The organism is Streptomyces sp. NPDC007875, from assembly GCF_042868035.1.
Taxonomy (GTDB): Bacteria; Actinomycetota; Actinomycetes; order Streptomycetales; family Streptomycetaceae; genus Streptomyces; species Streptomyces antimycoticus.
The window spans coordinates 1-112,516 of sequence record NZ_JBIADZ010000024.1 but is presented as its reverse complement, the minus strand read 5'-3'; the positions used below and the strand labels follow the sequence as shown (position 1 = coordinate 112,516).

The 112,516-nt window shown below is 71.4% G+C and carries 96 protein-coding genes and 3 pseudogenes (1 of these 99 cut by a window edge); 58 read left to right on the top strand and 41 right to left on the bottom strand.

Translation table 11 applies throughout. The features are described from left to right. Both ACFYOY_RS36805 and ACFYOY_RS36800 read left to right on the top strand, forming a co-directional pair. On the top strand, positions 1–827 hold the 3' portion of the coding sequence (locus ACFYOY_RS36805; RefSeq protein ID WP_388591972.1) for an alpha/beta fold hydrolase. 226 nt of this gene lie to the left of the window's left edge; only the last 827 of its 1,053 coding nucleotides appear in the window; its start codon lies off the left edge, out of view; it ends in the stop codon at positions 825–827. A 46-nt stretch (positions 828–873) separates the two neighbouring features. Beyond that, positions 874–1,344, top strand: a complete 471-nt coding sequence (locus tag ACFYOY_RS36800; protein ID WP_351900049.1) for a hypothetical protein — start codon at positions 874–876, stop codon at positions 1,342–1,344. Positions 1,345–1,414: 70 nt separating this feature from the next. Here ACFYOY_RS36800 and ACFYOY_RS36795 read toward each other — a convergent pair whose 3' ends face one another. Continuing rightward, positions 1,415–2,182, bottom strand: coding sequence for an NPP1 family protein (locus ACFYOY_RS36795; protein WP_351900056.1), 768 nt, complete (start codon positions 2,180–2,182; stop codon positions 1,415–1,417). 291 nt (positions 2,183–2,473) lie between these two features. Here ACFYOY_RS36795 and ACFYOY_RS36790 point away from each other — a divergent pair, with 291 nt between their 5' ends. From ACFYOY_RS36790 to ACFYOY_RS36735, 12 genes are all read left to right on the top strand, one after another. Continuing rightward, positions 2,474–3,424: a formylglycine-generating enzyme family protein gene (locus tag ACFYOY_RS36790; RefSeq protein WP_388591970.1), complete on the top strand. Its 951-nt coding sequence runs from the start codon at positions 2,474–2,476 to the stop codon at positions 3,422–3,424. A 45-nt stretch (positions 3,425–3,469) separates the two neighbouring features. After that, positions 3,470–4,660, top strand: a complete 1,191-nt coding sequence (locus ACFYOY_RS36785; protein ID WP_351900063.1) for an ROK family transcriptional regulator — start codon at positions 3,470–3,472, stop codon at positions 4,658–4,660. Positions 4,661–4,712: 52 nt separating this feature from the next. Beyond that, positions 4,713–5,522: an ABC transporter permease gene (locus tag ACFYOY_RS36780; RefSeq protein WP_119984818.1), complete on the top strand. Its 810-nt coding sequence runs from the start codon at positions 4,713–4,715 to the stop codon at positions 5,520–5,522. Then, positions 5,519–6,298, top strand: coding sequence for an ABC transporter ATP-binding protein (locus ACFYOY_RS36775; RefSeq protein ID WP_351900072.1), 780 nt, complete (start codon positions 5,519–5,521; stop codon positions 6,296–6,298). Before ACFYOY_RS36780 ends, ACFYOY_RS36775 begins: the two co-directional genes overlap by 4 nt. Before the next feature lie 56 nt (positions 6,299–6,354). Further along, a complete protein-coding gene (locus tag ACFYOY_RS36770) occupies positions 6,355–7,335 on the top strand; it encodes an aliphatic sulfonate ABC transporter substrate-binding protein (RefSeq protein WP_351900075.1) in 981 nt (326 codons plus the stop codon). Then, positions 7,332–8,798, top strand: coding sequence for a sulfatase-like hydrolase/transferase (locus tag ACFYOY_RS36765; RefSeq protein ID WP_351900079.1), 1,467 nt, complete (start codon positions 7,332–7,334; stop codon positions 8,796–8,798). The genes ACFYOY_RS36770 and ACFYOY_RS36765 overlap by 4 nt, the downstream gene beginning before the upstream one ends. Further along, the gene (locus tag ACFYOY_RS36760) at positions 8,799–11,168 is read left to right on the top strand and encodes a family 43 glycosylhydrolase (protein WP_351900083.1); all 2,370 of its coding nucleotides are present in this window, start codon (positions 8,799–8,801) and stop codon (positions 11,166–11,168) included. 87 nt (positions 11,169–11,255) lie between these two features. Further along, positions 11,256–11,489, top strand: a complete 234-nt coding sequence (locus ACFYOY_RS36755) for a hypothetical protein (protein ID WP_351900087.1) — start codon at positions 11,256–11,258, stop codon at positions 11,487–11,489. A 123-nt stretch (positions 11,490–11,612) separates the two neighbouring features. Further along, positions 11,613–13,508, top strand: coding sequence for a sugar-binding domain-containing protein (locus tag ACFYOY_RS36750; protein WP_351900091.1), 1,896 nt, complete (start codon positions 11,613–11,615; stop codon positions 13,506–13,508). Continuing rightward, complete coding sequence (locus ACFYOY_RS36745; RefSeq protein ID WP_388591966.1) at positions 13,505–14,812, top strand: extracellular solute-binding protein; 1,308 nt, start codon at positions 13,505–13,507, stop codon at positions 14,810–14,812. The genes ACFYOY_RS36750 and ACFYOY_RS36745 overlap by 4 nt, the downstream gene beginning before the upstream one ends. A 31-nt stretch (positions 14,813–14,843) precedes the next feature. Beyond that, a complete protein-coding gene (locus ACFYOY_RS36740) occupies positions 14,844–15,779 on the top strand; it encodes a sugar ABC transporter permease (RefSeq protein WP_351900099.1) in 936 nt (311 codons plus the stop codon). Between the two features lie 58 nt (positions 15,780–15,837). Next, positions 15,838–16,725, top strand: coding sequence for a carbohydrate ABC transporter permease (locus tag ACFYOY_RS36735; protein ID WP_388592007.1), 888 nt, complete (start codon positions 15,838–15,840; stop codon positions 16,723–16,725). Here the strand turns inward: ACFYOY_RS36735 and ACFYOY_RS36730 are convergent. Then, the gene (locus tag ACFYOY_RS36730) at positions 16,719–17,816 is read right to left on the bottom strand and encodes a LacI family DNA-binding transcriptional regulator (protein WP_351900107.1); all 1,098 of its coding nucleotides are present in this window, start codon (positions 17,814–17,816) and stop codon (positions 16,719–16,721) included. The genes ACFYOY_RS36735 and ACFYOY_RS36730 overlap by 7 nt on opposite strands. 815 nt (positions 17,817–18,631) lie before the next feature. Here ACFYOY_RS36730 and ACFYOY_RS36725 point away from each other — a divergent pair. The 9 genes from ACFYOY_RS36725 to ACFYOY_RS36685 are packed head-to-tail and all read left to right on the top strand — an operon-like array spanning position 18,632 to position 28,617. Next, positions 18,632–19,978 (top strand): SUMF1/EgtB/PvdO family nonheme iron enzyme, encoded by a 1,347-nt coding sequence (locus ACFYOY_RS36725; RefSeq protein WP_351900111.1) that lies wholly within the window; start codon positions 18,632–18,634, stop codon positions 19,976–19,978. A 9-nt stretch (positions 19,979–19,987) separates the two neighbouring features. Then, complete coding sequence (locus ACFYOY_RS36720; protein WP_351900116.1) at positions 19,988–20,701, top strand: class II aldolase/adducin family protein; 714 nt, start codon at positions 19,988–19,990, stop codon at positions 20,699–20,701. A gap of 4 nt (positions 20,702–20,705) precedes the next feature. Continuing rightward, the gene (locus ACFYOY_RS36715) at positions 20,706–21,770 is read left to right on the top strand and encodes an LLM class flavin-dependent oxidoreductase (protein WP_388591962.1); all 1,065 of its coding nucleotides are present in this window, start codon (positions 20,706–20,708) and stop codon (positions 21,768–21,770) included. After that, a complete protein-coding gene (locus ACFYOY_RS36710) occupies positions 21,767–23,161 on the top strand; it encodes a condensation domain-containing protein (protein ID WP_351900121.1) in 1,395 nt (464 codons plus the stop codon). The genes ACFYOY_RS36715 and ACFYOY_RS36710 overlap by 4 nt, the downstream gene beginning before the upstream one ends. Next, the gene (locus tag ACFYOY_RS36705; protein WP_388591960.1) at positions 23,145–24,902 is read left to right on the top strand and encodes an AMP-binding protein; all 1,758 of its coding nucleotides are present in this window, start codon (positions 23,145–23,147) and stop codon (positions 24,900–24,902) included. Before ACFYOY_RS36710 ends, ACFYOY_RS36705 begins: the two co-directional genes overlap by 17 nt. After that, positions 24,899–26,119 (top strand): PLP-dependent aminotransferase family protein, encoded by a 1,221-nt coding sequence (locus ACFYOY_RS36700; protein WP_388591958.1) that lies wholly within the window; start codon positions 24,899–24,901, stop codon positions 26,117–26,119. Before ACFYOY_RS36705 ends, ACFYOY_RS36700 begins: the two co-directional genes overlap by 4 nt. Then, positions 26,116–26,607, top strand: a complete 492-nt coding sequence (locus ACFYOY_RS36695; RefSeq protein WP_351900132.1) for a pyridoxamine 5'-phosphate oxidase family protein — start codon at positions 26,116–26,118, stop codon at positions 26,605–26,607. The genes ACFYOY_RS36700 and ACFYOY_RS36695 overlap by 4 nt, the downstream gene beginning before the upstream one ends. Next, on the top strand, positions 26,604–27,857 hold the full coding sequence (locus tag ACFYOY_RS36690; RefSeq protein WP_351900136.1) for an MFS transporter: 1,254 nt from the start codon (positions 26,604–26,606) through the stop codon (positions 27,855–27,857). Before ACFYOY_RS36695 ends, ACFYOY_RS36690 begins: the two co-directional genes overlap by 4 nt. Before the next feature lie 16 nt (positions 27,858–27,873). Beyond that, a complete protein-coding gene (locus ACFYOY_RS36685) occupies positions 27,874–28,617 on the top strand; it encodes a methyltransferase domain-containing protein (RefSeq protein ID WP_351900139.1) in 744 nt (247 codons plus the stop codon). Between the two features lie 4 nt (positions 28,618–28,621). Here the strand turns inward: ACFYOY_RS36685 and ACFYOY_RS36680 are convergent, their stop codons facing one another. After that, positions 28,622–29,644 (bottom strand): Gfo/Idh/MocA family oxidoreductase, encoded by a 1,023-nt coding sequence (locus ACFYOY_RS36680; RefSeq protein WP_388591955.1) that lies wholly within the window; start codon positions 29,642–29,644, stop codon positions 28,622–28,624. Between the two features lie 133 nt (positions 29,645–29,777). Then, positions 29,778–30,560, bottom strand: coding sequence for a TIM barrel protein (locus ACFYOY_RS36675; protein ID WP_388591953.1), 783 nt, complete (start codon positions 30,558–30,560; stop codon positions 29,778–29,780). A 240-nt stretch (positions 30,561–30,800) separates the two neighbouring features. Between ACFYOY_RS36675 and ACFYOY_RS36670 the strand changes: the two genes are divergently transcribed. Then, positions 30,801–31,826: a LacI family DNA-binding transcriptional regulator gene (locus ACFYOY_RS36670; RefSeq protein WP_351900147.1), complete on the top strand. Its 1,026-nt coding sequence runs from the start codon at positions 30,801–30,803 to the stop codon at positions 31,824–31,826. 32 nt (positions 31,827–31,858) lie between these two features. Here ACFYOY_RS36670 and ACFYOY_RS36665 read toward each other — a convergent pair whose 3' ends face one another. Then, a complete protein-coding gene (locus ACFYOY_RS36665) occupies positions 31,859–32,983 on the bottom strand; it encodes an FAD-dependent oxidoreductase (protein WP_388591950.1) in 1,125 nt (374 codons plus the stop codon). 257 nt (positions 32,984–33,240) lie between these two features. Between ACFYOY_RS36665 and ACFYOY_RS36660 the strand changes: the two genes are divergently transcribed. Then, on the top strand, positions 33,241–33,843 hold the full coding sequence (locus tag ACFYOY_RS36660) for a TetR/AcrR family transcriptional regulator (protein ID WP_351900154.1): 603 nt from the start codon (positions 33,241–33,243) through the stop codon (positions 33,841–33,843). A gap of 105 nt (positions 33,844–33,948) precedes the next feature. Here the strand turns inward: ACFYOY_RS36660 and ACFYOY_RS36655 are convergent, their stop codons facing one another. Further along, positions 33,949–34,644 (bottom strand): type 1 glutamine amidotransferase domain-containing protein, encoded by a 696-nt coding sequence (locus ACFYOY_RS36655; RefSeq protein ID WP_388591948.1) that lies wholly within the window; start codon positions 34,642–34,644, stop codon positions 33,949–33,951. Positions 34,645–34,845: 201 nt separating this feature from the next. Here ACFYOY_RS36655 and ACFYOY_RS36650 point away from each other — a divergent pair, with 201 nt between their 5' ends. Then, positions 34,846–35,802 carry a LysR family transcriptional regulator gene (locus tag ACFYOY_RS36650; protein ID WP_351900158.1) on the top strand — a complete coding sequence of 319 codons (957 nt, stop codon included), beginning with the start codon at positions 34,846–34,848 and terminating at the stop codon, positions 35,800–35,802. A 30-nt stretch (positions 35,803–35,832) separates the two neighbouring features. On the opposite strand, the gene ACFYOY_RS36645 is transcribed toward ACFYOY_RS36650, so the two are convergent. Continuing rightward, positions 35,833–36,558 (bottom strand): response regulator, encoded by a 726-nt coding sequence (locus ACFYOY_RS36645; protein ID WP_388591945.1) that lies wholly within the window; start codon positions 36,556–36,558, stop codon positions 35,833–35,835. A gap of 20 nt (positions 36,559–36,578) precedes the next feature. Beyond that, positions 36,579–37,856 carry a sensor histidine kinase gene (locus tag ACFYOY_RS36640; protein WP_388591943.1) on the bottom strand — a complete coding sequence of 426 codons (1,278 nt, stop codon included), beginning with the start codon at positions 37,854–37,856 and terminating at the stop codon, positions 36,579–36,581. Positions 37,857–38,058: 202 nt separating this feature from the next. Here ACFYOY_RS36640 and ACFYOY_RS36635 point away from each other — a divergent pair, with 202 nt between their 5' ends. Beyond that, positions 38,059–40,584, top strand: coding sequence for an ABC transporter permease (locus ACFYOY_RS36635; RefSeq protein WP_388591941.1), 2,526 nt, complete (start codon positions 38,059–38,061; stop codon positions 40,582–40,584). A gap of 39 nt (positions 40,585–40,623) precedes the next feature. On the opposite strand, the gene ACFYOY_RS36630 is transcribed toward ACFYOY_RS36635, so the two are convergent. The 7 genes from ACFYOY_RS36630 to ACFYOY_RS36600 all read right to left on the bottom strand — a co-directional run bounded on the left by ACFYOY_RS36630 (position 40,624) and on the right by ACFYOY_RS36600 (position 47,342). Then, positions 40,624–41,475: an FHA domain-containing protein gene (locus ACFYOY_RS36630; protein WP_388591939.1), complete on the bottom strand. Its 852-nt coding sequence runs from the start codon at positions 41,473–41,475 to the stop codon at positions 40,624–40,626. Further along, on the bottom strand, positions 41,472–43,412 hold the full coding sequence (locus ACFYOY_RS36625) for a serine/threonine-protein kinase (protein WP_351900168.1): 1,941 nt from the start codon (positions 43,410–43,412) through the stop codon (positions 41,472–41,474). The genes ACFYOY_RS36630 and ACFYOY_RS36625 overlap by 4 nt, the downstream gene beginning before the upstream one ends. 287 nt (positions 43,413–43,699) lie before the next feature. Continuing rightward, positions 43,700–44,134 carry a septal ring lytic transglycosylase RlpA family protein gene (locus tag ACFYOY_RS36620; RefSeq protein ID WP_388591937.1) on the bottom strand — a complete coding sequence of 145 codons (435 nt, stop codon included), beginning with the start codon at positions 44,132–44,134 and terminating at the stop codon, positions 43,700–43,702. Positions 44,135–44,192: 58 nt separating this feature from the next. Continuing rightward, on the bottom strand, positions 44,193–45,017 hold the full coding sequence (locus ACFYOY_RS36615; protein ID WP_351900172.1) for a glycoside hydrolase family protein: 825 nt from the start codon (positions 45,015–45,017) through the stop codon (positions 44,193–44,195). A gap of 61 nt (positions 45,018–45,078) precedes the next feature. Beyond that, complete coding sequence (locus tag ACFYOY_RS36610; protein ID WP_388591935.1) at positions 45,079–45,873, bottom strand: thaumatin family protein; 795 nt, start codon at positions 45,871–45,873, stop codon at positions 45,079–45,081. A gap of 183 nt (positions 45,874–46,056) precedes the next feature. Next, positions 46,057–46,653 (bottom strand): HD domain-containing protein, encoded by a 597-nt coding sequence (locus ACFYOY_RS36605; RefSeq protein ID WP_388591933.1) that lies wholly within the window; start codon positions 46,651–46,653, stop codon positions 46,057–46,059. A gap of 62 nt (positions 46,654–46,715) precedes the next feature. Continuing rightward, positions 46,716–47,342: an alpha-ketoglutarate-dependent dioxygenase AlkB gene (locus ACFYOY_RS36600; protein WP_351900178.1), complete on the bottom strand. Its 627-nt coding sequence runs from the start codon at positions 47,340–47,342 to the stop codon at positions 46,716–46,718. Between the two features lie 196 nt (positions 47,343–47,538). On the opposite strand from ACFYOY_RS36600, the gene ACFYOY_RS36595 reads away from it, so the two are divergent. Next, positions 47,539–48,189, top strand: coding sequence for a L,D-transpeptidase family protein (locus ACFYOY_RS36595; protein WP_388592005.1), 651 nt, complete (start codon positions 47,539–47,541; stop codon positions 48,187–48,189). A gap of 56 nt (positions 48,190–48,245) precedes the next feature. Here ACFYOY_RS36595 and ACFYOY_RS36590 read toward each other — a convergent pair whose 3' ends face one another. Further along, positions 48,246–49,181 (bottom strand): fumarylacetoacetate hydrolase family protein, encoded by a 936-nt coding sequence (locus ACFYOY_RS36590; protein WP_388591931.1) that lies wholly within the window; start codon positions 49,179–49,181, stop codon positions 48,246–48,248. Further along, positions 49,153–50,484, bottom strand: a complete 1,332-nt coding sequence (locus ACFYOY_RS36585; protein ID WP_388591929.1) for an MFS transporter — start codon at positions 50,482–50,484, stop codon at positions 49,153–49,155. Before ACFYOY_RS36585 ends, ACFYOY_RS36590 begins: the two co-directional genes overlap by 29 nt. 196 nt (positions 50,485–50,680) lie before the next feature. On the opposite strand from ACFYOY_RS36585, the gene ACFYOY_RS36580 reads away from it, so the two are divergent. After that, the gene (locus ACFYOY_RS36580; RefSeq protein WP_351900186.1) at positions 50,681–52,030 is read left to right on the top strand and encodes an enolase C-terminal domain-like protein; all 1,350 of its coding nucleotides are present in this window, start codon (positions 50,681–50,683) and stop codon (positions 52,028–52,030) included. A 17-nt stretch (positions 52,031–52,047) separates the two neighbouring features. After that, on the top strand, positions 52,048–52,797 hold the full coding sequence (locus tag ACFYOY_RS36575; protein WP_351900188.1) for a FadR/GntR family transcriptional regulator: 750 nt from the start codon (positions 52,048–52,050) through the stop codon (positions 52,795–52,797). Between the two features lie 58 nt (positions 52,798–52,855). Here ACFYOY_RS36575 and ACFYOY_RS36570 read toward each other — a convergent pair whose 3' ends face one another. Next, a complete protein-coding gene (locus tag ACFYOY_RS36570) occupies positions 52,856–53,917 on the bottom strand; it encodes a polyprenyl synthetase family protein (RefSeq protein ID WP_388592003.1) in 1,062 nt (353 codons plus the stop codon). Between the two features lie 53 nt (positions 53,918–53,970). Further along, positions 53,971–55,017 (bottom strand): tetratricopeptide repeat protein, encoded by a 1,047-nt coding sequence (locus tag ACFYOY_RS36565; RefSeq protein WP_351900190.1) that lies wholly within the window; start codon positions 55,015–55,017, stop codon positions 53,971–53,973. A gap of 294 nt (positions 55,018–55,311) precedes the next feature. Between ACFYOY_RS36565 and ACFYOY_RS36560 the strand changes: the two genes are divergently transcribed. Beyond that, positions 55,312–56,703, top strand: coding sequence for a 2-oxoadipate dioxygenase/decarboxylase family protein (locus ACFYOY_RS36560; RefSeq protein ID WP_351900192.1), 1,392 nt, complete (start codon positions 55,312–55,314; stop codon positions 56,701–56,703). Positions 56,704–56,707: 4 nt separating this feature from the next. Here the strand turns inward: ACFYOY_RS36560 and ACFYOY_RS36555 are convergent, their stop codons facing one another. Next, the gene (locus tag ACFYOY_RS36555) at positions 56,708–57,121 is read right to left on the bottom strand and encodes a DUF4186 domain-containing protein (RefSeq protein WP_388591926.1); all 414 of its coding nucleotides are present in this window, start codon (positions 57,119–57,121) and stop codon (positions 56,708–56,710) included. A 115-nt stretch (positions 57,122–57,236) separates the two neighbouring features. On the opposite strand from ACFYOY_RS36555, the gene ACFYOY_RS36550 reads away from it, so the two are divergent. Next, positions 57,237–57,995, top strand: a complete 759-nt coding sequence (locus tag ACFYOY_RS36550; RefSeq protein ID WP_388591924.1) for a class I SAM-dependent methyltransferase — start codon at positions 57,237–57,239, stop codon at positions 57,993–57,995. 9 nt (positions 57,996–58,004) lie between these two features. On the opposite strand, the gene ACFYOY_RS36545 is transcribed toward ACFYOY_RS36550, so the two are convergent. Further along, complete coding sequence (locus ACFYOY_RS36545; RefSeq protein WP_351900198.1) at positions 58,005–58,565, bottom strand: GNAT family protein; 561 nt, start codon at positions 58,563–58,565, stop codon at positions 58,005–58,007. Positions 58,566–58,682: 117 nt separating this feature from the next. Here ACFYOY_RS36545 and ACFYOY_RS36540 point away from each other — a divergent pair, with 117 nt between their 5' ends. From ACFYOY_RS36540 to ACFYOY_RS36525, 4 genes are all read left to right on the top strand, one after another. Then, complete coding sequence (locus tag ACFYOY_RS36540; RefSeq protein WP_351900200.1) at positions 58,683–59,246, top strand: TetR/AcrR family transcriptional regulator; 564 nt, start codon at positions 58,683–58,685, stop codon at positions 59,244–59,246. Between the two features lie 75 nt (positions 59,247–59,321). Further along, the gene (locus tag ACFYOY_RS36535) at positions 59,322–59,708 is read left to right on the top strand and encodes a tautomerase family protein (protein ID WP_351900202.1); all 387 of its coding nucleotides are present in this window, start codon (positions 59,322–59,324) and stop codon (positions 59,706–59,708) included. A gap of 189 nt (positions 59,709–59,897) precedes the next feature. Then, positions 59,898–60,368 (top strand): hypothetical protein, encoded by a 471-nt coding sequence (locus tag ACFYOY_RS36530; protein WP_388591921.1) that lies wholly within the window; start codon positions 59,898–59,900, stop codon positions 60,366–60,368. A gap of 90 nt (positions 60,369–60,458) precedes the next feature. Beyond that, on the top strand, positions 60,459–61,514 hold the full coding sequence (locus tag ACFYOY_RS36525; RefSeq protein WP_351900206.1) for a biotin/lipoate A/B protein ligase family protein: 1,056 nt from the start codon (positions 60,459–60,461) through the stop codon (positions 61,512–61,514). A 127-nt stretch (positions 61,515–61,641) separates the two neighbouring features. Here the strand turns inward: ACFYOY_RS36525 and ligD are convergent, their stop codons facing one another. Together ligD and ACFYOY_RS36515 are read right to left on the bottom strand one after the other, a co-directional pair. Continuing rightward, complete coding sequence (gene ligD, locus ACFYOY_RS36520; protein WP_351900208.1) at positions 61,642–62,655, bottom strand: non-homologous end-joining DNA ligase; 1,014 nt, start codon at positions 62,653–62,655, stop codon at positions 61,642–61,644. Between the two features lie 90 nt (positions 62,656–62,745). After that, on the bottom strand, positions 62,746–63,183 hold the full coding sequence (locus ACFYOY_RS36515) for a TIGR03618 family F420-dependent PPOX class oxidoreductase (protein WP_351900210.1): 438 nt from the start codon (positions 63,181–63,183) through the stop codon (positions 62,746–62,748). Positions 63,184–63,486: 303 nt separating this feature from the next. Here ACFYOY_RS36515 and ACFYOY_RS36510 point away from each other — a divergent pair. Next, positions 63,487–64,200: pseudogene (locus tag ACFYOY_RS36510) on the top strand (sensor histidine kinase); the annotation flags it as partial. 31 nt (positions 64,201–64,231) lie between these two features. Here ACFYOY_RS36510 and ACFYOY_RS36505 read toward each other — a convergent pair. Further along, on the bottom strand, positions 64,232–66,934 hold the full coding sequence (locus ACFYOY_RS36505) for an AAA family ATPase (RefSeq protein ID WP_351900212.1): 2,703 nt from the start codon (positions 66,932–66,934) through the stop codon (positions 64,232–64,234). Positions 66,935–67,021: 87 nt separating this feature from the next. Here ACFYOY_RS36505 and ACFYOY_RS36500 point away from each other — a divergent pair, with 87 nt between their 5' ends. Together ACFYOY_RS36500 and ACFYOY_RS36495 are read left to right on the top strand one after the other, a co-directional pair. Further along, complete coding sequence (locus ACFYOY_RS36500) at positions 67,022–67,918, top strand: MBL fold metallo-hydrolase (RefSeq protein WP_351900214.1); 897 nt, start codon at positions 67,022–67,024, stop codon at positions 67,916–67,918. Further along, the gene (locus ACFYOY_RS36495; RefSeq protein ID WP_388591918.1) at positions 67,909–69,045 is read left to right on the top strand and encodes a carboxylesterase family protein; all 1,137 of its coding nucleotides are present in this window, start codon (positions 67,909–67,911) and stop codon (positions 69,043–69,045) included. The genes ACFYOY_RS36500 and ACFYOY_RS36495 overlap by 10 nt, the downstream gene beginning before the upstream one ends. A 105-nt stretch (positions 69,046–69,150) precedes the next feature. Here the strand turns inward: ACFYOY_RS36495 and ACFYOY_RS36490 are convergent, their stop codons facing one another. After that, positions 69,151–70,041, bottom strand: a complete 891-nt coding sequence (locus tag ACFYOY_RS36490; RefSeq protein ID WP_388591916.1) for an MHYT domain-containing protein — start codon at positions 70,039–70,041, stop codon at positions 69,151–69,153. Between the two features lie 330 nt (positions 70,042–70,371). Between ACFYOY_RS36490 and ACFYOY_RS36485 the strand changes: the two genes are divergently transcribed. From ACFYOY_RS36485 to ACFYOY_RS36475, 3 genes are read left to right on the top strand one after another with little or no spacing between them, the layout of a single operon-like run. Beyond that, entirely contained in the window at positions 70,372–74,052 is a 3,681-nt protein-coding gene (locus tag ACFYOY_RS36485; RefSeq protein ID WP_388591914.1) for a CHAT domain-containing protein, read from the top strand. Beyond that, on the top strand, positions 74,049–74,735 hold the full coding sequence (locus ACFYOY_RS36480; RefSeq protein WP_351900222.1) for a hypothetical protein: 687 nt from the start codon (positions 74,049–74,051) through the stop codon (positions 74,733–74,735). The genes ACFYOY_RS36485 and ACFYOY_RS36480 overlap by 4 nt, the downstream gene beginning before the upstream one ends. A 26-nt stretch (positions 74,736–74,761) precedes the next feature. Next, on the top strand, positions 74,762–75,388 hold the full coding sequence (locus ACFYOY_RS36475) for an RES family NAD+ phosphorylase (RefSeq protein ID WP_351900224.1): 627 nt from the start codon (positions 74,762–74,764) through the stop codon (positions 75,386–75,388). A gap of 52 nt (positions 75,389–75,440) precedes the next feature. On the opposite strand, the gene ACFYOY_RS36470 is transcribed toward ACFYOY_RS36475, so the two are convergent. The 4 genes from ACFYOY_RS36470 to ACFYOY_RS36455 are packed head-to-tail and all read right to left on the bottom strand — an operon-like array spanning position 75,441 to position 82,322. Continuing rightward, positions 75,441–75,989, bottom strand: coding sequence for an FHA domain-containing protein (locus tag ACFYOY_RS36470; RefSeq protein WP_388591912.1), 549 nt, complete (start codon positions 75,987–75,989; stop codon positions 75,441–75,443). Between the two features lie 32 nt (positions 75,990–76,021). Continuing rightward, positions 76,022–78,091 (bottom strand): AAA family ATPase, encoded by a 2,070-nt coding sequence (locus ACFYOY_RS36465; RefSeq protein WP_351900230.1) that lies wholly within the window; start codon positions 78,089–78,091, stop codon positions 76,022–76,024. Beyond that, entirely contained in the window at positions 78,088–79,746 is a 1,659-nt protein-coding gene (locus ACFYOY_RS36460; protein WP_388591909.1) for a hypothetical protein, read from the bottom strand. The genes ACFYOY_RS36465 and ACFYOY_RS36460 overlap by 4 nt, the downstream gene beginning before the upstream one ends. Further along, positions 79,743–82,322, bottom strand: a complete 2,580-nt coding sequence (locus ACFYOY_RS36455) for a protein kinase (protein ID WP_388591907.1) — start codon at positions 82,320–82,322, stop codon at positions 79,743–79,745. Before ACFYOY_RS36455 ends, ACFYOY_RS36460 begins: the two co-directional genes overlap by 4 nt. Positions 82,323–82,536: 214 nt before the next feature. Here ACFYOY_RS36455 and ACFYOY_RS36450 point away from each other — a divergent pair, with 214 nt between their 5' ends. Beyond that, complete coding sequence (locus ACFYOY_RS36450; RefSeq protein WP_351900236.1) at positions 82,537–83,703, top strand: Appr-1-p processing protein; 1,167 nt, start codon at positions 82,537–82,539, stop codon at positions 83,701–83,703. Between the two features lie 184 nt (positions 83,704–83,887). Here the strand turns inward: ACFYOY_RS36450 and ACFYOY_RS36445 are convergent, their stop codons facing one another. Next, on the bottom strand, positions 83,888–84,595 hold the full coding sequence (locus ACFYOY_RS36445) for a 4Fe-4S single cluster domain-containing protein (protein ID WP_388591905.1): 708 nt from the start codon (positions 84,593–84,595) through the stop codon (positions 83,888–83,890). Positions 84,596–84,917: 322 nt separating this feature from the next. Between ACFYOY_RS36445 and ACFYOY_RS36440 the strand changes: the two genes are divergently transcribed. From ACFYOY_RS36440 to ACFYOY_RS36425, 4 genes are read left to right on the top strand one after another with little or no spacing between them, the layout of a single operon-like run. After that, positions 84,918–85,601, top strand: coding sequence for a hypothetical protein (locus ACFYOY_RS36440; protein WP_388591903.1), 684 nt, complete (start codon positions 84,918–84,920; stop codon positions 85,599–85,601). After that, the gene (locus ACFYOY_RS36435; RefSeq protein ID WP_388591901.1) at positions 85,598–86,380 is read left to right on the top strand and encodes a hypothetical protein; all 783 of its coding nucleotides are present in this window, start codon (positions 85,598–85,600) and stop codon (positions 86,378–86,380) included. Before ACFYOY_RS36440 ends, ACFYOY_RS36435 begins: the two co-directional genes overlap by 4 nt. Further along, complete coding sequence (locus ACFYOY_RS36430) at positions 86,355–87,881, top strand: hypothetical protein (RefSeq protein ID WP_351900244.1); 1,527 nt, start codon at positions 86,355–86,357, stop codon at positions 87,879–87,881. The genes ACFYOY_RS36435 and ACFYOY_RS36430 overlap by 26 nt, the downstream gene beginning before the upstream one ends. 47 nt (positions 87,882–87,928) lie before the next feature. After that, complete coding sequence (locus ACFYOY_RS36425) at positions 87,929–89,344, top strand: hypothetical protein (RefSeq protein WP_388591900.1); 1,416 nt, start codon at positions 87,929–87,931, stop codon at positions 89,342–89,344. Between the two features lie 54 nt (positions 89,345–89,398). Here ACFYOY_RS36425 and ACFYOY_RS36420 read toward each other — a convergent pair whose 3' ends face one another. Beyond that, the gene (locus ACFYOY_RS36420; RefSeq protein ID WP_388591898.1) at positions 89,399–90,223 is read right to left on the bottom strand and encodes a MerR family transcriptional regulator; all 825 of its coding nucleotides are present in this window, start codon (positions 90,221–90,223) and stop codon (positions 89,399–89,401) included. 111 nt (positions 90,224–90,334) lie between these two features. On the opposite strand from ACFYOY_RS36420, the gene ACFYOY_RS36415 reads away from it, so the two are divergent. After that, positions 90,335–91,384, top strand: coding sequence for a 3-dehydroquinate synthase family protein (locus ACFYOY_RS36415; protein ID WP_351900248.1), 1,050 nt, complete (start codon positions 90,335–90,337; stop codon positions 91,382–91,384). Between the two features lie 40 nt (positions 91,385–91,424). On the opposite strand, the gene ACFYOY_RS36410 is transcribed toward ACFYOY_RS36415, so the two are convergent. Both ACFYOY_RS36410 and ACFYOY_RS36405 read right to left on the bottom strand, forming a co-directional pair. After that, positions 91,425–92,357 (bottom strand): ROK family protein, encoded by a 933-nt coding sequence (locus ACFYOY_RS36410; protein WP_351900250.1) that lies wholly within the window; start codon positions 92,355–92,357, stop codon positions 91,425–91,427. Positions 92,358–92,394: 37 nt separating this feature from the next. Next, on the bottom strand, positions 92,395–92,829 hold the full coding sequence (locus ACFYOY_RS36405; protein ID WP_043236498.1) for a type II 3-dehydroquinate dehydratase: 435 nt from the start codon (positions 92,827–92,829) through the stop codon (positions 92,395–92,397). Positions 92,830–93,055: 226 nt separating this feature from the next. Between ACFYOY_RS36405 and ACFYOY_RS36400 the strand changes: the two genes are divergently transcribed. From ACFYOY_RS36400 to ACFYOY_RS36390, 3 genes are all read left to right on the top strand, one after another. Beyond that, the gene (locus ACFYOY_RS36400) at positions 93,056–94,222 is read left to right on the top strand and encodes a DegT/DnrJ/EryC1/StrS family aminotransferase (RefSeq protein WP_351900252.1); all 1,167 of its coding nucleotides are present in this window, start codon (positions 93,056–93,058) and stop codon (positions 94,220–94,222) included. Further along, positions 94,219–95,343, top strand: a complete 1,125-nt coding sequence (locus ACFYOY_RS36395; protein WP_351900255.1) for a Gfo/Idh/MocA family oxidoreductase — start codon at positions 94,219–94,221, stop codon at positions 95,341–95,343. The genes ACFYOY_RS36400 and ACFYOY_RS36395 overlap by 4 nt, the downstream gene beginning before the upstream one ends. Before the next feature lie 199 nt (positions 95,344–95,542). Then, positions 95,543–96,238 carry an HAD-IA family hydrolase gene (locus tag ACFYOY_RS36390; RefSeq protein ID WP_208521339.1) on the top strand — a complete coding sequence of 232 codons (696 nt, stop codon included), beginning with the start codon at positions 95,543–95,545 and terminating at the stop codon, positions 96,236–96,238. Between the two features lie 136 nt (positions 96,239–96,374). Here the strand turns inward: ACFYOY_RS36390 and ACFYOY_RS36385 are convergent. Next, positions 96,375–96,853: pseudogene (locus tag ACFYOY_RS36385) on the bottom strand (hypothetical protein). Between the two features lie 28 nt (positions 96,854–96,881). Between ACFYOY_RS36385 and ACFYOY_RS36380 the strand changes: the two are divergent. Continuing rightward, positions 96,882–97,595 carry a permease prefix domain 1-containing protein gene (locus tag ACFYOY_RS36380; protein WP_388591894.1) on the top strand — a complete coding sequence of 238 codons (714 nt, stop codon included), beginning with the start codon at positions 96,882–96,884 and terminating at the stop codon, positions 97,593–97,595. A 119-nt stretch (positions 97,596–97,714) separates the two neighbouring features. Here ACFYOY_RS36380 and ACFYOY_RS36375 read toward each other — a convergent pair whose 3' ends face one another. After that, complete coding sequence (locus ACFYOY_RS36375) at positions 97,715–98,347, bottom strand: sigma-70 family RNA polymerase sigma factor (protein ID WP_388591892.1); 633 nt, start codon at positions 98,345–98,347, stop codon at positions 97,715–97,717. A 183-nt stretch (positions 98,348–98,530) separates the two neighbouring features. Continuing rightward, positions 98,531–99,226 (bottom strand): hypothetical protein, encoded by a 696-nt coding sequence (locus ACFYOY_RS36370; RefSeq protein WP_351900262.1) that lies wholly within the window; start codon positions 99,224–99,226, stop codon positions 98,531–98,533. Between the two features lie 217 nt (positions 99,227–99,443). On the opposite strand from ACFYOY_RS36370, the gene ACFYOY_RS36365 reads away from it, so the two are divergent. Both ACFYOY_RS36365 and ACFYOY_RS36360 read left to right on the top strand, forming a co-directional pair. Further along, a complete protein-coding gene (locus ACFYOY_RS36365) occupies positions 99,444–101,015 on the top strand; it encodes a PepSY-associated TM helix domain-containing protein (RefSeq protein ID WP_388591890.1) in 1,572 nt (523 codons plus the stop codon). Between the two features lie 54 nt (positions 101,016–101,069). Beyond that, the gene (locus ACFYOY_RS36360; RefSeq protein WP_388591885.1) at positions 101,070–102,122 is read left to right on the top strand and encodes an NAD(P)/FAD-dependent oxidoreductase; all 1,053 of its coding nucleotides are present in this window, start codon (positions 101,070–101,072) and stop codon (positions 102,120–102,122) included. A 123-nt stretch (positions 102,123–102,245) separates the two neighbouring features. On the opposite strand, the gene ACFYOY_RS36355 is transcribed toward ACFYOY_RS36360, so the two are convergent. Next, a complete protein-coding gene (locus ACFYOY_RS36355; protein WP_388591883.1) occupies positions 102,246–103,169 on the bottom strand; it encodes a S1 family peptidase in 924 nt (307 codons plus the stop codon). A gap of 181 nt (positions 103,170–103,350) precedes the next feature. On the opposite strand from ACFYOY_RS36355, the gene ACFYOY_RS36350 reads away from it, so the two are divergent. The 4 genes and pseudogenes from ACFYOY_RS36350 (at position 103,351) to ACFYOY_RS36335 (ending at position 108,316) form a co-directional block, all read left to right on the top strand. After that, positions 103,351–106,032, top strand: coding sequence for a SpoIIE family protein phosphatase (locus ACFYOY_RS36350; protein ID WP_388591881.1), 2,682 nt, complete (start codon positions 103,351–103,353; stop codon positions 106,030–106,032). A gap of 141 nt (positions 106,033–106,173) precedes the next feature. After that, entirely contained in the window at positions 106,174–106,680 is a 507-nt protein-coding gene (locus tag ACFYOY_RS36345) for a methylated-DNA--[protein]-cysteine S-methyltransferase (protein WP_388591879.1), read from the top strand. A gap of 91 nt (positions 106,681–106,771) precedes the next feature. Beyond that, positions 106,772–107,500: a 2OG-Fe(II) oxygenase gene (locus ACFYOY_RS36340; RefSeq protein WP_351900274.1), complete on the top strand. Its 729-nt coding sequence runs from the start codon at positions 106,772–106,774 to the stop codon at positions 107,498–107,500. 123 nt (positions 107,501–107,623) lie between these two features. Continuing rightward, positions 107,624–108,316, top strand: a pseudogene (locus ACFYOY_RS36335) (alpha-ketoglutarate-dependent dioxygenase AlkB family protein). On the opposite strand, the gene ACFYOY_RS36330 reads toward ACFYOY_RS36335, so the two are convergent. The 4 genes from ACFYOY_RS36330 to ACFYOY_RS36315 all read right to left on the bottom strand — a co-directional run. Next, the gene (locus tag ACFYOY_RS36330) at positions 108,298–109,494 is read right to left on the bottom strand and encodes a cytochrome P450 (RefSeq protein ID WP_351900278.1); all 1,197 of its coding nucleotides are present in this window, start codon (positions 109,492–109,494) and stop codon (positions 108,298–108,300) included. The pseudogene ACFYOY_RS36335 and the gene ACFYOY_RS36330 overlap by 19 nt on opposite strands. Before the next feature lie 29 nt (positions 109,495–109,523). Further along, complete coding sequence (locus tag ACFYOY_RS36325; RefSeq protein WP_351900281.1) at positions 109,524–110,750, bottom strand: LLM class flavin-dependent oxidoreductase; 1,227 nt, start codon at positions 110,748–110,750, stop codon at positions 109,524–109,526. 66 nt (positions 110,751–110,816) lie between these two features. Continuing rightward, entirely contained in the window at positions 110,817–111,572 is a 756-nt protein-coding gene (locus tag ACFYOY_RS36320) for an arylamine N-acetyltransferase (RefSeq protein WP_351900283.1), read from the bottom strand. A gap of 86 nt (positions 111,573–111,658) precedes the next feature. Continuing rightward, positions 111,659–112,516 (bottom strand): beta-ketoacyl reductase (locus ACFYOY_RS36315; protein WP_388591875.1); only part of this gene is annotated, 858 nt, incomplete at its 5' end.

The following is a 112,516-nucleotide window of genomic DNA, read 5'->3' as shown; positions in this document are numbered from 1 at the left end:
TCCTGCTGCACGGCTGGCCCTATGACATCCACAGCTACGTCGATGTGGCGCCCTTGCTGGCCGCCGAGGGCTATCGGGTGGTGGTCCCGTATCTGCGCGGCTATGGGACGACGCGGTTTCGATCGCCCCGGACGTTCCGCGACGGTCAGCAGTCGGTGTTCGCCCTCGACCTTCTCGCCCTGATGGACGCCCTCGGGATCGAGCGGGCCATCCTCGCCGGATACGACTGGGGCTCGCGGACGGCCGACATCGTCGCGGCCCTGTGGCCCAAGCGCTGCAAGGCCCTGGTCTCGGTGACCGGCTATCTGATCACCAACCGGGAGAAGAACAAGCAGCCGCAGCCGCCGAAAGTCGAATGGGCCTGGTGGTATCAGTACTACTTCGCCACGCAGCGGGGTGTGCTCGGGCTGGAGAACCCGGAGTACCGGCGTCAACTGGCGCGGCTCGTCTGGCGGTTCAACTCGCCGACATGGCATTTCGACGAGGCCACCTTCGCTCGCACCGCCGCCGCCTTCCGGAATCCGGACTATGTCCGCATCGTGATCCACAACTATCGGTGGCGGCTGGGGCTCGCGGCGGGTGATCCCCGGTACGACGGTTTGGAGCGGCGCCTCGCCAAGGGCCCCGTCATCGGCGTGCCCACCGTCACGCTGGACGGCGGGCGCGATCCCTTCACCCCCGCCGGGGGCGGTGCCTCCTACCGGGACAAGTTCTCGGGTCCGTACGCCCACCGGACGCTGCAGGGCATCGGCCACAATGTGCCCCAGGAGGCTCCCGAAGCCTTCGCCGATGCCGTGGTCGAGGCCGACGGTCTGCGACGGCGCTGAACACCGCCGCCGGACCTCGGGCCGCCACGTCCGAAGGGGGCAGGGGATGGCGGAGTTCGAGGTGGCCACCGGCGCCGCGGGGGTCCCCGACGGCGACGACCGGGGTCGCCGGGCCGCGGTACAAACCGCGTTCGAGGGGCTGCTGCAGATCCGCCGGCTGATGAACGCCGACGCCGCCGACCCCGAAGGTGTGCCCGCCGAGTGGGAGCGGCGGCAGCCGGTGCGGGCCGTGGCCCTCGCTCTGGAGGCCGCCGGTGTTCCGCCGTCGGCCACCGACGCGGAGGGCCGGCGCACGGCGACCGGATACTGTCTCGGCGCGGCGGAGGGGACCGGGGTGGTGCGGGTCGAGTGGCTGGGGCCGCCGGGCAGTGGTGCCGGGTACGCGGCGGAGGACGCGCTGCGCAACTGTGCGGCCGTGCTGCGGCGGCTGGGCTGGGAGGCGCTGGAGTACCGGGGGCCGCGCCGCCACCGTTATCTCGAGGTCGAGCCGCCGCCGGTCGGGCCTTCCCGGCGCTGACCCGACCTGGGCCGAACCGGCCCGGGAGGCGCGGGCTGTGATGCCACGTCGCCTCCCGGGCCGGTGCAGGTCACGCGTTGGGGTCGAAGGGGATCTCGGACGGCTTGGCCTTCGCGAGGTGCGAGGCGAAGGTGCTGTCCTTGAGGCCCAGGGTGGCACTGCCGAAGTCGGCCTGACTCAGCTTGTCGCGCAGCCCGGCGGGGTAGCCGTTCCAGCCGACCAGCGCGGGGTACTGCCAGGTCTGGTGGTGGTTCTCCGGCGGCTCGTCGCCTGAGTTCGCCGGGCGGAAGCAGTGGGTGCTCACACCGTCCTTGTGGTACACGACCTTGGGGTGGGTCCCGTCCCAGCGGATCTGGTCCCGGTTGTAGATGTTGAAGTTGCCGTGGGCCGAGGTGGCGACGTACTTGGCCTCGTTGTCCTGCACCCACACCACGACGTGCTCCCAGTCGTGGCGGTGTCCGCCGAGACCGCTCCCGGCCACGGCCTGGTCCTTCTCGAAGTACAGGCCGTAGATGACCGCGCACCAGCCGTTGTTGCACTTGGAGCGGGAGTATCCGTTGGTGTTGTCGAGGTCCCAGGAGTCGCGGCACTGGCCGTTGAGGGCCCCGCTCGGGTTGAGCCCGCCCGCGATCGTCCCGTCGGGCCCGATGGCGGGGGTGGGGTAGCAGCCGTCGGTGTCGTAGTCGAACGCCGGCTGGAACGTCTGCTCCGTGCCGTCCGCGTTGGCGGGCAGAGCCGTGGGCGGGTCCGCGAGCGCACTGCCCGGAAAGGCCACGACGAGCGCGATGGCGCTGCCGAGGATGGCGGATCCCCTACGGATCCGCGAACTCTTCTTCACTGCGTCCTCCTGAACGACCGCGGCGTGGCGCCACGAGGGGGGGGTGGTTGGCATGCTCAGGTCAGCATGATCGCATTCCTCGAGCGGCGGCGGGAGGTGTCGCCGTGATGAAAAGTCAGCCAACAGCTATAGCAGGTGAAGTGGGCTGGCGCCCAGGAGGGGACGGGCGGCGGGCGCGGGACGTGGCGGCTGCGCGGACGGATCCCGGTGAAATACTCGGCGCGGACCGCGGGCAGCGTTTCCGCAGGGCGGCGCGCCCGCCACCGTCTCGCAGGCCCGGGAGAGTTTCGCATGGACCGCATCCAGGCACGCCCCACCAGCTGTTGTACGCCGTCGCGTGGCGGCGGTGCGGCCGCCCCCGCCCCTACGCCAACGGCGCGCACCGGCGGCCACGAGGCGGACATGGCGCTGCTGCCGGGCGGGACGTTCCTGATGGGCACCGAGGACGCGGACGGTTTCCCCGCCGATGGCGAGGGGCCGGTCCGGGAGGTGACCGTGGCCGCGTTCCGGATCGATGTGCACGCGGTGACCAACGAGCGGTTCGCCCGCTTCGTGCGCGAGACCGGCCATGTCACCGAGGCCGAACGGTTCGGCTGGTCGTATGTGTTCGCCGGGTTCCTGCCCGCGGCGCTGCGCCGGGGCGCGCCGCGCCCCGAGGGGACGCCGTGGTGGTGCGGGGTCGAGGGGGCCTCGTGGCGGGCGCCGGAAGGGCCGGGCAGCGAGGTCGATGAGCGCGGCCGCCACCCGGTGGTCCATGTCTCCTGGAACGACGCGGTGGCCTACTGCCGCTGGGCCGGGGCCCGGCTTCCCACCGAGGCCGAGTGGGAGTACGCCGCCCGCGGCGGGCTGGTGGGGCGCCGGTATCCCTGGGGGGACGAGCTGACGCCGGGCGGCGTGCACCGCTGCAACATCTGGCAGGGGCGTTTCCCCGTCAAGAACACGGCCGGGGACGGCTATCGGGGGACGGCCCCGGTGGACGCCTTCGAGCCCAATGGGTTCGGTCTGTACAACGTGGCGGGGAATGTGTGGGAGTGGTGCGCCGACTGGTGGTCCACCGACCACGCCGACCGGCCGCGCACCGATCCCGGCGGTCCGGCCACCGGTATCGCCAAGGTGATGCGCGGCGGTTCCTATCTGTGCCACCAGTCGTACTGCAACCGCTACCGCGTGGCCGCCCGCACCTCCAACACCCCCGACAGCTCCACCGGCAACCTCGGCTTCCGCACTGTCCGCGACACCTGAGTCTTCTTTTATTCCGGGGTGTTGACGAAATAGCCTGGCGTGCCCATGCTGTTCGGCATGCACCCCCATCAGGACGGCCCGCTGGCCCGGCTGCGGCGGGGCCACGAGGACTTGGTACTGGAGCTGTTGCGCAAACACGGCCCACTCAGCCGGGCCGAACTGGGACAGCACAGCGGCCTTTCCCGGACCACCCTCAGCGATATCGTCACCGAGCTGATCGAGAGCGGCGCCGTGGTCGCCACGGCGCCCGGAACGGCCCCGCGCCGACGGGGACGGCCGGTGGAGGCGCTGACGCTCAACCCCAGCGCGGGCCAGGCCATCGGTATCGACTTCGCCCGCCGGGCGGTGCATGTCTCCGCGGTCAACGTCGCACACGAGGTGATCGGGTCGGCCAGTGAACCGCACGACCCGGGACTGCCCTGGGAGCAGCGGATCACCCTGGCCGAGCGGCTGGTCGGCACGCTCGCCGACGGCGCCCTGCGGCTGGGCGCGCTGAACGCCATCGGGGTGGGTGTGGTCGGCCCGGTCGGAGATCCCGACTCCGTGCCGCCGGCCCCGTGCCCCTCCGCCGATCTGCCCGCCCTGCTGCGCAAGCGTTTCGAGGCCCCGGTGCTGGTGGACAACAACACCCGGCTCGCCGCGCTCGCCGAGGCCACCTGGGGCGCGGCGGCGGGCGGTCAGGACGTGCTGTATCTGCGGCTGTCGCACGGTGTGGGCGGTGGGCTGGTCGTGGGCGGCTCCCTGCACCGGGGGGCGTACGGCCTGTCCGGCGAGTTCGGCCATATCGCGGTCGAGTCGGGCGACGGGCGATGTTCGTGCGGCGCCACCGGCTGCCTGGAGACGGTGGCCTCGGTGGGCGCCGTGCTCGCCGCCTACCGCCGCGCGGGCGGACACGCGGACGGCCTGGCCGCGCTCCTCGGGGCGCTGGAGGCCGGCGATCCGGTGGCGCTGCGCACGCTGGAGGCGGCCGCCGTCCACATCGGCACCGTGCTGGCGGCGGTGTGCAACGCGGTCGGCCCCGGGGTGATCGTGCTCGGTGGCGAACTCGCCGCGGCCGGCACACCGCTCTTCGAGCCGGTCGAACGGGCGCTGCGCGCACACATCATGCCGATCTCACGGGACCGTGTGGACCTGAGGCCGGCGACGCTCGGCGAGGCCGGTGGCGCCCTGGGCGCCATCGCCCTTGTCCTGCATGAATCCCCCCTGCTCAGCCATTACCCGGCCCGTCCGGGCTGAACCGGCCCGCCCCGGGCTGAAGAGGAGGACCCATGAACCCCGCGAGGCGTCCATGACGGTGGTCACCGCGCCCGAGAAGACCCCCACGACACCGGAAGCGCCACGCGGCGCACGACGCACCGTCCACCCCCTCGTGTTCAATCTGATCGCCCTCGTCCTGGGCGTCGCCATCTGGGCCCTGACCGCCGCCGCGGGGCTCGCGGACATCCCCGGACCGCTCTCCGTGAGCTCCCGGGCGCGTGAACTGCTCGCCGACGGAACCCTCACCCAGGACGCGCTGGCCAGTCTGCAGCGGGTGCTCCTCGGATTCGCGCTCGGCACCCTGGTGGCCGTGCCCGTCGGCTTTCTGATGGGCTGGTACCCGGTCGCCCGGGGTCTGCTGGAGCCGTACGTCCAGTTCTTCCGGACGATCCCGCCGCTGGCGCTGATCCCCCTGGTGATCGTCCTGATGGGCATCGGCGAGACACCGAAGATCTTCGTCATCTTCCTGGCCGCGTTCATGTCCTGTGTGGTGGCCGCCTTCCAGGGGGTGACCGGCGTGGACCGGACGCTGATCGACGCGGCGCGGGTCCTCGGCGCCTCGGACCGGACCGTCTTCCTCAAGGTGGTCATCCCGGCGTCCACGCCGTTCATCCTCGTCGGCATGCGCATCGGGCTCGGCGCGGCCTGGGCGACCGTGGTGGCGGCCGAGATGATCGGCGCCCAGAAGGGGCTGGGCTTCGAGATGGTCCATGCCCAGACCTACTACGACGTTCCCACGATCTTCGTGGGCCTGATCAGCATCGGCGTCATCGGCCTGGTCATGGACCGGCTGTTGCTGGTGGCCGAACGCCGTCTCACCGCGTGGCAGGAGCGCCGATGAGCCCCAAGATCTCTTTCCGGGACGTGGTCAAGACCTACCCGATGAAGAACACCACCTTCACCGCGCTCGGCCAGGTCTCACTGGACATCGGGGACCGGGAGTTCGTCGCGGTGGTCGGGCCGTCCGGGTGCGGCAAGTCCACCTTGCTGAGCATGGTGGCCGGACTGGTGGAGCCCACCTCCGGCACGGTCACGGTGGACGGCGCTCCCGTCGCCGGGCCGGGGCCGGACCGTGGGGTGATCTTCCAGCAGTACGCGCTGTTCCCGTGGCTGACGGTGCGCGGCAATGTCGAGTTCGGGCTGAAGCTGGCCCACGTCCCCGCCGCGGAGCGCAGGCGGCGCGCCGAACACGCCATCGAGCTGGTCGGGCTCGCCGACTTCGCCGACGCCCTGCCCAAGACCCTCTCCGGAGGGATGAAACAGCGTTGCGCCATCGCCCGGGCCTACGCCGTGGACCCCGAAGTCCTGCTGATGGACGAGCCGTTCGGGGCGTTGGACGCGCTGACCCGGGTGCAGTTGCAGGACCAGCTGCTGGACACCTGGACCAAGGAGCGTCGCACCGTCCTGTTCATCACGCATGACGTGGACGAGGCGGTGTATCTGGCCGGGCGGGTGGTCGTGATGGCCGCCCGGCCGGGCCGTGTCCACCGGGTCATCGACGTGGATCTGCCCTATCCGCGGACCGAGGAGATACGGCTCTCCGCGGAGTTCGCCAGGATCCGCAACGACGTCTGGACCCAGGTCTACCACCAGTCACCGGCCGACTCCGCCGCCTGACCTCCCTCCTCCCTCCCCACCCATCCCCACCCCACTTCCGAAGGGACTCACCCGAGATGAGGATGAGCCGACGCGACTTCATGCGCACACTCTCCGCGACCGGTGCGGCACTGTCGGTAGCTGCGTGTTCGTCCTCCGGCAACGGCGGCGGCTCCGCGGTCAGGTTCGGCTACATCGCCGACTACAACGGTGCGAGTCTGCTGGCCATCGCCGAGGACCGGGGCTTGTGGAAGAAACACGGCCTGACCGCCGAGCCCAAGGTGTTCGTCAACGGCCCGGTCCAGATCCAGGCCCTGCGCACCGGCAATCTGGACTACGGCTATATCGGGCCGGGCGCCCTGTGGCTGCCCGCCTCCGGCAAGGCCACCATCGTGGCCGTCAATACGCTCACCTACGCCGACCGGGTCATCGCCAGGCCCGGTATCACCTCGATCCGGGATCTGAGGGGAAAGAAGGTCGGCGTCCCCGAGGGCACATCCGGTGAGATGGCGCTCAATCTCGCGCTCCAGCAGGCCGGGATGACCATGAAGGACATCTCGAAGGTGGTGATGGACGCGCCCACCGTCGTCTCCGCGTTCGCCTCCGGGCAGATCGACGGCGCCGGGATCTGGTACCCCCTCATCGACACCATCAAGGAGAAGGTGCCGGGGATGAAGGAGGTGGCGAGCACCGAGGACATCCCAGGCTCCACCTTCCCCACCGCCTTCGTCTCCGGCGCCAAGGCGAAGCCGGAACGCGACCGGAAGGTCGTCCAGGTGCTGCAGGAGGCCAACGACTGGCGGGCCGGGCACCCCAAGGAGTCCATCGTACTGGCCGCGAAGCTGCTCAAGGCCGACGAGGCGAAGGTCGCGGCGGACGCGGAGCATGTGAAGACGATGACGACCGCCGAGCTCGTCGCCAGAACCAAGGACGGCACCGTCGACAAGTGGCTGGACGGCATGAGCCGCTTCTTCGTCCGGACCGGGCAGTTGCAGAAGTCGCCCGACCCGTCCTCGTTCTACGCCGGTGACCTCTACACGAAGGCGGCCGCCCGATGAACCTGCTGTTCCTGATGACCGATCAGCATCGTGTCGACACCCTCGGCTGTTACGGCAATCCGCACGTGGCCACGCCGAACCTGGACCGGCTGGCGGCGACCGGCACCCGCTTCGACCGCTTCTACACCCCCACCGCCATCTGCACCCCGGCCCGCGCCAGTCTGCTCACCGGCCAGGCGCCGTTCCGCCACCGGCTGCTGGCCAACTACGAGCGCAACGTCGGCTATCTGGAGGATCTGCGCGAGGACGCGTTCACCTTCCCCACCGCCCTGGCCGAGCGTGACTACCAGCTCGGCCTGGTCGGCAAATGGCATGTGGGCACTCACCGCAACGCCGCCTCGTACGGCTTCGACGGACCCGATCTGCCCGGCTGGCACAACCCCGTGGACCATCCGGACTACGCGGCGTACCTGAAGGAGCGGGGCCTGCCGCCGTACCGGATATCCGATCCGATCCGCGGCACCACGCCCAACGGCAATCCGGGCAATCTGCTGGCGGCGCGGCTGCACCAGCCGGTGGAGGCCACCTTCGAGCACTATCTGGCCACCCGCGCCATCGAGCAGTTGGAGCGATACGCCGCGGACGGGCGGCCGTTCTTCCTGGCCACCCACTTCTTCGGGCCGCATCTGCCGTATCTGCTGCCCGACGCGTACTTCGACGCCTATGACCCCGGCCTGGTGGAGCTGCCCGCCTCGATCGCCGAGACCTTCGAGGGCAAGCCACCGGTGCAGCGCAACTACAGCGCCCACTGGACCTTCGACACCATCCCGATCGAGGTGACCCGCAAGCTGATCGCGGTCTACTGGGGCTATGTCACGCTGATCGACGAGCAGATCGGGCGCATCCTCACCCGCCTCGACCAGCTCGGGCTGGCCGATGACACCTCGGTGTTCTTCACCGCCGACCACGGCGAGTTCACCGGCGCCCATCGACTGCACGACAAGGGCCCGGCGATGTACGAGGACATCTATCGCATCCCCGGCATCATCCGCGTCCCCGGGGCGGCCCCACAGGTCCGCGAGGAGTTCGTCAGCCTCACCGACTGCACGGCCACCATCCTGGACCTCGCGGGCTGCGACACCTCACCGGCCGTGGACAGCCGAAGCCTGGTGCCACTGGTGCGGGGCGAACATCCGCGGTGGCCGGCCGAGTTGCTCGCCGAGTTCCACGGCCACCACTTCCCGTATCCGCAGCGGATGATCCGCGACGAGCGCCACAAGCTCATCGTCAATCCCGAGTCGGTCAACGAGCTCTACGACCTGGACACCGACCCCCATGAGCTGACCAACCGCTACGAGCACTCCGAGCTGCTGCCCGTGCGCCGCCGCCTCATGCGCCGCCTGTACGACCTGCTGCGCGAGCGCGGCGACAACTTCTACCACTGGATGACCCCGATGTTCGACATCGGGGACCTCGACTACGACCCGAGCCTGAGCTCCTTCGAGCCGGAAGGGACCGCGTAGATGAGACGAAGTCCTGGCACCCTCGTCGCCACGCTGCTGTGCGCGCTGCTGGCCGGGCTGCTGCCCACGTCCCAGGCGACGGCCGCCGCGCGCGCGGTCCGCGAGGCATCGGCGCCTCACACCACGGCCCGCGAGGCACCGACGTACCACAACCCCCTGACGGCCGGGGTGGTCGACACCTTCCCCGACCCGGTGATGATCCGGGGCAAGGACGGCCTGTGGTACGCGTACGGCACCCAGAACCCGGTGTTCCAGAGCAAGGGCGAGGACGGTGAGCGGATGCTGCCCATCCTCCGCTCGGCCGACATGGCGCACTGGAAGTACGCCGGAGAGGTCTTCACTCCTCAGACCAAACCCGCCTGGCACAAGGGCGCACGGCTGTGGGCCCCCGACATCCGCTATGTGAACGGCCACTACAACCTGTACTACTCGGTGTCCTCGGAGAACACCGTCGGAGTGGCGACCGCGCCCACCCCCACCGGCCCCTGGACCGACCAGGGAGCCGTGCTGCCCTCGCCGAGCGGCTGCGCCACCGGCAACATCGACCAGGCCCAGTTCACGGACGAGGGCGGTCGGCCCTATCTGTACTGGGGGAGCTACGACACGATCTGCGTGGCGAAGATGAACGCCGCCCGCACCCGCATCGAGGGCGCGGTGACCGAGGTGGCGCAGGGCCGCCGGATGGAGGGCGGGTTCGTCGTCCGGCGCGGTGGCCACTACTACCTCTTCTACTCCGACGCCGGATGCTGCGACGGTGCCTACAGCGGCTATCAGGTCAAGGTCGGCCGGGCGACCAGCCCGACCGGGCCCTTCGTGGACGACGAGGGCGTCCCGCTGACGGCCGCCACCAGCAAGGGCGGCGTGGCGCTGACCGCGAACGGCAACGGCTGGATCGGCCCCGGACACAACGCCCTGCAGACCGATCTGTCCGGCCAGGACTGGCTCGTCTACCACGCCATCTCCTCCGACGACCCGGATCTGAAACCGGCAGCGGGCGGCACGCTGAAGCTGTCCAAGCGGCCGATGCTGATGGACCGGCTGGACTGGATCGACGGTTGGCCGGTCGTACGGGCCGGGGCCGGCGCCTCCCAGGGCGCGCAGCGGGCCCCGGTGGCCTCCTGGGCCGCGGGCGGCACCTTCAACGACAACTCGCTGAAGGGGTGGCACGGCGGTGGCGGCTCCGGCACCGACGACTGGAGTGTCGGACACGAGCAGGACGCGCGGGGCTTCGTCACACCGCGCGGGAATCCCACCGGCCCCGCCTCTCTGGTCTCGGACCGGTCCGCCCCGGCCGCCCGGCGCGCCGAGGCCGACCTGCGGGTCACCTCGGCCACCGGCGCGGCCGGGCTGCTGGTCCGCTGCACCGGCCCGGACGACGTCGTGGTGGCGTGGCTGGACAGGGCGCGCAACGCACTGGTGACGGACGTACGGGTCGACGGCCGAAGCCGCGGCGCCCGTACGACCCCGCTCCCGGCGGACTTCGCCTGGGACACCTGGCACAACGTGGCGGCCGAGGTCCGCGGCACCCGGATGACCGTGGAGGTGAGCGCCGACCGGCTGCGGGACGCGGTGGCCACCCAGGAGCGGACGCTGCCCGCGACGGCGGTCCGCTCCGGCAAGGTCGGCGTCGCCGCCCGCGGCGCCGGGGCGGCCGCCGACAACGTGGGGGTCGCGGCGCTCCAGACACCCGTCACCACCCGCATCCCCGACCGGGTACCGGGCCCCTTGCTGCCCGCCTACAGCGACGACTTCGACACCGCCACCGTCCCCGGTACCACCGCGGATTCGCCGTGGTCCTGGGTGCGCGGACCGGCGTCCGGGGTCGCCATGGCCGATGGCGCCCTGTCCTGGCCGACTCAGAGTGCCGAGCTCTATCTCGGCACCAATACGGCGTCGGTGCTGACCCGCGACGCTCCCCCGGGCGACTACACCGTGGAGACAAGGCTCCGCTTCGCTCCGGGACGGACCAATCAGCAGGCCGGGCTGGTGCTCTACGGCGATGACGACCGCTATCTGAAGCTGGTGCACACGGTGCTCCCGGTGAGCCACACCGACGGGAAGGCCACGCAGGTCACGGAGTTCGCGAAGGAGGGCGAGCGTCCCACCACCACACCGCCGACCCCGGTGGCCTACGGGCCGATGTTCGGCGGCCCGAGCGCGGACACGATGTGGATGCGGCTGTCGTACCACGCCGACACCGCGCGGGACGAGACCGAGGTGCGCGCCGCCACCAGCACGGACGGTGTGCACTGGGTCCACACCGGCGTCTGGACCCTGCCGACGTCGAGCAAGCTCAGGATCGGGCTGGTCGCGCAGAACACCGCGGGCGCGGTCGCGCGCTTCGACTACGTGCACACCTACCGCCGCTGACGTTCCGAGCGAGCCCCCGTCCTATGCTGATCGCCTTTGTTGATGCGAGACGGGGGCCGCGTCGGCGGCCGGAGAAGGTGAGCGAGCGTGGCCAAGCCTGTACGTGCGGCGATCGGGGACGTGTGGATCACATGTGTGTTCTGCAAGGGCGACCTTTTCCGGGACCGCGAGGTGAAGCTCAACAGCACCGGCATGGAGCTGTTCAAGTTCGGCTGGGCCAACGAATCGGCCACCGGGTTGATCTGCTGGAACTGCGGCTATGTGCACCTTTTCGCCAACACTGACATCGAGCTGTACAAGGCGAAGAAGAGCGAGATCTAGCCACGCCCACCGGCGGCCGCCCGAGGTCGCGGTAAAAGATGGTGCGCGGGATCTTTACAACGATGTAAACGGGTGATGGCATACCCCTGCCCGGCCGAATCCCCGCCCCGTCCCGGAGACCCCATGGCTCACACCGACGCCCCCTCGCCCGACGTGTCGAACGCCGTTCCACGACCCGAATATCCCCGTCCCAGCTTTGTCCGTGAGAACTGGCTCAATCTCAACGGCACCTGGCAGTTCGCCTTCGACCCCGGCGACAGCGGACTCGAACGCGGTCTGGTGCACCAGGAGCTGGACGGGCGGATCCTGGTCCCGTTCTGCCCCGAGTCCGAGCTGTCGGGGATCGGTGACACCGACTTCCACCCCGCGGTCTGGTACCGGCGCACGGTCCGGATCCCGGCGGACTGGGCCGGCCGGCGGGTGCTGCTGCACTTCGGGGCCGTCGACCACGACGCCACCGTCTGGGCCGACGGCCGCGAAGTGGCCCGGCACAGCGGCGGTTTCACCTCCTTCACCGCCGACCTCGGCGAGGTGGCGGACCCGGCCGGCGAAGGGGCTGAGGTGGTGATCGTGGTACGGGCCCGGGACGCCCGGCACGGCCCTCAGGCGCGCGGCAAGCAGGCCACCGAGTACGCCAACAGCGACTGCCACTACACCCGCACCACCGGCATCTGGCAGACGGTCTGGATGGAGCCGGTGGCCGAGGTCCATCTGCGCAGGCCCCGGATCACCCCCGACCTCGCGTCCGGGGCCTTCCACCTCGAACTGCCGCTCAGCGCCAACCGCCCGGGCCACCGGATCACGGCCCGGGTGAGCGACGCGGACGGCGAGACGGTGGCCGAGGCGACGGTACGCGCCGACCTCGATATGGCACCCCGTATGGTGCTCGCGCTGCCGGAGGACCGGCGCCGGCCGTGGTCGCCGGAGGACCCCCATCTGCACCGGATACGGATCGAGCTGCTGGACGCCGACGGCGAGGCGGTGGATTGCGCCGAGTGCACCGCCGGGCTGCGGTCGGTGGCCATCGACGGCAAGCGGCTGCTGCTCAACGGCCGCCCCGTCTTCCAGCGGCTCGTCCTGGACCAGGGCTGGTACCCCGACGGGCTGATGACCGCGCCCGACGACGCCGCCCTCGTCCGGGACATCGAGCTGTCGCTGGCCGCGGGGTTCAACGGGGCGCGGCTGCACCAGAAGGTGTTCGAGGAGCGGTTCCTGCACCACGCGGACCGGCTCGGCTATCTCGTCTGGGGCGAGTTCGGCGACTGGGGAGCCGGCACCGGGCGCACCACCCGGGACAACCAGCAGCCCACCGCCGGATTCGTCGCGCAGTGGCTGGAGGCCGTGGAGCGGGACTACTCCCATCCGTCGATCGTGGGCTGGTGCCCGCTGAACGAGACGCACCAGGAACTCCACGACCGGCAGAGCGTCCTGGACGATGTCACCCGGGGCATGTTCCTGGCCACGAAGGCCGCCGACACCTCCCGTCCGGTCCTGGACGCCTCCGGCTACTCCCACCGCGTGGCCGAGACCGACGTGTACGACTCGCACAGCTATGAGCAGGACCCGGAGGCGTTCCGCCGCCAGATGGCGGGGCTGGACAAGGACGAGCCGTTCCTCAACCCCGACAACCGGGGAAACCCCGGCAAGAGGGACACCGACGCGGTGTGGTCGCTGCCGTACCGCGGCCAGCCCTACTTCTGCAGCGAGTTCGGCGGAATCTGGTGGAATCCGGAGGAGGCGGAGGCCGCGGCCGGTGACGACCGCGAGGTGTCCTGGGGCTACGGGGAGCGGCCGCGGACCGAGGAGGAGTTCCAGACACGCTTCGCGGGGCTGACCGCGGCGCTGCTCGACGACCCCCTGATGTTCGGCTACTGCTACACCCAGCTCACCGATGTCTTCCAGGAGCAGAACGGCGTCTACCGCTTCGACCGGAGCAGCAAGCTCGACGTGGAGCGGGTGCGGGCGGCCCAGCAGCGCCCCGCCGCCTTCGAGCGCCCAGCTGGTGAGGAGGGGCGATGAGCGGTCTGTCACGGCGCTGTCTGCTGAGAGGCGCGGTGTACGGGGCGGGCGCCGCCGTGTCCGCGTCCGCGCTCAGCGGCTGCGGTTCGATCGCCGGGAGCGTGGCGAGCGCCGATGAGATCCAGTACTGGACCCTGTTCACCGGCCCCGACGGCGAACTGATGAAGACGATGACCCGGAACGTGGAGAAGCGCGTCCCGGATCTCAAGGTCAGGACGACGGTGCTGGACTGGGGTCCGCCGTACTACACCAAGCTGGCGATGGCCTCGGCCGGTGGCCGCTCGCCGGATGTGGCGATCATGCACTTGACCCGGCTGGCGGGCTACGCCCCCGGCGGTCTGCTCGACCCCTGGGACACGGATCTGCTGGCGGAGTTCGGCCTGAAGCAGGACGACCTCAACAAGACGCTGGTCAAGCGGAGTCTGTTCGAGGGCACCCCGTACGCCATTCCGCTGGACACCCACCCCTTCGTCGTCTTCTTCGACCGGGACGTCATGGACAAGGCTGGTCTCCTCACGGGCGACGGCCGGCTTGCGCCCTTCGAATCTCCGAAGCACGCCCTGGAGCTGATGGACAAGCTCCGCAAGGACACCGGCAAGCTCGGGCCCGTCTTCGGTCATGCGAACGACGCGGCGATGGGCTGGCGGATGTTCTGGACGCTGTTCAGCCAGACGGGCGCCACCTTCGATCTCACGGGCGAGCGGGCCGAGATCGATGAGGACACCGCCGTCGAGGTGGTGCGCTTCATGGCCGACCTGGCACGCGACAGCCGCACCATGGACGTCCAGACGGCGATCGCCGCCTTCGCCAACGGCCGCTCACCGATGATCTTCTCGGGCGAGTGGGACATGGCCACCTACAAGACGGCCCTCAAGAACAGGCTGGGCGGCTCCCCCATCCCCACCTTCTACGACCGTCCCGCCGGGGCGTCCGACAGCCATGCGCTGGTGCTTCCGCACCAGGACAACCCGGATCCGGAGCACCGGCGGCGCACCCACCAGTTCGTGGCCGAGCTGGTCAAATCCGGGCTGACGTGGGCGTCGGCGGGGCACATTCCCGCCTACACACCGGCCGTCTCGTCCGCCGGCTACGCCAAGTTGCGTCCGCAGTCCGAGTACGCGGGCGCGGCGAAGCAGCTCGTGCTCGACCCTCCGGTGTGGTTCGCGGGCTCCGGCTCCGACTTCCAGACGCGGATGTGCCAGGCGCTCGATCCCGCGCTCGGCGGCTCCTCGTCCGCGGCGAATGCGGTGCGCACGATGGTCTCCCAGATCAACACCCTGATGGCTCAGCCGAATCCGGCCTGATCGCGACGGAATCGCAGAAAGGAGCGATGTGATGGTTTCCGTCTCCACGCCCTCGCGGCAGGCCGCGGCCGGATCCCGACGGGCCGCTGCCACGGACCGGCGACGGTCCCCGGGCGGCGCCGGGTGGCTCTTCGCCACCCCCTTCCTGGTGTTCTTCACGCTCTTCCTCCTCGTGCCGATCGGCATCGGCCTGTGGATGAGCTTCACCGACGCCAGCCTGACCGGACACGGCGACGGTGTCTTCGTCGGCCTGGACAACTACACCGAGGCGTTCGGCGACAGCCAGGTGTGGCAGACCCTCGGCAACACGGTCTGGTTCACCGTCCTGACCACCGTCCCGCTCGTGATCGTCGCCCTGGTGATGGCCCTGCTGGTGTACACGGGGATGCCGGGGCAGTGGCTGTGGCGGCTGGCCTTCTTCGCCTCGCATCTGCTGCCGGTGGCGGTGGTCTTCCAGATTTGGAGCATGCTCTTCCAGCCGGACCGGGGAATGCTCAACAGCGTGCTCCAGACGTTCGGGATGGACGGGATCGCCTGGCTGACGGACGAGAAGTACGCGATGTGGTCCATCGGGCTGGTGACCCTGTGGTGGACGGTGGGATTCAACTTCCTGCTCTACCTGGCCGCGTTGCAGGCGATCCCCGACCACCTCTACGAGGCTGCCGCGCTCGACGGCGCCGGTGCGTGGCGCCGGCTGTGGTCGGTCACACTCCCCCAGCTGCGCCGGACCACCGCACTGATCGCGGTGTTGCAGGTGATGGCGTCGCTGAAGGTGTTCGACCAGATCTACCTGCTGACCAAGGGCGGCCCGAACGGGGCCACCCGGCCGATCCTGGAGTACATCTACGACACCGGCTTCACCAACTACCGGCTCGGCTACGCCTCGGCGGTGTCGTACGTGTTCTTCGGGATCATCATCATCCTCTCGCTCGCCCAGCTGAAGATCTTCTCGCGCAGGGAGGACTGATCGCGCCATGACCACCGAGACACTCTCCCCCCGTACCCCCGGAAAACCCCGCTCGACCATGCCCCGGGAGGTGGTCCGGCGGCGTCGCTACGGCGGCCATGCCTGGCACCCCACGCTCGGAACGGGCCCCCTCCCCCGTGTGCTGACGCTGTTGGCGCTGGCGGTGATGACGGTGATCTGGCTGGTGCCGTTCGGCTGGGGCGTGGACACCTCGTTCAAGACGGAGGTCGACGCGAGCGCGTCGGGGGCCGACTGGATCCCCAAGGCGGGCTTCACCCTCGACGCCTACCGGACCATCCTCGGGCAGGGCAATCTCCCGGTGTGGGCGGTGAACAGCGTCGTGATCGCCATATGCGTCACGGCGATCACCGTGACCATCTCGGCGATGGCGGCGTATGCCTTCTCGCGTACGCTCTTCCGCGGCCGCCGTGTGCTCTTCGCCGTCACCATCGCCTCGATCATGGTGCCGCCGCAGATCCTGATCGTGCCGCTCTTCCGGCAGATGCTCGCGATGAACCTCGTCGACACCTACGCGGCGGTGATCCTGCCGCAGGTGGTGGCGCCCGCGATGGTGTTCATCCTGAAGAAGTTCTTCGACGGCATTCCGCGTGAGCTGGAGGAGGCGGCCCGGATCGATGGGGCGAGCAGCTTCCGGGTGTTCTGGAGTGTGGTGCTGCCGCTGTCCCGGCCGATCCTGGCGGCCGTGGCGATATTCGTCTTCATCAACACCTGGAACAACTTCCTCTGGCCGTTCATCAGCACCAGCGATCCGCAGCTCATGACACTCCCGGTGGGGCTGTCGACCGTGAAGGACTCCACCGGGCTGCGGAACGCCCAGGAGTCGGCCGCCTCGATCCTCGGCTCCATCCCGCTGCTGATCGTCTTCATGCTGTTCCAGCGTCAGATCGTGAGGTCGGTGGCCACCACGGGTCTGGGAGGTCAGTGAGCGGTCCGCGCGACACCGCCCTCGGTGGACTCGCGGGCGTGGAGCGTATGTCCGACGACGACCTCCTGGGCCGGGCGGTCCGGTGCCTCGATCCGCTCCAGCAGCAGACCGATGGCGTGCCGGGCGATGGCGGTCTTGTCCGGTGCCACGCTGCTCAGGCTCGGGGTGCTGTACCGCGCGGCCTCGATGTCGTCGAAGCCCATCACGGCCATGTCGTCCGGCACCCGTAGTCCGCGCTCGTACAGGGTGCGCAGTGCGCCGAGGGCGAGCGCGTCGTTGAAGCAGAACACGGCGTCCGGCGGTTCGGCCTGGTCGAGCAGCGCCGCCATCGCCCGGGCGCCCTCGGCCAGGTGATAGCGGGGGGTCTCCCGCTCCAGCCGGGGGTCCAGCGGCAGCCCGGCCTCCTCCAGCCCCTGCCGGTAGCCGGTCCTGCGCAGCAGCGGTGTGCCGATGTACGGCTCGGGCTGCACCCCGATGGCCGCGATCCGGCGGCGCCCGCCAGCCACCAGATGGCTCACCGCCTCCTGCGCGGCGGCGACGTTGTCGATCACCACATGGTCGGCGAGGCCGCCGCTGGGGCGTTCGCCGATGAGCACGAGCGGCACGGTACCGAGGTGGTTCGCGAGCGCGCTGCCGTGCAGCGCGAGCGGGCTCACCACCATGCCGTCCACGACCTGGTCGCCGAGGCCGTGGATCACCGCCTCCTCCCGCTCGCGGTCACCGAGGGTCTGCTCGATCAGCAGGGTGCGACCGTGCTCCTCTGCCGTGGTGAGGAAGTGGCGTCCCAGCTCGGCGAAGTACGGGACGTCCAGCTCGGGCAGGACCAGCCCGATCATGCCGGTGCTGCCGCGGCGGAGGTTGCGGGCCACCCGGTTGGGCCGGTAGCCGAGCTCCCGGATGGCCCGCTGCACCCGCTCCCGGGTCGCCGGGGACACATGCACAAAGCCGTTGATCACATTCGACACGGTCTTCGGGGAGACCCCGGCGAGCGTCGCCACGTCCTTGACGGTGGCGCTCCGGCCGGCACCGTCCGAGCGCTTCCGCCCCGGTGCCGCTTGATCCCTGGTGGTCTGCTGTTTCACGGCGGTCACCGACCGATCCTAGAGCGTGACGGTGGTGGGCCGCACCGGCGGGCACGCCCCGGGCCCCGTCCCCTCATGCGGCGGCCGCCCCCTCGGGAGACGGGTGCCGCAGGGGAGACGCGTGCCGCACGGACCACAGGCCGCCGACGTCGTTCCATATAGCCAGAATATGGCGATTCTCTCGAAGGGTGCCCCGCCTCGAGGGCCAGCTCATCCAGACCTCTGCGGGCCGACGCGAAGATCGAAACACAACCGGAATGGAATACTCAATTCAGCTTGACCACCAAGATTACATAAAGCCGAAAAGCTTTTTGGCTCGCACCCGTTGTGGCAGAGGTGACGGATGCCTATAGTGCCGTGAGGTGTACATGCGACTCCCCGAGCGGATGCTGGACGTCACGCAACGGAGGAAGTGTAGTGCCACTGATTTCCTGGGTGTCCGACCCCCTCGGACTCTTCCGAAGATGCAGATGAGCATGGTGCGCTGCTGACCCACAGCGCCCGTCAGTGACAAGATCCCGGCCCGGCGCGACCGCGGCCGGTACGCATCTCTCTCAGGAATCCTTGAAACGGGAGACCTTCTCGTCACCGCGCCCTCGGGCGCCCATGAGTGGCCACGCTGTGCGCGTGGCTTGGAAAACTCCGACCGGCGAGCGAATGGAGGTGACTGAGGATGACAGCCGAGGACTTCCTGGCTTCCCGCGAGGCGGGCGAGGCCGCGACGAAGTGGTAATCGTCGCAACCGATAGGTAAGGGGTGCCGGGCGAATCTCCGTATTCGCCCGGCACCCCGTCGGGGCAGTGTGTACGAGGGTGGGTGGGACAATGCTGCACGGACTCTTGAACGAGGAATCGATAAACTCCCTTCAGGGCCAGGAGTATCGCGATCGGATCCAGCGGATAGAAAAGGCGCTGACCGATGCCGCCGACGGCGACCTCTCACTGAAGGAACTGGCCGAGTGGGCGGTCGGGCACCGGGACTGGAACGTCAGGCGCCTCGCCGTGGAGACCCTCGCCGCCCGGTTCGTCGACGCACCCGAGGCACGGGCGGCGATCACCGAGGCGATCCACGACGACGTCGACTGGGTGGCCTTCACCGCCATCAAGGTCGCCGGAGAGCACCGGGTCCCAGAGGCGGTGGCCCACATGATCCGCATCTCCGGCTGGCCCAGCAACTTCACCAAGCCCGCCTACGCCCGCAAACCCGTGGGCTGCGGTGCCGCCTTCACCAAGCGCGCCCTGCTCGACTTCTTCGACTCCACCGATCCGGACGAGCTCCGCGAGCTGGAGGACCGCCACTTCGCCCGGCTGCGGGCCACGGTGGACTCCGCCAGACGCGAACCGGACCTGCGCGATGCCGTGCTGATTCCGGCCGGGCCCTTCATCGCCGGGGCCCGGGTGAACGACATCGGCCCCTTCCAGATGGACAACACCGACAATCCGCTGCGCGTCGAGGAACTTCCCGCGTATTACATCGACCGGACCACGGTGACCAACGCCCGGTACGCGGAATTCCTCGACGCGGTGGGTGGCTCCAGGGAGTTCGCCCACCCCGATGAGCCCGACGGCAAGGACTACACCCCGGCGCATTGGCACGATCCTCGGTTCAACGGGCCGGACTTCCCGGTGGTCGGGGTCGACTGGTACGACGCCTACGCGTTCGCCCGCTGGGCCGGAGGCAGGCTGCCCTCGGAGAACGAATGGGAGAAGGCCGCCCGCGGAACCGACGGCCGGATCTACCCATGGGGCGATGAATGGAGCAATGACAAGGCACAAAGCGTCTTCACGGCATACGGCCGCGACGACATCCGGAATCTCGCGGAACTCGAGGAGCTGCTCGTCACCACCACCGTCTCCTGGCCCGAGCGCCCGGTGGCAGCGGCCGACTCCCATCCGGTCGGCGCAAGCCCCTACGGCGCCCTCAACATGGCGGGGAACGTCTGGGAGCTCACCCGCACCAATTTCTTCACCCGGGCCGATATGGCCCCCTTCTTCAAGGGGCGTTCGGGGCAGGAATTCATGAACCGTCCCGAGGCTTTCCATGTGCTGCGCGGGGGGACGTGGACCTCGCCTCCGGTCTGCCTGTCGACCTTCTACCGAGGCAAGGACCTGCTCACCGACCGGCACAACGAAGTCGGCTTTCGCTGCGTATACGACGCTTCTGGAAAGTGAGGTTGCACCATGCCGGACCGAGGCGAGCGCGATGTGCTGCGGCAGTCTCTGGTGGAGGGGATCCATCTGCTCGCGGAGCTGGGCTACAGCGAGGGCATCGCGGGCCATGTGAGCGTGCGCGACCCGGAGGACCCGGATGCCTACTGGGTCAATCCCTTCGGTCTGGACTTCCACCATGTGAGGGCCGACGATCTGCTCCTCGTCGGGGCGCAGGGCACCGTCCTGGAGGGCTCGGGCGAGCTCAATCCCTCGGTGGACCCGCTCCATGGTGAACTGCATCGCAACCGGCCGGACCTGGTGGCCTTCGCCCATACCCACTCGATGTACGGCAAGACCTGGTCGTCCCTGGGCCGACTGCTCGATCCGATCACTCAGGACGCCTGCGTCCTCTACCGGCGGCACGGCCTGTACGACCGGTTCACCGGTCTGGTCAACGCGCGCCAGGAGGGCAAGGAGGTCATCGAGGCCATGGGCGACGGCACTGCCGTGATCATGCAGAATCATGGCTTCCTGACCGGGGGCCGCTCCTTGGGCGAGGCGATCTGGCTGTTCATCGTGATGGAACGGGCCGCCGCGTCCCAGCTGATGGCCGAGGCCGTCGGCACACCGCGGCTGATCCCGCACGAGACGGCCCTGGAGACCGGACGCGCGCTGGCCAAGCTCGAATTCGCCGACCGGCAGTACCGGAACCTGTACGAGACGACCTGCCGCCGCGGGAAGTGACACCATGAAGGTCGGACTCAACTTCCTGCCCACCGTGGGCCCCGGCGAGATGCCGGCCGAGCGGTTCTACGACGAGATCATCGAGCTCAGCGAGCTGGCCGACCGGCTCTCCTTCAGCCATGTGAAGCTGGTCGAGCACCACTTCCACGAGTGGGGCGGATACAGCCCGGACCCGGTGGCGCTGCTGTCGGCCATCGCCCGGCGGACCAGCCGCGTACGGCTGGTGACCGGGGCGGTCACCCCCGCGTTCACCCACCCCATCAAGCTGGCCGCCTCACTGTCGGTCCTCGACAACCTCTCCCACGGCCGCCTCGACGCCGGGTTCGGCCGGGCGTTCCTGCCCTCGGAGTTCGAGGCGTTCGGGGTGGACATGGCCGACAGCCGGGCTCTGCTGGAGGAGAACGTCGAGGCCGTCGAGCGGCTGTGGACGGACGAGGGCTTCCGCTGGGAGGGCCGCTTCCACCGCTTCGGCCCGTTGCCCGCGATGCTGCCCCGCCCCGCGCAGCTGCCCCGGCCACCGGTGTTCATCGCCGCCACCACCTCTCCGGAGACCTTCACCTGGGCGGCGTCCAAGGGGTACCACCTCATGATCATCCCGGTGGTGGCCAGCCATGAGAAGCTCACCGGGCTTCTCGATCTGTACCGCGCCACCCGGATCGAGCACGGCCACTCCCCCGACTTCCGACTGCATGTCAGCTACCACTGCTATGTGGCGGAGAGCCAGGACGAGGCGGTGGCGCGAGCCGAGGAGCACTACGCCGCGTATCGGGCCAAACAGCTCGAGGCCTATGGGAGTTGGCGCGGCATCACCTCGGACCAGTACCGGGGCTATGAGCGCATGGAACAGGCGGCTCGCACGACCACGGTGGCCGGTCTGATGGCCGCCGACAACATCATCGTGGGCGGGGTGGCCGAGACCGCCGCCACCATCCGCCGCATCGGCAAGCTCTACCCCGGTGCCGAACTGAGCCTGCAGCTGCGGTTCGGGTCCGTCTCGCACACCGAGGCCATGCGGGCGGTGCGGCTGCTCGGGGAGCGAGTGCTGCCCGAGCTCATGGAGGGCGAATGACCGCGTCCGGCGGTCCGGTTCCGCTCAGTCCGCAGCAGGAGTGGATCTGGGAGAGCATGCGCTTCATGAACCCGGACGACGCGGCCATGACCAGGACCAATGTCTGTCTGGCGTTCACGTTGCGCGGCCCACTGGACACCGGGCGGCTCGAACGGGCGCTGGCCGATGTCCGCCGACGGCACGAGGCGCTGCGCACCAGCCTCAGCGACCTGGGTACCGCACCCCGCACCCACGTCCAGGACGCGGAGGACCCGCACCCGCCCCTCCTCGCCCTGGTGGATCTTTCCGCCGTGCCACCGGAGGATCAGGACGCCTACTGCGAGCTGGTGGCCGGCGCCGAGGAGCACCGCGTCTTCGACTATGTCCGGGGCCCGCTGTGGCGGGCGACGCTGGTGCGCCGCTCCCCGACGGAGCATGTGCTGGTCCTGTCCGCCGCCCATCTGGTGCTGGACGCCCCCTCGGTACAGCTCGTCGTCCGGCACCTGGCCGAGGCGTACGAGGGGATCGCCCCTCCGGTACGGCAGGAGCAGTACCGCGACTTCGTGCGGCGGGCCGCCCGGCCGCCCGCGGACGCCGACCGGCGTCTGGAGCACTGGCGCCGGGTGCTCAGCCCCCTGCCCGCCCCGCTCGACGTCCGCACCGACTACCCCGCGGCCCCACCGCCGGTCTTCCTGCGGGAGACGACGCCGTTCCGGGCCGAGGCCGATCCGGAGGCCCTCGCCAGGCTCCGCGGCCGGGCGGGCGTCACCCCCTATCTGATCCATGTCGCGGCCTATGTGGCCGCCCTCGCGGACCTCTGCGGGGCACGGCGCGTCGTGGTGGGATCCACGCTGACCCGTCTGGAGCTCAAACCGGATCCGCATGCGGTCGGGCACTTCGCCGATCTGGTGCTGCTGCCGATCGAGGTGCGCCCCGAGCACACCTTCGGCGAGCTTCTGGAACACGTCAGGGACACCACGCTCGACGCCTACGACAACCAGTTGCCGTATCTGCGCATCGCCGACGCGATCGACCCGGACTTCACGGCCAGACGGCCCTGGCCGGCGAGGGCGCTGTACCACGTGTGGGTGCGCGGCAGCGTCCTCAACGCCGACCTGGGCCCGCCGGAGCGCATCGGCGACGCCGAGGTCCGTCCCTTCGAGTTCACCAGGGAGACGTGCTATCCCATCGAGCTGGACGGCGATCGGTACGCGCATGTCTACGGCCAGAACGTGGTGCCCACCCTCTACGCCGGCCCGACCGGGCTGGAGGGCGAGATGACGTACAACCGCGCGGCCTTCACCCCGAGCAGCGCACAGCGCTACGTCGACCGCCACTGCCAGAACCTGGAACATATGCTCAAGGACCCCCAGACGCGGATCGGGGAGGTGTGGCATGACAGCGGCCGCTGACGCGCCCGGACACGGCCGTCCGGCACGCACCCACGACCTGGTGCGCGACGCCGCACTGCGGTGGCCGGACCGGCCGGCGCTGATCGAGGGCGACACTGTCCTCAGCTACCGCCAGCTCGACCGGCGCGCCGAGGACTTGGCCCAGGCCCTGGTGGCACGGGGCGCGGCCCGCGACATGACCATCGGGGTCGGCGCGCCACGCTCCGCCGAGCACGTGATCGCCGCGCTCGCCGTGTGGAAGGCCGGTGGCGTCTGTGTGCCACTGGCGACGGATCTGCCCCCGGCCCGGATCGCGGACATGCTGCGGATCGCCGGGGTGCGACTGACAGTGGGTCCGGGACTGACCATCAGCGAGGTCGCGGATCCCCCCGTGGACCAGCCAATCGCCGGCCTGCCCCCGGCGCCGGAGAGCGAGGACGGCGCTGTCGCCTGCGTCTACTTCACCTCGGGCTCGACCGGCAGTCCCAAGGCGGTGGCCCTCACGCACGCGGGCATCGTGAACGAGGCGCTGTGGTCCCATGACGCCTTCTCGATCCGCCCCGAGGACCGCAGCAGTTGGCTGGCCTCCCCCGGATTCGCCATCTCACGATGGGAGTTGTGGACTCCGCTGACCGCGGGCGCCGCCATCGCCGTCTCCGAGGAAGGCCCCGTCCGCGAGCCGGGGGCGCTCCGTGACTGGCTGCTGGACCAGGGGGTGACCTGGAGCATCGTGGTGACCGGGCTCGCGGAACGGCTCTTCGGCGTCCCCTGGCCTGCGGTCTGCCCGCTGCGCCTGCTGGTGACGGGCGGTGAGCAACTGCGGGTCTGGCCCCGCGGGCTGCCCTTCGAGGTCGTCAACTCCTACGGTGTCACCGAGGCGTCCAGCGTCCGCCTCGCGGCCCGGCTCGGCCCCTTTGAGGGTTCCACCGGACGTCTCCCCTCCGTGGGCCGCCCGATCCGCGGTACCCGGGTCCATGTGCTCGACGACGCACTGACCCCGGTGCCCGACGGGGAGGTCGGGGAGCTGTTCATCGGCGGTGTCGGACTGGCCCGCGGCTACCTCGGCGATCCGGAACAGACCGCACGGCGCTTCGTACCCGATCCATTCCACGGCGGCGGGCGGCGCCTGTACCGCACCGGTGATCTGGTGCGCGTCGATGAGAAGGGGCGGGTGGAATTCGTCCGCCGGCTGAACGACGACCCGAAGGTCGGCGGTGTCCGCGTCGACCTCGCGGCCGTCGAGGCCGCGCTGCTCGCCGCGCCCGGGGTCACCGGGGCCGCGGCCTCGATCCGTGTCCACGAGGGGGAGCGGCCACGGCTGGTGGGGTACCTGGTCACGGACGACGACCGGCCGGCCCCCGATGAGGTGATCGACGCGGTCGCCCGGCGGCTGCCCCCTCAGATGGTGCCCGGCGTCCTGGTGCGCCTCACCTCCCTGCCGCTGCTGTCCAGCGGGAAGGTGGACCGCGGCCGGCTCCCGGAACCCACGGCGGACATCGTGTTCCGCGGTCGTCGGGGCGTGGCGCGGGACGAGACCGAGCAGCAGGTCATCGATATCTTCCGGGAAGTCCTCGGCCGCGCGGACATCGGCGCCCACGACGACTTCTTCGGCTTGGGCGGGGACTCCATGGGCGTCGCCCGGGTGCGGCAGTCCCTCCTGGAACGGCTCGGCATCGACGTCCCCTACACCCTCATCTTCCGTCAGCGGACCCCGCGCCGGATCTGTACGGCCGCGAGCGACGGCGGGGAGGAGCCCCGGTGACCTTCACGGACGCGCCCAGCAGGCTTCCGGCTCTGGCGAGCCGTACGGACCAGCTCGCGGACTCCGCCGTCGGCGCCGTCCTCCGGCTGACCGACGGCCACGATGTGATCACTTTGGCCGCCGGCAGCCCGGCGCCGGAGACCTACTGCCACCAGGAGTTCACCGAAGCCACCACCCGCCTGCTGAGCCAGGGCGGCCTGCCGCTGCGGTACGGCGACGCGAGCGGGCTGCCCGAGCTCCGGTCGTGGATCGCGGCCCGGGAGTCCGCCGAGCTCGGCCGTCCGGTCGACGCGGGGCAGGTGCTTCTCACCCATGGCTCACAACAGGGCCTCGACCTGCTCTGCAAGGCGCTGCTCGATCCCGGGGACGTGGTCTTCGTGGACCGGCCCAGCTATGTGGGAGCGCTGCAGGTCTTCCGTCTCTTCCAGGCCCGGGTGGTGGACGTTCCCCTGGGGTCGGACGAGGGTCTCGACCGGCTCGAGGCGGCGCTGTCGGTGGAGGAACGGGCCAAAATCATCTATGTGGTACCCACCTTCGCCAATCCGACGGGCGCCACCCTGGACACCGCGCACCGGCGCGGTCTGGCCGACCTCGCCCAGCGGTACGGCTGCGTCCTCGTCGAGGACGACCCATACCGGGATCTCGGCTACGACACCGTCGCGCCCCGGCCGGCCGCCGCGACCTCCGCCGTGGCCGGCTCCGTACGGATGGGTACCTTCTCCAAGGTGCTCTTCCCCGCGGCGCGCCTGGGCCATCTGATCGTCCCACCGTTTCTCACCGATGTGCTGATGAAGTTCAAACAGGCGGCCGACCTGGGGAATTCGCTTCTGATGCAGCAGGTGGTGCATGAGCTCGTCCAGGAGCCCGGCTTTCTGACCACGCGGCTGGAGCGCGCCCGTCATCTCTATCGCAAGCGCCGCGACGCGCTGGTGAGCGCCTTGGCCGGCTCCTTCGAGGGGGCTTTGGAGTTCGAGGTGCCCCACGGTGGCTTCTTCGTCTGGGCGAGGCTTCCCGGGGGCGCCGACGCCACCGAACTGCTGGCCGCCGCGGTCGAGGAAGGCGTCTCCTTCGTGCCGGGGACCGATTTCTACGCGACCGGGCCTGACCCGTCCACCCTCCGGCTGTCCTTCTCCTGCACCCGTGCCGAGGACATCGTCGAAGGCGTCGCCCGGCTGGAACGGGCGTGGCGGACCCTGCGCAAGGGACCCCGCTCATGAAGCTCACCAGGGACGACGACGGAACCTTCCCGGGCCTCGACAAGGCCCCGTTCGACGTGGACGCGTTCCTGGCCCGGCCCCTGGTGGCCCGGCTGGCCACCGAGGGCCCACGGGTGCGGCCCGTGTGGTTCCTGTGGGAGGACCACGCCTTCTGGGTGCTCACGGGCCCCTGGGCCCGGCTGGAGGAGCGACTGGACCGCGCCCCGGTCTTCGAACTCGTGGTGGACTCGTGCGACCTCGCGACCGGCACCGTTCACCAGGTCATCGCCCGTGGCCACGGCCGGGTGGTGGACTTCGACACGGACCGGGGCCGCCGCAAGCTCACCCGGTACCTGGGCGAGCGGGAAGAGCTGTGGGACGCCCGGTTCAGCCTGCGCGACGACCCGTCCGCCCGGGGTACCCGATGGGCCCTGCTGGTGCCCGACACCCTGTGGATCGCGGACATGTCCTTCCGCCCGCCCCGTGAAGCGCCAATGGACCGCTCATGAGCACGGACACCACGGACGAGACGGCGGGCGGGGCCGCCGGCCACCGGTCCTACCGCCGGGTGCTGACGGGTAACCCGCGCCTGGCCGTACTGCTCGCCGGTTATGTGATCTCCAGCGTGGGCGATGGCATCCTGCTGATCGCCCTGCCGCTGCTGGCCATACGCCACCACGGGCAGCTCTCCGCCCCCGTGGCGGTCGGCCTGGTGATGACCGCACCGTATGTGCTGTCGACCGTGCTCGCCCTCACTATCGGCCTGGGACGGCTGCGGCTGCCCACCCGGGCCGTGGTGATCACCGACAGCGCGCTGCGCACCGTCCTCTTCACGGTGGTGGGCCTCGCCGCCATGGCCGACCGGATCGACATCCGGTTCCTGGTGGTGGCGCTGCTCCTCGGGTCCGTCCTGCATCAGACGGCGTCCAGCAGCCGGCGCCTCGTCGCCACCGGTATGGCCGGGAAGGACGAGCTCTTCACCGTCAACGGACTGCTGGGCTTCGCCAACAGCCTGGCGCTCTATGTCGTAGGGCCGGCGGTCGGTGGCGCGGTCACGGTCGCGTTCGGAGCGGACGTGGCCGTCCTCCTCGAAGCGCTCAGCTTCCTCTTGCTGTTCGGGGCCGTCACGCTCGTGGTGCCGCCACAGCCGAGAACGCCCCGGGCGGAGCGGTCGACGGAGTCCGGGTGGCGGATCCTCCGGCTGCGTCCCGTGGCCGCCCGCCTGTTCTTCGTGGTCTTCTTCTTCAATCTGTCCTATATGCCGGTGGAAGTGGCGCTTCCCGTGCTGGTCAACGGAGATCTCCACGGGAACGGAAACACACTGGGCATCATCTGGACCGCCTTCGGCGCCGGGGCGCTGCTCGGCGGGGCGCTCACCGGTTTCCTGCGGAAACTGCACCAGCAGGCCGTCCTGGTGGCGGTCATCGCGCTGTGGGGCGGTTCGGTGGTGCTTCTCGCCCTGGCCCCCTCCGGGCCGGTCGCGATGTGCGCCTTCGCCCTGGGCGGACTCATCTACGCCCCCTTCACACCCATCGCCTACACCTTTGTGCAGTCTGAGCTCCCGCCCCATGAGCAGCAGCCGGTGATCACGCTCTGGACCACCGGATCGACGCTGGCGGCCCCGATCGGCCTGCCGCTCAGCGGCCCGCTGGTGAGCGCGCTCGGTGCGCGCGGCGGACTACTGCTCTCCGCGGCACTCACCCTCGTTCTCGTTCCGTTCGCCGCCAAGGGCCTGCTGAGCCCGCGCCGAGTCGCATAGCCAGAGGAGTGCGCACGTGCAGGGATACGAATCGTCGACCTACGGCGACCACATGACCGACCACGACGCCATCGGCTGGCCGGCCGCGAAGGACGAGGACGCGGCCGTGGGGTTCCTCGTGGACGTGGCCAAGCCCACCCATGCGCTGGAGCTCGGGGTGGGCACCGGGCGCGTCGCCCTGCCGCTGGCGGAGCGGGGGGTGCGGGTCACCGGCATCGACGCCTCTCCCGTCATGCTCCAGCAGATGGCCGACAAGCCGGGCAGCGCACAGGTGCGGGCCGTCCAGGGCGACTTCGCGGAGGCCGCCGTCGAGGGGACCTTCGACCTCGTCTACGCCGTCCAGCACACGTTCTTCCTGCTGCGCGACCAGGAGACCCAGATCCGCTGCTTCCAGAACGTGGCCGCGCGGCTGGCCCCCGGTGGCGCCTTCGTCCTCCAGCTCTTCGTCCCCGATCCGCACCGGCTGATCCAGCCGCAGGCCAGCGACGCCCTTCATGTGGCACTCGACCAGGTGGTCCTGCGGGTCTCGAAGTTCGACCGGGTGGCGCAGACGGTCAACCGGCAGTACGTCGCCATCACCGAGGGCGGGACGAAGCTGTATCCCATGGTGTTCCGCTACGCATGGCCCACCGAGCTGGACCTGATGGCACGGCTGGCGGGCCTTCGGCTGGAAGGGCGCTGGGACGGCTGGTCGCGGGCGCCCTTCACCGCGGAGGGCGGGTATGTCGTGGTCTACCGGAAGCCCGCCGAGGCAGTGTGAGGGCCTACGCCACGGTGTCGCCGACCCGGACGGGTCCGTTGGTGGTGACCGACTGGATGGCCGCGAGCGCGACGGACAGGGCGGCACGGGCGTCCTGTCCGGTGACGGAGGGGGCGCGTCCGGTGCGCACGCACTCGGTGAAGTCGGCGAGTTCGGCGACGTAGGCGTCGTGGAAGAGATCCTGGTCGTAGGTGACGCATGCGGCGGCGATGCCGTCCGGGCCGTAGGCGGTCAGATGGCTGCGGCGGATGTCGCCCATGGTGAGCATGCCGGCCGAGCCGAAGACCTCACCGCGGACGTCGTATCCGTACACCGCCTGGAAGTTCGCCTCGGCGGTTGCGAGCGCGCCGTTGTCGAAGCGGATGGTGACCACGGCGGTGTCGAGCAGTCCGCGGTCCTTGAAGTCGGGGCGGACCAAGGCGTCGGCGAACGCGAAGACCTCGACCGGTGCGGCGCCGGGGTTGAGATAACGCAGGGTGTCGAAGTCGTGGATGAGGGTCTCCAGGAAGATGGTCCACGGCGGGATGCGGCCCGGGTCATCCGACTTGGGGTCGCGGGTGAGCGAACGCAGCAGCTGCGGGGTGCCGATGGCGCCTGCGCGGATCTTCTCGTGGGCGGCGTGGAAGCCGGTGTCGTAGCGGCGGTTGAAGCCCACCTGGAGGGGGACGCCGGCGTCGGCCGCGGCCGCGATGGCGCGGTCCGCCTCCTCGAGGGTGACGGCCATGGGCTTCTCGCAGTAGACGGCCTTGCCCGCCCGGGCCGCGGCCTCGACCAGCGCCGCGTGGGTGCGGGCCGGGGTGGCGATGACCACCGCCTCGATCCCGGGGTCGGCGAGCAGCTCGCCTATCTCGGTGTACGCCGTAGTGCCGCCCAGCCGGTCACCGAGCCCCTGGGCGGCACCCGGGGCCGGGTCGGCGATGGCCGCGAGACGGGCGCCGGGGAGGCGGCGGGCGAGGGTCTCGGCGTGGAAGGAGCCCATGCGGCCGGCGCCGATGAGACCGACGGGGAGAGGGTGTCGCGTGGTCATGTGGATGCTCCGTTGATTCCGTGAGTCGGTTGTTCCGTGGGTTCCGTGGGTTCCGTGGGTTCCGTGGGCCGTGGGTTCCGTGGGCGAGAACAGGTGCGATCAGGGCGGTACGGCATCGCGGCCGCGAGGTCAGTCAGGGGGTGAAGGCGGACCGGAAGCGCTCCAGTGCGAGGTCGCTGTCGCCGGAGGCCCATGCCTCCATGGCCACGGTGCCCTCGTAGCCGAGGTCGACGAGGGTTCGGGCGAGGGCCGGGTAGTTGATCTCCCCGGTTCCCGGCTCGCGGCGGCCCGGTACGTCGGCCACCTGGATCTCGCCGATCAGGCCCCGGCCGTGGGCCCGGCGGACCAGCTCGATCAGGTTTCCCTCGCCGATCTGGGCGTGGTACAGGTCCAGATTCATCCGCAGGCCCGGCCGGTCCACGGCCTCGACCAGGGCGAGGGTGTCGGCGGCCGTCGCGAACGGCACGCCCGGGTGGTCGACGGCGGTGTTGAGGTTCTCCAGGGTGAAGGTGACCCCGGTGCGCTCGCCCAGTTCGGCGAGGCGGGTGAGGGTGCGGTGGGCGGCGATCCACATCCGACCGGTGGCCGCGCCGGCCACCGGCACCACCGGCAGGCCGTCGCCGTCCAGCCCGGTGCCGTGCAGATTCAGCCGGGGACAGCCGAGCCGTTCGGCCACCTTGACCGACTCCTCGGCCGTGCGCAGGAGTTCGGCCGCCCCGTCCTCGTCCGTCAGGCTGCCGTGGAGATAGCCGGTCATCGAGGAGTACACCGCGCCGGTCCGCTCCAGTGCGGTCAGATCGTGCCGGCTCCAGTCCCAGATCTCGACCTGGAAGCCCGCATCGTGGATGCGCCGTGCCCGTTCCTGGACCGGCAGCTCCCGGAAGACCATCTCGGCGCAGACCGCCAACGTGTACATCGCTGCTCGCCCTCTCTACGACCCGGCACCGACCAGAACGTTCCAGCCACTAGAACGTTCTAGTGAACGAGCAGCAGTACGCCAGCCACTGGCCACCCCTGTCAAGGGCCGACGACTGGATCACTAGAACGTTATAGAAGCCGGGCGCCGCGCATCTCACCCTGGGCTACGATCGTCGCCCGGAAGGCGAAACCCCGCCCGCCCCGCCCGAAGACGACACCTCGACCAGGAAGACCAGTGGTGCCACCGACGCCGGCCGTCCCCCACGGGAAGCGCCCCACCCTCGCGGACGTGGCGGCGCGGGCAGGTGTGTCCACGGCGCTGGTCTCCATCGTGATGCGGGACGCCAAGGGCGCCGGCGCCGCCACCCGTGAGCGGGTCCTCAAGGCGGCACAGGAGATCGGATACCGGCCGGACGCCCGGGCCCGGCTGCTGCGCAGCCACCGGTCCCATCTTCTCGGGGTGCAGTTCGGTCTCCAGCACCCCTTTCACTCCGATCTGCTGGAGGGCATCTACGCGGTGGCCGAGCCCGCCGGGTACCAGATCGCGCTGAGCGCCGTGTCCGCGGGCCGTGGCGAGCAGCGGGCGACCGACACCCTGCTCGCCGACCGCTGCGAGGCCCTGATCCTGCTCGGTCCGCAGGCCCCGGCCGCGCGGCTCGCCGAACTCGCCGGACAGCTCCCGGTCGTCTCCGTGGCCCGCCGGCTGCGCGGGACCGCCCCGGGCGTGGAAGTGGTGCGGACCGCGGATGACGAAGGCGCCCGCCAGGCCGTGGACCACCTGGTGGCCCTCGGCCACCACGACATCGCCCATATCGACGGCGGCAGGGCACCCGGCGCCGCCGACCGGCGCCGCGGCTACCGCACCGCCATGAGCCGCCACGGCCTGGCCGACCACGTCCGCGTCCTGCCCGGCGGCCTCACCGAGGAGGATGGCGCCGCGGGCGCCCACGCCCTCCTCGATGCCACTCCCCTGCCCACGGCCGTCCTCGCCTTCAACGACCGCTCCGCCACCGGCGTCCTGGACACCTTCCTCCGCGCCCGGGTCTCCGTCCCCGACGAGGTCTCCGTCATCGGCTTCGACGACAGCCACCTGGCGCGCCTGGCCCATATCAACCTCACCACCGTCGGCCAGGACATCCCCCGCCTCGCCGAACTCGCGGTCGGCCGGGCCATCGCCCGCCTGGAGGGCGAGCGGACACCCACCGGGGAGGCCGTGGTCGCCCCGCACCTCGTCATCCGGGGCACGACGGCCGGGCCCGTCTGATACGCGACGACTGGGGCGTTTCGCTGTTGCCTTTAGAAGTGCTCGGGTACGTCGGCGGACAGCAGGTGTTCGGCGCCGCCTTCGAGGGCCTTGGCCGTCTCGATGGAGCGGGGGAGCATGGAATTCTCGTAGATGCGGATGGCGTCATCGACGGTGGCCGCGTTCGCGAGGGCGAGGGCGAGTTCGCCGGCGTCGAGCATGGCGAGGTTGACGCCGACGCCGAGCGGGGGCATGAGGTGGGCGGCGTCGCCCAGCAGGGTCACCGTCGGGTTGTGTTCCCAGGTGTGCGGAACCGGGAGAGCGAAGAGCGGGCGGTCGACGTAGGGGCCGTCATTGGCGGTGATCATCTGGCGCATACGGGGCGACCAGTGCGCGTACTCCTCGAGGAGCAGGGCGCGGATGCCGTCGGTGTCGTCGGCGGTCAGGCCGCTCATGGCGAGCCAGTCGACCGGGGCTCGCCGGATGACGTAGACGCGGATGTGGTCTCCGCTGTTGCGCTGGGCGAACAGGCCACGGTCGCCGTCGGCCGCGCCGGCGCTGCCCGAGCCGACCAGCTCGGCGATGTCGGGGTGCCGGTTCTCGACGTCGGAGAACCATGCCTCCAGGAAGCTCACCCCGGTGTACTCCGGCACGGCGGGGGACACGGCCGGGCGTACCCGGGATGAGGCGCCGTCGGCGCCGATGACCAGATCGGTCTCGATGGTCGTGCCGTCGGCGAAGGACAACTGCCGCGGCCCATCGGCGGGCCCGCTGACCCTATCGAGGGCGCGGCCCCAGTGCACGGTTCCCGGGTGCAGGGACTCGAGCAGCAGATTGCGCAGCTGGCCGCGGTCGATTTCCGGCTTGAACAGCTCGTCGGCCTCCGGGATGTGATGGAACGTCACCGTGCCGACCGAGTCCAACTTGCGCATCTCCTGCCCTTCGGGGCGGGCCAGCTTGAAGAACTCGTCGAGCAGGCCGGCTTCGCGCAGGGCGATCTGGCCGTTGTCCGCGTGCAGGTCGAGGGTGCCGCCCTGGTCGCGCGCGCCGGGGCCCGAGTCGCGGTCGTAGACGGTGACCGCTATGCCGCGCTGCTGGAGGATGCGGGCGCAGGTCAGACCGCCGGGCCCGGCACCGATGATGCTGATGCGGGCGCGGGCAGGCTCTGGGGAGATCATGGTGGTTCCTTTCACCGGCGAAGAGGGGGCATGAGGCGAGCAGGGCCGGGCGTTCCGGCATCACTCTCGGCCTCGGACATGCCTCGCACCGGGCCTTCTTGATGCACAGGACGGCGACCAGCGATGCGGTGCAGACGAGGAGCATGCCGAGGAAGAGGTGCCGCTCGGGTTCTCGCAGACCTCAGAAAAGCAGACCCAGTAGAAAAGTGCAACGAGTCCACTTAGCTCTCGATGCAACTATCGGATATGCTCAAGCCATGACCGAGCCCCCCGTCGGCCGCCGCGAACGCAAGAAGGCGGCCACCCGCCAAGCGATCGCCGACGCCGCGCTGCAGCTCTTCCTGGAACGCGGCTACGACCAGGTGAGCATCCGTGACATCGCCGACGCGGCCGATGTGTCGACCACTACGGTCTTCAAGCACTTCACCGGCAAGGAAGCGCTGGTATTCGACCGGGAGCAGGACCGGGAGTCGGAAGTGATCGCGGCGGTGCGGCAGCGAGCCGCCGATCAGAGCATCCTCGATGCCCTCCGACAGCATGTCCTCGACTCCTGGCTGCCGATCACGGCGCATCCGCGGATGGCCGAGTTCACCAACCTGGTGGACTCCACGCCCGCACTCCGCGCATACGCCGAACGCATGTGGACCCGGCACACCGACAGCCTCAGCGCAGCCATCGCCGACGAGCTCGGCGTCGACCACGACGACCTCTCATGTGTGGCTCTTGCCCGATTCGTACTCGAGATCCCGGCCCTGGCCCGCGGTCAGCAGGACCGCCGAGCCGCCGTCGACGCAATCTTCGGCATCCTCACGCAGGGCTGGCAACCGCCGCCCAAGTCGTCCGCGCCCCGTAGCGCCTAGGCAGTTGTTCGGACCACGTCCCGGTTCGGAACGTGAAGGCGATCACCTCCCGGTGATCCCACGGCCCGTCCACCGGTCCGGTGGACGGGGAAGAGGGATGAGAGGTCAGCCGAGCTTCTTGAGCAGTTCGTCCGCGAGCGGGCCGGAGGAGGCCGGGTTCTGGCCGGTGATCACATTGCGGTCGACCTCCACATGCGGTGCGAAGGGCTCGCCGACCCGCACCGTCAGGCCCGCCTCGGTCAGGCGGTCCTGCAAAAGCCACTTGGCCTTGTCTGCGAAGCCGGCCATCGTCTCCTCCTCATTGGTGAAGGCGGTGATCCGGTAACCGGCGTAGGCGTGGGTGCCGTCCTCGGTGACCGCCGCCAGCAGCGCCGCCGGGCCGTGGCAGACCACGCTCACCGGCATACCGCTCCGCACCGCCAGGGTGAGGATCCGGCCCGAGTCGGCGTCGGCCGCGAGGTCCTCCATGGGGCCGTGGCCGCCGGGGACGTGAACGGCGTCGTACTCGTCCAGGCGCACCTCGCTCAGCGCGATGGGGGCGCGGAACTCGGGGGCGGTCTCGGCGACGCTCCTGATCCTGGCGGCGTTCTCCGGGCCGCCGTTGGCCTCGGGGCTGAGGCTGGCGGCGTCGACGGGCGGGACGACACCGCCGGGCGTGGCCACGGTGATCTCGTGGCCCGCGGCCTTGAACGCCTCATAGGGGGCAACGGCCTCATCGGCCCAGTAGCCGGTGGGGTGCTTGGTACCGTCGGCCAGTGTCCACTGGTCGGCACCGGTCATCACGAACAGGATCTTCGCCATGCTCACTCCTCGATGCGATCACCCGCCGTACGTGTGATCGCTGGGATCTCCTGGGGCGTTACCGCCCCCATGTGTCGCCGCCGTCCTGGCGGCGTGCTCGAAGGTAGATCCACTGGGCATCGAAATGCCAATAGGTGAGTCGATCGTCGGCATCGGGATTCCGATGGAAGAAGAGCCGTACGCCTCTCTATGCTGGGCGGCATGGAGGACGGCACACACCAGGACGGCGACCTCGTCATCGGCGGCGGGCGGACGCCGCCGCATGCCGATCTGAATCTGCTGCGCACCTTTCTGGCCGTCTACCGCTCCGGCTCGTTCACCGCCGCGGCGCCGCTGCTCGGACTCTCCCAGCCGACCGTCACCGCCCAGATCCGCACCCTGGAGCAGCAGACCGGGCGCGAGTTGTTCACCCGGATGCCGCGCGGTGTGGAACCCACCCACCTCGCCCACGATCTGGCCGGGCAGATCGCCGGGCCACTCGACGCCCTCGCCTCGCTCGGCGGCCGGAGCACCATACTCACCGGACGCGCCATCCCGGTCCATCTGGCCGGGCCGGCCGAGTTGCTGTGCGCCCGCGCCCTGCCCGCACTCGCCTCGCTGGTCGCCGAGGGGCTGCGGCTGCGGATCGCCATGGGGCTGACCGATCCGCTACTGGACGCGCTGCGCGCGGGACACCACGATCTCGTGATCGCCACCAGACGCCCCGGCGGCCGCGCGCTGACCTCGCTGCCGCTGGCGGACGAGGACTATGTGCTGGTCGCCTCGCCCGACTGGGCCCGGCGCATCGGGGAGCGGCTGGCAGCCGACGGGCCGTGTGCCGCCGTCCGTGACGTACCGCTGATCACCTACGCGGAGGACCTCCCCATCGCCCGCCGGTACTGGCGCAACGTCTTCGGCAAGCGGCTCACCGCCCAGGCCGCGGTGACCGTGCCGGATCTGCGCGGGGCCGTGTCGGCCGTCGCCGCGGGCGCGGGTTACAGCGTGCTCCCCCGCTACCTGTGCCAGGACGAACTCACGTCCGGCGGACTCGTTCTGCTCCATGAACCCGATGAGCCGCCGGTCAACACGCTCTTCCTCGTGCAGCGGCCGGGCGCCGACGCCAACCCGGACGTGGCCCGGGTCCGCGAGCGGCTTCAGCGCGCCGCCCGCACCTGGTAACGCGCACACATCAGGGATTGCCGCCGGGCGTCACCCTCCGCCACTCGGCGAGGACTGGTCCACCATGCCGTGCTCCCAGGCCCAGGCCGCGATCTCGACGCGATTGCGGGCGGCCAGCTTCCGCTGGACGTTGCCGAGGTGGGTCTTGACCGTGGACAGGGTGACATGCAGATCGACGGCCACTTCCTCATTGGTACGGCCGCGGGCGACCCGCCGGACCACGTCGCGTTCACGCTGGGTCAGCGGCTCGATCAGATCCTCCGGGCCGCCCGTCCCCCGGCTGGCCGGACGGGCCTCGGAGGGGACCGACCGGTCGCGGTGCGGTCCCATGTGCGCGAGCAAGCGGACGGTCACCGACGGGGAGATCAGCGAGTTGCCCGAGGCCGCGGCCCGTACCGCTTCGGTGAGCAGGCCGGGCGCGCCGTCCTTGAGCAGAAAGCCGCACGCGCCGTTGCGCAGCGCCCGGTAGACGTACTCATCGAGGTCGAAAGTGGTGGCGATGAGGACGTTGAGGGGGTCCGGCACATCGGGACCGGCGAGGAGCCGAGTGGCCTCCAGACCGTCCAGCTCGGGCATGCGGATGTCCAGGAGGCAGACGTCGGGCCGCAGTCGGCGAGCCTGCTCGACCGCCTCGACACCGGTCGCCGCCTGGGCGACCACCCGCATGTCCGGCTGGGAGTCGAGAATCATGCGGAAGGCGGCACGGACCATCTCCTGGTCGTCGGCGATGAGCACCTGGATCGTCATGTCACGCATGATCGCAGGCGCGCGGGCCGTCAGCCGGAGAAGGTCACATTCGGGGCCGCCTCGCCCGAGGTCGCAGCGTCCGCGCTGTCCGCCTTGTTCGCCTTGTCCAGGGGGAGGACCGCCACGACGTGCCAGCCGCCGCCGTCCCGCGGCCCTGTGGTGATACGCCCGTTGACCTTCTCGACCCGCTCGGCCAGGCCGACCAGACCGTAGCCGCTCCCCTCGGCCGACCGCTCAGCGGCGGGCGAGGCGCCGCCCTGCCCGTCGTCGACGACCGACACCTCCAGCCGCTCCGGGTCGCCAGGCCGCACACCGATCCGCACCTCGACCCGGCCGACCCGGGTGGCGTGCTTGCGCACGTTGGTCAGCGACTCCTGCACCACCCGGTGGACGGTGGTGATGATGCCGGGCGACAGCGGCCGGTCGGCGAGTCCCGGGGCGAGGGTCAGCTCGGCGGGCGGCCCCACCTCGGAGAACTCTTCGGTGAGGCCATGCAGAGAGCGCAGCCCCGCCGGATCGCCCGTGGGCCGGGTCGCGGCGGAGGCGGTGGTGTGGTCCCGCAAGCTGGAGACCATGGCGCGCATCGACCCCAGCGCCTGGGATCCGGCCCGCTCGATCTGGGCGAGCATCCGGTCCAGGTCCTCCGGAGACTGAGTATGGCCGGCCGCGGCCGTGAAGCGCGCGGCCTTGGTCTGCGCGACGATCGCCGTGACGTGGTGGGCCACGAAGTCGTGCAACTCCCGTGCGTGCTCAAGGCGTTGGCCCTGCCGGATGGCTTCGCGCTCCCGCTCCCGCAGCGTGTCGTACAGACGCAGACACAGCCCCGCCACCACCATGAACGGCACGGCGCAGACCGCGATGACGGCGATCAAGTTCAGGAGGTTGTTGTCCCACGCGTCGATCCGCAGGGGAAGAATCACGGCGGCGAGTGCGGATCCCGCGACCAGCCCGACCGCTCGCAGGGGCCGGCAGCGCCGCACGGCACGGGTGATGAGCAGGAGCAGCACACCCAGCTCCACCAGGCCCGGGGTGTTCGGGGGACGCTGGGACAGCTGCGCCTCCACCACGGTCAGCACGCATGAGACGGCCGCCGCGCCGATGGTGTAGCGCGTGAAGAGGCGTTCCGGCACGGCGAACGCGGCCAGGCACAGCACCCCGGACACCATCGTCGCCACGGCCATCGGCGGAAGCGGCGCGTTCAGCCCCTCCAGGACCACGAGGACGACCAGACTGACGCCGATCACGCCCAGCCGCAGGTGCCGGAAACGGAATCGGGACCGGAAGCGGGACCGGAACTCGGAGATCATGGCAGGTCACGCTACGGCCGGAGCGCCGTCGCCACATCAGACTTTCGGCCGAGGAAACCGGGGAAGGGGCGCGGATCGCGTCGGCATTCCGGTGGATCCGCCGCGCCGCGCCCTCGCGAAGGATGGCATCCGGGCGACCGGAGAGCGCTCGAGCGTGATCCGGCACGCCCCTTCCGACCGTTATCCCTTCCGAAGGCCACCGATGTTCCGCACCGCCCTGCGCACCCTCCGATCCCATCGGCTCCGTTTCGCGATGCCCGCCCTCGCCGTCGTGCTCGGCGTGGCCTTCGTGACCGGGTCGCTGCTCTACGGCGACTCCGTCCAAGCGGCCGTGAACCGCGCACACTCCAACTCCCAGCCCGATGCGTCCGTCTCGATCACCGCGGACTCCCCTGCCGCGGACCCCTCCGAAGCACACCCGCTCGATGACACGCTTCTGCGGCGGCTCCGGGCGCTGCCGTCGGCGGCCACGGCGCGCGGTGTGGTGGAGGGCCGCTCCTTCCTCGTCGGCTCCGACGGCACTCTGGTGGGCGATCTGTACCAGGCCGCGGGCGTCAACTATGTGCCCGACGACAGCGGCGAGGACGTCCGCTATCCGCTCACCGCGGGCCGCGGCCCCCGTGGCGCCACCGAGATCGCCGTCGACCGGCGGACCGCCGAGCGCGCCGGGTACCGGGTGGGGGCGAGGGTCCGCATCGTCGTGGACGGCACAGCCCGCGACGCGCGGCTGGTCGGCGTCTTCACCGCCCATGACAGCCGCGTGGACTCCGGCGGTACGCTCACCGCCTTCGACACCGCCACCGCACAACGGCACTTCGCTCCCACGCCGAACGGCTACTCGACGATCACCTTGACCGCCGCCGACGGCACATCGGATGCTCAACTCGCCCAGCAGGCAAAGAAGTTGTTGCCTTCCGGACTGCGAGCGGTCACCCGCGCGGATCTGGAGTCCGGGGCCGCCTCCGAGAAGGACACGGACAAGCTCACCACACTGCTGCTGAGCTTCGCCGGTGTCGCCCTGTTCGTCTCCACCTTCCTGGTCGCCAACACCTTCACCATGCTCAGCGCGGCCCGTGCCCGGGAACACGCGCTGCTGCGGGCGGTCGGCGCCACCAGGAACCATGTGATGCGGATGGTGCTGGCCGAGGCCGCCATGGTCGGCACCGCCGCCTCGGCCATCGGTTACGGGCTGGGCATCGGTGCCGCGAACCTGCTGGGCAGCCTGTTCGACACCTCCGGTGCGGGGACTGCCGCCGTGCAGGCGTGGTCCGTCAAACCGCTTCTCGCGGCCTTCGCCGTCGGCATCGGCGTCACCGTCCTCGCGGCCTACGTCCCGGCCCGCCGGGCGGCGGCCGTCGCGCCCGTGGCGGCGCTGCGGACCGTCCAGCCGTCCACCGCCGCCTCGCTGCGCCGCCGCAACACCATCGGGCTGATCGTCACCGCGTGCGGAGCGCTGCTGGTCGCCGCAGCCGTCGGCGAGCCGGACCTCCTCTTCGGTGCCGTGCCCCTGCTGCTGGTCGGCCTGATCGTCCTCACTCCGCTGCTCGCCCTGGGCGTCACCGGGCTGCTGCGCTCCCCGCTGACCCGGCTGGCGGGCATCCGGGGCAAGCTGGCGGTGGAGAACGCCCGCCGCAATCCACGGCGTACGGCGGCCACGGCGACCACCCTGATGGTCGGTCTGGCGATGGTTACCGCCGTCACCGTGGTCGTCGCCTCCGTGAACCGCTTCGACGAGCAGGAGGTGGACAGCTCCATGACCTCGGACCTGCGGATCACGGCCGTCGACTTCGGGAAGATCGGCGAGGGCACGGCGGCCCGGGTGGGGCGGCTCGCCGACGCCGAGGCCGTCACACCCGTCATCCACACCTACCTCGACGTCCCCCACAAGACGTCCCTGGAAGTCACCGCGGTCGACCCCGCCGCGGTGGAACGCGCGGCCTCGCTGTCCGTCCGCGAGGGGTCGCTGGACCGCCTCGGCCATGGCATCGCCGTCACCGAGGAGCTGGCCGCCGCCCACGGCTGGCGGCTCGGCTCCCGTGTCAGCGGCACCTTCACCGGCGCGAGCGCGCGTACGCCGGGCACCCGCACCAGCCTGCCCGTCGTGGCGATCTACGACGGCCCGGACGATCTGAGCCCCGCCCTCGTCTCCGACCGCGCCCTGCCGCGTCCGGCCGGCGCCGAGGACCGGCCGACCATCGACTCGGTCCTGGTCAAGGCCGCCCCCGGCCGTACCGCCGCGCTCCGGGAGGAGATCCGGCGCACCCTGGACAACCCGGCGCTGCTCGTCCAGGACCGCGCCGACGCGAGGGCCGCCGCCACCGCGCGGACCGCGCCGTTCCTCAACATCATGTACGCCATGCTCAGCGTCACCGTGCTGATCGGCGCCCTCGGGGTGGTCAACACCATGGGCATGGCCGTCTTCGAACGGGTCCGGGAGATCGGACTTCTGCGGGCCATCGGGCTGGACCGCGCCGGCGTGGGATCGGTGCTGCGCCTGGAGTCGGTGACCATCTCGCTCTTCGGCTCCGCGCTCGGTGTCCTCGCCGGTACGGCCATCGGCGCGGCGGCCGTCCTCGGCCAGGAGGTCGTTCCGCTCGTCATCCCGTGGGACCGGGCGGCCCTCTTCTTCCTCGCGAGCGCCGCGATCGGTGTTCTCGCCTCGCTCTGGCCGGGGCGTCAGGCAGCACGCCTCCCGATGCTGGAGGCCATCGGCGCGGATACCGAATGACCGGCGGGGCGGCGGGCACCGAGGACGCGGGCCGGGCGGTCAGGCGGCGTCGATCAGAGCCAGGTCCGGGGGGACGAGCGTGGTCGACATCATCAGGACACGGATCAGATGGTCGTTGAGCGCGTTGCCGACCGGTTCACCGACCTCCTCGCGGGTCAGCCAGGGCACTCCGTCCCGGGACAGCATCATGCGGACCCGGTTGATCAGGTGCTCGACACGCTTCTCCCGCCAGCCCTCGCCGGGGCGCAACTCCGCCAGCTGGGCGGCCGTCTGCTTCCAGGTGAGGGGCTGCGGCCGGGGTTCGTGGAGCAGATACCGCTGGCCGAGGACGACGAGCGCGAGCTTCTCCTCATCGGTGAGCACCCATACCCGAGGCGGGCGGGTGACCTCCCCGGGCAGCGCTACGGGCCGCTCGGCCTCGGGGCCGCTGACGAACACCTCCAGCAGATGCTCACGGTCCCGCGAGCCCCGGACGAACAGCGGGGTGTAGCCGCTCTCGAGGGGCAGTGGCTCCTCGCCCGTGAAGAGCAGCCGGGTCGGGAAGCGGAGGGGCAGCCGGCCGCTGTTGGCGACCCACCAGCGGCCATGGCGGTGGGTCAGGCTGCCCTGGCAGCGGCTGACCTGGGGGTCGTCCTCGCCCACACAGACGTGCACCTCGGGGCGGTTCCGCCCGAAGAGCAGCTCACGGCCGTCGCCGGGGCCCAAGGTCATGCCACCGGTCAGCGCGAGAGCGAAGGCGGTGCCCGGCACCGGCGCGGTCACACCGCGGGCCAGGCTGCCGTGCGCGGCGGGCAGAAGGCGGCCGCCTGCGGCGGGACGGCCGGTGGCGGGGCGGCGGGCGGCGGGGGCCCGCCCGGTGGTACGACGGTCGCTGCCGGGAGGCGTGGTCATGAACTCGGTAGTTTCTTCGCGGCCGTGGCGGCGAGCGCCTTGGCGGTCTGGCAGAGCTTTTTGGTGGGCTTCGGCCCGTAGACGTTCAACGACATCAACTCAACGGTGTCATCACCGAGGGAGTTGCGGTACGAGCGGTGCAGCACCCGGACGAGGCATGAGTCGTCGTCCCACTCCTCGGGCGACACGGAGCTCAGCTTCCCGGCGATCTCCGCCCGCTGCCCGTCCTCCGGGGAGAAGTCATTGTCCCGGGTGAACTCCAGCTCCACTCCCGCGTCCGAGCTGTCCGCCCACTCGCACCGCCAGTCCCCGAAGCCCGGGTCGCGGTCCTTCACCCGCACGCCGGCGATCCGCTTGAGCTCGTCGCCGTCCAGCAGCCGGCATGCGTCTCCGCTGACCAGGGAGCTCGCGACCGGCTGCCCCGAGCGCCGGGGGACCTGGCCGCGGTCCAGCACACTGACCGCGTAGTCGGTGGCGGCGTCGCCCAGTTGGCACGGGTCGGGCGCCGGGGTGTCCAACCGCTCGGTGATGATCCAGATCTGCTTCCGGTCGGCGGAGGCGATGTTCCGCACGCACTCGTCCCCCTCGCGCTGGAACGCGCCGACGGTGACGTTGCCGATCCTTCGGGTGGGCACGTCACCGCCCGGCTCCGGCGGGTCGGCGTCGAAGTTGAGCTGGACGTCGGCGATGTCATCGCCGCTCTCGCCGTGCAGCACGACATCGCATCGATCGATCTCGCCGTAGTCCGGGTCGATGACGGTCTCGCCGAAGCGGCTGAGCGAGGCCGCGTTGAGCAGCTTGCAGGGGTCGGCCGTCCGCGCGTCGCCCACGGTGCCGGCCCGTCCCGCCTGTGACAGCGAGTCGGCCGTACCGGAGGCACCACTCCCGCCGTCCTTCCCGGACCCGCCGCTCTCGTCGGAGTGCCCACCGCCCCAGGGGCCGAAGAGGGCGGCCCAGGCAACCAAGGCCGCGGCAGTGCCCACCGCGGTCGTGGTGATCACCACCCGGCGGGTCGGACGGCGCCACGCCCCTCGGACCGACGACGGCAGCAGCCGCATCGTGAACGGGGTGCGGTCCAGCGTGCGGCCGTCGTGCGGGTCCTCGTAAGTGTCCTCGATGTGTTCGAGGTGGGGGGACGACGGGGCGACTCGCCGCAGCAACCGTGCGGCCTGATCGGCGGCGGGGCGCCGCTTGGGCTCCACGTTCAGCAGCGCGGTGAGCGGTTCCACCAGCGGGCCGGCCCGGTGCGGGGTCTCGATATAGCCCTCGATGGCCCGTGCCACATAGGCCATGGGGTGCGATGCCTCGCCGTACGGGGACCGTCCCTCGATCGCCGCGTAGAGGGTCGCGCCCAGGGAGAAGACATCGGACTTCCGGTCGGCCGCGTCCCCCCTGGCCACCTCGGGCGGCAGATACGGCGGTTTGCCGCGCACCCCGCCCGTCCGGGTCACGGTGGCCTGGCTCCACAGCGCCCGGGAGATGCCGAAGTCGGTCAGCTTGGCGACGCCGTCCTCGGTGATCAGGACGTTCTCCGGGGTGACGTCGCCGTGCACCACGCCCTCGGCATGCGACTTCGCCAGCGCGGTGGCGATCTGGCAGCCGATGGAGCCCGCTTCCTCCGGGGTGAGCGCACCACGGTCGCGCACCCTGTCCGCGAGGCTGCCCCCGGACACGTACTCCATGACGATCCAGCAGACCTCGTTCTCTTCCACGAAGTCGAACACCGAGACGATATGCGGATGGTGCAGCCGCGCTGCGTTGCGTGCCTCGTTGGTGAGTCGCAGCGCCGCGCGGTCGTCGTCCGGACGGGCACACTTCACCGCGACCTGGCGGTCCAGCAGCTCATCGTGGGCCCGCCAGACGACGCCCATTCCGCCTCTCCCGATGGGCTCCTGGAGGAGATATCGGTCGGCGACCTTGTCACCGGCCTCCGCCACCACCCGCACCCCCGCTACCCCGTTTCATCGCACCCATCCCGTTCCCGTATCGTTACGGAGAGTACTTGGCCCTGACGTCGGTGGGTAGCGCTTCCGGTGGATAGCCCCCGGAAAGAGGGAAGCCTCCGGCGCACGACGGTCGGTTCCTCAAGCGGACAGCCGGTGTTGGAGGGCGGATCGTCCTCGCGCGCCTGCTTATGTCATGTCCGCCCCACACGGCGTCGCGGGGCGGACATGACCGCGTCACCCGGCCGTCGGCCGGCGTGAAAGGGACCGTCTCAATCGGCTCACGGCACGATTTCCTCCTTGACCACAATGTGGCCGGAGTCCGGGTCGAGCACGCCACCGAGCCGGGCGTACGCCCCGTCGGTCAGGTCGAGGCACTTGGGCACCGACGGGGTCCACGCGAAGGTGCCTCGGTCGTTGACGCGCACGACCAGCGACGCGTTGTTCGCGACGTTGGTGACCTTCACCTTGGTTCCGAACGGTAACTGCGGATCGCGGCTCAGAGAGGTCGCCGCGGTGTCCGCGTTGTTGTCGAAGAGCTCCCCGCTGGCGGTATAGGCGCCGGGGGGTATGTAGCCGTAGTGCGTCGCCCAGCAGTTCTCACCGGCCGGCGGGGTGTCGCTGGTCGCCGCGGTGCCCGCCGGGGCGGCACCCAGCACGGCGGTCAGCGCGACGGCGGCGGCCGCCACTCGGCCGATCAGCGTTCCCTTGCGCATGGCGGAGGACCTCACTTCGGGTTGTCGTGGTGTGGCGTGAGCGCGTGTGGGCCGTGCGTCAGCCGGCCGCGCGGTAGGCGGCGCCCGCCTGGTTGGGCGTGCCGCCGTTGTAGAGACCGGTGCCGCCGCGATCGGCGGACAGCGTGAACCACGCGTACCGCTCGACGAAGGACAGCCCCTGGAGCATGGCGGTGGACTTGGTCACGAAGGCGGCCTGCTGGTCCGGGGTCGGATACCTCGGCGTACCGGTCGAGAAGTCGATCAGCGCGTATTCGGTGAGCCAGATCGGCTTCTTGTAGCGGTCGTACGTGGCCTGGAGATAGCTCCGCAGCTGGTCGGTCGCGCGGGTGGGATCGAAGTCCGCGCCGTACCAGTGGAGCGGGATGAAGTCGACCGTGTGGCCGCGGTCGGCGGCGCCCTTCATGAAGCGGTCGAGCCAGCCACCGGCGACGTCGCCGCCGTAGGCCACGGCGGGGGCGCCGAGCCGCATACCGGTCGACTGCAACCGGGGCCACAGGTCGAGGGCCTGCTCCACGGTCATGTTCGCCTGGCCGGCCATGTCCGGCTCATTGAATCCGAGCAGGGTCGTGCCCTCGCTCTTTGCCCGGTCCAGCTCCGCGTCGGTCACCGAGCCCGGCCCCCAGATCATGGGCACGAACTCGACACCGGCCGGGGCGTTGATCTGCTCCCGGCCGGAGGCCCAGGTGTAGAACCAGCCGACCTTGGCGTCGGACATCGCGGCGGTGACCCCGTTGAAGTTCCAGGCACTGACGCCCTTCTTCTTCGGCGCGGCGGTGGCCGCGCCGGTGGCGCCCGCCTGACTGCCCGCGGTCAGCAGGGTCAGCAGCGCCAGCAGTACGGCCAGAGCGCGTATCCTGCGCATCCTGCGCACGTTGTGTCTCCCTTCCTCATCCGGTCCTGGGGCGAAGCGGCGGACCGGCCGGTCAGGCGGCGCTGTGGAAGGTGACGGTGAAACCGCTGCACTGGGCGCACTGCTGCATCACCTGGTTGCCCGGCTCCTGGTCCTGCTTGGACCAGCCGTAGGCCTTGGGGCAATGGGCGGCGATCATGTCGCTGTAGGGCGTCTTGGCGTCCCGGTTGGGGCTGGTGCACAGCATCGGCTTGCCGTCCGGCCACCGCGTCAGATTGTCGGGGGGACACAGCGGCAGCAGATTTTCCGAGCAGCCCATGGTGCCGCATCCGCCGCCGCCCGTGGCGTTCTTCGGGGCGATGGTGACCGGCTGCGAAAAGGCGTTGACGTAGCTGACGTTGTACCAGGGAGCGAGCGCGTCCTTGGTGTCGAAGTTGAACTCCGCGAGGCTGGTGGGCTGTTCGCTTCGCTCGCAGTGATCGGCGAACGTGCCGCAGTCCCCCACCAGGCAGTGGAAGGTGCTGCCCGATGTCCCGGTGCATCCCTGGCGGGCGAAGAACTTGCCACGCCAGTGGCCGGGTTCCGCCGTTTCGGGGATCGTCACCGTGCCGGACTGTCCGGGCTCCATCGTGGGTAACGCGGCGAGCGGCTTGGATCCGTCGTTGTTGACATCACTGCCGATCCATACGGTCTTCCCGGTGTCGTTGACGAACGTGACCGTATGATCGACCGCCGCGGCCGGTGCGGCGCGGGACAGCAGGTCCACTCCGGCGCCGGGGGTGGCGGCCGCGCTGGTCCCGGATGGGGGGCTCAGCGCCACCAGGACCGCGACGGCCGCGGCGGCCAGGGCGGTCATGATTTTCCGCATGTCGCCTCTTTCGACATTGTCAAGATCATGACAATCTTGACGCACGAGAAACTCTCCGAGGTCCGGCCCCGGATGAGGACATCCACCCGAGGGCACGCTCCAGAGCTGACGGTCCCTCATGACAGCGTCCCGAGCCATATATGTCAATGGTCTGGACCAAAATCAGCCGCGCCCGGCCCCGACTCAGGACAGCGGATGGCCGTACCGCGCCTGGAGGGACGTGAGGTCGGGCTCGCCGAACCGCTCACGCAGGAGCTGAAACGCATCGACCTTGTCGCTGCCGAACCTCCGCACGTAGGTGGCGTAGGAGTCGGCGGTGAGGAACTTCGGTGGCGAGGTCTTGCTGTGGAACTTGTCCGCGTACATCACCAGTTGCTCCTCGGTGGTGTCGGCGGTGTAATCGGCCGGCGGGAGATCCAGCTTCTGTGCGCGGATGTCGTCCCCGGTGATGCCGACGCCCGTGTGGTGGGAGCAGAAGCGACACAGGGGCTCCGGAAAGCCTTCCTGGCGGAGGATCTCGTGGCCGAGGACTCCGTGGCGGATGTAGTTGCCCTCGTCGAGCCGGCCCGTTGGGTCGTAGAGCCGATACACACCGATGTCGTGAAGCAGTGCCCCCGCGCGGACGAGGGAGACGTCGAGCCGTAGCCCGGAGCGCGCCATGAGCTGCTCCGCGATATGGCAGACGATCTCGCAGTGGGTGTACACAAGATCCAAGGCGCCACGCGTCGGCGCGTACTTCCCGTGCAGCGCACGCACCTCGTCGACGGTCGGCAGAATCACCGCCGCAGCGTAACAACCACAGCGGCTGCGCACGGCGGACAACCGTGGTCAGGCAGTCGGCTTCACCTCACGCCGCTGGGGCGAAATTGGATGCTGATCCGTGGGCCGGTGGCGCGGGAGGATTTGGGGATCGCGTGTTCCCAGGTCCGCTGACAGGAGCCGCCCATCACCAGCAGGTCGCCGTGGCCGAGCGGCCGTCGCATGGCGCTGCCGCCACCACGCGGGCGGAGCAGCAGGTCCCGGGGCGCACCCACGGACAGGATGGCGACCATGGTGTCCTCGCTTCTGCCGCGGCCGATGCGGTCGCCGTGCCAGGCCACGCTGTCCTGGCCGTCGCGGTAGTAGCACAGCCCGGCCGTGGTGAAGGGCTCGCCCAGCTCGGTGGCGTAGTACGTGGAGAGCGCCTCCCGGGCCTCGGACAGGACGGGGTGCGGCAGCGGGTCCTCGGCGCCGTAGAACGCGAGCAGCCGTGGGACGTCCACCACCTGCTCGTACATATGCCGCCGCTCGGCCTTCCAGGGGACCTCGGCGACGAGCCGGGAGAACAGGTCGTCCGCTCCCCTCAGCCACGCGGGCAGCAGATCGACCCAGGCCCCGGACCCGAGCTCGGTCCTGCGCATCCCGCGCAGCGAGCCGAGGCCGATGTCGTTGGTCTGATCGAAGAGCGAGCCCTGGAGATACGCACCCATGTGTGCAGCGTACCCGCGTAATCGAGCAAACGTTCTACAGGTGGATGCGGAGAACCCGGCCGTGGCTGCTTCTGCGGTGACACCGCAGGTCAGCGGCCGGTCGCCGCCGGGCACCGGTCCGCCGCACGACGCCCCCGACGTCGTCACCATCGTCCGAGCCGTCGCGGGACACTGGGACCCTGACGCGTTCCCCTCCGTGTCGGCCGGGGGTCGGCCCATGACCATGCGCACACCACGCCGCACACCGCTTCCGGTCGCCCCGGCGCCGCCGCCGGGGCTGGGGCCCCGGACCTGGGCCGAGGTGCCGCGCCGGTCCGGGCAGGTCCTGGTGGTGAGGGGCCGCGACCGGAATGCGGCGGTGTCCACGGCGGTGCTGTACGAGCGCACCGGGACCGGCTGGCGGGCCGGGGCGAGCCGGCCGGCGCACAACGCGCTCAACGGCTGGACCGACCACCACCGGGAAGGCGATCTGCGCTCCCCCACCGGCGTCTACACCCTCACGGACGCCGGCGGACGGCTCCCCGACCCCGGAACACGGCTGCCCTACGACCGGTCGGCCGGCTTCACCGCGGGTGGCACGGGCTTCGAGGGCGAGCCCCTGTCCGGCTCGTTCGACTACGTGATCGCCATCGACTACAACCGCAGGCCCGGCACCTCTCCCCTGGACCGGGCCCGTCCCCTCGGCCCGGACCGGGGCGGCGGCATCTGGCTGCACATCGATCACGGCGGCCCCACGCGCGGCTGTGTCAGCCTCGGGAAGGGTCCCATGAAGGAGCTGCTCCGGGCACTGGACCCCGCTCGTGAGCCCGTCGTCGTCATGGGGGACGCGGCTTGGCTGGAACGCTGAGCGCCGGGCCGTGCACGGCGGAGCACCGGTGCGGTGACCGCCGTCACGGCAGCGGATCACTCCGGGAAGCCGCCGCGGTGGGCACGGCGTGTCAGCGGATGGTTGATGGCCTCCACCAGCCAGTCCAGGTCGGCCTGATGGGCCCGTACCGGGTTGCGCAGGGTGCCGACCCCTTCGATGGAGATCTCCACCATGTCCCCGGCGTGGAGTGTGAAGTCGAGCGCGGGCACGATGCCGGTGCCGGTGGACAGCACGGCGCCGTCGGGGAAGGGTTGGGAGCGCCACAGATGGTCCACCAGCCCCTGCGGGGTGCGGTGGAACGCGGCGGTGGAGGTGGACGCCCGGTAGGCCGCCTCGCCGTCGCGCCATACCGCCATGGTGATGTCCAGCGCGTCGGGCGCGTCGATCTCCCACGCGGGCACGATGGCCGAGGAGACGGCGGCGCTTCCGGCGTAGATCTTGGCCTGGGGGAGGTAGAGCGGGTTCTCGCCCTCGATGGACCGTGAGCTGACGTCGTCGGCGACCAGATAACCGACGGTCTCGCCGTGCCGGTTGAGCACCAGCGCCAGTTCGGGCTCGGGAACGTTCAGCTCGGAGTCGTCCCGTACGGCGATCGGCTCGCCGTCGGTCACCACCCGCCAGGGCGGCGATTTGAAGAACAGCTCAGGGCGCTCGGCGTCGTAGATCCGCTCGTACACCGACTGTTCGGTGCTCTCCTCCACCCTGGCCTCGCGCGAGCGTTCATACGTCACCCCCGCCGCCCACAGCTCCATCAGCCCGTCCAGCGGTGGCAGCGGCAGGACGTCCGGCTCATGGACGGCCGCCGGTCCGGCGGCGGTGTTCTCCACCAGGGCCCGCAGCTCCGCCACGGACAGCCGCAGCAGCTCGGCGATGAGCGGTGCTCCGGGGAAGGCCCGTACCCCGCCGGTGTCGTCGGCCACTCCGGTCCGGACGGTCCCGGCGTCATCGGCGAAGCGCACGATGCGTGTCATCTGTCGTCCTCTCCTCTCGTGACGGTGCAGTCGGTCCTCCTACCCAACGGAGCGTGGTGGCCGTGCACACGCCGACCGCCACGATGGCGGCGATGGCGTAGAGCCCGGTGGCGCCCGAGCCGGTCCCCGACTCCGCGACCCCCATCAGATACGGGCCCAGGAAGCCGCCGAGGTTGCCGAAGCCGGAGATCAGCGCGATGGTTCCGGCCATATGGGCGCCGGACAGGATGGTCGGCGGCACGGTCCAGAACACCGGCTGGGCGCCCAGGAAACCGAAGGCGGCCACGCACAGGGCGGCGATGGCGGGGACCGGGGGCAGCAGCACCCCGCCGAGCAGACCGACGACGGTCAGCACCAGGGCGAGCCGCAGCGGCCCGCGCCGGTCGCCGCTGCGGTCCGAGATCCACGGCAGCGCCAGCACACCCAGCAGCGCGCACACCCACGGCAGCGCCGAGACGAAGCCGATGCCCACGTCGCCCAGCCCGTCGATCCGGCCGACGAGCGCCGGGAGCCAGAACGTCACGCCGTAGACGCCGATCTGGATGGCGAAGTACACGAACATCAGCCGCAGCACCCGGCTGTCGGCGAGGGTTTCGCGGACCCGGCGCGGCTCTCTGGCGTCCTCGTCGGGCCGGTCCGCCTCGATGCGCCGGGCGAGCAGGTCCTTCTCCTCTGCGGTCAGCCAGCGGGCTTGTTCGGGGCGGTCGGTGAGCAGCCACGGTACGGCGAGGGCCAGGACCACGGTCGGGGCTCCCTCCAGGATGAACATCCACTGCCAGCCCTCCAGGCCGGCCAGTCCGTGCAGACCGATCAGGAAGCCGCCGAGGGGATTGCCGATGATGCTGGCGACCGCCACGGCGGCCTGGAACATCCCGGTGGCCTTTCCGCGGTCGGCGGCCGGGAACCAGTAGGTGATGTAGAGGATGACACCGGGGAAGAAACCGGCCTCCGCCGCGCCGAGCAGAAACCGCAGCACATAGAAGCCGGTGGGGTTGGACACCAGCGCCATCGCGCAGGACAGCAGTCCCCAGACGAACATCAGCGCGGCCAGCCACCGGCGGGCGCCGAAGCGGTGCAGCACCAGGTTGGAGGGCACGCCCAACAGGGCGTAGCCGATGAAGAAGACACCGGCGCCGAGCCCGAACGCGGTGGCGTCGATTCCGGCGTCGTCGGCGAGATGGGACTTGACCAGGGCGACGTTCGTACGGTCCAGGAAGCTCAGCACGAACATCACGAAGAGTGGGGGGAGCAGGCGTCTGGACACCTTCCGGCGGGTGTTCTCCATGATGGTGGCCGGGTTCATCGGGCCTCCCTGCGGACCACGCTGTCTCGCGGAAACATCTGACCTGTGGAACGTAGGTGGGGGCTACAGTCTTTGACAAGGCCTCAACAACCACGAGTTTTCTTCCAGATACCCCCTGGCAACCACGCCAGACATCTGACATGTTGGTCGACATTGCTCGCTTTCCCTCGCCCTTTTCCCCACAGGAGCGCGTGCCATGACCCTTCGTGTCGTCGACGTCGAGACCATCGATCTCCGCTTCCCGACCTCCCAGCACCTCGACGGCTCCGACGCCATGAACGAGGCTCCGGACTACTCGGCGGCGTACGTGGTGCTCAAGACCGCCGACGACGAGCCCTCCGGCCAGGGCGCGGCGGGGCCCGCACCCGGCGCGGAACCTCTGGAGGGCCATGGCTTCACCTTCACCATCGGCCGCGGCAACGACCTGGCGGTCCAGGCCGCCCGCGCCATCGGGGAGCGGGCCGTCGGCATGGCCGTGGACGAGATCACCGGCGATCTGGGCGGCTTCTCACGCCATCTGCTGGGCGACAGCCAACTGCGCTGGCTCGGCCCGGACAAGGGCGCCATCCATCTGGGAAGCGCCGCGGTGATCAACGCGGCCTGGGATCTCGCCGCCCGGCAGGCGGGCAAGCCCGTGTGGAAGCTCCTCGCCGACCTCTCGCCCCAGGAGGTGGTCGACCTGGTGGACTGGCGCTACCTCAAGGACGCGCTCACCCCCGAGGCCGCCCTGAAGATGCTGGAATCCCGCGCCGGTGGCCGGGCCGAGCGCGAGGCGTATGTGCGCGAGCACGGATATCCCGCGTACACCACCAGCGCGGGCTGGCTCGGATACGACGACACCAAGCTGGCCCGGCTCTGCCAGGAGGCCGTGGACCAGGGCTGGAACTCGGTGAAGCTGAAGGTGGGCGCGAATCTGGAGGACGACATCCGGCGCTGCCGTATCGCCCGCGGGGTCATCGGGCCGGACCGCCGGCTGATGATCGACGCCAATCAGATCCTGGGCGTGGAGGAAGCGGTCACCTGGGCCACGGCGCTTCGGGAGTTCGACATCTGGTGGTTCGAGGAGCCGACCAGCCCCGACGACATCCTCGGACACGCGGCCATCGCCCGGCGGATCGGCGCGACCCGGGTGGCCACCGGCGAACACGCCCATAACGCGGTGATGTTCAAGCAGTTCCTCGCCGCCGACGCGATCAGCGTCTGCCAGATCGACGCCTGCCGCCTGGGCGGAGTCAACGAGGCGGTGGCCGTGCTGCTGCTGGCCTCGGCGTACGGCGTGCCGGTGTGCCCGCACGCCGGGGGTGTCGGCCTGTGCGAACTCGTCCAGCATCTGTCGATCTTCGACTACGTCGCCGTCAGCGGCTCCATGGACGACCGTGTCATCGAGTACGTCGACCATCTCCACGAGCACTTCCACGACCCGGTCCGCATCCGCGGCTCCCGCTATCTCGTCCCCGACACGCCCGGCTACAGCGCCCGGATCCGGCGCGAGACCCTGGAGACCTACCGCTACCCCGACGGACCGGTCTGGAGCCGCCGCGACTGAGTGGCATCCTGGTCGCCATGCCCACCAATCCAGACCGCTCCGGCCCCGGCGGCGACGGTGTCCCCGCCGCCGGGAGCAGTGTCGTCGACATAGCCATCGGCCGGCTGCGCAATCGCATCGAGAGCGGTGAGTTCGCGCCGGGCCACCGTCTGCCCCCGGAGGCGGTGCTGGCGGGCGAGCTCGAACTCTCCCGCCCGTCCCTGCGGGAGGCGGTCCGCGCCCTGGCGATGGCCGGAGTCCTGGACGTACGCCGCGGTGACGGCACCTTCGTCACCGATCTGCGCCCGGACCGGCTGCTGCGCGCCCTCGGCAGCTTCCTGGACCTGGCCCAGGACACCGGTCTGAACGAGATGCTGGAATGCCGCAAGGTCCTGGAGCCGGGCGCGACCGCACTGGCCGCGACCCGCATCGACGAGGCCGCCCTCGACCGGCTCCAGGAGCGGATCGAGCGGATGCGCGGCCTGCACGACCCGGAGGAGCTGGTGCACGAGGACATCGCCTTCCACGCCGACATCGTCGCCGCGTCCGGCAACCGCACGCTGACCTCCCTGGCGGACTCGGTCACCCAGCGCACCGCCCGGGCCCGCATCTGGCGCGCCCTGGTCAAGTCCGATGTGCTGTCCTGGACCCACCAGCAGCACATGGACATCTACACCGCGCTCCGGGCCCATGACAGCCTGGCCGCGTTCACCGCGGCCAGCCGGCATGTGGGCGATGTGGAGCTGTGGGTCCGCGACCGGCTGGACGCGGTCCGCGACCGCCGCTGACCGGCGGACCCGAGTGGCATGGGCGCCCATCGCAAGGGCTCGCACATCCCCCACCGGGTCAGATGTCGCGCCGCGCGAGGAAGCCCAGCAGGGTACGCAGCTCCGCGCTCGCGCGAGGCACGAGCGGCAGACCGTCCAGGCACCTCTCCACGGCGGCGACGTGCCGGTCGGCCTCCACCAGGGCGGCGGAGCGGCCACCCGCCTGCTCGATCAGATCGGCCGCCCGGCGCGTGGTGGCGTCGTCCGGGGTGTCCGGGGACTCCTCCAGGAGCGTGGCCAGCTGACCGGCTGCCGAGGTGTCGCGGGCGCTCAGCGCGGCGAGCACGGGGAAGGTCTTCTTGCGCTGCCGCAGATCGCGGTAGACGGGTTTGCCGGTGACCGCGGGGTCGCCCCAGATGCCCAGCAGGTCGTCCGCCACCTGGAACGCCACGCCCATATGCCGTCCGGCCCGGTCCAGGGCAGCCGCGGTGCTCTCCGGCGCCCCGGCGAGCGCGGCGCCCAGGGCGGCGGCGCAGCCGAGCAGCGCGCCGGTCTTGTGCTCGGCCATCGTGCGGTACTCCTCCGGCCCCACCGCCGCGGGTCCCGTCCAGGGGCGCGATTCGAAGAGCAGGTCGTCCGCCTGGCCGCGGACGAGGTCGCCGAGGGCCACGCTCAGCCGCCGCACCGCGGCCGCGGCTCCGGCGCCGGGCACGGCGGCCAGCGCTTCCACGGCCAGCGCGAACAGGGCGTCACCGGCGAGCACGGCCGGGCCGGTCCCGTATGCCTTCCATACGGTGGGGCGGGTGCGGCGGGTCTGGTCGCCGTCCATGATGTCGTCGTGCAGCAGCGAGAAGGTGTGCACCAGCTCCACCGCCACCGCTCCGGCCACCGCCGCCTCGCCGGAGGCCCCGGCCGCCTCCGCGCACAGCACGGCCAGGGCCTGCCGCACCCCCTTGCCGCCCGCTCCCTCGGCGGGCGTACCGCCCACATCGCACCAGCCGAAGGAGTACGCGGCCATCTCGGCGACCCATGGGTGCAGCCGCCCGACCGTCTCGGCCAGTGCCGGGCGCACCAACTCCCGGCAGCGGCCCAGGATTTCGCCCGCGGTCGCGGTGGTCACGTCCGTGGTCGCGGTGGTCACGTGCGCGGTCGCGGTGGTCTCGTGGGCCCCGAGGAGCACGGGGAACGCCGTCGTCACAGTGCCACCTCCATGACCCCCGTGAGGCCGAACTCCTCCCGGGCACGGTCCACCATCCGGCGGGCGTGCCGCAGCCCGATCCGCTCCAGCACACCGGCCAGTTCGGACAGGTCCTCGTCGGTCCGGGCACGGTCGCGGCCCAGCCGGGCCAGGGACTTGATGAGCCCGAGCCGGGCGAGACCCTCACCGCGCGGCTCGCTCATGTCGCGGAACTCGTCCAGGGCCTGCTCGTACATCGCGCGGGCCTCCTCGTAACGGCCCGCGCGATAGAACACATTGCCGCGCATCTTGTGGTTGTACGCGAGCGCGCTCACCAGGTTCATCTCGCGGCAGATGAGTTCGGCCCCGGAGAGCAGCTCCAGCGCGCGCTCCACATCGCCGTCGCGTACGGAGACGATGTCGGCCATGCCGCGCAGCGCCCACGCGTGTCCGCGCCGGTCATCGGCGCCCGCGGCTATCTCCGCGGCCTCCTGGAACATCGCGTAGGCCGAGTCGTACGACCCGGTGTTGCGGTGCATCTGGGCGATGCCCTCCAGCGCCCATACGGTATGCCGTGCCTCGCCGCGCTTCCGTGCCTCGGCGAGGAGCCGCTCGTGCAGCGCGCCCACGGCCTCGTAGTCGCCCTGGATGCGGCCGGTCTCCGCCATCCCGGCCAGCGAGTAGCCGCGGACGACGATGTCCCCGCCGCGTTCGCCGAATTCGGCCGCGAGTCCGAGCAGCCGCCACGCCAGCGCCAGCGCGCCCCGCTGCCGGGCGAGCGTGCCCCCGCTCCACAGCGCCCACGCCATCGCCCCGAGGTCCCCCGCCGCACGAGCCGCCCGGTAGCTGGCCTTCCACTCGCGGTCGGCCTCGCCCACCTGCCCCAGCCTCCGGTGCGCCTCGGCGACCGCGAGCCCCGCGCGGGCCGCCTCGCCCGGGGAGCCTCCCCGCTCGGCCGCCCGCAACTGCTCGGTGCCCGCCGCCAGCACGTCGACCAGCGAGGAGTTCACGGACAGGGTGGTGAGGGAGCCCTGGTACTCAGGAGCGAATGCTTTGCCGTACATGGATGCCTTTCCGTCTGTTGTTCCCAGGAGCACGCGACTGTCCGCTACACACCGAGTGCATACACCGAGTGCATACACCGCGAGTATGCACTCTATGTATACATGTCGTGTATAGGTGACAGGAAACCGGCCCTGCCAAGGTCACCGGTGCTGCGCGTCCGTTGCCGATCAAGACGCGGCCGGGGCCGGAAAGGTTTACCGACCGGCCCCGCGGGTGGCAAAAAACTTATGGACCCGGGCTCAGTACTCCCGTCCCGATCCGGCACGTCCCCCGACGGAAGGCAGAAACCACCCATGATCAGCCAGTGGCAGCTGCGCGCCGCCTTCGCGGCACGGCTCTCCGACATGTACGGCCGGGAAGTTCCCGCGTACACCACGCTCGTGGACGTCTCGCGCGAGGTCAACGAGGACGTGCTGCGCGCGCGGGGAGCCGACGCCGAGCGTCTGGGGTCCATCGGCCGGGTGACCGCCGAGCGCCACGGCGCCATCCGGGTCGGAACGCCTCAGGAGCTGGGGCAGGTGGCCCGCGTCTTCGGCGCGCTGGGCATGCGCCCGGTCGGCTTCTACGATCTGCGCGAGGCCGCCGCCAGCGCGGTCCCCGTGGTCTCCACCGCCTTCCGCCCCGTGGACGGCGAGGAACTGGCGCGCAACCCCTTCCGCGTCTTCACCTCCCTGCTCACCACCGCCGACCCACGGTTCTTCGACGCCGATCTGCGCTCCCGGCTGGAGACCTTCCTCGCCGGTCGCGAGCTGTTCCCGCCGGAGCTGCTCGCCCTGGCCGACCGCGCGACGGCCGAGCACGGACTGCCCGAGGAGGACGCCGAACGCTTCCTCCACCTCGCCGTGTCCGCCTTCGAGTTGTCACCCGAGCCGGTGGACAAGGTCTGGTACGAGACCCTGGAGAGGATCTCCGCCGTCGCCGCGGACATCGGCGGCGTCCGCAGCACCCACATCAACCACCTCACCCCGCGCGTCCTGGACATCGACGAGCTCTACCGGCGGATGACCGACCGCGGCATCCAGATGATCGACACCATCCAGGGGCCACCTGCCTGGAAGGGCCCCGACGTCCTGCTGCGCCAGACCTCCTTCCGCGCCCTCGACGAACCCCGCGCGATGCGCCTCGCGGACGGCGGTGTCACCACCGGCGCCCTGCGGGTGCGCTTCGGCGAGGTCGAGGCCCGCGGTATCGCCCTCACCCACGACGGCCGCGCCCTGTACGACCGGCTGCTCACCCTCGTCGACCATGAAGTGACCCGCCACCCGGGGGTCGACCGGGGCGAACTGGCCCGCGGCGTATGGGAGGAGCATCTGCCCCACACCGAACGGGAACTGGCCGCCCGAGGATTGGGCTGGTTCACCTACCACGTGGTACCGGACCGCCCGCGCGACGGCAGCCGCCCGCCCGCCGCCATCGGCGAACTGCTGGAGCGGGGCTGGGTACGGGCCGAGCCCATCGTCTACGAGGACTTCCTGCCCCGCTCCGCCGCCGGCATCTTCCAGTCCAACCTCAGCGGGGAGGGCGTACGGGACAACGGTCAGGAGGGCACCGCCCACGACGCCGCATGGCTCTCCGGCGCCATCGGCCGCGATGTCCTGGACCCCTTCGCGCTCTACGAGCGGCAGCAGAGCGGCTCCCTCGCGCGGGTCGCCCGCGAACTGGGGCTCGACGGCGCCCCGGGCTGATCCGTCACCGTCCGCCTGCCGCCACCTCGCGTTCGATCCAACGGCAGATCACCCCCACCACGTACGCCCGCTCCGCCCGGCTCAGTTCCCGGCCCTTGGGGATCTGGTGCCAGCGCTCGAGGCAGGTACGGCAGCAGGTGGCGGTCGCATGCTGGGCGACGAACACGGGGTGGCCGCGGTAGGGCGTCTGCTTGCCGTCCTTGTACGGCTCGGCGGGGGCCAGCCGCTTGGCGATCAGGTCGTAGGCGTGCCAGCGCATCGTCGACGGGCCGCTCAGCTCGGCCGTGGCCCGATCACGACCGCGCAGATGGAACTTCGCGCGGAAGGGGTGGCGCGCGATGGTCTCCAGCCGCTGGTCGAGCGTTTCAGGCATCGGGTCGGACGATTCCGGCATCGGGTCGGGCGTCGGGTCGGACATCGAGAGCTCCCGGAGACGATAAAAACCCCTTTCGATCGTAAGACGGCCCGACCACGACGCCGTGGACGGGTGCCGGACCTTGCGGGTCCGCCAGGCCAGGGGCACTGTGACGGCCATGGTGGACACGCAGTTCTCCGATCGCCGGCTGGCCGCGCTGTACGACCTGTTCTGCCCCTGGGACGAGCGCGGTGATTTCACGTTCTACCTGCCCCTGGTGATGTCCGCCCGCTCCGTCCTGGACGTGGGGTGCGGAACGGGCACGCTGCTGCGCAGGGCGCGGGAGGACGGGCACGAGGGGCGGCTGTGCGGGCTGGATCCCGGGGTGGGGATGCTGGAGGTGGCGCGGGCGTGCCCGGATGTGGAGTGGGTGCTCGGTGACCTGCCCTCGGCACCGGGGTGGAACCGTGCGTTCGATCTGGTGGTGATGACCGGCCACGCCTTTCAGGGGCTTCTCGGCGACGACGAGTTGCGCGGGGCGCTGGCCGTGATCGGCACGGCACTGACCGACGACGGCAGCTTCGTGTTCGAGACCCGCAATCCGCTGGTGCGGGAGTGGGAGGACTGGGACGTGCGGTACTCGGGCGAGGTGGTGGACCCCACCGGGACCATAGTGCGGTGCGTGTGCGAGGTGGAGACGCCGGTGCGGGGCGATCTCGTCTCGGCCACGCACACCTACACCGGCGCGGGCTGGGAGCGGCCCCTGCTGAGCCGCAGCACGCTGCGGTTTCTCGGCCGGGACACGCTGGCGGGGTTCCTGAGTGAGGCCGGGCTGGTCGTGAAGGAGCAGTTCGGGGACTGGGACCGCGGGCCGCTGACCGACACCAGCCCGGAAATCATCACCGTCGCCCGCCGCCCCCGCGGTGAGCGTGATTGACCACGCGATTCAGGATGGCTTCCGGGTCGCCCGCCACTCCGGTGCGAGCACCGACCAGATCTCCATGTCGTGCCGCTCACCCCGGCGCAGATAGCTCTCCCGCAGCACACCGTCCTTCGTCATCCCCAGCCGCCGGGCCACGGCGATGCTGGCCTCGTTCGCGGCGGCGGCAATCCACTCCACGCGGTGGATGCCCCGCTCCTCGACGGCCCAGTCGATGATCACGCGCGCGGCCCGGGTCACCAGCCCCTTGCCCACCGCCGACGGCTCCAGCCAGCAACCCGCCTCCGCGGTGCCCTGGTTGATGTCCATCGTGCGGAAGAGGACTCCGCCGACCAGCTTGCCGTCCGTCCAGATGCCGTAGATCCGCCCGGCGTCGGCCGCCGCCTTGTCCGCGTATCCCTGGAGGAACGCCCGCGCCGACTCCAGGTCAAAGACGGCGTCCGCCAGGGCGATGTACCGGCCGATGGATTCCCGTCCCCGGTCCATGTGCGTAAGGAACTCCTCGGCCTGCCACGGCTCCAGTGGGCGCAGCTCCGCGCCGTCCTCACCCAGGGGTATCGCGTACATCGTCACCTTCCACCGTCCGGACCGGCTCGACCGCCCGCCCACTGCGGAGGGATCCTCTCACCGAAGGGGCCGTCCACGCGCTTTAATTTGTACCTACTAGTATGTATGATCGCGCCCATGGACACCCGGGAACGACTCATCGCAAGCACCCGCGAGCTGCTGTGGGAGCGCGGCTACGTGGGCACGAGCCCGAAGGCGATCCAGGAGCGATCCGGAGCGGGCCAGGGCAGCATGTACCACCACTTCCGCGGCAAGCCCGATCTGGCGCTCGCCGCGATCAGCCGCAGCGCCGAGGAGCTGACGGGCAGGGCGGAGGCCGAGTTCAGCGGTCCCGGCACCGCGGTCGAGCGGATCAGTGCCTATCTGCGGCGGGAGCGGGACGCCCTGAAGGGCTGCCCGGTCGGCCGCCTCACCCAGGACCCCGATGTGATGGCGGATCCGGACCTGCGCCGACCGGTCGAGGAGACCTTCGCCTGGCTCACCGACCGGCTGGCCGGGCTGCTGGCGGAGGGCCGGGCGAACGGGGAGCTCGACACCGGGCTCGACCCGGCGAGCACGGCCACCGCGCTGGTCGCGGTGTTGCAGGGCGGCTATGTGCTGGCCCGTGCCGCCGACTCGGTTGAGGTGTACACCCGGGCCATGGACGGAGCCCTCGGCCTGCTCACCGCCCATGTCCGCTGAGCCTGTGTCCGCCGGCCCGTGTCCGCTGAGCCCGTGACCTTCCGCCGACCGACTCGCCCGAAGGAGAGCCCCGACATGCCCTTCGTTCGCATTGACGCGCTGCGGGCCGACCCCGACCGGCTCGACGCGCTCGGCCGTGCCGTGCACGACGCGCTGGCGGAAACCATCGGCTTCCCGCCCAACGACCGGTTCCAGGTCCTGACCAGCCATGACGGCACCAGCGGCATGCTGCGCTACGACGACTACCTCGGGGTGCGGCGTGACGACGGCCTCGTCTACATCGCGCTCACGATGCGCTCGGGGCGCACACCGGCACAGAAGCAGGCGCTGTACCGGCGGATCGCCGAACTCGCCCAGGAGTACGCGGGGACCGAGCCGCGGAACGTGTTCATCACCCTGACCGAGAACGAGTCGGCCGACTGGTCGTTCGGCCACGGGGTGGCGCAGTACATCGACGGATGACCACGTCACCCCCTCTCCCCATACCACTGAGCCACTGGGGCCCGGCATGGCGAGAATCCGTTGACTTCTGTCGTTCCAGCCCCTGGGTGATCTTCTCGCGGCTCCCTAGCGTGGGGCGGGCACCAGCCGCCCACGCTCGGAAGGAGACGCGGTGCCTGCCACGTTCGAAAGGGAGCCGGACACCACCCGATGACCAAGATCCTGCTCTCCCTGCATGTCCTGGCCGCCATCGTCGCGATCGGCCCCGTCACCGTCGCGGCCAGCATGTTCCCGCCCGCGGCCCGCAACGCCCACGCTGCCACAGCCCCCGAGGGCGAGGCCGACCTGGGTACGGTCCGGCTCCTGCACCGCATCTGCCGCGTCTACGCCAGGATGGGCCTCGCCGTGCCCGTCTTCGGATTCGCCACGGCCGCCGTGCTGGGCGTCCTCAGCAGCGGCTGGCTCACCGCCTCCATCGCGCTGACGGCCGCGGCCGCCGGCGTCCTGATCGCCTTCGTCCTGCCCCGCCAGGACGAGCTCATCGACAGCCTCGGTACGGGCAAGGCCCTGGAGCGGACCGATACCGCCCAACTGGCCATGTTCACGGGCGCGTTCAACCTGCTGTGGGCGACAGTGACCATTCTCATGATCGTCCGCCCGGGCTCGACCACGGGAGCCTGACCCCGCCGGATCACCGGTGCCGACCGAAGCCGCCCCGGCACGGGATAATGATCGGGAGCGCCGGGGCGGAAACAGGAGGCGGTGCAGGGCATGCACGGTGAGTACAAGGTGCCGGGCGGCAAGCTGGTCGTCGTGGATCTGGATGTCCACGACGGCGCGCTGCGCGGGGTGCGGGTCGCGGGCGACTTCTTCCTGGAACCGGACGAGGCGCTGCACGCCATCGACCGCGCACTGGAGGGCGCGCCCGCCGACGCGGACGCGCAGGCGCTCGCCGCGCGCATCGAGGCAGCACTGCCCGCCGACACCGTGATGTTCGGTTTCTCCGCCGAGGCCGTGGGCATCGCGGTACGGCGGGCGGTGGCCCGTGCCACCGACTGGACGGACTACGACTGGCAGCTGATCCACGAGGGGCCACAGGATCCCGCGCTGCATATGGCCCTGGACGAGGTGCTGACCGGCGAGGTGGCCGCCGGGCGGCGGCCACCGACGCTGCGGGTGTGGGAGTGGGACCGCCCGGCCGTCATCATCGGCAGCTTCCAGTCGCTGCGGAACGAGGTCGACCCGGCGGGCGCCGAGCGGCACGGGGTGACGGTCGTCCGGCGGATCAGCGGCGGCGGGGCGATGTTCGTCGAACCGGGCAACACCATCACGTACTCGCTGTACGTACCCCAGTCGCTCGTCTCCGGCCTGCCCTTCGCCGACAGCTACGCCTATCTGGACGACTGGGTGCTGGGCGCGCTGGGCGAGATGGGCGTCAAGGCGTGGTACCAGCCGCTGAACGACATCGCGACGGAGGCCGGGAAGGTCGGCGGGGCCGCCCAGAAGCGGATCGCGGCACACGGCGGTGCGGTGCTGCACCACGTGACCATGTCGTACGACATCGACGCCGCCAAGATGGTGGAGGTGCTGCGCATCGGGCGGGAGAAGCTGTCCGGCAAGGGCATCGCGAGCGCCGTCAAGCGGGTGGACCCGCTGCGCCGCCAGACCGGGCTGCCGCGCCCGGCCGTCATCGACCGCATGGTGACCTCGTTCCGCGGGCGGTACGGGCTCACGGACGATAAGGTGACGGACGAGGAGTCGGCGGCGGCGCGGTTGCTGGCGACCGGGAAGTTCGGCTCGCCGGAGTGGACATCGCGGGTGCCGTGACTCGGGCCGCGCGAGGTGGACACGTCGAGTGCTGGCTCCCGGGCACATTGGCCGACGAACCCATCAGCGGCGCTCCGGACGAGCTTCCCTGGAATCGGCTTGGGCGACCGTCCGGTGGCAGCAGCGATCACGGCTCCTCGCGGACGACCTCGCGGGCCGGTTTGTCACGGCGCAGCCCCAGGAAACGGGGGTGGCGCAGACGGCCTTCGGCTGTCCACTCGGTGAAGGCGATCTCGGCGACGAGTTCGGGGCGCGCCCAGTTGACCCCGGGCCCGGTGGGCGGGGCGCCACGGGTGAACGGGCAGGTGGGGGTGCGCAGCTCGGTCAGCCGTCGGGCGAGGGCTTCCAGGGTGCGGGTGTCGAAGCCGGTGCCGACCTTGCCCGCGTAGACGAGGTCGCCGTCGCTGTAGTAGCCGAGGAGCAGGGCGCCGAGCCCGGGGCGGGTGCGCCGGGGATCGGTCCATCCGCCGATGACCAGCTCCTGCCGCCGTTCACACTTGAACTTGAGCCAGTCGCGGGAGCGGCCGTGCTGGTAGGGGGAATCGACACGCTTGGCGATCAGCCCCTCCCATCCGTGTGCGCAGGCATGGCGGTAGTAGGTCTCGCCGTCGCGGTAGCGGTACGCGGTCAGACGCAGCGGATCGCTCCAGGTGAGCATGGAGCGCAGCAGGGTCTTACGGCGGCGAAGTGGCAGCGCGGTGACGTCGTGGTCGCCGATGGCCTGGACGTCGAAGAGGTAGTAGTAGACGGTCACGCCGGTGCGCCGGGCCTGTTCGGGGGAGCTGACGTGCATCCGCGGCTGGAGCCGGGCGAAGCTGGTGCGTCCGTGTTCGAAGGCCACCACCTCGCCGTCGAGGACCCAGTCGCCCGTGGCTCGCTCCGTGAGGGCGTCGATCAGTTCGGGATAGGCGGAGGCGGCGGAGAGGCCGTTGCGGCTGAACAGGTCGACGCGGCCCCCTTCGCGGACGGCGACGCAGCGCTCGCCGTCCAGCTTGCGTTCGTACAGCCAGCGCTCGTCGGAGAAGCGTTCGTGGGTGAGGGTCGCGAGCATCGGCTCGCGGCCTTCGAGCCCGTGGCCGTGGGTGACGGGCCTGAGCAGTCGGCGCTCGGCGGGAGACAGGGCCCACAGTGGATCGCTCACGTCGCCGGGTTCCCTCCGTGCTCTCCGCTCGAGCCCCATCGCCGGACCGTCACGACGTGATCGGCCCCGCCCGGTCATGCGCCCTGGGGGTCAGTTGCTGTAGACGCGCTCGGGGTGGACGAAGACCGCGGCGCGGCGCTGCTCGGCCATCACCCGGTCGTAGGCGCCCCAATCGTCGTGCGCGCCGCCCGCGGCGGTGAAGATCTCACGCAGCAGCAGGCGCAAACGCTCCTGGTCGACTCCGGGGAACGGGTCGTCGGGCCCCGCGATCTCGGTGCGGCCTTCGACGGCGGCCCAGTTCCATCCGGCGCGGAAGACCAAGGTGGCCCGCGGTCGTGCCCGCAGATGGGCGAGTTTGGCGCGGCCGTAGGTGACGAAGGCGACCACCTGCTCACCGGAGACCGGATGGTCGATGATCCCGGCGTTGACCACTGATGCCTGGACCGAGCCGTCGGCGCGCGTCGTCGTCACGACCGCCAAGTGGTGGTCGGCCGTGGCGATGCGGTCCACATCCTGAAGATCCGTCATCGGGTGCCTTTCTCGGCTGACCGGTCCGTCCACCATGGCTTCCTCGGCACGCTACCGCACCCTGATGCGTCCATGCCGGTGACTCCCGGACCGCGGCCGGGCGTGGGCTCGCCGCCGGGCCGGGGGGTGTAGCTGGCTCCACCGTCGATGGGGCGGCTCGCTCTCCCGCGCGCGTCGGGCCGGTCTTCTAGCCTCGTCGGCATGGGGAGATCGATGCGGCACGCGGTACGGGCCACGGCCCCGCTGGTGTCCGCCCTCGCGCTGGCGTTCGGCTCGTACCTGCGCCGTCGGCGGCCCGGTCCGACGGAGAAGGCCACGGCGCGGCTGACCGAGCGGGTGGCGGAGCTGGCGGAAACCCGGGCGGGCGCCATCGCCGCGCACGGTGCCGAACTACGCCGTATCGAACGGGAGTTGCACGACGGCGCCCAGGCGCGACTGGTCTCCCTGTCCCTGCGGATCGGCCTGGCGAAGCGGGCGTACGACCGGGATCCGCCGGCTGCGCGCAGAATGCTGGACGACGCGCAGGACCTGGCCGAAGAGGCGCTGACCGAGCTGCGTCAGGTGGTGCGTGGCATGCATCCGCCGGTCCTCACCGACCGTGGCCTGGCCGGGGCGGTACGGGCGCTCGCCACGAGCAGCGGGCTGGATGTCACCGTGCGGGTGGACGGTCTGGAGGACGGGACACGGGCCCCGGCGGCGGTCGAGGCGGCCGCGTACTTCGTCGTGGCGGAGGCGCTGGCGAACGTGGCGAGGCACAGTGGCGCCGACCGGGCCGAGGCCCGGCTGACCCGCACACCGAGCGGGTTGTGGGTCTCGGTGCGGGACGACGGACGAGGCGGCGCCGAGGCGGCCGCGGGCGTGTCCGGTGCCGGGGAGACGGGTGGTTCCGGCAGCTCCGAAGGTGGCTCCGGACTGCTCGGGATACGTCGCCGCGTCGCCGCGCTCGATGGAACGGTGACGGTGACGAGCCCACGGGGCGGGCCGACGGTCGTCGTCGTGGAGCTGCCCTGCCGGTGGCGATCGCCGGGAGCCCGGGTGGCCACCGCCACTACGACGGGCAGGACGCCTCGATCAGGTCGCGCAGCTGGGAGCGGGCGGTGACGCCGAGTTTGGGGAAGCTGCGGTAGAGGTGCGAGCCGACGGTGCGCGGGGAGAGAAAGAGCCGTTCGCCGATCTCACGGTTGCTCAGGCCCTGCGCCGCCAGGCGGATGATGTGCTGCTGCTGCGGGGACAGGGAGGTGAGGGCGTCGGGGCTGGTGGGGGCGGATTCGATCCCGGCGGCGCGCAGTTCGGCCTGGGTGCGGTCGATCCAGGGGCGGGCGCCGAGGCGGCGGAAGGTCTCCAGCGCGGTGTTCAGCTGGTGGCGGGCCTCGGTGATGCGGTGGCGGCGGCGCAGCCATTCGGCGTGGTCCAGCAGGAGCTGCGCGCGTTCGAAGGGCCATTGGCCGCCCGACGGTTCGGCGAGGGCCGCCGCGAAGTGCGGCTCGGCATCTGCCGGGTCGAGCAGCGCACGGGCGCGGTGGATCAGGATGCGCATCCGGGGCGAGGGGTCCCCGGCGAGCCGGTCGGCGATGCGCTCCACGATGGCGGCGGCCTCGGCGCCATGGCCGGTGCGGACGGCCGCGGCGGCCAGTTCGGCGACGGCGGGGAAGGAGCACGCGTAGTGGACGGGCTCGCCGTCGGCCGTGAACAGCAGCCGGAACTGCTCGTACGCGCCGACGTGGTCGCCGTCGGCCACCGCGGCCATGCCCAGCGCCCACCGGGCCCGGACGGCAACGGCGCGGCTGCGGTGCGGGTCGACGAGGGACAGCGCGGCGGAGCCCGCGGCGCGGGCCTCATCGGTCCGGCCGGTCAACGCGAGGGCGGCGGCTTCGAGTGACCGTGCGGCGGCGTCGAGGTGCGGGAGCCCGGCGCCCGCGGAGTTGGTGTTCACGGCGGCGGTACGGGCCTGGGCCCACAGCCCGTGGTCCAGATACGCCCACCCGGCCGAGCAGCCGAGGCCGATGGGCAGGGTGCCACCCAGCCGCCAGCGGTGGAGGGCGTCGTCGAAGATCCGTACCGCGAGCGCGGTCTCGTCGAGCAGCCAGGCCATGGCGCCCAGCGAGATGAGCCGGGCGGGGTCGCCGTCCGCCCGCTCGACCAGTGCCGGGATCGCCGCCACCCGCTCGGACCGATGCGCGGTGGGGTCGGTCACCGCGAGCGTCCAGGGGTCGTCCTGTGCCCGGGCCCGTACGGCGAGGCGGTATTCCTCGTCGCCCGAGTAGAAGCCCGCCACCGACGCGGAGGCGAGCGCGATCCGGCGCAGCCGGGGATCCTCCGCCGCCCGCAGCAGCAGGGACAGCGCGGTGTCGTGCTCGGTGCTCAGGGTGAGCACCTGGCCCACCCGCAGCGATGCCTCGGCCGACAGCGCCGGGTCGTCGGTGAGCTCCGCGGCACTGGCGGCGAGCCTGCGGACCCAGCGCGGCTGTCCGGTGGACACCGCCGCACCCGCCGCGGCCACCAGGCGGCGGGCGCGGTCGCGGCGCCCGGGGCTCAGCTCGGCGGCACGTTCCAGCGCGGTGGTGGCGGCGGTGTATCCGCCACGCTCCCGGGCCCTGGCCGCCGACTCCTCCAGAGCGGCGGCGATCTCCTCGTCCGGCCCCTCCGCGGCGGCGGCCAGGTGCCAGGCGCGGCGGTCGGGTTCGCCGCTGAGCAGCGCGGCGAGGTCGCGGTGGACCTGACGGCGGGCGGCCAGCGGTGCGGAGTGGTAGATCGCGGACCTGATCAGCGGATGCCGGAAGCCGGCCCGCCAGCCGTCGTGGCCGCCACCGGTGAGCCGCAGCAGTCCGGCGGCCTCGGCCGGGGCCAGCGCCTCGACCCGGCCCGCCACCGCCCGGTCGTCCGCCGCGACCAGGAGCAGCGCCTGCCGGGTGGCTTCGGGCAGGGGATCGAGGTCGGCGGCGAAGACCCGCATCAGGCGGTCGGTGGGCGGCAGGAGCTCCCCTTCGGCGGAGTCGGCCGAGTCCGCGCCGCAGGCACCGTTCGCCCGGGCCAGTTCGACCAGCGCCAGCGGGTTCCCGGCGGCCTGGTCGAGGATGCGCAGCCGGCCGCGGCCGGTCGGCGGATAGGGCTGCCGGTCCAGCAGGAGGCCCGCGGCGGTCGCGTCCAGCGGGCCCAGCGTGCGCAGGGGAAAGCCGGAGAACGGCGCCGTGGCCCCGCCCCGGGCGCCCTCGCCCGCCAGGTCCCTGGCCGCGGCCAGCACGGCGAGGGGTTCGTCGTCGATGCGCCGGGCGGCGAAGGCGAGCAGCTCCAGCGAGCCGGCGTCGATCCACTGCAGATCGTCGGCGACCACCAGGACGGGCGATCGCCGGGCGAGGTCCGACAGCAGGGTGAGCAGCGCGACGCCGAGCAGCAGCCGGTCGGGCGGGCCACCGTGTCCGCTGTCGACATCGCCGGGCTCGGCCTCCGCGAGGCCGGTGTCGTGGGACTCGGCATCCCCCAGGCCGATGGCTCCGAGCAGGGCCGACCGCTGCCGGGCCGGCAGCCCGGCGGTCTCCCCCAGCACCGGCCGCAGCAGCTGGTGGAGCCCGGCGAACGTCAGGTTCGCCTCGCTCTCGCTGCCCGTCATCCGCAGCACCCGGCCCCGGTGGCGATCCGCCGCGAGGCCGAGCAGGGTGCTCTTGCCGGCACCCGGTTCGCCTGTAAGGATCAGCACACCGCTGGTCAGACCGAGTACGGCCGCGCTCTCACTCTCCCGCCCGACCATGGTCATCCCTTGACTCTAGCCCGTGGTGCAGTAGCCCGTGGTGCAGTCATATGACGGATACCGCCGACGCCCGCCGACGTACAGGCTGGAGTCATGGACACCATCACGCTTGGCAACGTCGAGATCACCCGCGTGGTAGAGGTGGCCCCAAGGGGTCTGCCACGCGACTTCATCTTTCCCGACGTGGCCATGGAGCACTGGCGCACGCACGAGGGCTGGCTGGCGCCCGAATTCCTGGATCCGGCCGCCGATGAGGTACGCACGACGATCCAGAGCTGGCTGCTCCGCAGCGAGGGCCGGACGATCCTGATCGACACCGGCGTCGGCAACGACCGGGAGCGGCCGCATATGCCGTTCTTCCACCATCTGCACACGGACTACCTCGGGAAACTGGCCGCGGCCGGAGTCCGCCCGGCGGATGTGGACCTGGTGATCTGCACCCATGTGCATGGTGACCACGTCGGATGGAACACCTCGTGGACGGAGGGTGAGTGGCGGCCGACCTTCCCCAACGCGGAGTATGTGCTCCCCCGGGCCGACTTCGACTACTGGAACCCGGAGAACGGGCACCGGACCCGCTCCGGCCTCCGGATGGCGAACGTGTTCGAGGACAGCGTCGCCCCCGTCCACCAGGCCGGACAGACCGTGCTGTGGGAGGGCGACCACTACGACATCGACGCCCAGCTGCGCCTCGAGCCCGCCCCCGGCCACACCCCCGGCTCCTGTGTGGTGCGACTGCGGTCCGGTACGGATCGGGCGATCTTCGCGGGCGATGTGCTGCACAGCCCGCTGCAGATCGTGGAGCCGGACGTCTGTCCCTGCTTCGACGAGGACGAGCCCCGGGCGCGGGTCGCCCGACGCCGGGTGCTGGGGGAGGCCGCGGACGAGTGCGCGCTGCTGTTCCCCGCGCACTTCCCCGGCGCGGGCGCGGCCGAAGTGCGGCGAGACGGCGAGCGGTTCACGGTCAAGGAGTGGGCGGCATGGCGGTGAGCGTGTTCCGGAACATCCCGTACGCGGCCGCGCCGACCGGCGCCGCGCGGTTCGCCGCGCCGACCCCCGTGCACGGTGCCCCCGGCGGCGATGGGCCGGGGCCGACGGCTCCGGCGCCCCGGCGACGGTTCGCGGCGGATCTGAGCCCGGCGCTGGGTCAGGGCTGGGTGCGTGGCGAGGACTATCTGACGGTCAACGTCTGGACGCCCCGGACCGACGGCAACGCCCCGGTGATGGTCTTCGTGCACGGCGGCGGCTTTCTCTCCGGCACCGGCCAGGCGCCGCTGTACGACGGGACGTCCTTCGCCCGCGACGGCGTGGTCCTGGTCACCCTCAACTACCGTCTGGGCGCGCCGGGTTGGCTGGACCTGCCGGGCGCCCCGCGCAACCGGGGCCTGCTGGACGTGCTCGCGGCGCTGCGGTGGGTGCGTGAGCACATCGCGGGCTACGGAGGGGACCCGGACCGGGTGACGGTGTTCGGGCAGTCGGCGGGAGGCATGATCGTCAGCGCGCTGCTGGTGACGCCGGAGGCCGCCGGGCTGTTCCGGGGTGCGATCAGCCAGAGCGGTGGGCTGCACACCCTGACCGGCGCGGAGGCGGCGGCGACGACCCGGGCCCTGGCCGACCGGCTGGGCGTTCCGGCCACGGCCGAGGCGTTCGCCGCCATCCCCGACGAGCGCCTGGTGTCCGCGCTCGCCGACCTGCCCGGGGTGGGTCCGAGGCTCTCGCCGCTCGGTGTGGTGCTCGATGAGCCCGACGTGGTGGCCCCGCCGCATCCGGTGGATCTGCTGGTGGGCACGAATACCCAGGAGTCGCTGCTCTACCAGCGGCCGGAACGCAGCGCGGGCATCGACGCGATGTTCCGCGACGCCCGTGAGCGGCTGGTGTCCCGCTACGACAAGGTGTTCACCTACGACTTCGACTGGCGGGGCGGGCCGTTCGGCGCGTGCCACACCGCGGAGGTCCCATTCGTGTTCGACAACACCGGTCTGCCCGCGCTCCGTACGGCGAACGGACTGCTCGGACCGGACATCCCGCCGTCACTGGCCACGGAGATGCACGGCGCGTGGGTCCGGTTCGCCATGACCGGGGATCCGGGCTGGTCGGGGGCGCGCCGGTTCCACTAGGGCCCACGCGGTGCGGCGGGGTGGCCGTTGGCGGCGGATCGGTGCCCGCTCCGCCGCGTCGGTCCCGGCCCGCCTCGTCCCGCCCCCGTACCACCGGCCGCGGGTTCACCAACCGCCGTATTCCTGACCGCCGTGTGGCGGGGCCGGGCGGCTCGCCGGGGCCTGAACGGGGTCCTCCGGCGGCCGGGCCGGCCAGACCGGCCGAGGTGGTGGTGGCGGGGGCAGGCGCGAGCTGTCCGCCTTCTTCTGGTTCCACTCCCCCTCGCCCAGGACCAGCAGCGGATCGAACATGATGACGGTCCCCGCGATCACCAGAAAGATCACCGGGCCGATCAGCATGGGGAGGATCAGCGAAGCCGGCGCATTGCCGCCCGCTGAGGCGCCGAGCACATCGTCCAGCCGCACACTGACCGCGGCCATGCCCGTGTAGTGCATCCCGGTCACCGCGATCCCCATCACCAGGCTCGATCCCAGGCTGGCGCGGAAGCCATGGATGGTCACGGCGGCCCAGAGGGCGGCGGTCGCGGCCACGACCGCGATCAGGACGGAGAGCAGGACGGTCGGCACGGAGTACTCCAGATGCCCCTGCATGCGCATCGCGGACATCCCGATGTAGTGCATGCCCGCGACACCGAGTCCGGTGAACACACCGGCCGAGAGCAGCACCCCTCGGGAAACGCCCCGGTAGCCGACCATGAAGACGCCGATGCCGACGACGAAGATCGCCACGAGAAGGCTGAGCAGGGTGATCGGTATGTCGAAGCCGACCGGAGTTTCCTTCACATGGAACCCCATCATGGCGATGAAGTGCATCGTCCAGATGCCCGATCCGATCGACGCTGATCCGAGCGCGAGCCAGCCCGGCTTCCAGGAGCGCTGAGTACGCACCGACCGGGCGGTGCAGCGTAAGCCGAGGGCTCCGCCGAGACAGGCCATGAGGTAGGCCGCCAGCGGGGTGGTGGCCCCGTAGTTGAACCCGTCGATCGTGCCGTACATGAACGTTCCGTCCTTCTCGCCGCGGGGGTTCTGTGCAGAAACGTTGAGCCATCGGCGAGGGTAGGGCGCGCGCGAGCACGCTACCCACACATTTTGTCACGCATCGATAAAGGTGTCTCACCGGGCGTGACAGGATGCCGCATCATTCACCTCATGTCCCTTTTGGCCTTGGCCACGGGGCGGGAGTTCCCGCGTGGCCCCGAACACGCGTATCCGGCTGGGCGATTCGCGGACGTCTTCCGGGCGGTTTCCGGAAAGAGCGATCAAAGGGCTCCTGTGCTCGCACGGACGGGCGGATGATGAGTGGGGCATGACGAAGGGGGACGTTTCATGCACAGCAGGGATCTCGCGGCATTACGTGACCGAGCCGAACAAGCCGCGGCCGACGCGCTGGCGTGGATCGCCCCGCCCCCGCCGGACGGCCCGGCGGCCAAGGGCTCGTCCGACGGCATGGGTCCAGAGGGCCCGCCCGACGGCCCGGCGGCCGGGCGAGCGTCCGACGGCACTCGGTCGCCCGCCGATGCCGACCCCGTATCGCTCGACCGCTTCATCGCCGAACTGGACGAGCTGGAGGCCGCGTTGGCGGCGGCCGTGCCGGACGGGGACGCACTGCTGTGTACCGTGCGCGCCCGGCTCGGCGGCCTGTACGCCGAGCGCTACCGGCACAACCCCACGGACGACGACCGGAGTCGGGGCCTGCGGGTGTTGAGGGCGGCTCGCGCTTCTGGGGCGCTCGACCCACCGGACGAGCGGGCCTCCGCCCTCCACCTGGTGCGGTTGCTGCTGACGCCCGGCATGACGGCCGGATGGGACGGCACGCTCTCCCGCCTCCTTGAATCCTTCGATGTGGGCCGCCAAGTAGTGGTGGGCGATCCCGAACTCACCGCCGACCTGACCGAGCTGCGCGGGCTGCTGACCGACCTGCTGCCGACCCTGCCCGAGCACATCGCCGAACCCCTGTCGTGGGCGGCCGAGGCCCTGGAGCGGGTGCCCGCCGCCGCGCGCTCCGGGGACTTCGAGCAGATGGCCGACCTGGCCGCGCAACTGGCGGAGCGGATGCCGGACGGCAACTCCTCGCTGCTGCAGGCCCTGTGCGGGATGGCCACCGAGTTCGCCACGGCCGGGGCGGGCGGCGGCGATGAGACCGATCGACTGGAGGAGCTCAGCGCGGAGGAGACCGCCCTCACCTTCGCGCAGGCCGCCCTCATGCTGGAGCTCGAAGTGCCCGGCACCATCCGGACCGAGGATCTGGAGGCCCTGGTCAACGAGGTGAGCAAGGGACCGGCCGGCGAAGAGGCGGAGACCGCGATGCGCGCCGCGATGAGCCGCATGGCCCACGGTATGCGCACGGGTGACGCCGACCGGCTGGCCGAGGCGGCCGAGTTGATCGGCACAGCCGCCGGTACGGGATCCGGACGGGTGGACTGGATGGCCGGGGTCATCTCGCCAGGACTGCTCGCCGCGGCCAACGTCCTGGGCGGCAATCTCACGGACCGCGACCAGGCGCGTGCCCGCCTGGACGCGCTCTTCGGCCCCGCCTCCGCGGTGTTCGAATCCGCACACGCGACCGGGCCCGGCGCGGAGGGGCTACGGCTGTGCTCCCGGAGCATGCACCTGCAACTGCGCCTCAATGAAGCGCTGGACGAGCGGGACACCGAAACGCTGGAGTACCTGCTGGACGAGCTGCTGGACCTGTTGGAGGAGGCCGGCGAGAACAGCGAATGGCAGTTCCTGGTGCTCTTCCTGCTCGGCCAGGCCCAGTTGAGCCTGGCCACACTGGACGGCGGGATCCCCGCACTGCGGGCCGGCGTGGCCTACTTCGAGGAGGCGGCGAACCACCCGAGGCTCCCGACCTTCGCGCAGCCCCTCATGGACGCGCAGTGCGCGCCTCTGCTGGCCCTCTTCTCCATGATCGAACCGGATCCCGTACGTGTCTCCGAGGCCGTGACCCGGGCCCGCCGGGCCCTGGACGGCCCCGCCTCGACCCCCGATCAGCGGGTGTGGATCCGGCAAGGCATCGGGATGGCGCTGCTCACGGTCCACAGGTCGACCGGCGACCACGGCGACCTGGAAGAGGCGGTCGGGGAGCTGGAACAGGCCAGGCGGGAACTGACCGAGCGCACCAGCCCGGCCATCCGGCAGAAGCTGCTGTGGGAGCTGGCCGAGGCGTACCGGCTGCGCGACGACCGGGAGCGCGATGACACAGGGGCGGCCGTCGCCACCGCCCATGCCTCGCTGTGGGTGCTGGCCGAGGACGTGCTGCTGCAACTCGGCGCCGAGCACGGCCTGGAGGTGGCCAGGGCGGGGGCCAGCCGCGGGCTGCTCGCCGCGCACTGGGCCGCCGTGGACGGCCGGATCGAGGAGGCCGTGGCGTCGCTGGAGAACGGGCGTGGCCTGGTGCTGCGGGCCGCGGCCGCGGCCGCCGGGGTCCCCGAGCAGCTGGCCGCCCGGGGCGAGGCGGAGCTGGCCGAGCTGTGGCGGACCACCGTACGGGACCTCCCGCCCCAGGCCACGCCGACCGGCGGCGGACTCGGGCCCGGCACCGGCGGCGGTACCCCGGACGAGGTCCGGAGCGCGCTCGCGCGGGTCATGTCGGCCGGGGCCGCCCCCGGCGTCGAGATCCCCAGCAGGCTGCGCCGCCGCGCGCTGGACGTGCTGCGGCGGGACAGCGGCGAGGCGCCGCTGCGCGGGCTGCTCGGCGCCCCCGGCATCGAGGAGTTGCGGGAGGGGCTGCGCGCCACCGGCACCGACACACTCGTGTATCTGGTGCCCGGGCAGGACACCGCCGACGGCGTGGCCGTCCTGGTACGGAGCGCCGGTGAACCGACGGCGCTCGCGCTACCGGGGCTCGGCGCGCCCGGCCGGGAGCCGCTGGAGCGCTATCTGGACGCGGGCGCCCGGCGGTCCGCCGTGTCCGAGCACGGCATGGACACCTACGACGAGGCGCATCGGCACTGGGAGGCGGCGCTGGAGGGGCTGTGCGACTGGGCGGGCCCGGCCGTCCTCGCCCCCGTACTGGACGCACTGGGCGCCCGGGCGGAGGACGGGGCCCAGCAGCACGACGCGCCGGTCCGGCTGGTCCTCGTGCCGTGCGGCAACCTCGGTGCCGTTCCCTGGCACGCCGCCCGCCTCCCCGGGCCACGGGCCGGTGCGCGGCGTCCGTACACCTACGCCTGCGAAGACGCGGTCGTCTCGTACGCCGCGTCCGGCGGTGAGTTCCTGCGGGCCGCCCGGCGCGGCCGGGTACCGGTGGGCGAGCGCGCGGTGCTGGTGGCCGACCCGAGCGGCGATCTGACGTGGGCACAGGACGAGGTGTCGGCCCTGCGCACCGCGTACTACACCACGGCCCTGCTCTACGGCTGGCACGAGGACGCGCCCGAGAACGCACTGGGCACCCCCGGGGATGTGCTCTCCCACCTTCCCGGAGGCCCGGCCGCGCCCGCCGCCTCGCTGCTGCATCTGGTGGTGCACGGCCTGGCGGGGCTGCGGCCCACCGACTCGGCCCTCCACCTGGCCGGTCCGGACCCCGAAGGCGCCCCGGGGCCCGAAGGCACCCCGCACCCGGGCAGACTGACGGTGACGCGCATTCTCGACGTGCCCGCCGGGGAACGGGCCGCCACCGGGCCGCTGATCGTGCTCAGCGCCTGCGAGACGGACCTCAGCAGCCGCGACCACGACGAGGCGCTGACCCCGACCACCGCACTGCTGGCGCGTGGCGCCACGGATGTGGTCGGCTCGCGGTGGAAGGTCTCGGACAGCGCATCCGCCGCGCTGATGGTGGTCTTCCACCATCACCTGACCGTCGCCGGGCTGGCCCCGCCGGACGCCCTGCGCGCCGCCCAGCTGTGGATGCTCGACCACGACCGCCATCCCGTCCCCGGGCTGACCGGCCTTCTGCTGGCCGAGACACAGAGCGATACGGGGGGCCTGGCCCGGATCGTCTCCTGGGCCGGCTTCATCCACCAGGGCAACCCCGCACCCCACGCCCCCGTGGAAGGACGACAGCCATGACCACCGACGATCTCCTGGAGCTGCTGCGCCGGCATCTGCCGGAGATCCGTGCCTCGCTGACCCCCACGCTGTTCAGCGGATTCCGGGACAGCGTGCTGCGGCTGCGGGCCGCCGGAGACGACGCCAGGTCCGTGCGCGCCGCGCTGCGGGAGATGCGGCTGGCACTGCGGCCCCTCCCCCGCGAGAACGAACTGCGCAGGAAACTGGACCAGTTCCGGTCCGGGGGCGCCGCTCCCTCCGCGGTCCTGCCGGACGCCGACCGGCTGGCCGACCTGATCCGGCTGCTGCGGTCCGTGGACTGGCCGACGCTGGACCCCGCGAGCGCCGGGATCGCCCGGGCCGTGCGGGACCGACTGCTGACCGCCCCCGCACGGGGCCCGGAGCAGCTCACCGCTGCCGCCGCCGAGAATCCTGCCGGGGCCGGGCTCATCCGCCTCTCCGACCCGGAGCGCGGTGATCGCTACCCGGACTTCCAGTTCGACCCGGACACCGGTGAGCCACGGCCGGTGGTGCAGCGGATCAACAGAATGCTGCTGTCGGACCAGGACCCCTGGGGCGCCGCGGACTGGTGGCTCGGCGGTAACACCTGGCTGCACGACGCGCCGGCCGCCCTGGTGGGCCAGGTGCCGGACGCGCGGCTGACCGAGGCCGCCGCCGCGCTGTTGGGAGACGGCGGATGGTGAGGCAGGCGCCCCCCGAGGGCGCGCGCATGAGCCCCAATCTGTTCGTCCTGAGCGCGGGCACCGAGCTGTGGAGGTGCCATGAAACCGCCTACGCCTGTACCGAGTTCAACCCGAAGCCCGCGCATTCCTTCTTCGGTGGCAACCGTTTCGACGCCACCGCCGAAGACCGGTATCCGTATCTGTACGCGGCCGTGGAGCCGGCCACCACGCTCGCCGAAGTGATGCTGCGGGACATGGAGTTCACCGGGCCGGAGGCACGGCGTCAGGTGCCATGGGCGCTGGCGGCCACCCGCTCGCTGTCCAAGGTGCGGGTGACCGAGGATCTGGTCCTGGTGCGGCTGGTCCAGGAGGAGGACTTGGCCGCGGTGTTCCAGACCTCCTGGCTGCTGGAGACCGACGAGTACGCGCAGACCCGCGCCTGGGCCCGGGAGATCCGGCGCCAGGTGCCGGACGCCCAGGGGCTGGTGTGGCAGTCGCGGCGGCACCGCCCGCACCCCGCCCTGGTGCTGTTCGGCGACCGCTGCGGGGAGGAGCCGCTGAAGGCGGTGCCCGGCCAGGCCCACAACCTGGGCACGTTCGAGGGGGCGGACGAGGCCAACCGGCTGCTGGCGCCGCTGCGGGCGGTCGTCATTCCGCCCGGTACGCGGACATGAGCGCGCGGGGCGGCCCGGGGGTCGCCGCCCCGCGACACCGCCAGGCACCGGCTCAGCCGGTGCCTGGCCCCGGCCCGTACAGCCGTACGGCGAAGCTGACCCGCAGCCCGAGCCGGAGCTGGTCGCCGTCGCGGACGGGGGTGCGCACACCCGCCGCGATCCGGGCGCCGTTGAGATACGTGCCATTGCGGGTGCCCGCTTCGGGCTCCTCGACCCAGGCGCTTCCGTCCGGCTCCACGGTGAGCGAGGCATGACGCCGGGAGACCTTGTTCCAGTCGGCGAACGCGGCGGCGGTCCGCGGCGCCCAGTCCGGGTGGCGGCCGATGTGCAGCGCAGGGCCCGGGCCGTGGCGGAGCTCCAGACAGGGCTCGGCACAGACCAGCAGCACATGGGTGCGCGTCCGGTCACAGGACGCGCAGCGCACGTCCCGGGGGGCCACTGGCGCACGGCAGTTCCAGCAGGGCGCGGACACCTCGACACCGACCGGGCCCGGTGCGGGCCGGGGCGCGGGCTCTGCCGTCGGCTCCGGCCCCGGCGCCTCGCCCGGCCTCTCCGCTGTCCCCGCTTCCTCCGGTGCCTCCGGTTCGTCGCCGTCCTCCACGGGATACCACCCCCGGGGAGCGGCCCTCTCGCTCATCGGCCGCCGCCGGGACCGGGATCCGCGTCCGCCGTGTGCACCACCCTCAGGTCCAGGGCCACCGTTCCGTCCCCGGCGGGCCGCACACCGGTGACGGTGACCGCCGTGCCCGCCAGCCGCTCCTGGTCGAACAGCGCCCGTGCCAGCGGGTTGATCAGATGCGTTTCCAGCAGCATGCCGATCCCCCGGCCGCCGTTGTCGACGTCCGCCGTGCAGTAGGCGGACAGCGCCTGATGTGCCTCGTCGGAGAGGCGCAGATGCACCCCCTGCTCCTCCCGCAGCACCCGTTGGATGTTGCCCACCTGCGAATCGAAGATCTCGGCGGCCACCTTGGCGTCGATGTAGTCGAAGACCACCACATTGCCGCCGAGCCGGTTCATCAGCTCCGGGCGGCCGATCTCCTCGACGAAGTGTTCCTTCACATTGGCCAGGATGATCTCCTCCAGCTGGTGGTACGGCATCCCGGGCTCGGCCACCGGCCCCTCGTGTCCGCGTCCGCCCTCGCCGGTCCGTTTCCTGACCCCGAGGTTGGAGGTGAAGATCAGCACGCATTCGCTGAAGTACGTGGTGACCCCCTGCCCGTCGGTGAGCCGGCCGTCCTCGAGCACCTGGAGGAACTTGTCGAGCACACCCTTGTCGGCCTTGTCGATCTCGTCGAACAGCACCACTCGGAAGGGGTCGTTGCGCACCGCCGTGGTCAGCTCGCCGCCCGCCTCGTAGCCCACATATCCCGGCGGTGCGCCGAGCAGCCGGTCCACCGAATGCGGTGCGGAGAACTCGCTCATGTCGAAGCGCAGACAGGCGTCCTCGGTGCCGAACAGCAGCTTGGCCACCGACTTGGCCAGCTCGGTCTTGCCGGTGCCGGTCGGCCCGGCGAAGAACAGCACACCGCGCGGCCGGCTGCCGGGGTGGGACGCCTGGGCGCCGGACAGGCTGAGCGCGGCGCGCTTGAGGATGTCGAGGGTCTTGCCGACCGCCTTCTCCTGGCCCTTCACCCGCGCCCGCAGGTCCGCCTCGCCCTTCTTGATCTGCCTGCGGATGTAGTCCGCCTGCCACGGGTTGTCCTTGACGCCGAGCTGGTAGACGCGGACCGCGTCCCGCATCTCGGCGAACGACAACCCGCGGTCGAGCGCCATACGGGCGCTCTCCCGCATCGCGCGCAGGGTCAGCCCGGCGGTTGCCCGGGCGAAGGTGTCGATGTCGTGCTCGTCCAGCGGCCGTCGCTTGTGGAGCCGGACCGGCCCGGCGTCGTCTTCGCCCGCGGACGCGGACGCGGCGGTGTGCTCCTCGGCCAGCAGCTCGGCCATGCGCCGCCTACTGCCCAGGTCGGGCAGCGGGATGCCGATGGTACGGACCCGTTCGCTGCCCGCGACCAGCCAGGTGGGCAGATCGCGCTCCCCGTCGGCGAGCCAGATCACGGGGTTGAACAGCCGTCGTCCGCTTCCCGGGGAGGTGATCGGCCGTGCGTCCTCGGCCAGCTTCAGGCAGTTGAGGAAGAAGTCCCGCTCCGGATCGCTGAGCCGGGTGACATCGGTGGGGATCCGGGCGGCGTAGTCGATCAACAACACCACCCGGTAGGGCTGTTGGCGCGGTGCCGGGTCCGGCCGGGGCCGGCCGTCCGGTGCCTTCGGCTGCCGCCCCTGCTGCTTCCAGCCGGTGACGATGTCGCGCAGCGTCCGCTCCGCGTCGGCCAGGTGGACGGGGGTGTCGGCGCTCCGGGCGCGCCCGGGCCTGGCGGCGTCCCGTCCGTGGAGCAGCTCGCGGATCTCATGGGCCGCCGGGCCCACGACGACGGTGAAGCCGTCCGCGATGTCGAAGCGGATCAGCGCCTCGTACCCCTCCTGCCACAGGGCGTTCCACAGGACCTCGGTAAGGGTGTGGTGGGCGTCGTAGGTCGCCTCGGGGCCGCCCTCGTCGGGGTCCTTGTCGTGGCGGACGAGGTGGATGTCCCGGATGCTGCCGTGCAGTACGTACTGGGACTGGACGCTGAGCGTGCCGACCAGTTCCTCGGCGAAGGCCGGGAGCCTGCGGTCGTCGCGGCCCGGGGACGTCGCTGGCTCGGTCATGGCTGCCTCTCCTGGTCACGGTGGCGGGCCTTGGGTCCGGTGCCGCGGTTCTGAGCGGGCCGGGGTGCCGTGCGCCGGACCGGCCGCGCCGGTGGCCCGCCGAAGTCGAACGGCACGCTGAGCCCGGCCCGTTCGGCCAGCTCGCGCAGTTCCCGCAGATACTCGGGGGCCTCGTCGCACCGCTGCCAGTCGAGGTCCAGATCGTCGTCGGTCTCCTCGGCGGGGTCGCGCTCGCGGTGCATGGTGGAGACCCGGGCGGTGCCCCCGGCGTCCACGCTGACGCGGAGCCAGTGGTCCTCCCCCCAGCCCGGCGGGGTCCAGTCGATGATCTGCACCGCCCCGGAGGTGGTGTATCCGGCCGTCTCGGGCCCAGACCGCTGGACCGCCGCGCGGATCACCTCCGTGGCGTACATCCGCTGATACGCGTCGACCCGCTCTCCGACGCGGGCCGCGACGCGCACGCGCTCGGCCTCCGCCAGCGTCCCGCCCTGGTACAGAAAACGCTCCAGGACCGCGATCTCCGCCCTGGCATCGGGCAGCGGAACGGGGGTGCGGGAGTGGCCGTCACCCGGTGTGCCCGGGTGGTCGTCGCGGAGGAAGGCGAGCTGCTGGGCGGCCCACTCCTCGGCCTCCTGCCGCCGCTCGGCGTCGCGGGTCATCCGCTCGGCGAACCCGGCGGCCTCCCGCAGATGGCGCTTGGCCGCGGCGGGCCGCCGGGCGGCGACCTCCGCGGCGACGGTGACCCTCTCCTCCACCAGCCGGTAGTCGGCCATCGACACATTCTGCGGAAGCATGGCCAGCAGGTCCGCGCCCAGCCGCAGCACCTCCTCCTCGGTGGGGGCCGCGGTAGGGGCGGGCGGCGGCTGCGGCAGCGAACCGTGCGCCTCGGCTTCGGTGGCGGCCTGCTCGTACGCCTCCAGCGCCTGGCGGCGGCGGGCGCGCAGCGTGGCGTGCCAGCCGGTGTCCTCGGGATGCGCTCCGGCCACGGGGCGGACGGCTGCCTCCATGGTGGCCCGTGCCAAGGCGGCCTCCGCGTGGCGCAACCTGCGCTCGGTGTCGGCCAGTTGGCGCCATGCCTGGTCCAGATTCTTGCCCGTCAGGGCCAGCGGCGGTGGCAGGTCGGGCGGCTCCGGTGGCCCGTCGGGGCCGGCCCGCCGTATCCGCGCGCGCAGTGTGTCGATGCGGGCGTTGGCCCGGACGGCGGCGAAGGCGGCGTCCCGCCAGCACACGGCGGCCTGCCGGGCGTCCAACTGCCGCTGACGCAAAGCGGCCTGGTCCTCGGCGGCGCGAATGGCGGCGGCCGCGAGCACCTGCGCTCCGGCCATGGTGGCGCGGCCGACGAGCAGCGCCCCGCTGAGCGAGCCGAGGCCGATCAGGGCGGGCACCATCAGGTCGTGCACCTGGTCCATGGCGGCGTTCAGCGCATGGCCGGTGGTGTGGTGCACGGCGTCGGCAAGGTGCTGCCCGGCCTGGGTGCCGACGTGGTCCGACAGCCCGGAGCCCTGGACGGCGTAGTGCGGCACTCCGGCGTTCGGGATGGTGTTGGTGACCGTGTCCTGGACGGTGTGCTGGAGGGTCTCGGCGGCCGCCGGCGGGGGGAAGTACACATCGGGCATCACATCGCCGATGCTGGCAATCGCCTGTCCTGAACTCATGTGAGCCTCCCTGGAGTCGGCGGGGCGGCCGCTCTCGGGCGGCCGGGGCGGTGCCGTTCGTCCCGGCCGCGCAGCTCCGCCACATAGCGGCGCCAGCACCGCAGCCGGTGCCAGGTCCACCAGACGAGGACGGACACCGTGGCCAGCGGCCACACCCAGGGGGCGTAGACCACGGTGGCCCACAACAGGGCGATGACCGGGAGGATCAGCAGGCCCTGGACCGGGAAGCGGGAGCCGGGCCGGCGGATGAACCGGGCCACGGGCAGCGCACGGTCGATCAGCAGCCCGGCCAGGGACCGGTGCGGGTGGTAGCCGGGGCTGCCGATGCGGTACGCCGTCCACAGCTCCAGGGCCAGGACGGCGGCGGCCGCCGGGACGGCCAGCATCCACGCCGTCACCACCGCGCGCTGGGCGGGCCACCCCACCAGATCGCCCAGGCCGATCACGAAGATCCACGGGAAGACGAAGGCGACGGCTCCGCCGAGGGCCCAGCCGAGTGTGGGCAGCATGTCCTGTCTGCGCACCCACAGCGTGGCCACGTCCAGGTCGCGCTCCTGGCGGAGGAGGGCGCGCTCGCCGTCGAGCCGCCCTTGCGTCTCCGATGACTCCTGCTCGGCGAATCCGGCCAGCCACTCGGCCAGTTGCAGCCGCACCAGATCGTCGGGGTCGCGCACCAGCCGCCCGTACCAGGCCACCGGCTGCGGCAGCGCGGCCTGGACGCGGGCGGTTCGCTCCTGGAGCCTGCGCCGGTGCGCGGTGGGTGCGGCGGCGAGCGACAGGAGGGCGGCGAGCCGGGAGCGGTCGAGCCGGGTGGCGGCGCGCACCTCGGCGCGGCGGTCGCGTAGCCGGGGCGACTCGTGGAGGACCTCGTCGACGGTGTGCTGCCAGCGGGAGCGGGCCGTCAGCCAGCGCTGCTGCACCTCGGCGAGCCCTTCGCCGCCGGGCCGTGAGTCCAGCAGCGGCAGGATGGTGTGGTCCCGCAGGTCCTCCACGACGGAGAGGGCGAACTCATCGCCGCGCCCGGCCTCCCGCAGCAACTCCCCCAGCCCCGCGTGGTCCAGCGGCACCCCGCGGTAGGACGCGTCGAGGGTGGGGCCGAGCCAGGAGATCAGCCGCACCATCGTGACCGGCTTCGGCTCACGCGGCGCGGCCGCGGGGTGGTGCGGCTCCAGGAGGCCGAGCAGCGCGGCCAGTTCATCGGCGTCGCGGTCCGGTGCGCCCTGGAACTGCCGAAGCCAGCGGGTGAATTCGCCCCGGCCTCGCCGTCGGTACAGAAGCTGCCGGGCGGGCCGCCAGTTCTCGCTGAACGCCCTGGCCAGCTGCTTCGGCCTGGTGTAGCGCTCATCGAGGAAGGCGAACGGCTCGATGTCCGGGGCGCCTTCGGGGTCCGAGGCGCCGGGGGCCGTGCCCGCCTCCCAGGGGGCGATCGGCGGCGAGCCGCCCACCAGCCACTGCGCCACCTCGTCGGTTCCCCAGCGGTGGTCGGGGTCGCGGGTGAGCAGCCCCCTGCACAGCATCCGCAGCCGGTGATCCGTGACCAGGGACAGATCGGGGGCGCGGGAGCTGATCTCCTCGCGGACGAAGTCGTTGTCGGTGAACCGCACGGGGTGGCGTCCACCGGCCATCTCGGCGACGATCATGCCGAGCGACCACCAGTCGGCGGGCGGGTGGATCAGCTGGTGGCGCAGCGACGCCTGCGGGGACATATAGAGCGCGGTGCCGACCCAGCGCTCGTCGCGGGTGTAGCGCTCGGCGGGTTCGTGAGCGGAGACGGCGAAGTCGACGAGCACGAGGTCCGGGGCGGCCGGGTCGAGGCTGCCGAGCACGATATTGGCCGGGCTGATGTCCCGGTGGACGATGTTCAGCTCGTGCAGGGTGGTGAGGGCCTCGTGCAGCTGCCGTACGACGCTGTGGATCAGCACGGGGTCGGCCGGGCCGGGGTTGTCCCTCAGATATCCGGCCAGGTCGGTCTCGCCGTAGGAGGGCGCCAGGTCGTACGGATGGCCGTCGGCCCCGGTGTCGCCGGTCTCGGTGAAGTGGGTGAGGTGCCGGCGCGGCCGGTCCCGCAGCGCCTCCCATACCCGGCGGTCCGGGGCGTGGCCGCGGTGGTACCACTTGAGGATGTGGCTGCCGCGCTCGTCCTCGACGCGGTAGACGGCCGCTTGGTGCGGATGGTCGGGGCGGCGCAGCACGGCCCTCAGGCGGAACCGGCCGCGCAGCGAGACCGGCAGCGCTCCGGTGTCCCCGCGCAGGTCGCGACCCCCGTGCGCGACCTGCGCGGGCGCCGCCGGGAGGATCTCGTCCTCGGTGGGCCCGGCCATCGTGGCGGCCACCGATGGAGGCGGCTCCTCGTGTTCGGTGGGCCCGACGGCCGAGGCGCCGACCGATGGGGGCGGCTCCTCATATTCGGTGGGCGACGGCCCGGCGTCGTGCGCGCGCTGCTCTTCGGGCGCCCCTTGGTCCCGGTGGTATCCGTGGTCCCCGTGGGCTGCGTATTGCTCGTCGTCCCCGTAAGCCCCGTAGTCCTCGTCGTCCTCGGATTCCGTGGGGGGCGGCTGCTCGTGCGGATGGGTCACAAAGGTCACCTCGTGAACGGGTGGGCGGTGTCGGATTCAATGGCGGCGAGAGCGGCGGTCAGGGGCCGCCGGGCCCTGGATCAAGAAAGCGGAACCTTGGAAATCGGAAATCTGTTCCAGCACGGGGTGAATTACCGGCGGTACAAAGCCCGGCACGGCACGGCCACCGAGAGAACGATTTCCTCTTTCCCGGCCGGTCGCTAGCCTGGTGACCATGAGTCAGGAGTCATTTGCGCCAAATTCGCCCACATACGATCAACTCCTGGAAGAACTGAAAGGCATACGCAGACCCGGACTGCCGGATCTGCGCAGGACCGATCGGCCGGCGCTGCGTGCCGCTGCCGTGGCGGGCGGCTTCTGCGATGGCTCCGACGACGCCCCGGCCGGTATCGAGGCGTTGCTCAGGGAGGCGGTACGGCGCCTCGGCGAGCGGGATCTGCTCGGCCAGGCCGCGGCCCACACCTTCGGGCTGCTCCCCGACCGCCGGGGCGCACCCGCCCATGACCGCCGTAAGATGGCCGCCGCCGTGTACGGAGTCACCCCCGAGCGGTTCCGCAAGCAGCAGGAGCCGCAGGTCATCCAGCAACTCGCCGAGGCCGTGCTGACCATCCTGCGGGAGCCGCCGCCCTTGGCCGGGAAACCGGGCTCCGCGGGACAGAGCTCCGGACCGGGCGCCGGGCCGCAGACCTCCGGCGGACCGAGCGCGACCGGGCAGAGCACCATCGCGCGGAGCGGCCGGACCGGCCAGGAGCCTCCGCTGCGGGTCGACAGCGTGCCGGTGGACGCGCGGAGCACGTTCACCCTCCATGTCTCGCCCATCGAACTGCTGCGGGACATCGAGGTGCTGGTCTCCTCGGAGAACGTCTACCTGGAGATGTCCAAGACCTTCCGCCCCACCGTGTCCGGCGCGCTGCGCCTGGCCGCCGCCGTACGCGACCCCGCCGGGGAGATCGTCGACGATGTGCTCGCCCGTGAACTGGCCGGGTGGCTGCGCGCCCACGGCCGCCCGGGGCTGCCGATCCGGCCGGGCACGGTGGTGCCCACCGCGCCGGGAGCGCTCGCCGCGCGGGGCGTCCGGCGGATCTACCACGCCGCGGTCGCCACCCCGCGGGACGATACGTACGAGGTCCGCCCGGAGAGCATCGCCCGCGCGGTCAGCGCGTGCTTCGCGCTCGCCCGGGCGGAGCGCGACCGGTACGAGCCCGCCCTGTCCTCCATCTGCTTCCCGCTGCTCGGCGCGGGCCGGGGCGGTCTGGCACCCGCGGTCAGCGCGACCTGGCTGCGCTGGGCGATCCGGGACGAACTCGCCCGGGACTCCCGCTGGCGGGTACACCTGGTGGTCCGCAGCCGGGAGATCGCCGAGGCCGTCGGGGCGCTCTGACCACCACCGGCCGAGACCTTCGGGGCTGTGCGACCACCACCGGCCGAGACCTTCGGGGCTGTGCGACCACCACCGGCCGAGACCTTCGGCCCTCGGTGACCACGGCCGACCGAGGCCGCGGGCCCTTCGTGACCACGCCCGCCGGTGCCACGGCGCGCCGTGCCGTCCGGACGGGCGCTCCCGCTCAGGGGCGCCAGCTCGCACCGGTGAGGACGATCCCCGCCCGCCGCAACCGACGCTCCAGCGCGGCCAGTTCGCCCCGCCTCGGCACTCCGTAGAGCCGCACATCGCCCTCCCCCTCGACCATCTGCAGACGCGGCCCGCTCTCCGTCCGGGCCAGATGCTCCTGGTAGCGCGCCCACCCCCGCGCCGTACGCGGCCGCATGCGCTGGTTCGCCGAGCCGCGCCACACCAGGGCGGTGGGCTCGGCCGCCCGGAAGCGCCCGGCCACCAGCACATCGGCGGGGCGGACGGCGGCGGAGCGCGCCGCGTCGCGCTCCACTTCCTCCTGCTCGTATCCCGTGTAGAGGAGGATGTCGATCTCGCGGCCCGCCGCCGGGCCGCCCGGTGCCGTCGCCTCCGCACGGGCCCGCACCGCCCCGGCCAGCAGGGCCTGCAGAGCGGCGGGCTGGTCGAGCGGCTCGCCGCCGCTGACCGTCAGCCCGTCGGCGCCCCGCGCCAACGCCTCGCGCCAACGCCCGAGCAGGGACGACACCGTACGGGAGGCGCCGCCGAGCGGATCCCAGGTGTGCCGTGACATACAGCCGGCGCAGGCCAGCCCGCAGCCCTGGGTCCAGATGCCCAGGCGCCGCCCCGGGCCCAGGGTCTCCACCGGGAAGTGGGTCTGACTGATCCGGAGCGTGGGCTCCGCGCACTCTGGGACGTTCTCCACCGACCCGTCTCCTCTTCCCCCGAGGTCGTGTTTCCGAGATCCATGATCAAAAAGGCGTGGCCCCGGAACCGTTCCAGTATGACCCGGCGTCAGGCATCGACGAGGGCGTTCTCCGGTCGACTTCCGGGCGTTTTCGGGAGCGGGCCCCACGGAAAGCATTCCCGGGTACGACCTCACCGATACGGTATGACAAGGAATCGAATCGACAGCCTCATCGGCATCGACTGCGAGCCGTTTGCGGGGGAAAGCGGAATTCCACTGTCCGCAATGCGGCTGTCCGGTGCGGGAATTGCGCACCGGGGAAATCGGGGGATCCATTTCCATGATCACATCTGACAGTGTCAACGGGGTGGTGCGCCGGGGAAGGCTCGGCCGTACCGCCCGCTTCGCGGCCCGTTGGCGGGGCAAGCGCGACGGCGCGCGCGGTCTCCCGCGCATCCCGCTCCCGGAGCCGCCCGAGGAGCAGGAGGGCGAGATACCGCCGCCCATCGAGCCACCGGCTCCCGAGCTGCTCATCACCCCGTACGTGATGGAGGTGCGGACCGGTGTCCGCCGGGCCACCGAGCAGATGCGCTCCGCCCTCATCGGACGGGAGCACGCCCTGCTCAGCCGGGTGCGCGCCGAGTCGGTGCGGGTCGTCACCCAGTACGACGTCCGCGAGGACCCCCGGCCCGCCGCGCTCGCGCGGTACGGCCACTGGGTGGGCCAGTGGCGCACCAGCGTGGACCGCTGCCGGTCGCATGCCCAGGCCGTCGTCGACCAGGCCAATCAGCGACTCGCCTGCTACTGGGACGCGGTGCGCGAGACCCACCCCCAGCTCTCCCGCCTCCCCCGGCGCCCGCCCGGGGACTGGCTGCCGGGCCGGGTGGAGCTGGACCGGTCCTGGCAGCAGCCCGACGTCTGGCTGCTGGCCGATGACGACAGCGCCCGGACGGCCACCTCCCGGGCGCTGCAGATACTCGAACGGCAGAATACCGACCGCGTCGACGGGAGGACCGCGCGATGACCGTCCACAGTCCCGCTCCGGAGCACCCGGGCGCCCGGCGGCGCCGGAACCGGCGGCGCGCCCTGCCCGCCGCGCTGGTGCTCGCCCTGGCCGCCGCCATCACGGCCTGCGGCTCCGACGAGCCGTCACGCTACTCCCGTACGTGCGGCGTCGTGGTCGACGGCTCGGGCTCGGCCGCCGCCTCCCGGACCGGCTTCGACGCGGAGGCCAAGCTCAAGGCGACCCTCCAGACGTTCCTGTCGGACAACAAGTGCCGCAAGACGTCCTTCGCCCCCATCACCAAGGTTTCCAAGGCGTCCAAGTGCCAGGTCAGCCCGCTCGACCTGGACCCGGACACCTCGAAGACCGCCGACCGCGAGCAGGCCCGTACCACCATGCGCGCGGTCGCCCTCTCCAACGCCCTGAAGCTGCTGCGCTGCGCCCAGAAGGAGGAGCCCGGCTCCGATGTGCTCGGGGGGCTGTCGCGCATCGCGCTGTCCAAGCCGTCCGGCGACGACGCCTCGTTCGACGTCCTCGTGGTGAGCGACTTCGACCAGGGCGACACCGACTTCCGGCTGGGGCGGCAGGACCTGTCCACCGCCGCGAGCCGCCGGACCGTCATCGACGGCTTCCTCAAGTCGCACGGCACGCCGAAGCTGTCCGGCGCCGACATCTACCCGGTGGGCTACGGCATGAAGTACCACACCGACACCTCCCACTACGAGCGGTTCAACGCCTTCTGGACGGAGCTTCTGGAGGGGAGGGTGAAGGCACATGTCGACACCACCTACCGCCGGTGACGACCAGGCACCGCGTCGGCTGAGGCTGCGCCGCCGCAGGACCGACGCCGACCGCGGGCGCCGGGGAGGGCGGGCGGCCGCACGGCGATTCCCGGACGGCGCGCTGCCCCAGCCCGATCCCGTCGCATCGGATGTCATCCGGGCCAAAGACAGCGCCTGGCTCCTGGACCGGGCGCGCAAGCACGGCGCGTCGGCGGCCACCGGGAAGGTCTTCGACCCCTGGGTCCTGGCCACCCCCGACCGGGTGCCCTACTTCGCCGAGCTGGCCAGCCTGCGCGACCGGGTCAGGCACCGGCTCGCCGAGGAACAGGCGCGGGCTGAGGAGGACGGCGCGCTGGAGGCGAGCCGGGTCAGGGCGGCCGCCACCGCCGCCGGTGAGCGGCTGGAGCGCGCGGGCCGCCGGCGGGCCGTCCTGGAGCAGCAGCAGATGGTCACCACCGCCCAGTTGGACCGGCTGGCGCGGCGGGCCGACCGGTGGCAGACCTTCCGCGACACGGTACGGGGCGGTTTCGAGCGCCGGTGGCTGCGTGCCCGTATGCCCGCCGGCTGGAACGACGGCGCCGCCCCCGGACGGCCGGGTGCCACGCGGCGCGAGGACGAGCCGGAGACCGCCGGCGGCCACGCCGGCTGGCAGGCGGTGTCCGAGCACGATCCGGTGGCGGAGGCGGACGCGGCCGACCGGGCGCTGTCCACCAGAGCGGCATGGGAGGGCGCGGCGGCGCGCCCCGGTATGCCGCGCTGGATGAAGCTCGGGGTGCTGGCCGCGCTGATCGTGGTGGAACTGCCCGTCTACTACTCGGTGTTCGAGAATCTGCACGGTGTCGGGCGCTTCGCCGATCTGCTCTCCTACAGCCTCATGGTGGCCGTGGCGGTGGCGATGATCCTCGCCCCGCATATCGCGGGCTGGATACTGCGGCGGCGCTCGGCCACCGGCGCGGTCCGGCTGTCGGCCGTGCCCGCCCTGGCCCTGCTGGGCGTCTGGACGTACGGCGCCTGGGCGTTGGGCGACCTGCGGGCCAAGGTGGCGTTCCGGGAGGAGCCTCCGCTGGATCTGCCGCCCGATGTGGCCGCGGACGTGGGGGACAGTGTGCGCAATCCGCCGAGCCTGATCGAGTCCCTGAATCTGGACCCGCAGAGCGTGTCCTGGATGTTCGTCGCGCTGCTGCTGCTCTCCGGCGGTATCGCCTTCCTGATCGGGCTGGGCGAGGAGCACCCGTATCTCGCGGCGTACCGGACCACGGCCGAGCGGCTGCGGGAACTGGAGCAGGAGATGGAGACGGATCTGGCCGGCTCCGAGCGCGCCAAGGAGGCCGAGGCCACCATGGGCGCCCGTGGGGGCGCCCGCCGCGCGGCCCATGAGGCGCGGCTGTACGCGGTCGACGACCTGTACGAAGCCGCGGCTCACGCCTATCTGGACGGGGTGGCCATGGAGTCCGGCGATCCGGCGGTGACCGAGGCCGCCATGCGGCTGTCCCGGCAGTGGCCGCTGCTGCCGCACTGAGCGCGTGCGGCGCACCGAAGGCAGGTGGAAACCCACGGGGGATGGCGATGGATCCGACGGCACCGGCGCAGTACATACTCATCACGCAGTGTCTGCAGAACGACTTCTTCCTCAACCTGGACTGCCAGTTGTCCCTGCCGGACAGCGCGGTCTCCAAGCTGCTGCTGGACAGCGAGAGCGGTGCCACCCTCCGCACGGAGGGCCACCGCAGGGTCCTGTCCGAGGCGGAGCTGCACCGTTCACCACTGGCCCGCTTCCTGGACGCCACCGTCGGCTCCCGGACGCGGGGCCACGGGGACGGGGTCCTGCATCTGATCAACATCCGTGACTGGCATGTCCCGGGAGAGGCGTACGACCTGGAGCGCAGGCAGTACGGGGCACACTGCGAGGCCGGGACCTGGGGAGCGGCGTACGTCGACGGGCTCACGGATCTGCTGGCCCCGGATCGGTGCGCCCCGGCGGACAGCGAGGACGGCTGGGGCGGGAGACTCCGCGTCCACCATGTGCGGTCCAACACCCTCTTCGACTTCCAGCACAGCTCCGGCGGACGTCCCGACCTCGGCGAACCGGCCCCGCTGACGACGCTGCTGGACGGTCTGCTGGGCGACGGACGGAAGGAGACGACACATGTCGTGGTGATCGGTGTCCTCACCGACATCAAGGTCCAGCTGCTGCTGACCGGTATCCGCTCCCGTTATGACGTCCGGCAGCTCGTCGTCTCCGACGCGCTCACCGCCAGCAGAACCCTGGAGCGCCATCTGACGGCCCTGGACTTCTGCCAGCGGGTGCTGCGCACCGAGGTGATGGCCGGTCTGGCGGAGCTGGCCCGCTTCCTGGGCTCCCGGCCGGACGACGACGGGCGGCTCTCCCGTGGCGGGGACGCGGAGTTCGCGGGCTACTCCTCGTACATCCAGGACAAGCAGGGCATCCTGTCGTACGAGGATGCCAGGCTGCGGGACTACCGCATCCAGACCTCCGAGCGCCTCCGGCGGGCGCAGCACACGGTCGGTTTCGCCAGCAAGTTCCTGCTGGGTCTGGGCACGTGTCTGCTGCTCACCGCGCTTGTGCTGTCGCTCGTCGGGGCCTTCCTCCCGGGGCGTATCGGGTGGCAGAGCCCCGCCGTGCTGGGCGCACTCGGTGTGGGGCAGATCGTCACGCTGTTCTTCACCCGGCCGGTCCGATCCGTGCAGGACGCGCTGGCGGAGGAGACCATCTACCGGATGATCCTGGAGAGCCGCAGTCTGAAGGTGGCGCTGGCCCGGTTCCACATCACCACGGCGACCGCGCTCCGACGGCATGACGATGTCGATGGACAATCCAATGCCCTGGCGCGGCAGTTGGAGATTCTGGAGAAGATCGACACGGCCGACTTCGAACGGCTCAATCAGCTGGGGGTGACCCCGCGCGCCGAACCACCCGGGCCCGGCCGCGCCCGCAGAAGAAACCGCGCACAGGCTCCCTGAACGTCTCGTACTGCCGAGCGAGGGGCGGCTCGCCGTCCCGCTACGGCCCGGCCGTCAGCCCTCGGCCACCGGTGTCTGGAGTTCCGTGACCCACTCCTCGCGGTTCTCCGGGCACTCCAGGTTGACCTCCCGGGGGTAGCCGGACGACCGGTAGCCGTTGCCGTCGATCCAATGGGCCAGGGCCTGGGCCGTGGGCACCACGGCGTCCATCGGGCCGCGGTGGACGATGGTCGCGGCCCGGTCGACGGGCGGCAGATCGAGGATCCGGAGGTCCTCACCGTCCCGGAGCGGGGCGGTGACCTGGACGGCGGCGTGGACGGTGATGGCGCCGCCGCCTTCCGGGGCGTCCTCGTAGTACGCGACACCAGGGCCCGTCGGGGTGATGCCCGCCGCATCGAGGCGCCGGAACAGCTCGTCGTAGAGGGGTGTGATGACCGGGCCGATGTCCCGGGGGTCGAAGCCGTTGGCGGTCGCGGTGAGCTCCGCCACCCGCACTGCCGGGATCTCCTTGATGACGACGTCGTTCGTGGGCATGTGTCCTTCGCTTTCGATCGACCGGAGCCTCGCCTCGACCTGCACCAGCCGTGCCGCCACGGCGGTCACGGTGGCTTCCAGCTCGGCCCGCCGCAACCGCAGCATGCCGCGCAACTCATCTGTGCCGACCTTCTCGTCCACGATGTCCCGCACCTGCTGGAGGGTGAAGCCGAGCTCCTTGAGGGCGATGACCCGGTTCAGGCGGCTGAGCTGGGCGGCCGAGTAGTAGCGGTAGCCGGTGGCGGGGTCGACATGGGCCGGGCGCAGCAGTCCGGTGGCGTCGTAGTGGCGCAGCATCCGGACCGATACGCGGCCGTGCCGGGCGAAGTCTCCGATGGTGAACATGATGTCTCCGAGTCCAGCGCCTCACACGGTGTGAGGGTCAACCCCCGATTCAGGCACTACATTCGACGATAGAGAATTCCCGGTCATCGCCCATGGAGGGACGGACAGCGCATGACGGCGTCGGCTCATCCGCATACCCGGGTCATGGTGGAACTCGGCGACCGTTCCTATCCCGTCGACATCGGGCCGGGTGTCCGGCATGCGCTGTCCGGGGTCATCGCGGGGCTCGGTGCTCAGCGGGTGGCGATGGTCTCCGCCCGGCCGGACGGCTGGCTGCCCGACCCGGGTGTGCCCTCGGTGGTGCTGCGGGCCCGTGACGGGGAGGCGGACAAGTCGCTGGCCACGGTGGAGGAGCTGTGCCGCGAGTTCGTCCGTTTCGGGCTGACCCGGTCGGATGCGGTCGTCTCCTGCGGTGGCGGGACCACCACCGATGTCGTGGGTCTCGCGGCGGCGCTGTACCACCGGGGTGTGCCCGTGGTGCATCTGCCGACCTCGCTGCTGGCCCAGGTGGACGCCAGTGTGGGCGGGAAGACGGCGGTGAACCTCCCCGAGGGGAAGAATCTGGTGGGTGCTTTCTGGCAGCCGTCCGCCGTGTTGTGCGACACCGACTATCTGCAGACGCTGCCCCCGGCGGAAATGCTCAATGGATATGGGGAGATCGCCCGCTGCCACTTCATCGGCGCCGGTGATCTGCGCGGGCTGCCGCTGGCGGAGCAGATCGCGGCGAGCGTGGCCCTGAAGGCGTCGGTGGTCTCCGCGGATGAGCGGGATTCCGGGCTGCGTCATGTGCTCAATTACGGCCACACCTTGGGTCATGCGCTGGAAATCGTGACCGATTTCCGGCTGCGGCATGGTGAGGGGGTGGCGATCGGCACGGTTTTCGCCGGGCGTCTCGCACTGGCCCTGGGCCGGATCGACGAGGCGCGGGCGGCCGAGCATCTGGAAGTGGTGCGGGGTTACGGGCTGCCGTTCGGGCTGCCCGCCGATGCCGATCCGGGTCGTCTGATCGAGGTGATGCGGCTGGACAAGAAGGCGACGGACGGGCTCACCTTCGTCCTGGACGGTCCCGGCGGTCCCGAGCTGGTCTCCGGCCTCGCGGAGCAGACGGTCGCCACGGCGCTGGCCGGGATGGACCGGGCCGACTCGTACGGCCGCCGTTGAAAGCCGACTCGTACAACCCCCCGTCGTCACCAGACGCGGATCAGTCCGGCAGCCCCCTGGCCAGCAGAACGGCGCCGTGCAGTGAGGACAGCCCGCCCAGTTGCGCGGGCCGGACCGGTGGCAGCGGATGTCCCGGGCGCCCCAGCGCGGCCGTTCGCTCGGCCACCATCGCCACAAGCTCCGGCATCGCCGCGGCGAACCCGCCGCCGATCAACACGAGCGAGGGATGGACCAGTTCGCATACCCCGGTCACCGCCGCGGCCAGGGCCCTGCCGCTCTCCCGCAGCGACGCCACGGCCCATGGCTTCCCGTCGGCCACGGCCTGGCGCAGGGCGGCGAAGGTCACCTCCTCGCCCCGCCGCCGCGTCGCCCGGCGCAGGGTCGCCGGGCCCGAGGCCGCCGCCTGAACGCAGCCGCGCCGGCCGCAGTCGCACAGCGGTCCGTCACGGTCCACGACCAGGTGGCCGACTTCGCAGGAGCCGCGGCCCACGCCGGGGACCGGTTTTCCGCTCAGCACGATGCCACCGCCGATCCCGGTGCCGACGCCGAGGTAGAGCAGATCGGGGCAGCCGGCCTCGTGTGCTTCGGCGAGGGCGGCCAGATCGCCGTCGTCGGCACAGCGCACCTCGGCGTCGCCGAAGAGTGCGGACAGCGCGCCACCCAGGTCAACTCCGGCCCAGCCGGGGCGGCCGGGCCAGGCGGTGACCGTGCCGGTGGCATCGAGGGTGGCGGGCATCGCGATCCCGACGCCGGTGAGCCGCTCGGGGTCGCCGGAGCATAACTCAGTGACGTGATGCGCCAGCAGATCCAGGTCGCCGGTGGGGTCGCCGGACATCATGGCGTCCGTACCGTCCGGCTCGGCCCAGCGGAAGGAGGATTCGCTGATGCTCAGGTCGTCGTGTTCGAGGCGCAGCGCCACTTTGGTGCCGCCCACGTCGATTCCCAGATGACTGATGGTCGCCTCCCGGCTCATCGGCCTTGGCGGTGTGGGGTGGCGGCGGAGTGGCCGCTCAGTCCGGCACCTTCTCGAGCAGGGCGCGTGCGGCGAGCCGGTACCCCAAGGCACCGAGCCCGAAGATGACGCCCGCGGCCAGCGGGCCCGTCACCGACTCATGGCGGAACTGCTCACGGGCCCAGACATTCGACAGATGCACTTCTATCCAAGGCCGCGGATAGTTGGCCAGTGCGTCCCGAAGGCCCCAGCCGGCCATCATGAGCGCGGCCGGATTGATGATGGCGCCGACCGTGTCGTAGTTCCCCTGAATGGTGCGGATGATCTCCGCTTCGCCATCGAACTGGTAGGAATCCACTTTCCAGCCGCGCTCCGCGACCTCTTCTCCGACCCAGCGCTCGATGTCCTGCAGCGTATCCGTGCCGTAGATCTCGGGCTGCCGCTTCCCGAGTATGCCGAGATTCGGTCCGTTCACCAACAACAGCCTGCTCAATGCACACCTCACCATGTGGGGTCGGCTGAATTACAGCAGCTCATCACGGAAGTGCATTTATAGCACGGCGCCCTTGGCCTCGGCCCGAGAGCTTGGTCAACTCCGTTTTTAAGGGGGCTATAGGGGGGCCCTGAGGGGGAATGACGTTTGCCCCGTCGGCCGGTTAGCGTGCTAATGCGTCCGCCGCGGACCTGCCTCCATAACGCATTAAGGGAGTAGGGAAATCATGAGCAATGATGTGCGACTGGGATCCGAGCTGCCCGCATGGCCGCAGTATGGCGACGAGGAGCGCGAGGGCCTGATCCGGGCCCTGGATCAGGGGCAGTGGTGGCGTATCGGGGGCGGTGAAGTCGACGCCTTCGAGGCGGAGTTCGCCGCGGCCCATGGCAGCGAGCACGCCCTCGCGGTCACCAACGGAACGCATGCGCTGGAGCTCGCCCTCGAGGTGCTCGGCATCGGCGCCGGCACCGAGGTGATCGTTCCCGCGTTCACCTTCATCTCATCCTCGCAGGCCGCGCAGCGGCTGGGCGCGGTGGCCGTTCCCGTGGATGTGGACCCGGACACCTACTGCATCGATCCATCGGCGGTCGAGGCGGCCATCGGCCCGAGGACCCGCGCGATCATGCCCGTGCACATGGCGGGTCAGATGTGCGACATGGACGCGCTGGGCAAGCTCTCCGCCGACTCGGGGGTGCCGCTGATCCAGGACGCGGCCCACGCCCACGGAGCGCAGTGGCGCGGCAAGAAGGTCGGTGAGCTGGGCTCGGTCGCGGCGTTCAGTTTTCAGAACGGGAAGCTGATGACCGCCGGCGAGGGCGGCGCCGTGCTCTTCCCCGATGCCGAGATGTACGAGAGGGGCTTCGTCCGGCACAGCTGCGGACGTCCGCCCACCGACCGCGGCTACTTCCACCGCACCTCGGGCTCCAACTTCCGGCTGAACGAGTTCTCCGCCTCGGTGCTGCGCGCCCAACTCGGCCGCCTGGAGGACCAGATCACCACGCGTGAGCAGCGCTGGCCGGTGCTGAGCCGGCTGCTCGCCGAGATCCCCGGTGTCGTCCCGCAGTCGCGCGACGACCGCGGTGACCGCAACCCGCACTACATGGCGATGTTCCGGGTGCCGGGCCTCACCGAGGAGCGCCGCGCGAAGATCGTCGACGTGCTCATCGAGCGCGGGGTGCCCGCGTTCGTCGCCTTCCGCGCGGTCTACCGTACGGACGCCTTCTGGGAGATCGCGGCGCCGGAGCTGACGGTGGACGAGCTCGCCCGCCGCTGCCCGCACTCCGAGGCGCTCACCCGCGACTGCGTATGGCTGCACCACCGGGTGCTGCTGGGCAGCGAGGAGCAGATGCACGAAGTGGCCGCCGTCGTCGCCGACGTGCTCGCGGGCTCATGAGCGCCCCGTCCGCCGGCGGGGCGCCGATCCGGACCGCCGTGGTGGGGCTGGGGTGGGCGGCCCGCTCGATCTGGCTGCCCCGGCTCCTTCGCAACCCCGCCTTCACTGTGATCGCCGCGGTGGATCCCGACGAGCGCGGCCGCGCGGCCGTCGCCGAGACCGAGGGCGCGGACCGGCTGCCGGTGCTGGCGGCGGTTCACGACCTCGATCCCGCGGAGGTGGACCTGGCGGTGGTCGCGGTGCCCAACCATCTGCACTGCGCGGTCGCCACCGAGCTGCTGGCCAAGGGCATTCCGGTGTTCCTGGAGAAGCCGGTGTGCCTGACCTCCGAGGAGGCCGAGCGGCTGGCCGCGGCCGAGCGCTCCGGTGGCGCGGTGCTGCTGGCCGGCAGCGCGGCGCGCTACCGCGCCGATGTGCGCGGGCTGTACCGGATCGCCGCCCGGCTGGGCCGTATCCGCCACGTCGAACTCGCCTGGGTGCGGGCGCGCGGCGTGCCCGACCGGGGCGGCTGGTTCACCCAGCGGTCGCTCGCGGGCGGCGGGGCGCTGGTCGACCTGGGCTGGCATCTGTTCGACATCGCGGTTCCGCTGCTGGGCACCGCCGCGTTCCGGCATGCCATCGGCACCGTGTCCTCCGACTTCATCACCCAGCGGTCCTCGCGGGCCGCGTGGCGGGGCGACGACGGTGGCCCGGTGCTCTCGGGCGGCACCGATGTGGAGGACACCGCGCGCGGATTCCTCATCACCGACGACGGCCGTTCGGTCGTGCTGCACGCGAGTTGGGCCTCGCACGAGGCGCTGGACACCACGCGGGTCACGATCGACGGCAGCGCGGGCAGCGCGACCTTGCGCTGCACCTTCGGATTCAGCCCGAACCGCCTCGAGAAGTCCACCCTGACCCGCACCGTCGACGGTACGACCCGTCCGGTGGCCGTACCCACCGAACCGATCGGCACCGAGTACGACCGGCAACTCGACATGGTGCCCGCGCTGCTGCGCGACCCGGCGGGGCGGGGCCGGGTGATCGAGGAGGTCCGCCGGACCATCGGCGCCATCGAACGGGTCTACACCTCGGCCCGGATCCCCCAGGAGGTCCGGGAGTCGGTGTCGGCGCCGGTGTGACCGCACCGGACGGCTGCCGCCTCACCCGCTCGCCGTCGCCATCCCCTGCCGCCTCACCCTGCTCCTCCTCGCCACCCCCTGCCGCCTCACCTTGCTCGCCGTCGTCAACCCCTTCCTCGGAACAGCCGCTGAGACCCGGACCGCCTCCGAGACCCGGACCGGCGGTCCGCCGAACCGGCCCGCACCACGGGAGTGTTCAATGACCAGCCATCCGATCAGTCATGGCGACCCGCTCTCCGGCGCGGGTACCGCCCCGGTCACCTCGGTGGTCTTCGACCTCGACGGTGTCCTCGTCAACAGCTTCGCGGTGATGCGCGAGGCGTTCACCCTCGCCTACGCCGAGGTCGTCGGCGAGGGTGAACCGCCCTTCGAGGAGTACAACCGGCATCTGGGCCGCTATTTCCCCGACATCATGCGGATCATGGGTCTTCCGCTGGAGATGGAGGCCCCGTTCGTCCGCGAGAGCTACCGGCTCGCTCACCTGGTGGAGATGTTCGACGGTGTGCCCGAGCTGCTGTCGGAGTTACGCCACCGCGGGCTGCGGCTCGCCGTGGCCACCGGGAAGAGCGGACCGCGGGCGCGTTCGCTGCTCGACACGCTGGGCATCCGTGGCCAGTTCCACGTGGTCCTCGGCTCGGACGAAGTGGCGCGGCCCAAGCCCGCGCCGGACATCGTGCTGAAGGCGATGGACCTGATGGACGCCGACCCCGACCGGACCGTGATGGTCGGGGACGCGGTGACCGATCTGGCCAGCGCGCGGGGGGCCGGGATCACCGCCGTGGCGGCGATGTGGGGTGAGACCGACGAGAAGACCCTGCTCGCGGCGGAGCCCGATGTGATCCTCCACAAGCCCGCCGAACTGCTGGCGCTCTGCCCCGAGGTGACGGCTCCCTAGCACCGCGCCTTACGTCCGCACAGGTACCTCCGCCGGGGCCCGGGTCCGCACGCGACCCGGGCCCCGGCTGCGTATGTGCGGGAACTCGGGCCGCCTCCGGAACGACCACCTGGTGCGCATCGGGCCAGGGCGAGCGTCACGCTCCGGTGGTCGAGCCGGGCCGGACGATCATCAGCACGACGACGATCGCCCACAGGAGGTTGAAGACTCCGGTGAGCTGGCCAGCCGCGCCGCCACCGCGGAATTCCCCTTGGTGGCCGTGTCCCGGGGCACGGTCAGCAGACCCCGCTGGGCCGGGAGGATGACCAGCGCGAGGACGACCGCGGCGACCGTGGTCAGGACGATCGACGGGATGAGCCAGACGTCGGTGAGGACGCCGAGTTGGGCGCCGGTGGCCAGGCCGAAGACCGGCACGGCGATACCCACGACCGCATAGCCACGGCAGATCCGGTGCAGGAGCGCGGCGACTCCGGCGGCCCGTTGGTCGTCGGGGGCTTCCGGCCGCGGTGTGGCGGCCTGCCGCGCATAGCGCGGGAACAGCGAGGCGGCCACCGCGATCGGCCCGACCGCCAGGATCGCCGCGAGGACATGTATGGACAGCAGCAGCTTGGTCATGGCGAGCCTTCCGGGCCGATGGAACTATATGTTGGCTGCCGAGGCCCGTCCCGTCGAGGCCGATCCCGTCGAGGAGTACATCGCCGACCTGACGGCCCTCCTGCACGGTCCGGCCCGGGCCAAAGCGCGGATGATCGAGGAGATACGCGACGGTCTGACGGAGACGGTCGCCACGCACACCCGAGGCGGAAGCACACCCGACCGGGCCGCGGACGACGCGGTACGGCAGTTCGGCACGCCGGAGGAACTCGCGCCCGCCTGCCAGCGGGAACTGACCATCTCGCAGGCGCGGCACACCGCGTGGGCCGTAGCCCTCACCGCCCCATTCCTGACCGCTTGCTGGTATCTGACCTCGAGCACCGCACACGGCCAGGACGGGCTGGTGCCACGTGCCGCCCAGTTGCTCGCCACGCAGTTGGCCGCGGTCATCGGCGCCATCGCGCTGCTCGCCGCGCTGGCACTGGCCGTCACCGGCACCCTGGCCCGTCGGCTGCCCACACCGCACCGGCTGCCCCTGGAGATCGCATGGGTCGGCACCACGGCGGGACTGGCCATGGGGATCGCCACGCTCACCCTCGCCGTCGCTTCCCTCCTGGCCACGGACTGGCCGCTGCTCGCGCTCGCCGGGGCCTTCGCCGCCGTGTCACACGCCGTGGTGGCTCCCTCGGCCCGCGCCTGCCGCCGGTGCGCCCGGCTGGCGTTCGCCTCCCCGCCGTCTCCCGGCGGTGTGGCCGGCCGCTGATCACGGCCCGCTCCCCCGGCCGCCACCGGCCGGGCGGCGGGGGGCGGTGGTGACGTACGGGACGCAGCAGGCGGCGGCCGATGGCCCGACGCCCGCCGCGTCCCGCACCGTCGTGGGGCTCAGCCCGCCAACCGCACGGGTTCCGCGGCCTTCTCGGCCGCGGCCAGCAGTGCGGTGATGTCCTCACGGGCGCGGGCCACACGGGAGCGCACGGTGCCGATGGGGCAGCCGGTCGCGGTGGCGGCGTCCGCGTACGGCAGGCCGAGCACCGTGGTGAGGAGGAACATCTCGCGGCGCGCCGGGGCGAGCGCCTCAAGCAGGTCCATCAGCGCCACCCCCTCGTCGAACCCGGGGAGCCCGACGGGCTGCGCCCGTTCGGCCACCTCCTGCCAGTCGTCGGCGTCCAGGGTGCGGGGGCGGGCGGCGGCCGTGCGGTAGCGGTCGACGACCACCCGGCGGGCGATCGACAGCAGCCACGTCCGGGCCGACGAGCGGCCGGCGAAGCGCGAGAGTCCGGTCAGCGCCCGCAGATACGTCTCCTGGGCGAGGTCGTCACAGCCGTGGGAGTCGGCGCTGAGATGGAGTACGAAGCGGCGTACATCGCGGTAGGTGGCGCGGATGAAGTGGTCGACCGCGTCGCGGTCGCCGTCACGGGCGGCCAGCGCCCATGCGGTGACCTGGCGGTCGTTCGCCGCGGTGGTGAAGCCGTGCACGGCTCTCATCGGTGCGGCGGGCAGCGTGGCGGAAGGCATCGTCACACGTCCTTCGGATGGCGGTGAACGGCACACCGGCATGAGCCACCGGCCGCGCGAAGGCGCGGCAGGACGGCGAGGAGCCGGCCGTGCCGACGGATGGGGCCGACGCCGGGCAGGCGCCGGTACTCCGCCCGTCAACCGGCGCTCACCCCAGGTCGGGGCGGGGGAAGGACGGGCGGTTCAGCGGACGGCGAACCTCCGCGGTGGCCCTCTGCGGAGGATGACGTGCCGCAGCAGGACTCCGCGCGGCCGACGGGCGAAGGCCGGTGCGGACGGCCATGCGGGCAGCGGAGTGGCGCCCGCGCCCAGGATGCGCAAGGCGAGGACGAGGGGGACGAACAGCAGGGCCGCGAGCGCGCGGCCGAGCCGGAAGGCCGCGCGCTCGCCGCGCCACAGCCACAGTCCGCAGATCAGCGCGGCGAGCAGGTGGGCCGCGGTCATGCCCGCCCCGCCCGGACCGGCCCAGGGCCACGGCAGATGGCCCATCGACGGCGCGGCGGAGGACATCGCGTCCGCGCCATGGTGCATATGGCCCATGGCGGCACCGCTCATCGGGGCGGCACCCATGTCGCGCATACCGGGCACCCCGTCGCCCACGGCGCTGCCCGCGGCGGGAGCGACGGTCATCTCCGCGAACCGGAACGCCATGTGCAGGCCCAGTTGGGCGACCACCGTCGCACCGGTCACGACCAGCACTCCGCGCTCGCGCCCGGCGACCCACCACGCGGCAGCCGTCGTCCCGGCGAACGCGGCGGCCACGGCCCACACCGGCAGGGTGTCGCCGGACATCAGCGTGTGTCCGAGCGCGGTCACCACGACGCACACCGCCGCGAACACGGCGGCTCGTGCGAGACGGAAGGGTGGCCCGGCGGACATGGCAGCCATGGTGCCAGCCGTCGCCGGTGTGCGTGACGACGGCTCAATCTTCATCACGCCGGTGACAAGCGTGGCGTGTGGGCCGCCTCCGAATGACCCCGTGTGAGCCATATCACAGATGACGCCCGGAACTCGACTGGGTGTGCGGCCGACAACTCAACCGGCGCGGCCCCCTATGCGTCCGCCCCCGCCGTTGCCCCCGAACCAGGAGTCGTCCATGTCCGCTGAACCGCTCGCCCCGGCCACGGGCGATTCCCCGGATGATGCCGCCGCCGGGGAGCCGCGCTCCCCCGCCGAGGCCGACTCCGGCAGCGCCACGGCCGAATCCGGCGGCACCGGAGCCGGGTCCACGTCCGACGGGTCCGGGTCCGACGGGTCCGGGTCCGACGGGTCCGGGTCCGACGGGTCCGTATGGGCGGGCCTGCGGCCGCTGGTGCTTCGGCTGCACTTCTACGCGGGGCTGCTGGTCGCGCCGTTCCTGCTGGTCGCGGCCGTGACCGGACTGCTGTACGCCGGATCGTTCCAGGCCGAGAAGCTGGTCTACGCCCACGAGCTGCGCGTCCCGGTCGGCGACCGTGAACTGCCGATCTCCGAGCAGGTGGCAGCCGCGCGCAAGGCCCACCCCGAGGGTGAGATCAGCGCCGTACGACCCTCCCCCGAGGACGGCGCCACCACCCGGGTGCTGCTCTCCGGCGTCAAGGGCGTCGATCCCGGCCACACATTGGCCGTGTTCGTCGACCCGTACACCGGGAAGGTGCGCGGGGCGCTGGAGCAGTACGGCTCCACCGGCGCCCTCCCGCTGCGCACCTGGACCGATGAGTTCCACCGCGATCTGCACCTCGGGCAGACCGGCCGCCTCTACAGCGAACTCGCCGCCAGCTGGCTGTGGGTCATCGCCCTCGGCGGTGTGGTGCTCTGGCTCGGCCGTCGCCGTAAGCAGCGCACACTGCGGGCGGTCGCGCTGCCCGACCGCGCCGCCACCGGCCGCAAGCGCACCATGTCCTTCCACGGCGCGGTCGGGCTGTGGGTGGCGCTGGGGCTGCTGTTCCTGTCCGCCACCGGCCTGACCTGGTCCACCTACGCGGGGGCCAACGTGGAGGACCTGCGCACCGCCCTCGGCCAGACCACCCCGGCCGTCTCGGCCACCGTCGGCGGCGGCGAACACGCCGGACACCATAGGGGTTCCGGCTCCATGCCGGGCATGGACATGGGCGTTAGCGGCGAGGCGGCCAAGCACACCGCCGATGTGGGCCTGGACACCGTACTGAAGGCCGCCCGCGCCAAGGATCTGGACAACCCCGTCGAGATCGTCCCGCCCGCCGAGCCGGGCAGTGCGTATGTCGTCAGCCAGATCCAGCGCGGCTGGCCCGAGAAGCAGGACTCGGCAGCCGTCGACCCGGCCACGGGCGAGGTGACCGACCTCCAGCGGTTCGCCGACTACCCGGTGCTCGCCAAGCTCACCCGCTGGGGCATCGACCTCCACACCGGAAACCTCTTCGGCCTCGTCAATCAGATCGCGCTGGCCGCTCTCGCGCTCGCGCTGATCCTCCTGATCGTCTGGGGCTACCGCATGTGGTGGCAGCGCGGCCGCGCCTCCGCCTTCGGCCGCCCGATGCCCCGTGGCGCGTGGCGGCGGGTACCGCTGTACGTCCTCCTCCCCCTGGCCGCGGCCACCGCCGTGATCGGCTACTACCTGCCCCTCCTCGGCATTCCGCTGGCCGCCTTCCTGGCCGTCGACATCGCCATGGGCCAGATCGCCCGCCGGCGCGGCGCCGCCCCCGCCGCCTGACCATCGCTTTGCCGCCTCGGCAACAAACTTTGCGCCCGTGGTGGGCGGGCTCGCATGGTGTCCGTGGAGGTGGTCGAAGTGACCGATGAGCTGAAGAACGCCTATGACGTGGTGGTGATCGGCGGTGGCGCCGCGGGGCTGAGCGGGGCGCTGATGCTGACTCGGGCGCGACGGTCGGTGGTGGTGATCGACGCGGGCGCCCCGCGCAACGCCCCGGCCTCGGGGGTACACGGACTGCTGGCCCGGGAAGGGATCGGGCCGGCCGAGCTGGTGGAGCGGGGCCGGGCCGAGGTCCGCGGCTATGGCGGTCAGGTGGTGTCCGGCGAGGTCGGCACCGTTGCCCGGGAGGAGACCGGGTTCCAGGTGGCCCTGACCGACGGGCGGAGCGTCCGTGCGCGCCGGCTGCTGCTGGCCACCGGGCTGGTCGACGAGTTGCCGGACGTCCCGGGGCTGCGGTCCCGGTGGGGCCGGGATGTGGTGCACTGTCCGTACTGCCACGGCTGGGAGATCCGTGACCAGGCCATCGGCGTCCTGGGGAGCGGGCCGCTGTCGGTGCACCAGGCGCTGCTGTTCCGTCAGTGGAGCGACGATGTCACCTTCTTCTCGCACACCCTGCCGTCGCCGGCCGGGGAGGAGGCGGAGCAGCTGGCTGCCCGTGGCATCCGCGTGGTGGACGGCGAGGTCGCGTCCCTGGAGATCATCGATGACCGCCTCGTCGGCGTACGGCTGGCCGACGGCAGCGTGGTCAAGCGCGAGGCACTGGCCGTCGCGTCGCGGATGGTGGCGCGCACCGGACTCCTGTCGGCACTCGGGCTGCGGGCGGTGGAACATCCCAGTGGTGCCGGTGAGCACATCCCGGCCGACGCGACCGGCCGCACCGAGGTGCCCGGGGTGTGGGCCGCGGGCAATGTCACCGATCTGGCCGCCCAGGTCGGTGGCGCCGCGGCGGCGGGCGCGGCCGCGGCGGCCCAGATCAACGCGGATCTGATCGCCGAGGAGACCCGCCAGGCCGTCGCCGCCCGGGCGCGCGGCGAGGTGCCGTTCTCTCCGGAGATGGAATCGCGGGTCTGCGAAGCGGTGTTGGGTGATCGCCGCCACGGCCTGTGACGACGGCTTTCATCGGCCACCGGCTGCCTCCGTCGCCGGGCCGGGACCTCTGGCGGGCGGCCCCGGCCGGGCGACGCGCCGCAGGGCCGCCGCGGCCGGTAGACGGTGGCCGGTAGAGGGGTGTCAGTAGACGGTGAGACCGTAGGCGCTCAGCACTTCCTGGATCGGCTGGTAGAAGGTGGTGCCGCCGGAGGAGCAGTCCCCGGAGCCGCCCGAGAGAATGCCGATGATCTTGTCGCCCGCGTAGAGCGGACCACCGCTGTCGCCCGGCTCGGCGCAGATGTTGGTCTGGATCAGGCCGGAGACGATGTCACCGCCGCCGTAGTTGATGGTCGCGTTGAGCGCGGTGACCTGACCGCAGCGGACACCGGTCGTGGCCCCCCGGCGGCAGACCTGCTGGCCGACGTAGGCGGTGGCGGTCCCGGTGACGTCGACGGTTCCCACGGTCCCGGGGTGCGGAACGGCCGTGTTGGTGTACCGGACGACGCCGTAGTCATTGCCCGGGAAGCTGGTGCCGGTCGTCGGGCCGACCTGGGTGGTCGCACCGGAGTCGGCGTACCAAGTGGGGTTGCCATCGGTGCAGTGGCCGGCCGTGATGAAGTAATACGCGGCGCCGCTTTGCACATTGACCCCCGCGGAGCAGCGGATCCCCATGGAGGAGTAGATCCCGTCGCCGCCCGAGAGGAGGGTCCGCAGCGGACCGTCGAGCCGCTCGACAGTGACGGCGCCGTGGAAACGCTCGGCGGTGCGGTCAAGCCTGGCCAGGTCGGCCCCCCGGGCCGTGGAGCCGACGAGGACACGCAGCGTTCCGGCGTGCTCGTCCACGGTCCATGCGGTGCCCGGGACATCCAGGGATTCCACGGCGGAGGCGGCAGCGGACACGGTCGTCGACACAGACGTGGACGGGGAAGGGGGCGTGGACGGGGCGGTGGACGCGGAGGAAGCGGCCGCACTCGTGCCGACTGTCGCGAGGGCTGCCGTGGCGAACAGACCGGACATCGCGGCGATCAGCCGACCACGTCTCCTGGTACGGCGTGCTGTTCTCACCCGAACCTCCTTGAAAAGGCCGTCAGTTGGTCCAGCCGCCTCATTGTGCCCGCGTCCGGGCGGACGCGTAACCCACCTTCCCGTGTCGTCGAAAACCGACCTTGATCAGCACATTGATCGATCAAAACGATGTCGCGCTCTCCTTCTCGCCTACGACGAGGAGAATGTTATAAATGCCGTTATGAGCAGATATGCTCGTGCGACCCGGAGTCGGCTGGGGCCCCGGTCGCGGCTGCGGAGCGTCGCCGGGCAGGCGTTGATCCTGCAGCTTCTGCTGACCCTGGTTCTGGTGGCCGCCGCGGTGGTGGCCGTAGCGGCGGATGCCCATAAACACAGCACACTCGACGCTCGCCGACGATCCCTCGCGGTGGCCGAGACCCTCGCGCACTCCCCCGGAATGGCCCGGGCCATCAGCAACGACAAGCCGACGCCGCAGCTGGAGTCCCATGCGGAGGCGGCGCGGAAGGGCTCCGGCGTCGACAGCGTCGTCGTGTTCGACACTCATGGAATCCGCCTCACCCATCCCGAGACACCCTTGATCGGCAAACGGATCGTCGGACCGGCCGGGCTGGTGCGGGACGAGCTGAGCGGAAAGACGATCACGGAGACCTTCCGGGCCAGCCAGGGCCCGTCCGTCGTCTCGGCGGTCCCCGTCACCAGAGCCGACGGGGCCTTCATCGGCGGAGTGTCGGTCGGGGTCAGGGTCGAGAGCGTGAACAGCGCGGTGGACCGCCGGCTGCCGCTGCTGCTCGGCAGTGGCGCCGCGGCGCTGGCCCTGGCCACGGGCGGAACGGCGCTGATGAGCGGGCGGGTGCGGCGGCAGACCCGTGGCCTGGGCACCGTGGAAATGCGGCGGATGTACGAACACCATGACGCGGTCTTGCACTCGGTCCGCGAAGGGGTGCTGGTCCTGGCGGAGGACGGGCGGCTGCTGCTGGTCAACGACGAGGCCCGGCAGCTGCTCCGGCTGGCTTCGGACGCGGAGGGGCGGCACATCGGCGAGCTCGGCCTGGAACCGCACCTGACTGAGCTGCTGGCGTCGGGACGGCGCGTCACGGACGAGGTGCACCCCTGCGGGGACCGGCTGCTGGCGGTCAATATGCGGTCCACGGACCGTGCGGGCGATCCCGCCGGAAGCGTGGTGACGCTGAGGGACACCACCGCGCTGCGGGTGCTGTCCGGCCGGGCCGAGGAGGCCCGCGAGCGGCTGAAGCTGCTGTCCGACGCCGGGGTACGGATCAGCTCCTCCCTGGAGCTGACGGGGACCGCCGAGCAGCTGGCGGACGTGGCCGTCCCCCGCTTCGCCGACATCGTCACCGTCGAGCTGCTGGAACCGGTCCTGCGCGGCGAGGAGCCCGAGCCGCCGTACGAGCCACTGGCACCGCACCGGACCGCTGTCGGCGGGATTCCCCCCGAAGCCCCCGTCTTCCGCGTGGGCGAGCGGGTCGTCTACGCACCGGCCTCACCGCAGAGCCGGGCCGTGGAGGCCGGAGCCGCCGTCCTCCAGGCCGATCCGACCGGCACCGCCGAGTGGCCGGCCGGATACGGGGCCGAGGCCCGGCACCTCCTCGACCGCGGGGTCCACTCGCTGATCACCGTCCCGCTGCGGTTCCGCGGCGTCACCCTCGGCCTGGCCACCTTCTGGCGGACACGGCGCGGCGAGCCGTTCGCCGAAACGGATCTGGCGATCGCCGGGGAGCTGGCCGTGCGCACCGCCGTGTGTGTCGACAACGCCCGCCGCTACGCCCACGAACACACCATGGTCGCCACCCTGCAGCGCACCCTCCTTCCCAGCGGGCTGCCCGATCAGGACGCCGTGGAGGTGGCGTCCCGCTATCTGCCCGCGCAGGGCGCGGTGGGCGGAAGCTGGTTCGATGTGATCCCCCTCCCCGGCGCCCGGGTCGCGCTGGTCGCCGGGAAGGTGCCCGGGCAGGGTGTGCACGCCGCGGCCACGATGGGCCAACTGCGCACCGCGGTGCAGAACTTCTCGGCCCTGGACGTGTCCCCGGACGAGCTCATCTCCCATCTGGACGAGCTGGTCACCCGTCTCGACCTGGAGCATGACGCCGACTCGCACGGCAGCCGGATCACCGGCGCCGGGTGCCTGTACGCGATCCACGACTCGGTGTCGGGCCGTTGCGCCATGGCCCGGGCCGGCGATCCGGACATCGTCCTGACCCGTCCGGACGGCACCGTGGACATCCCCGCGATGTCCGCTTCACCGCCCCTGGGCCAGGGCGGAGAGCCCTTCGAGGCAGTCGGCTTCTCACTGCCCGCCGCGAGCCGCCTGGTGCTGTACACCAACGGCCTCCTCCAAGGCCCCGGCCGAACCGCCGGCACCGGCCTGGATATGCTGCGCCGCGCCCTCGAGGCCGAGCCGGACCTCGGCCCGGACGAGACCTGCCGCAGCCTGTTCGACACCGTGCTTCCGGCCCGTCCGAGCGATGATGTCGCGCTGCTGGTAGCCCGCACTCGTCTGCTGGACCCCAAGAACGTGGCCGAGTGGGATGTTCCGTTCGACCTGGCGGCGGTCGCGCCGATCCGGGCCACCTGCGCCCGGACACTACGGGCGTGGGGCCTGGAGGACGCCGTGTGCACGGCCGAGCTGGTCATCAGTGAACTGATCACCAATGCCCTGCGGTACGGCATACCTCCCGTGCGCATACGGCTGCTGCGCGGCCGCGACCTGATCTGCGAGGTATCCGACGGCAGCAGCACCTCGCCCCATCTGCGGCGGGCCGCGACCACCGACGAGGGCGGGCGCGGACTGTTCCTCGTCGCCCAGTTCGCCCAGCGCTGGGGCACCCGCTACACCCCGGACGGCAAGGTCATCTGGGCCGAGACGGCCCTGGACGGCCGCTGACGCCGGGGAGCCGCGCGCCTCGCGACTGGTACCCGGCACCGGAAACACCATGTCCGAATCCCGCCAGCTTTCCGCTTCCGGAAGCCGCATGCTGGGAGCAGCGCACGACAGAACAGCGAGAAGAAGAGAGGGACCACAGCCATGACGGTCCACACGACGATCGACAGCCCGCTCGGCGAGCTGCTGCTGGTGGGCGAGAGGTCCGCCACCGCGCCCGGGGGCACCGCGCTGGTTTCCCTGTCCGTGCCCGGCCAGAAGGGCGGGGCCGTCGTCCAGGACGGCTGGAGCGAGGATGCCGAGGCATTCACCGAGATCATCTCCCAGCTGCGCGCGTACTTCGACGGCGAGCGCATCCGGTTCGACATCCAGTGCGTTGAGGGCGGTACGGACTTCCAGCGCAGGGTCTGGCAGGCGCTGGAGACCATCCCGTACGGCACGACGGTCAGCTACGGCGACATCGCCCGGCAGATCGGCGCCCCGCGCACGGCGGTTCGCTCCGTCGGCACCGCGATCGGCCGCAATCCGCTGCTGGTCGTACGGCCCTGCCACCGTGTCATCGGCGCCACCGGCGCACTGACCGGCTATGCGGGCGGGCTGGAGCGCAAGCAGCGACTCCTCGTCCACGAAGGCGCCCTCCAGAGCCTCTGAGCGCGGGCCTCGCATCCACCGGTCGGGGCCCGCACCGCACCCTTCCCGGATCCCGGAGAACACCGATGAGCACGATCCCGGAGAAACACCGATGAGCACCACGACCGACACGGCACGCCTCCACCAGCGCGTGGCCGCGGCCGACTGGACACAGCTGGCCGAAGAGCTGGACACCCACGGGTGCGCGCTCACTCCACGGCTGCTGACCCCCGCGCAGTGCGCCCGTATCGCCGGGCTCTATGAGCGGGAGGAGCGGTTCAGGAGCACGATCGACATGGCCCGCCACCGCTTCGGCTCCGGTCAGTACCGCTACTTCACCCATGACCTGCCCGAACCGGTCGCCGAGCTGCGCGCCGCTCTCTACCCGCGGCTGCTGACCGTCGCCCGTGACTGGGCGGAGCGGCTCGACCGCCCGGCGCCCTGGCCGGACAGCCTGGAGAAGTGGCTGGCCATGTGCCATGAGGCCGGACAGAACCGCTCCGCGCAGATCCTGCTGCGCTACGGCCCGGGCGACTGGAACGCCCTGCACCGGGACGTGTTCGGCGACATGCTCTTTCCGCTTCAGGTGGTGATCGGGCTGGACGCGTACGGCACGGACTACACGGGTGGGGAGTTCCTGCTGGTCGAGCAGCGGCCCCGTGCCCAGTCCCGGGGCACTACGGCCGTACTCCGGCAGGGCCACGGGCTGATCTTCACCACCCGTGACCGCCCCGTGGCCACCAAGCGCGGCTGGTCGGCCGGTGTCATGCGGCACGGGGTCAGCACGGTGCGCTCCGGGCGCCGCCACGCGCTGGGCCTGGTCTTCCACGACGCGGCCTGACGCCGTGGCCGGAACACCTCCGCCGCCGACATCGCGGCCGAACCCACCGCACCACATCGCGGCCCGGCACCACCGCACCACATCGCGGCCCGACATCGCCAACCCGCCCGCGGAGAACCCCGTATGAACGCCCTGATCCCCCGCCCACGCCTCGAAGTGGCCCCCGGCGCCGTCCACGTGCCGGGCTGGCTCACCCTCGAGCAGCAGCGGGAGCTGGTGATCGCCTGCCGGGGCTGGGCCACCGGCCCGGTCCCGATCCGGCACACGAAGCTGCCGCGCGGGGGCGTCATGTCGGTGCGGACGGTGTGCATCGGCTGGCACTGGCAGCCCTATGCGTACACCCGCACCGCCGACGATGTGAACGGCGCCCGGGTAGCCGAATTCCCTGACTAGATGGTCGAGTTGGGCCGTCGTGCCCTGGCCGACGCATACGATGACGAGACGGCCGGTGAGGGCTACACCCCCGACACCGCACTCATCAACTTCTACGACGCCCAGGCGAAACTCGGCATGCACCAGGACAAGGACGAGAGGTCATCCGCCCCGGTGGTCTCGCTCACCATCGGCGACAGCTGCGTCTTCCGCTTCGGCAACACCGAGACCCGTACCAAGCCGTACACCGACCTCGAACTCGGCTCCGGGGATCTGTTCGTCTTCGGAGGCCCCTCCCGCTACGCCTACCATGCCGTCCCCAAGATCCTGCCCGGAACCGGCGACCCGGCCACCGGACTGAGGTCCGGACGGCTGAACATCACGATGCGGGTCACCGGCCTGGCCGATCCGACGTCGTTCAGCGATCACTCCTCGGGCCGCTGAGCCTCGAACTCGACGGGGAGCGCGGTCAGCGAGCGGATGAACGGGTTCTTGCTGTGGCTGATCTCGGAGGCGGGAACGCCCAGCCGAAGGCCAGGGAACCGCCGGACCAGGCTCTCCAGGGCAATCTGCCCCTCCACCCTGGCCAGTGGCGCACCGATGCAGTAGTGGATGCCGTGGCCGAACTGGAGATGCATGCCGGAGTCCCTCGTCAGGTCCAGCCGCTCGCCGTCGGTGAAGTGTGCCGGGTCGGAGTGTGCGGCGTCCATGTCCAGAAGCACCTGGTCGCCGGCGCGGATCTGTACGGGGCCGATCTCCACGTCCTCGTTGGCGAAGCGCACGACGAGGATGCCCGGCCCGGCGTGCCGGAGCAGTTCCTCCAGGCCGCGCCCGGCCAGTTCGGGGTCCTTGCGCAGCAGCTCCAGCTGGTCCGGCTGGGACAGCAGGGAGAGGACCGCGTTGCTGATGAAGCTGCCGGTCAGCTCGTATCCGGCGATCAGCATCATCCGTGCGGTGGCGACCACTTCGCGGTGGCTGAGCCGGTCGTCCTCGTGTGCGGACATCAGATCGCTGATCAGGTCGTCCTCCGGGGCCTTCCGCCTGGCTTCGGCGAGGTCCTCCATATACGTCCACAGCTTGGTGGCGGCGTCCTGGGAGCGTGCGGCGGTGTCCGGGTCCAGCGGGGGCGTGAGCATCAGGTCGGCCCACTGGTGGAATTCGGTGCGGTCGGCGATGGGCACGCCGAGGAGTTCACAGATCACCTGCATGGGCAGCGGGATGGCCAGCGCGGTGACGAGATCGGCCTGGCCGTCGACGGCGATCCGGTCCAGCAGGGTGTCAGTGATCTCCTGCACCCGCGGCCGCAGGCTCTCCACCCTGCGTGCCGTGAACGCCTTGGCCAGCAGCCTGCGCAGCCGGGTGTGCTGGGGCGGATTGGTGCCGGGCAGCGTGTCCTCGAACAGCCCGCTCACCGGAGTGGTCTGGCCTTGGGAGGCGGCGTAGGCGGCGGCCGGGCTCATGCCGGGGTGTCCGAGACAGTCCCTGACCTCGTCGTACCGGGAGACGAGCCACGCCGTCGTGCCGTTCATCGTGATCTGCCGCGGCGGGCCGTGCTTGCGCAGTTCGTCCGCGACGGTCTTCGGGTCGAGGATGCGAAGTTCTTCTTCGGGGGTATCGGCCATGGCGGTATCGCGTTCTCCTTCTGTGGGTGTCAGCTCTGGCTACGGGCGGGGATGATGTAGTCGGGGTCGGCCGTCCGTGGCGGCTCGCGCCGGGCCATGGCGGCATCGATGGCGGGCCGGAGCCGGGCCGCCTTCAGCCGTTCGGCGGTCTCATCGCGCTCCTTGAACTCGGGCATCACCTCGTTGGCGAAGAGCTCCAGCGACTCGCAGATGTGCTCGTGCCGGGTGCCGCCGCCTTGGACGAGGAAGATCGCCTGGTCCAGTCCGGCCTCCTCGTGCAGCCGCAGGAAGTCGCGTATCTGGCGCGGAGTGCCCACCGCGCCCCGAGCCGGATTGCCCAGCGGCATACCGGGCTTGCCGAAGGAGGAGCGGCCCATGCCACGCTTGTCGCGGTCGCGCTGGAACTCCTCCCACAGCCGGGTGCGGCCCGGTGCGGCGGTGCCGAAGCCCGCGTAGAAGCCGAGGCCGAAGTTGAAGAACTGGACGCCGTCGACGGCGCGTTCGACCGCCGTGGTCTCGTCCTGGTGGCAGAACATCGGAATGGTCGCGGCGATCTGCGCGTTGACCGCGAACCCCGCGGGTACGCAGTCCGCCGACTCGATGCCCGAGTAGTAGGCGTCGACCCACGTCTTCGTCTCGGCCGGTCCGAAGAAGGAGAAGTTCAGCGCGCCGAGGCCCTTGGCGGCCGCGATGCGGATCGCGTCCCGGTTTCCGCAGGCCATCCACATCGGCGGATGTGGCTTCTGCCGGGGCTTGGGCAGCACATTGCGGACCGGAGCGGAAACGTACTTGCCCTCACATCCGGCGAAGGGCTCCTCGACGAACATGCGGGCGACAGCGTCCACCGCCTCCGCCCACTGATCCCGTTTCTCGGAGCGCTCCACGCCGAACCCGCCCAGCTCGGTGGGGGTGGTGGACTCGCCCGTGCCGAAATCCACCCGCCCGTCGGAGAGGAGGTCCAGCGTGGCGATCCGCTCGGCGACCCGGGCCGTCGGATTGAACCTCGGCGGCATCAGAGCGACCGCGTGGCCGATACGGATGCGGCTGGTGCGCTGACTGACCGCGCCGAGGAACACCTCCGGCGCGGACATGTGCGAGTACTCCTCGAGGAAGTGGTGCTCAGGACACCACACATGGTCGAAGCCGAGCCGGTCGGCCAGCTCGATCTCGTCCAACATCTGGTTGAACAAGCGGTGTTCGGAGTCCTGGGTCCAGGGTCGGGGCAGCTGCGCCCCGTACAGCAAACCGAATTTCATGGCGCATCACTCTCATCTGCTGGTCGTCGGCCGCGGGCCGGGACGGGGATGGCGGCACCGGCTCGGTCAGTCGCGACCGTCCCAGTACGTGTCGAGCACCTGGGCGCGCTGTTCCGGATCGACGAGGAGGGTGACCTTCTCATGGCCGTCCTCCACGATCGTGAACATGTTGTTGGTGAGGAAGACCTGCCCCTTGTCGATGACGCGCCGGCGCCTGCGCATCGCCGCCAGGATGGCCGGGCCGTTGCCTTCTCCGACCCCGGCCCAGGCGTCATAGGCCCTGGGCTCGGTGGTGAAGCGGTAGGTGGTGCGCCAATCGTGGTCCAGGGTCTTGGCCTGCAGTACGAGATAGCCGTCCCGCCGGATCAGCCGGAACGCGCAGCCGTACTGCCACTGCACCTCCTCGGACAGGCGCAGCGGCTCGATGAAGCAGAGCCCGGCATGCCCCACGTCGGCCAGCCACTCCTGCCCCTCGATTCGGACGAGCATCAGCATGTGCTCGGGGTCGGGGGCGAAGATGTCACCGGGCAGATACGTGCCACCGCTGATGACGTCCAGGTCATAGCCCAGCTCGCGGAGCAGCCGGGCGAACAGGGTGTTCAGCTCCAGGCACATCCCCCCGGCGCCGGTCGGCACGATGGCCTCGAATGCCTTGTCGATATCGATGTCGGCCATGTTCTCCGCGCTGAGGCGGTGCGTGTGGTTGGTGTCGTAGGGGACCGCCATCAGATGGCTGCGGTGCAACTGCCGCAGGTTCGGCAGGGTCGGGGCGGGCGGCTGGGAAAACCCCAGATGCGCCAGGTACGTGTCCGTGCTGAACATGTGCGATCCCTTTCTTGCCGCTTCTTACCGCTTGTTGCCGCTTCGGTCGGTGCGGGCTCGGCTGAACCGGGCGGGGTGTGTCGGACTCACTCCCGGGCGGCTCCGGGGGCGGGGGCGGATTCGGGGTCCCGGGCGGGGGCGGATTCGCGGGCAGCCTCGGGGGGAGCGTCCGCATCGGCTTCCTCCAGCTCATCCCGCAGTTGCCGGGCCAGCATCCGGAGAGTCGGATGGTCGAAGACAAAGCTGGGAGGCAGCCGCAGCGCGGTGCGCTTGGCCAGGCGATCGCGGAGTTCCACCGCCATCAGGGAGTCCAGGCCGATCTCGGTGAACAGCACATCGGGGTCGAGCGTGACGGCCGCCGAGTGGCCCAGGACCCGGGCGGCCTCCTGCTGGACCATGTCGAGGAGAATCCGCTCCTGCTCCTCGGGGGTCGCCCCGGCCAGCCTGCCGGTCACCAGTTCCTGGTGCGTAGTGGCCCGAGCGGCTCGCCGGGCCGGTGGCACCAGTTTGCGCAGCAGCGGCGGCACCGCCCCGGTGGCGGCCTGGGCCCGGAGAGCGCCGAGGTCCAGCTTGATGGGGAGGACCATGGGTTCGGCCGTACGCAGCGCAGCGTCGAACAGTTCCATACCCTCGGCCTGAGACAAGGGGGCCACACCGCCGCGTGTCATCCGGCGCTGGTCGGCATCGACGAGGCGGCCGGTCATGCCCGTTCCCGCGGCCTGCTGCCACATGCCCCAGGCCAGGGAGACGGCGGGAAGTCCCTGCGCCCGGCGCTGATGGGCGAACGCGTCGAGGTAGGCGTTGGCGGCGGCGTAGTTGCCCTGCCCCGAACTGCCGAAGGTGCCCGCAGCGGAGGAGAACAGGACGAAGGCCGACAGGTCCAGGTCCCGGGTCAGCTCATGCAGATGGAACGCCCCATCCACCTTCGACCGGAACACCGCGTC

What these genes read in the sequence shown, in the direction of transcription:
- ACFYOY_RS36800 (WP_351900049.1), top strand. Translation starts at nt 874, where the DNA reads ATGGCGGAGTTCGAGGTGGCCACCGGCGCCGCGGGGGTCCCCGACGGC.
- ACFYOY_RS36790 (WP_388591970.1), top strand. Translation starts at nt 2,474, where the DNA reads ATGGACCGCATCCAGGCACGCCCCACCAGCTGTTGTACGCCGTCGCGT.
- ACFYOY_RS36785 (WP_351900063.1), top strand. Translation starts at nt 3,470, where the DNA reads ATGCTGTTCGGCATGCACCCCCATCAGGACGGCCCGCTGGCCCGGCTG.
- ACFYOY_RS36780 (WP_119984818.1), top strand. Translation starts at nt 4,713, where the DNA reads ATGACGGTGGTCACCGCGCCCGAGAAGACCCCCACGACACCGGAAGCG.
- ACFYOY_RS36775 (WP_351900072.1), top strand. Translation starts at nt 5,519, where the DNA reads ATGAGCCCCAAGATCTCTTTCCGGGACGTGGTCAAGACCTACCCGATG.
- ACFYOY_RS36770 (WP_351900075.1), top strand. Translation starts at nt 6,355, where the DNA reads ATGAGGATGAGCCGACGCGACTTCATGCGCACACTCTCCGCGACCGGT.
- ACFYOY_RS36765 (WP_351900079.1), top strand. Translation starts at nt 7,332, where the DNA reads ATGAACCTGCTGTTCCTGATGACCGATCAGCATCGTGTCGACACCCTC.
- ACFYOY_RS36760 (WP_351900083.1), top strand. Translation starts at nt 8,799, where the DNA reads ATGAGACGAAGTCCTGGCACCCTCGTCGCCACGCTGCTGTGCGCGCTG.
- ACFYOY_RS36750 (WP_351900091.1), top strand. Translation starts at nt 11,613, where the DNA reads ATGGCTCACACCGACGCCCCCTCGCCCGACGTGTCGAACGCCGTTCCA.
- ACFYOY_RS36745 (WP_388591966.1), top strand. Translation starts at nt 13,505, where the DNA reads ATGAGCGGTCTGTCACGGCGCTGTCTGCTGAGAGGCGCGGTGTACGGG.
- ACFYOY_RS36740 (WP_351900099.1), top strand. Translation starts at nt 14,844, where the DNA reads ATGGTTTCCGTCTCCACGCCCTCGCGGCAGGCCGCGGCCGGATCCCGA.
- ACFYOY_RS36735 (WP_388592007.1), top strand. Translation starts at nt 15,838, where the DNA reads ATGCCCCGGGAGGTGGTCCGGCGGCGTCGCTACGGCGGCCATGCCTGG.
- ACFYOY_RS36725 (WP_351900111.1), top strand. Translation starts at nt 18,632, where the DNA reads ATGCTGCACGGACTCTTGAACGAGGAATCGATAAACTCCCTTCAGGGC.
- ACFYOY_RS36720 (WP_351900116.1), top strand. Translation starts at nt 19,988, where the DNA reads ATGCCGGACCGAGGCGAGCGCGATGTGCTGCGGCAGTCTCTGGTGGAG.
- ACFYOY_RS36715 (WP_388591962.1), top strand. Translation starts at nt 20,706, where the DNA reads ATGAAGGTCGGACTCAACTTCCTGCCCACCGTGGGCCCCGGCGAGATG.
- ACFYOY_RS36710 (WP_351900121.1), top strand. Translation starts at nt 21,767, where the DNA reads ATGACCGCGTCCGGCGGTCCGGTTCCGCTCAGTCCGCAGCAGGAGTGG.
- ACFYOY_RS36705 (WP_388591960.1), top strand. Translation starts at nt 23,145, where the DNA reads ATGACAGCGGCCGCTGACGCGCCCGGACACGGCCGTCCGGCACGCACC.
- ACFYOY_RS36695 (WP_351900132.1), top strand. Translation starts at nt 26,116, where the DNA reads ATGAAGCTCACCAGGGACGACGACGGAACCTTCCCGGGCCTCGACAAG.
- ACFYOY_RS36690 (WP_351900136.1), top strand. Translation starts at nt 26,604, where the DNA reads ATGAGCACGGACACCACGGACGAGACGGCGGGCGGGGCCGCCGGCCAC.
- ACFYOY_RS36680 (WP_388591955.1), bottom strand. Translation starts at nt 29,644, where the DNA reads ATGACCACGCGACACCCTCTCCCCGTCGGTCTCATCGGCGCCGGCCGC.
- ACFYOY_RS36675 (WP_388591953.1), bottom strand. Translation starts at nt 30,560, where the DNA reads ATGTACACGTTGGCGGTCTGCGCCGAGATGGTCTTCCGGGAGCTGCCG.
- ACFYOY_RS36665 (WP_388591950.1), bottom strand. Translation starts at nt 32,983, where the DNA reads ATGATCTCCCCAGAGCCTGCCCGCGCCCGCATCAGCATCATCGGTGCC.
- ACFYOY_RS36660 (WP_351900154.1), top strand. Translation starts at nt 33,241, where the DNA reads ATGACCGAGCCCCCCGTCGGCCGCCGCGAACGCAAGAAGGCGGCCACC.
- ACFYOY_RS36655 (WP_388591948.1), bottom strand. Translation starts at nt 34,644, where the DNA reads ATGGCGAAGATCCTGTTCGTGATGACCGGTGCCGACCAGTGGACACTG.
- ACFYOY_RS36650 (WP_351900158.1), top strand. Translation starts at nt 34,846, where the DNA reads ATGGAGGACGGCACACACCAGGACGGCGACCTCGTCATCGGCGGCGGG.
- ACFYOY_RS36645 (WP_388591945.1), bottom strand. Translation starts at nt 36,558, where the DNA reads ATGCGTGACATGACGATCCAGGTGCTCATCGCCGACGACCAGGAGATG.
- ACFYOY_RS36640 (WP_388591943.1), bottom strand. Translation starts at nt 37,856, where the DNA reads ATGATCTCCGAGTTCCGGTCCCGCTTCCGGTCCCGATTCCGTTTCCGG.
- ACFYOY_RS36635 (WP_388591941.1), top strand. Translation starts at nt 38,059, where the DNA reads ATGTTCCGCACCGCCCTGCGCACCCTCCGATCCCATCGGCTCCGTTTC.
- ACFYOY_RS36630 (WP_388591939.1), bottom strand. Translation starts at nt 41,475, where the DNA reads ATGACCACGCCTCCCGGCAGCGACCGTCGTACCACCGGGCGGGCCCCC.
- ACFYOY_RS36620 (WP_388591937.1), bottom strand. Translation starts at nt 44,134, where the DNA reads ATGCGCAAGGGAACGCTGATCGGCCGAGTGGCGGCCGCCGCCGTCGCG.
- ACFYOY_RS36615 (WP_351900172.1), bottom strand. Translation starts at nt 45,017, where the DNA reads ATGCGCAGGATACGCGCTCTGGCCGTACTGCTGGCGCTGCTGACCCTG.
- ACFYOY_RS36610 (WP_388591935.1), bottom strand. Translation starts at nt 45,873, where the DNA reads ATGCGGAAAATCATGACCGCCCTGGCCGCCGCGGCCGTCGCGGTCCTG.
- ACFYOY_RS36600 (WP_351900178.1), bottom strand. Translation starts at nt 47,342, where the DNA reads ATGGGTGCGTATCTCCAGGGCTCGCTCTTCGATCAGACCAACGACATC.
- ACFYOY_RS36590 (WP_388591931.1), bottom strand. Translation starts at nt 49,181, where the DNA reads ATGACACGCATCGTGCGCTTCGCCGATGACGCCGGGACCGTCCGGACC.
- ACFYOY_RS36585 (WP_388591929.1), bottom strand. Translation starts at nt 50,484, where the DNA reads ATGAACCCGGCCACCATCATGGAGAACACCCGCCGGAAGGTGTCCAGA.
- ACFYOY_RS36580 (WP_351900186.1), top strand. Translation starts at nt 50,681, where the DNA reads ATGACCCTTCGTGTCGTCGACGTCGAGACCATCGATCTCCGCTTCCCG.
- ACFYOY_RS36575 (WP_351900188.1), top strand. Translation starts at nt 52,048, where the DNA reads ATGCCCACCAATCCAGACCGCTCCGGCCCCGGCGGCGACGGTGTCCCC.
- ACFYOY_RS36565 (WP_351900190.1), bottom strand. Translation starts at nt 55,017, where the DNA reads ATGTACGGCAAAGCATTCGCTCCTGAGTACCAGGGCTCCCTCACCACC.
- ACFYOY_RS36560 (WP_351900192.1), top strand. Translation starts at nt 55,312, where the DNA reads ATGATCAGCCAGTGGCAGCTGCGCGCCGCCTTCGCGGCACGGCTCTCC.
- ACFYOY_RS36555 (WP_388591926.1), bottom strand. Translation starts at nt 57,121, where the DNA reads ATGTCCGACCCGACGCCCGACCCGATGCCGGAATCGTCCGACCCGATG.
- ACFYOY_RS36550 (WP_388591924.1), top strand. Translation starts at nt 57,237, where the DNA reads ATGGTGGACACGCAGTTCTCCGATCGCCGGCTGGCCGCGCTGTACGAC.
- ACFYOY_RS36545 (WP_351900198.1), bottom strand. Translation starts at nt 58,565, where the DNA reads ATGTACGCGATACCCCTGGGTGAGGACGGCGCGGAGCTGCGCCCACTG.
- ACFYOY_RS36540 (WP_351900200.1), top strand. Translation starts at nt 58,683, where the DNA reads ATGGACACCCGGGAACGACTCATCGCAAGCACCCGCGAGCTGCTGTGG.
- ACFYOY_RS36535 (WP_351900202.1), top strand. Translation starts at nt 59,322, where the DNA reads ATGCCCTTCGTTCGCATTGACGCGCTGCGGGCCGACCCCGACCGGCTC.
- ACFYOY_RS36530 (WP_388591921.1), top strand. Translation starts at nt 59,898, where the DNA reads ATGACCAAGATCCTGCTCTCCCTGCATGTCCTGGCCGCCATCGTCGCG.
- ACFYOY_RS36525 (WP_351900206.1), top strand. Translation starts at nt 60,459, where the DNA reads ATGCACGGTGAGTACAAGGTGCCGGGCGGCAAGCTGGTCGTCGTGGAT.
- ACFYOY_RS36515 (WP_351900210.1), bottom strand. Translation starts at nt 63,183, where the DNA reads ATGACGGATCTTCAGGATGTGGACCGCATCGCCACGGCCGACCACCAC.
- ACFYOY_RS36505 (WP_351900212.1), bottom strand. Translation starts at nt 66,934, where the DNA reads ATGACCATGGTCGGGCGGGAGAGTGAGAGCGCGGCCGTACTCGGTCTG.
- ACFYOY_RS36500 (WP_351900214.1), top strand. Translation starts at nt 67,022, where the DNA reads ATGGACACCATCACGCTTGGCAACGTCGAGATCACCCGCGTGGTAGAG.
- ACFYOY_RS36495 (WP_388591918.1), top strand. Translation starts at nt 67,909, where the DNA reads ATGGCGGTGAGCGTGTTCCGGAACATCCCGTACGCGGCCGCGCCGACC.
- ACFYOY_RS36490 (WP_388591916.1), bottom strand. Translation starts at nt 70,041, where the DNA reads ATGTACGGCACGATCGACGGGTTCAACTACGGGGCCACCACCCCGCTG.
- ACFYOY_RS36485 (WP_388591914.1), top strand. Translation starts at nt 70,372, where the DNA reads ATGCACAGCAGGGATCTCGCGGCATTACGTGACCGAGCCGAACAAGCC.
- ACFYOY_RS36480 (WP_351900222.1), top strand. Translation starts at nt 74,049, where the DNA reads ATGACCACCGACGATCTCCTGGAGCTGCTGCGCCGGCATCTGCCGGAG.
- ACFYOY_RS36475 (WP_351900224.1), top strand. Translation starts at nt 74,762, where the DNA reads ATGAGCCCCAATCTGTTCGTCCTGAGCGCGGGCACCGAGCTGTGGAGG.
- ACFYOY_RS36465 (WP_351900230.1), bottom strand. Translation starts at nt 78,091, where the DNA reads ATGACCGAGCCAGCGACGTCCCCGGGCCGCGACGACCGCAGGCTCCCG.
- ACFYOY_RS36460 (WP_388591909.1), bottom strand. Translation starts at nt 79,746, where the DNA reads ATGAGTTCAGGACAGGCGATTGCCAGCATCGGCGATGTGATGCCCGAT.
- ACFYOY_RS36450 (WP_351900236.1), top strand. Translation starts at nt 82,537, where the DNA reads ATGAGTCAGGAGTCATTTGCGCCAAATTCGCCCACATACGATCAACTC.
- ACFYOY_RS36440 (WP_388591903.1), top strand. Translation starts at nt 84,918, where the DNA reads ATGATCACATCTGACAGTGTCAACGGGGTGGTGCGCCGGGGAAGGCTC.
- ACFYOY_RS36435 (WP_388591901.1), top strand. Translation starts at nt 85,598, where the DNA reads ATGACCGTCCACAGTCCCGCTCCGGAGCACCCGGGCGCCCGGCGGCGC.
- ACFYOY_RS36430 (WP_351900244.1), top strand. Translation starts at nt 86,355, where the DNA reads ATGTCGACACCACCTACCGCCGGTGACGACCAGGCACCGCGTCGGCTG.
- ACFYOY_RS36425 (WP_388591900.1), top strand. Translation starts at nt 87,929, where the DNA reads ATGGATCCGACGGCACCGGCGCAGTACATACTCATCACGCAGTGTCTG.
- ACFYOY_RS36420 (WP_388591898.1), bottom strand. Translation starts at nt 90,223, where the DNA reads ATGTTCACCATCGGAGACTTCGCCCGGCACGGCCGCGTATCGGTCCGG.
- ACFYOY_RS36415 (WP_351900248.1), top strand. Translation starts at nt 90,335, where the DNA reads ATGACGGCGTCGGCTCATCCGCATACCCGGGTCATGGTGGAACTCGGC.
- ACFYOY_RS36410 (WP_351900250.1), bottom strand. Translation starts at nt 92,357, where the DNA reads ATGAGCCGGGAGGCGACCATCAGTCATCTGGGAATCGACGTGGGCGGC.
- ACFYOY_RS36400 (WP_351900252.1), top strand. Translation starts at nt 93,056, where the DNA reads ATGAGCAATGATGTGCGACTGGGATCCGAGCTGCCCGCATGGCCGCAG.
- ACFYOY_RS36395 (WP_351900255.1), top strand. Translation starts at nt 94,219, where the DNA reads ATGAGCGCCCCGTCCGCCGGCGGGGCGCCGATCCGGACCGCCGTGGTG.
- ACFYOY_RS36390 (WP_208521339.1), top strand. Translation starts at nt 95,543, where the DNA reads ATGACCAGCCATCCGATCAGTCATGGCGACCCGCTCTCCGGCGCGGGT.
- ACFYOY_RS36380 (WP_388591894.1), top strand. Translation starts at nt 96,882, where the DNA reads ATGTTGGCTGCCGAGGCCCGTCCCGTCGAGGCCGATCCCGTCGAGGAG.
- ACFYOY_RS36375 (WP_388591892.1), bottom strand. Translation starts at nt 98,347, where the DNA reads ATGCCTTCCGCCACGCTGCCCGCCGCACCGATGAGAGCCGTGCACGGC.
- ACFYOY_RS36370 (WP_351900262.1), bottom strand. Translation starts at nt 99,226, where the DNA reads ATGTCCGCCGGGCCACCCTTCCGTCTCGCACGAGCCGCCGTGTTCGCG.
- ACFYOY_RS36365 (WP_388591890.1), top strand. Translation starts at nt 99,444, where the DNA reads ATGTCCGCTGAACCGCTCGCCCCGGCCACGGGCGATTCCCCGGATGAT.
- ACFYOY_RS36360 (WP_388591885.1), top strand. Translation starts at nt 101,070, where the DNA reads ATGGTGTCCGTGGAGGTGGTCGAAGTGACCGATGAGCTGAAGAACGCC.
- ACFYOY_RS36350 (WP_388591881.1), top strand. Translation starts at nt 103,351, where the DNA reads ATGAGCAGATATGCTCGTGCGACCCGGAGTCGGCTGGGGCCCCGGTCG.
- ACFYOY_RS36345 (WP_388591879.1), top strand. Translation starts at nt 106,174, where the DNA reads ATGACGGTCCACACGACGATCGACAGCCCGCTCGGCGAGCTGCTGCTG.
- ACFYOY_RS36340 (WP_351900274.1), top strand. Translation starts at nt 106,772, where the DNA reads ATGAGCACCACGACCGACACGGCACGCCTCCACCAGCGCGTGGCCGCG.
- ACFYOY_RS36330 (WP_351900278.1), bottom strand. Translation starts at nt 109,494, where the DNA reads ATGGCCGATACCCCCGAAGAAGAACTTCGCATCCTCGACCCGAAGACC.
- ACFYOY_RS36325 (WP_351900281.1), bottom strand. Translation starts at nt 110,750, where the DNA reads ATGAAATTCGGTTTGCTGTACGGGGCGCAGCTGCCCCGACCCTGGACC.
- ACFYOY_RS36320 (WP_351900283.1), bottom strand. Translation starts at nt 111,572, where the DNA reads ATGTTCAGCACGGACACGTACCTGGCGCATCTGGGGTTTTCCCAGCCG.